This is a genomic window from Catenulispora sp. GAS73 (assembly GCF_041262085.1).
Classification (GTDB): domain Bacteria; phylum Actinomycetota; class Actinomycetes; order Streptomycetales; family Catenulisporaceae; genus Catenulispora.
Window position 1 is genome coordinate 1 of sequence record NZ_JBGCCM010000016.1, and the last position, 115,343, is coordinate 115,343.

The 115,343-nt window shown below is 70.1% G+C and carries 90 protein-coding genes, 1 tRNA gene and 2 pseudogenes (1 of these 93 running past the window's edge); 55 read left to right on the forward strand and 38 right to left on the reverse strand.

Going from position 1 to position 115,343, the window contains the following annotated elements; genetic code table 11:
* Positions 1-302: 302 nt before the first annotated feature.
* On the reverse strand, positions 303-1,265 hold the full coding sequence (locus tag ABH935_RS23800; RefSeq protein ID WP_370380136.1) for a helix-turn-helix transcriptional regulator: 963 nt from the start codon (positions 1,263-1,265) through the stop codon (positions 303-305).
* 210 nt (positions 1,266-1,475) lie between these two features.
* Between ABH935_RS23800 and ABH935_RS23805 the strand changes: the two genes are divergently transcribed.
* Complete coding sequence (locus ABH935_RS23805; protein ID WP_370380137.1) at positions 1,476-2,309, forward strand: NAD(P)H-binding protein; 834 nt, start codon at positions 1,476-1,478, stop codon at positions 2,307-2,309.
* An 89-nt stretch (positions 2,310-2,398) separates the two neighbouring features.
* Here ABH935_RS23805 and ABH935_RS23810 read toward each other — a convergent pair whose 3' ends face one another.
* The 6 genes from ABH935_RS23810 to ABH935_RS23835 all read right to left on the reverse strand — a co-directional run bounded on the left by ABH935_RS23810 (position 2,399) and on the right by ABH935_RS23835 (position 8,811).
* Complete coding sequence (locus tag ABH935_RS23810; protein WP_370380138.1) at positions 2,399-4,183, reverse strand: phospholipase D-like domain-containing protein; 1,785 nt, start codon at positions 4,181-4,183, stop codon at positions 2,399-2,401.
* Between the two features lie 540 nt (positions 4,184-4,723).
* Positions 4,724-5,899, reverse strand: coding sequence for a hypothetical protein (locus ABH935_RS23815; protein WP_370380139.1), 1,176 nt, complete (start codon positions 5,897-5,899; stop codon positions 4,724-4,726).
* A gap of 133 nt (positions 5,900-6,032) precedes the next feature.
* The gene (locus ABH935_RS23820) at positions 6,033-6,542 is read right to left on the reverse strand and encodes an SRPBCC domain-containing protein (RefSeq protein ID WP_370380140.1); all 510 of its coding nucleotides are present in this window, start codon (positions 6,540-6,542) and stop codon (positions 6,033-6,035) included.
* Positions 6,539-6,856, reverse strand: a complete 318-nt coding sequence (locus ABH935_RS23825) for an ArsR/SmtB family transcription factor (protein ID WP_370348190.1) — start codon at positions 6,854-6,856, stop codon at positions 6,539-6,541. Before ABH935_RS23825 ends, ABH935_RS23820 begins: the two co-directional genes overlap by 4 nt.
* Positions 6,857-7,408: 552 nt before the next feature.
* Entirely contained in the window at positions 7,409-8,581 is a 1,173-nt protein-coding gene (locus tag ABH935_RS23830) for a winged helix DNA-binding domain-containing protein (protein ID WP_370380141.1), read from the reverse strand.
* Positions 8,578-8,811, reverse strand: a complete 234-nt coding sequence (locus tag ABH935_RS23835) for an SCO4848 family membrane protein (RefSeq protein ID WP_370380142.1) — start codon at positions 8,809-8,811, stop codon at positions 8,578-8,580. The genes ABH935_RS23830 and ABH935_RS23835 overlap by 4 nt, the downstream gene beginning before the upstream one ends.
* Before the next feature lie 122 nt (positions 8,812-8,933).
* Between ABH935_RS23835 and dnaE the strand changes: the two genes are divergently transcribed.
* The 5 genes from dnaE (at position 8,934) to ABH935_RS23860 (ending at position 17,325) form a co-directional block, all read left to right on the forward strand.
* Complete coding sequence (gene dnaE / locus ABH935_RS23840) at positions 8,934-12,506, forward strand: DNA polymerase III subunit alpha (RefSeq protein WP_370380143.1); 3,573 nt, start codon at positions 8,934-8,936, stop codon at positions 12,504-12,506.
* Between the two features lie 2 nt (positions 12,507-12,508).
* Positions 12,509-13,165 carry a nitroreductase family protein gene (locus ABH935_RS23845; RefSeq protein WP_370380144.1) on the forward strand — a complete coding sequence of 219 codons (657 nt, stop codon included), beginning with the start codon at positions 12,509-12,511 and terminating at the stop codon, positions 13,163-13,165.
* Positions 13,166-13,229: 64 nt separating this feature from the next.
* Positions 13,230-14,063, forward strand: coding sequence for an inositol monophosphatase (locus ABH935_RS23850; protein WP_370380145.1), 834 nt, complete (start codon positions 13,230-13,232; stop codon positions 14,061-14,063).
* 269 nt (positions 14,064-14,332) lie between these two features.
* Complete coding sequence (locus ABH935_RS23855) at positions 14,333-16,744, forward strand: ricin-type beta-trefoil lectin domain protein (protein WP_370380146.1); 2,412 nt, start codon at positions 14,333-14,335, stop codon at positions 16,742-16,744.
* A gap of 8 nt (positions 16,745-16,752) precedes the next feature.
* Positions 16,753-17,325 carry a hypothetical protein gene (locus ABH935_RS23860; RefSeq protein ID WP_370380147.1) on the forward strand — a complete coding sequence of 191 codons (573 nt, stop codon included), beginning with the start codon at positions 16,753-16,755 and terminating at the stop codon, positions 17,323-17,325.
* A gap of 90 nt (positions 17,326-17,415) precedes the next feature.
* Here the strand turns inward: ABH935_RS23860 and ABH935_RS23865 are convergent, their stop codons facing one another.
* Both ABH935_RS23865 and ABH935_RS23870 read right to left on the reverse strand, forming a co-directional pair.
* On the reverse strand, positions 17,416-18,123 hold the full coding sequence (locus ABH935_RS23865) for a response regulator (RefSeq protein ID WP_370380317.1): 708 nt from the start codon (positions 18,121-18,123) through the stop codon (positions 17,416-17,418).
* Positions 18,124-18,149: 26 nt separating this feature from the next.
* On the reverse strand, positions 18,150-19,511 hold the full coding sequence (locus tag ABH935_RS23870; RefSeq protein ID WP_370380148.1) for a sensor histidine kinase: 1,362 nt from the start codon (positions 19,509-19,511) through the stop codon (positions 18,150-18,152).
* Positions 19,512-19,645: 134 nt separating this feature from the next.
* Here ABH935_RS23870 and ABH935_RS23875 point away from each other — a divergent pair, with 134 nt between their 5' ends.
* Together ABH935_RS23875 and ABH935_RS23880 are read left to right on the forward strand one after the other, a co-directional pair.
* Complete coding sequence (locus ABH935_RS23875) at positions 19,646-20,560, forward strand: ATP-binding cassette domain-containing protein (RefSeq protein WP_370380149.1); 915 nt, start codon at positions 19,646-19,648, stop codon at positions 20,558-20,560.
* Positions 20,557-21,447: a hypothetical protein gene (locus ABH935_RS23880; protein WP_370380150.1), complete on the forward strand. Its 891-nt coding sequence runs from the start codon at positions 20,557-20,559 to the stop codon at positions 21,445-21,447. The genes ABH935_RS23875 and ABH935_RS23880 overlap by 4 nt, the downstream gene beginning before the upstream one ends.
* A 7-nt stretch (positions 21,448-21,454) precedes the next feature.
* Here the strand turns inward: ABH935_RS23880 and ABH935_RS23885 are convergent, their stop codons facing one another.
* From ABH935_RS23885 to ABH935_RS23915, 7 genes and pseudogenes are all read right to left on the reverse strand, one after another.
* The gene (locus ABH935_RS23885) at positions 21,455-23,305 is read right to left on the reverse strand and encodes a beta-galactosidase family protein (RefSeq protein ID WP_370380151.1); all 1,851 of its coding nucleotides are present in this window, start codon (positions 23,303-23,305) and stop codon (positions 21,455-21,457) included.
* A gap of 196 nt (positions 23,306-23,501) precedes the next feature.
* Complete coding sequence (locus ABH935_RS23890) at positions 23,502-24,380, reverse strand: helix-turn-helix domain-containing protein (protein ID WP_370380152.1); 879 nt, start codon at positions 24,378-24,380, stop codon at positions 23,502-23,504.
* An 81-nt stretch (positions 24,381-24,461) separates the two neighbouring features.
* Positions 24,462-25,213: pseudogene (locus tag ABH935_RS23895) on the reverse strand (NAD-dependent deacetylase).
* Positions 25,214-25,226: 13 nt separating this feature from the next.
* Positions 25,227-25,724, reverse strand: a complete 498-nt coding sequence (locus ABH935_RS23900) for an NUDIX hydrolase (RefSeq protein ID WP_370380153.1) — start codon at positions 25,722-25,724, stop codon at positions 25,227-25,229.
* 22 nt (positions 25,725-25,746) lie between these two features.
* Positions 25,747-26,226, reverse strand: a complete 480-nt coding sequence (locus tag ABH935_RS23905; RefSeq protein ID WP_370380154.1) for a peroxiredoxin — start codon at positions 26,224-26,226, stop codon at positions 25,747-25,749.
* 67 nt (positions 26,227-26,293) lie between these two features.
* Positions 26,294-26,920: a class I SAM-dependent methyltransferase gene (locus tag ABH935_RS23910; protein ID WP_370380155.1), complete on the reverse strand. Its 627-nt coding sequence runs from the start codon at positions 26,918-26,920 to the stop codon at positions 26,294-26,296.
* The gene (locus tag ABH935_RS23915) at positions 26,917-28,566 is read right to left on the reverse strand and encodes a PucR family transcriptional regulator (RefSeq protein WP_370380318.1); all 1,650 of its coding nucleotides are present in this window, start codon (positions 28,564-28,566) and stop codon (positions 26,917-26,919) included. The genes ABH935_RS23910 and ABH935_RS23915 overlap by 4 nt, the downstream gene beginning before the upstream one ends.
* Positions 28,567-29,007: 441 nt before the next feature.
* On the opposite strand from ABH935_RS23915, the gene ABH935_RS23920 reads away from it, so the two are divergent.
* The 6 genes from ABH935_RS23920 (at position 29,008) to ABH935_RS23945 (ending at position 36,354) form a co-directional block, all read left to right on the forward strand.
* The gene (locus ABH935_RS23920; RefSeq protein WP_370380156.1) at positions 29,008-30,483 is read left to right on the forward strand and encodes a gamma-aminobutyraldehyde dehydrogenase; all 1,476 of its coding nucleotides are present in this window, start codon (positions 29,008-29,010) and stop codon (positions 30,481-30,483) included.
* A gap of 110 nt (positions 30,484-30,593) precedes the next feature.
* Entirely contained in the window at positions 30,594-31,892 is a 1,299-nt protein-coding gene (locus ABH935_RS23925) for a spermidine/putrescine ABC transporter substrate-binding protein (protein WP_370380157.1), read from the forward strand.
* 65 nt (positions 31,893-31,957) lie between these two features.
* Entirely contained in the window at positions 31,958-33,121 is a 1,164-nt protein-coding gene (locus tag ABH935_RS23930; protein WP_370380158.1) for an ABC transporter ATP-binding protein, read from the forward strand.
* The gene (locus tag ABH935_RS23935) at positions 33,118-34,077 is read left to right on the forward strand and encodes an ABC transporter permease (RefSeq protein ID WP_370380159.1); all 960 of its coding nucleotides are present in this window, start codon (positions 33,118-33,120) and stop codon (positions 34,075-34,077) included. The genes ABH935_RS23930 and ABH935_RS23935 overlap by 4 nt, the downstream gene beginning before the upstream one ends.
* The gene (locus ABH935_RS23940) at positions 34,077-34,883 is read left to right on the forward strand and encodes an ABC transporter permease (protein WP_370348166.1); all 807 of its coding nucleotides are present in this window, start codon (positions 34,077-34,079) and stop codon (positions 34,881-34,883) included. Before ABH935_RS23935 ends, ABH935_RS23940 begins: the two co-directional genes overlap by 1 nt.
* 91 nt (positions 34,884-34,974) lie before the next feature.
* Positions 34,975-36,354 (forward strand): NAD(P)/FAD-dependent oxidoreductase, encoded by a 1,380-nt coding sequence (locus tag ABH935_RS23945; protein ID WP_370380160.1) that lies wholly within the window; start codon positions 34,975-34,977, stop codon positions 36,352-36,354.
* A gap of 58 nt (positions 36,355-36,412) precedes the next feature.
* On the opposite strand, the gene ABH935_RS23950 is transcribed toward ABH935_RS23945, so the two are convergent.
* Positions 36,413-36,823, reverse strand: a complete 411-nt coding sequence (locus ABH935_RS23950; protein WP_370380161.1) for an SgcJ/EcaC family oxidoreductase — start codon at positions 36,821-36,823, stop codon at positions 36,413-36,415.
* A 208-nt stretch (positions 36,824-37,031) separates the two neighbouring features.
* Between ABH935_RS23950 and ABH935_RS23955 the strand changes: the two genes are divergently transcribed.
* From ABH935_RS23955 to holA, 14 genes and pseudogenes are all read left to right on the forward strand, one after another.
* Entirely contained in the window at positions 37,032-38,546 is a 1,515-nt protein-coding gene (locus ABH935_RS23955) for a CoA-acylating methylmalonate-semialdehyde dehydrogenase (protein ID WP_370380162.1), read from the forward strand.
* Positions 38,547-39,064: 518 nt separating this feature from the next.
* Positions 39,065-39,409 carry a hypothetical protein gene (locus ABH935_RS23960; RefSeq protein ID WP_370380163.1) on the forward strand — a complete coding sequence of 115 codons (345 nt, stop codon included), beginning with the start codon at positions 39,065-39,067 and terminating at the stop codon, positions 39,407-39,409.
* A gap of 227 nt (positions 39,410-39,636) precedes the next feature.
* Positions 39,637-42,888 (forward strand): PDZ domain-containing protein, encoded by a 3,252-nt coding sequence (locus ABH935_RS23965; protein ID WP_370380164.1) that lies wholly within the window; start codon positions 39,637-39,639, stop codon positions 42,886-42,888.
* A complete protein-coding gene (locus ABH935_RS23970) occupies positions 42,888-46,220 on the forward strand; it encodes a PDZ domain-containing protein (protein ID WP_370380165.1) in 3,333 nt (1,110 codons plus the stop codon). The genes ABH935_RS23965 and ABH935_RS23970 overlap by 1 nt, the downstream gene beginning before the upstream one ends.
* A gap of 206 nt (positions 46,221-46,426) precedes the next feature.
* Positions 46,427-49,417: a BTAD domain-containing putative transcriptional regulator gene (locus ABH935_RS23975; RefSeq protein WP_370380166.1), complete on the forward strand. Its 2,991-nt coding sequence runs from the start codon at positions 46,427-46,429 to the stop codon at positions 49,415-49,417.
* Between the two features lie 36 nt (positions 49,418-49,453).
* Positions 49,454-49,639 carry a hypothetical protein gene (locus tag ABH935_RS23980; RefSeq protein WP_370348156.1) on the forward strand — a complete coding sequence of 62 codons (186 nt, stop codon included), beginning with the start codon at positions 49,454-49,456 and terminating at the stop codon, positions 49,637-49,639.
* 709 nt (positions 49,640-50,348) lie between these two features.
* Positions 50,349-50,609, forward strand: a pseudogene (locus tag ABH935_RS23985) (helix-turn-helix domain-containing protein); the annotation flags it as partial.
* A 611-nt stretch (positions 50,610-51,220) separates the two neighbouring features.
* Positions 51,221-52,729: a GTPase HflX gene (hflX, locus tag ABH935_RS23990; RefSeq protein WP_370380167.1), complete on the forward strand. Its 1,509-nt coding sequence runs from the start codon at positions 51,221-51,223 to the stop codon at positions 52,727-52,729.
* A 959-nt stretch (positions 52,730-53,688) separates the two neighbouring features.
* Positions 53,689-55,188, forward strand: coding sequence for a helix-hairpin-helix domain-containing protein (locus ABH935_RS23995; RefSeq protein WP_370380168.1), 1,500 nt, complete (start codon positions 53,689-53,691; stop codon positions 55,186-55,188).
* A 4-nt stretch (positions 55,189-55,192) separates the two neighbouring features.
* Positions 55,193-56,734: a ComEC/Rec2 family competence protein gene (locus tag ABH935_RS24000; protein ID WP_370380169.1), complete on the forward strand. Its 1,542-nt coding sequence runs from the start codon at positions 55,193-55,195 to the stop codon at positions 56,732-56,734.
* Positions 56,735-56,880: 146 nt separating this feature from the next.
* Positions 56,881-57,825 (forward strand): ComEC/Rec2 family competence protein, encoded by a 945-nt coding sequence (locus tag ABH935_RS24005; protein ID WP_370380170.1) that lies wholly within the window; start codon positions 56,881-56,883, stop codon positions 57,823-57,825.
* A 132-nt stretch (positions 57,826-57,957) separates the two neighbouring features.
* Positions 57,958-59,790: a tetratricopeptide repeat protein gene (locus ABH935_RS24010; protein ID WP_370380171.1), complete on the forward strand. Its 1,833-nt coding sequence runs from the start codon at positions 57,958-57,960 to the stop codon at positions 59,788-59,790.
* 73 nt (positions 59,791-59,863) lie between these two features.
* Positions 59,864-60,454 carry an HhH-GPD-type base excision DNA repair protein gene (locus ABH935_RS24015; RefSeq protein WP_370380172.1) on the forward strand — a complete coding sequence of 197 codons (591 nt, stop codon included), beginning with the start codon at positions 59,864-59,866 and terminating at the stop codon, positions 60,452-60,454.
* 51 nt (positions 60,455-60,505) lie between these two features.
* Positions 60,506-61,501 carry a DNA polymerase III subunit delta gene (gene holA, locus ABH935_RS24020; protein ID WP_370380173.1) on the forward strand — a complete coding sequence of 332 codons (996 nt, stop codon included), beginning with the start codon at positions 60,506-60,508 and terminating at the stop codon, positions 61,499-61,501.
* A gap of 457 nt (positions 61,502-61,958) precedes the next feature.
* Here the strand turns inward: holA and ABH935_RS24025 are convergent, their stop codons facing one another.
* Entirely contained in the window at positions 61,959-63,986 is a 2,028-nt protein-coding gene (locus ABH935_RS24025; protein ID WP_370380174.1) for a serine/threonine protein kinase, read from the reverse strand.
* Between the two features lie 224 nt (positions 63,987-64,210).
* Positions 64,211-64,477: a 30S ribosomal protein S20 gene (rpsT, locus tag ABH935_RS24030; RefSeq protein WP_194921886.1), complete on the reverse strand. Its 267-nt coding sequence runs from the start codon at positions 64,475-64,477 to the stop codon at positions 64,211-64,213.
* A gap of 235 nt (positions 64,478-64,712) precedes the next feature.
* Between rpsT and lepA the strand changes: the two genes are divergently transcribed.
* Together lepA and ABH935_RS24040 are read left to right on the forward strand one after the other, a co-directional pair.
* Positions 64,713-66,566, forward strand: coding sequence for a translation elongation factor 4 (lepA, locus tag ABH935_RS24035; RefSeq protein ID WP_370380175.1), 1,854 nt, complete (start codon positions 64,713-64,715; stop codon positions 66,564-66,566).
* 37 nt (positions 66,567-66,603) lie between these two features.
* Positions 66,604-67,311 (forward strand): PhzF family phenazine biosynthesis protein, encoded by a 708-nt coding sequence (locus tag ABH935_RS24040; protein WP_370380176.1) that lies wholly within the window; start codon positions 66,604-66,606, stop codon positions 67,309-67,311.
* A gap of 148 nt (positions 67,312-67,459) precedes the next feature.
* On the opposite strand, the gene ABH935_RS24045 is transcribed toward ABH935_RS24040, so the two are convergent.
* Genes ABH935_RS24045 through ABH935_RS24060 form a run of 4 tightly spaced genes read right to left on the reverse strand, consistent with a single transcriptional unit; the run spans position 67,460 to position 72,609 of the window.
* Positions 67,460-70,330 (reverse strand): RNA repair domain-containing protein, encoded by a 2,871-nt coding sequence (locus ABH935_RS24045; protein ID WP_370380177.1) that lies wholly within the window; start codon positions 70,328-70,330, stop codon positions 67,460-67,462.
* Positions 70,331-70,336: 6 nt separating this feature from the next.
* A complete protein-coding gene (locus ABH935_RS24050; RefSeq protein ID WP_370380178.1) occupies positions 70,337-72,064 on the reverse strand; it encodes an RNA ligase family protein in 1,728 nt (575 codons plus the stop codon).
* A gap of 32 nt (positions 72,065-72,096) precedes the next feature.
* Positions 72,097-72,480, reverse strand: coding sequence for a GNAT family N-acetyltransferase (locus ABH935_RS24055; RefSeq protein WP_370380319.1), 384 nt, complete (start codon positions 72,478-72,480; stop codon positions 72,097-72,099).
* Positions 72,481-72,609, reverse strand: a complete 129-nt coding sequence (locus ABH935_RS24060; RefSeq protein WP_370380179.1) for a hypothetical protein — start codon at positions 72,607-72,609, stop codon at positions 72,481-72,483.
* 198 nt (positions 72,610-72,807) lie between these two features.
* On the opposite strand from ABH935_RS24060, the gene ABH935_RS24065 reads away from it, so the two are divergent.
* The 4 genes from ABH935_RS24065 to ABH935_RS24080 all read left to right on the forward strand — a co-directional run bounded on the left by ABH935_RS24065 (position 72,808) and on the right by ABH935_RS24080 (position 76,907).
* Entirely contained in the window at positions 72,808-74,037 is a 1,230-nt protein-coding gene (locus ABH935_RS24065) for an MFS transporter (RefSeq protein ID WP_370380180.1), read from the forward strand.
* A gap of 107 nt (positions 74,038-74,144) precedes the next feature.
* Positions 74,145-74,996: an SDR family NAD(P)-dependent oxidoreductase gene (locus tag ABH935_RS24070; RefSeq protein ID WP_370380181.1), complete on the forward strand. Its 852-nt coding sequence runs from the start codon at positions 74,145-74,147 to the stop codon at positions 74,994-74,996.
* Between the two features lie 21 nt (positions 74,997-75,017).
* Positions 75,018-76,244: a radical SAM family heme chaperone HemW gene (gene hemW / locus ABH935_RS24075; protein ID WP_370380182.1), complete on the forward strand. Its 1,227-nt coding sequence runs from the start codon at positions 75,018-75,020 to the stop codon at positions 76,242-76,244.
* A 12-nt stretch (positions 76,245-76,256) separates the two neighbouring features.
* Complete coding sequence (locus ABH935_RS24080) at positions 76,257-76,907, forward strand: MOSC domain-containing protein (RefSeq protein WP_370380183.1); 651 nt, start codon at positions 76,257-76,259, stop codon at positions 76,905-76,907.
* Between the two features lie 110 nt (positions 76,908-77,017).
* On the opposite strand, the gene ABH935_RS24085 is transcribed toward ABH935_RS24080, so the two are convergent.
* Together ABH935_RS24085 and ABH935_RS24090 are read right to left on the reverse strand one after the other, a co-directional pair.
* Positions 77,018-77,863 carry a DUF3097 domain-containing protein gene (locus ABH935_RS24085; protein ID WP_370380184.1) on the reverse strand — a complete coding sequence of 282 codons (846 nt, stop codon included), beginning with the start codon at positions 77,861-77,863 and terminating at the stop codon, positions 77,018-77,020.
* A gap of 10 nt (positions 77,864-77,873) precedes the next feature.
* Complete coding sequence (locus ABH935_RS24090) at positions 77,874-78,725, reverse strand: MBL fold metallo-hydrolase (RefSeq protein ID WP_370380185.1); 852 nt, start codon at positions 78,723-78,725, stop codon at positions 77,874-77,876.
* Between the two features lie 270 nt (positions 78,726-78,995).
* On the opposite strand from ABH935_RS24090, the gene hrcA reads away from it, so the two are divergent.
* From hrcA to ABH935_RS24110, 4 genes are all read left to right on the forward strand, one after another.
* On the forward strand, positions 78,996-80,027 hold the full coding sequence (gene hrcA, locus ABH935_RS24095) for a heat-inducible transcriptional repressor HrcA (protein WP_370380186.1): 1,032 nt from the start codon (positions 78,996-78,998) through the stop codon (positions 80,025-80,027).
* 68 nt (positions 80,028-80,095) lie between these two features.
* Positions 80,096-81,217, forward strand: a complete 1,122-nt coding sequence (gene dnaJ / locus ABH935_RS24100; protein ID WP_194915363.1) for a molecular chaperone DnaJ — start codon at positions 80,096-80,098, stop codon at positions 81,215-81,217.
* Between the two features lie 55 nt (positions 81,218-81,272).
* Positions 81,273-82,016: a 16S rRNA (uracil(1498)-N(3))-methyltransferase gene (locus tag ABH935_RS24105; RefSeq protein ID WP_370380187.1), complete on the forward strand. Its 744-nt coding sequence runs from the start codon at positions 81,273-81,275 to the stop codon at positions 82,014-82,016.
* A gap of 116 nt (positions 82,017-82,132) precedes the next feature.
* A complete protein-coding gene (locus tag ABH935_RS24110) occupies positions 82,133-82,456 on the forward strand; it encodes a hypothetical protein (RefSeq protein WP_370380188.1) in 324 nt (107 codons plus the stop codon).
* Here ABH935_RS24110 and ABH935_RS24115 read toward each other — a convergent pair whose 3' ends face one another.
* Together ABH935_RS24115 and ABH935_RS24120 are read right to left on the reverse strand one after the other, a co-directional pair.
* Complete coding sequence (locus ABH935_RS24115) at positions 82,457-82,948, reverse strand: GNAT family N-acetyltransferase (RefSeq protein ID WP_370380189.1); 492 nt, start codon at positions 82,946-82,948, stop codon at positions 82,457-82,459.
* A 49-nt stretch (positions 82,949-82,997) separates the two neighbouring features.
* On the reverse strand, positions 82,998-84,485 hold the full coding sequence (locus tag ABH935_RS24120) for a N,N-dimethylformamidase beta subunit family domain-containing protein (RefSeq protein WP_370380190.1): 1,488 nt from the start codon (positions 84,483-84,485) through the stop codon (positions 82,998-83,000).
* 57 nt (positions 84,486-84,542) lie between these two features.
* On the opposite strand from ABH935_RS24120, the gene ABH935_RS24125 reads away from it, so the two are divergent.
* Complete coding sequence (locus tag ABH935_RS24125) at positions 84,543-84,905, forward strand: HIT domain-containing protein (RefSeq protein ID WP_370380191.1); 363 nt, start codon at positions 84,543-84,545, stop codon at positions 84,903-84,905.
* A gap of 81 nt (positions 84,906-84,986) precedes the next feature.
* Positions 84,987-85,376 carry a hypothetical protein gene (locus tag ABH935_RS24130; protein ID WP_370380192.1) on the forward strand — a complete coding sequence of 130 codons (390 nt, stop codon included), beginning with the start codon at positions 84,987-84,989 and terminating at the stop codon, positions 85,374-85,376.
* 550 nt (positions 85,377-85,926) lie between these two features.
* Here the strand turns inward: ABH935_RS24130 and ABH935_RS24135 are convergent.
* Positions 85,927-87,351, reverse strand: coding sequence for an adenylosuccinate synthetase (locus tag ABH935_RS24135; protein WP_370380193.1), 1,425 nt, complete (start codon positions 87,349-87,351; stop codon positions 85,927-85,929).
* A gap of 44 nt (positions 87,352-87,395) precedes the next feature.
* Positions 87,396-88,496, reverse strand: coding sequence for a hypothetical protein (locus ABH935_RS24140; protein WP_370380194.1), 1,101 nt, complete (start codon positions 88,494-88,496; stop codon positions 87,396-87,398).
* A 187-nt stretch (positions 88,497-88,683) separates the two neighbouring features.
* On the opposite strand from ABH935_RS24140, the gene ABH935_RS24145 reads away from it, so the two are divergent.
* From ABH935_RS24145 to era, 6 genes are all read left to right on the forward strand, one after another.
* The gene (locus ABH935_RS24145; RefSeq protein ID WP_370380195.1) at positions 88,684-90,954 is read left to right on the forward strand and encodes a PhoH family protein; all 2,271 of its coding nucleotides are present in this window, start codon (positions 88,684-88,686) and stop codon (positions 90,952-90,954) included.
* A gap of 4 nt (positions 90,955-90,958) precedes the next feature.
* The gene (gene ybeY / locus ABH935_RS24150; RefSeq protein WP_194915372.1) at positions 90,959-91,438 is read left to right on the forward strand and encodes an rRNA maturation RNase YbeY; all 480 of its coding nucleotides are present in this window, start codon (positions 90,959-90,961) and stop codon (positions 91,436-91,438) included.
* A gap of 49 nt (positions 91,439-91,487) precedes the next feature.
* Positions 91,488-92,765: a hemolysin family protein gene (locus tag ABH935_RS24155; RefSeq protein WP_194915373.1), complete on the forward strand. Its 1,278-nt coding sequence runs from the start codon at positions 91,488-91,490 to the stop codon at positions 92,763-92,765.
* Positions 92,766-92,848: 83 nt separating this feature from the next.
* Positions 92,849-92,921 (forward strand) — tRNA-Gly (locus tag ABH935_RS24160).
* 91 nt (positions 92,922-93,012) lie between these two features.
* Positions 93,013-93,342: a cytidine deaminase gene (locus ABH935_RS24165; RefSeq protein WP_370380196.1), complete on the forward strand. Its 330-nt coding sequence runs from the start codon at positions 93,013-93,015 to the stop codon at positions 93,340-93,342.
* Positions 93,343-93,382: 40 nt separating this feature from the next.
* Entirely contained in the window at positions 93,383-94,510 is a 1,128-nt protein-coding gene (era, locus tag ABH935_RS24170) for a GTPase Era (RefSeq protein ID WP_370380197.1), read from the forward strand.
* Between the two features lie 119 nt (positions 94,511-94,629).
* On the opposite strand, the gene ABH935_RS24175 is transcribed toward era, so the two are convergent.
* Together ABH935_RS24175 and ABH935_RS24180 are read right to left on the reverse strand one after the other, a co-directional pair.
* Positions 94,630-95,619 (reverse strand): GNAT family N-acetyltransferase, encoded by a 990-nt coding sequence (locus ABH935_RS24175; RefSeq protein WP_370380198.1) that lies wholly within the window; start codon positions 95,617-95,619, stop codon positions 94,630-94,632.
* 53 nt (positions 95,620-95,672) lie between these two features.
* Positions 95,673-96,740 carry a M4 family metallopeptidase gene (locus ABH935_RS24180; protein WP_370380199.1) on the reverse strand — a complete coding sequence of 356 codons (1,068 nt, stop codon included), beginning with the start codon at positions 96,738-96,740 and terminating at the stop codon, positions 95,673-95,675.
* Positions 96,741-97,070: 330 nt separating this feature from the next.
* Here ABH935_RS24180 and leuA point away from each other — a divergent pair, with 330 nt between their 5' ends.
* The 4 genes from leuA (at position 97,071) to ABH935_RS24200 (ending at position 102,188) form a co-directional block, all read left to right on the forward strand.
* Positions 97,071-98,804, forward strand: coding sequence for a 2-isopropylmalate synthase (gene leuA / locus ABH935_RS24185; protein WP_370380200.1), 1,734 nt, complete (start codon positions 97,071-97,073; stop codon positions 98,802-98,804).
* A gap of 93 nt (positions 98,805-98,897) precedes the next feature.
* Positions 98,898-100,391 (forward strand): zinc-ribbon domain-containing protein, encoded by a 1,494-nt coding sequence (locus ABH935_RS24190; RefSeq protein WP_370380201.1) that lies wholly within the window; start codon positions 98,898-98,900, stop codon positions 100,389-100,391.
* 121 nt (positions 100,392-100,512) lie between these two features.
* Positions 100,513-101,244, forward strand: coding sequence for a DNA repair protein RecO (recO, locus tag ABH935_RS24195; protein WP_370380202.1), 732 nt, complete (start codon positions 100,513-100,515; stop codon positions 101,242-101,244).
* A 50-nt stretch (positions 101,245-101,294) separates the two neighbouring features.
* A complete protein-coding gene (locus ABH935_RS24200; RefSeq protein WP_370380320.1) occupies positions 101,295-102,188 on the forward strand; it encodes an isoprenyl transferase in 894 nt (297 codons plus the stop codon).
* 114 nt (positions 102,189-102,302) lie between these two features.
* On the opposite strand, the gene ABH935_RS24205 is transcribed toward ABH935_RS24200, so the two are convergent.
* The 4 genes from ABH935_RS24205 to ABH935_RS24220 all read right to left on the reverse strand — a co-directional run bounded on the left by ABH935_RS24205 (position 102,303) and on the right by ABH935_RS24220 (position 106,071).
* A complete protein-coding gene (locus ABH935_RS24205) occupies positions 102,303-102,743 on the reverse strand; it encodes a Fur family transcriptional regulator (protein WP_323748192.1) in 441 nt (146 codons plus the stop codon).
* Between the two features lie 112 nt (positions 102,744-102,855).
* The gene (locus ABH935_RS24210) at positions 102,856-103,761 is read right to left on the reverse strand and encodes a metal ABC transporter permease (protein ID WP_370380321.1); all 906 of its coding nucleotides are present in this window, start codon (positions 103,759-103,761) and stop codon (positions 102,856-102,858) included.
* Positions 103,762-104,227: 466 nt separating this feature from the next.
* Positions 104,228-105,124, reverse strand: coding sequence for a metal ABC transporter ATP-binding protein (locus ABH935_RS24215; RefSeq protein WP_370380203.1), 897 nt, complete (start codon positions 105,122-105,124; stop codon positions 104,228-104,230).
* Positions 105,124-106,071, reverse strand: coding sequence for a metal ABC transporter substrate-binding protein (locus tag ABH935_RS24220; RefSeq protein ID WP_370380204.1), 948 nt, complete (start codon positions 106,069-106,071; stop codon positions 105,124-105,126). The genes ABH935_RS24215 and ABH935_RS24220 overlap by 1 nt, the downstream gene beginning before the upstream one ends.
* A 279-nt stretch (positions 106,072-106,350) precedes the next feature.
* Between ABH935_RS24220 and ABH935_RS24225 the strand changes: the two genes are divergently transcribed.
* Positions 106,351-107,733 (forward strand): glycine--tRNA ligase, encoded by a 1,383-nt coding sequence (locus ABH935_RS24225; RefSeq protein ID WP_370380205.1) that lies wholly within the window; start codon positions 106,351-106,353, stop codon positions 107,731-107,733.
* Between the two features lie 78 nt (positions 107,734-107,811).
* On the opposite strand, the gene ABH935_RS24230 is transcribed toward ABH935_RS24225, so the two are convergent.
* Entirely contained in the window at positions 107,812-108,582 is a 771-nt protein-coding gene (locus ABH935_RS24230; protein ID WP_370380206.1) for a hypothetical protein, read from the reverse strand.
* 162 nt (positions 108,583-108,744) lie between these two features.
* Between ABH935_RS24230 and dusB the strand changes: the two genes are divergently transcribed.
* Positions 108,745-109,902, forward strand: coding sequence for a tRNA dihydrouridine synthase DusB (gene dusB / locus ABH935_RS24235; RefSeq protein ID WP_370380207.1), 1,158 nt, complete (start codon positions 108,745-108,747; stop codon positions 109,900-109,902).
* 110 nt (positions 109,903-110,012) lie between these two features.
* On the opposite strand, the gene ABH935_RS24240 is transcribed toward dusB, so the two are convergent.
* On the reverse strand, positions 110,013-110,564 hold the full coding sequence (locus ABH935_RS24240) for a YceI family protein (RefSeq protein ID WP_370380208.1): 552 nt from the start codon (positions 110,562-110,564) through the stop codon (positions 110,013-110,015).
* A 320-nt stretch (positions 110,565-110,884) separates the two neighbouring features.
* Here ABH935_RS24240 and ppdK point away from each other — a divergent pair, with 320 nt between their 5' ends.
* Entirely contained in the window at positions 110,885-113,605 is a 2,721-nt protein-coding gene (ppdK, locus tag ABH935_RS24245; RefSeq protein ID WP_370380209.1) for a pyruvate, phosphate dikinase, read from the forward strand.
* An 88-nt stretch (positions 113,606-113,693) separates the two neighbouring features.
* Here ppdK and ABH935_RS24250 read toward each other — a convergent pair whose 3' ends face one another.
* Positions 113,694-114,215, reverse strand: coding sequence for an SET domain-containing protein (locus tag ABH935_RS24250; protein WP_370380210.1), 522 nt, complete (start codon positions 114,213-114,215; stop codon positions 113,694-113,696).
* Positions 114,216-114,257: 42 nt separating this feature from the next.
* Between ABH935_RS24250 and ABH935_RS24255 the strand changes: the two genes are divergently transcribed.
* Both ABH935_RS24255 and ABH935_RS24260 read left to right on the forward strand, forming a co-directional pair.
* Complete coding sequence (locus ABH935_RS24255; protein WP_370380211.1) at positions 114,258-115,175, forward strand: sigma-70 family RNA polymerase sigma factor; 918 nt, start codon at positions 114,258-114,260, stop codon at positions 115,173-115,175.
* Between the two features lie 55 nt (positions 115,176-115,230).
* Positions 115,231-115,343, forward strand: the 5' portion of a protein-coding gene (locus ABH935_RS24260; protein WP_370380212.1) for an EthD family reductase. Its footprint extends 211 nt past the window's final position; 113 of the gene's 324 nt are visible here — the first part of the coding sequence; its start codon is at positions 115,231-115,233; the stop codon falls past the right edge of the window.

The following is a 115,343-nucleotide window of genomic DNA, read 5'->3' on the forward strand; positions in this document are numbered from 1 at the left end:
GCCCACGAAAACCGCCAGCCGCCGAGATGCTGTGTCCAGATTTGGACCGGTGCGCGGTCTTGCCCACGAAAACCGCCAGCCGCCGAGATGCTGTGCCCACATTTGGACCAACGCGTGGTCGTGTCCACGAAAACCGCCAGCCGCCAACGCAACATGCGGGGCACAACCGAACTGCGTCCCCCTGCGAGGTCATCAACCCCTGCGCGAAGCCGTAAAAATCGCCTGTAACCCCACAGATCGACCGCAACTCGGGCACCATTGCTAGACCACGACGCGCCTCACTCACCCACCCACTCACCCACTCACCCACCCACCCACTCACCCACCCCACCAACAGCCCGACTCAACCGCGCCCCCAAATCCCCCACAAACTCCCGAAGCTCCGGCGGCTCCAGCACCTCGAACTCAACCCCCTTAAGCGCGATGTAAACAGCGATCGTGTCCAGCGCCTCAGCCCCCGTGTAGTACAAACACGAATCCTCGTCGCGCGCCTCAAGCCGCCCCGCCGTCGGCGTCGTGGTCTGCGCCACCTTCTCCAGCGGTGCGTGAAACAAAATCGTGGCCTGATACCGATACGGCGCACGTGTCAGCGAGTCCGACACATAAGTCTCCGTCCCACCCGCCGGCTCCGCCCGCGGCGTGAAGCGCGCCCCCGGCTGGATCGGGCCGGCGACGCGGTCCACGCGGAATGTGCGCCAGTCGTCCCGGTCGAGGTCGTAGGCGAGCAGATACCAGTTCCGTCCGGCCCTGACCACGCGGTAGGGCTCGACGCGCCGCGTCACCTCCCGATACCCGAAGCGCACGCCCTCGTGCGCGCGGCACGCCGCCGCCAATGCCGTGAGCAGCGCGGCGTCCACGACCGGGCAGTCGCCGGGCAACAGCATGATGGCCGACTGCAGGCTGCTGACGCGGTGCCGCAGCCGCGAGGGCAGGATCATCTCGATCTTGCTCAGCGCGCGCAGCGAACTCTCCTCGATCCCGCTCACCCACCCCGCCGCCGACCCGCGCAGCCCGACCACCACGGCGACCGCCTCGTCGTCGTCCAACAGCAGCGGCGGCAGAGCCGCGCCGACGCCGAGACGGTAGCCCCCGGCTATACCCGGCGTGGATTCCACCGGATAACCCAGATCCCGCAGCCGGTCCACGTCGCGGCGCACCGTCCGCGTGGTGACCTCCATGCGCTCGGCGAGTTCGGATCCGGGCCAGTCCGGGCGGGACTGGAGCAGCGAGAGTAGACGAAGCAGCCGCGCCGAGGTCTGAAGCATGCTCTCCCAACTCTCTGAAGTGCGCCGGAACCTACCCGGAGCCTGCCCGGAACTTTGCCCGGAGCCTGCCCGGAACTTTGCCCGAAGCCTGCCCCGAACTCGCCCGGAATCCGCCCCGAAACGAGGACAGAACCTGTCCGCAAGTCCTCCTAGTGTTCCTCATGCGGGTCCGAGAAGGACACCGTTCACGCAGCTAGGGCTGGAGACCTCATGATCCTGATTACGGGTGCGACCGGGAACGTCGGGCAGATCGTCGTGGAGCGGCTGGCCGCCGAGGGCCACGACGTGCGGGCGCTGAGCCGCCGGCCCTCGCAGACCGAGTGGCCGTTCGGAGTGCGGGCCGTCGAGGGCGACCTGGCCGACGCGGCGTCCCTCGGCCCGGCGCTGGAAGGCGTCGAGTCGGTGTACCTGTTCCCGGCGCCGGGACTCGGCGCGGACTTCGTCGCCGCGGCCGAGGCCGCCGGGGTGCGGCACGTGGTCCTGCTGTCGTCCGGAGCCGTGGACGACGACCTGGACGTCCAGGACGGTCCGATCGCTGCCAGCCACTTCGAGATCGAGCAGTTGCTGCGCGCCTCCGGCATGCGCTGGACCTTCCTGCGCGCGAACACCTTCGCGGCCAACAGCCTGCCGTGGGGCTACCAGACCAAGAACGGCGACGAGATCCGCGGCGCCTACGCCGAGGCCGCCGCTCCCGTGGTCCACGAGGCCGACCTCGCCGACGCCGCCGTGGCCGCCCTGACCACCGAGGGCCACGACGGCAAGACCTACCAGATCACCGGCCCGGAGCTCCTGACGCACGCCGACCAGGCACGCATCCTCGGCGAGGTGCTGGGCCGGCCGATCCGCTACGTCGAGATCGACGTCGAGCAGGTGCGCCAGCAGATGGGAGCCTTCGTTCCGGCCCCGATCCTGGCCGACATCCTGAAGTTCTGGGAGCGGTCGCTGGAGCACCCGCACGCGGTGAGCCCGGACGTCGAGACCCTCACCGGACACAAGCCGCGCGACTTCCGCAGCTGGGTCGAGGAGCACGCCGACGCCTTCTGAACCCCGGTAGCAGGGCACTGAGAAGGCCGCTCCCAACCGCCGCGAACGGCGACCGGGAGCGGCCTCTAAGCAATGTCCAGCTTCCAACGTCAACTAACAGTGAGCGCGGTGTCGTCGATCATCCACGAGGTCGGGTCCTCGTAGTCGTTGGTCCCGGTGAACTCCAGCGTCACGGTCTTCCCGGCATACTGCGCCAGCGAAATGCTCTGCTGCGTGTAACCGCTGCTGGCGTTCAGGTTCGTGAACGTCTTCAACGTCCCCAGCGCGTTGCCCGAGCCGTCCAGCACCTGCACGGTCAGCTTGTCGTAAGCCTTGGTCTTGCTGGTCTCCGTAGTGTCGGTGTGCAGCCAGAAGCTGAACGTGTACGTCGAGCAGCCGCTCGGAATCGCAACAGACTGCGACAGCGTGTCAGTCGTACTGACATTGCCACCCAGCCACGCGTCCCACGAACCGGAATGCGCCGGCTCGTCGGCGGTGTCGTCGTTGATGATGCCGCTGGATGAAGCGGTCCACGCGCTGTCGCCGCTCCCGTCCTCGAACCCGGGGTCGCCCAACAGCTGGCCGGCGCCGGCACAGCCGCCGGTCCCGCCGGTCCCGCCAGCCGAGCTGATGCTCCAGCTGAACGCGGTACTGCCGGAAGCGCCGGTGCCGTCGGTGGCGGTGACCGTCACCGAGCTGGTGCCCGCAGTGGTCGGGGTCCCCGAGATGGCCCCGGTCGCGCTGTTGATCGCCAGGCCGGCCGGCAGGCCGGTGGCCGCGTAGGTCAGGGTCTGGCCGGCAGCCGAGTCGGCAGCCGAGACCTGCACGGAGGCCGCGGTCCCGACGGTCCCGGTCTGGTTGCCCGGGTTGCTGACCGCCACGGTCGAGGTGCTGCCGCCGCCACCGTTGCTCGGCGTCTGGTTGAAGTCGGCGGTGAAGGTGTTCTCGATACCGGTCAACACACCGGAGTCGGAGATGATCAGGCCGAGCTCGCGGTTGTGGTTCAGCGAGTTGTCCGAGAAGTTCTCAGAGCCCTGGAACACCTTCGCGTTCGACGTGCCGTAGTCGGCGACGATCGCCTTGGCGTGTATGTAGAAACCGGTCTGCGAGGTGTACTGCGTGACCTTGACGCCGGCCGCCTCGACCTGGCTGATCTGGCTGTTGTACTTGCCGCCGGTGTTCTCCAGCACGCAGCGCACCGTCACGCCGCGCTGCGCCGCCGCCACGATCGCGCTGACCAGCGCCGGGTCGCCGAACTCCTCCTCCTGCACGTCCAGCGTCTTGGTGGCGCCGTTGATCAGCGCGAGCAGGTGGGTCTGCGAGTCGGTCGGCGACCAGACCAGGTTGTCGCCGTCGCCGGGGGTTATCGAGGTGTCGGTGAAGTCGGCGCCGAAGACCTGCTCGACGGCCGCCACGTCGTTCTGGTCGGTGTCGAAGACCGAGTAGTCGCGCGAGGTCGCGTAGTACGTGCTGTCCAGGTTGCCGGTGCTGATCCAGGACGTCGCGCCGTCGACGGTGATCGTCTTCTGGTGCGTGTAGGTGAACGCCGAGGAGCTGTAGACGACAGGCACGCCGCCGGCCTGCAGGGCGCTGTAGGCCGCGCTGTTCACCGAGGTCTGCTTGCCGTCCAGGATCACCCGGACCTGGACGCCCGCCTTCTGCTTGTTCACCAGCGCCGTGGTGATGGTGGTGTCGCGAAGCTCGTACATCGTGACGTCGACGGTCTTGGTGGCGCTGTTGATGAAGCTGTAGATCGCGTTCTCGCCCTGGTCGGGCAGGATCAGCAGGCTGTAGGTGCCGGCGGCGTGGGCGGCCGGCGCCAGCATCGCGCCGGACGCGGCGGTCGCGGTGGCGACCACGCCGAGCCCGAAACGGCGGATGGCAGATCTGAGCATTCCGGTTCTCCTGAAGAGAGGTGGCGGACGGGTTTGTGGGTGAGGGCGATGAGGCTCTGAGGGCCGGGCAGGGCCCGTGACAGGGCTGAACCCACAAGGGAAAGTACAGATCAGCACTTAAGGCGCATAGGGTACTTGACAGAACTTTTAGATGAACAAGGCTTGTCGCGGAAGTGCGCGGTTCAAATCCGCGCACGGCGAAATAGGCGCCGGTCTGTCTCGGCGCCTGGCAAGCCTTCCAGGATGCCCGACCATCGATGATCGACTCAAGAGTCTGCTGCGCCGAGCTGGAGTCGGTGCGATCCGGTCGCAGACGGCGAATGCACGGAGGTGCCGACAATGATGGACATAGTCGTGTTCGCGCAGCGATTCGAGGTCCGATTGCCGCGTGAGGTCAGGTGAATACCTGGAGTGGCAAAGGTCCGGCGGCGGCTACGATCGGCATCGCCGTCGTGACCGCCGCCGTGCGAGGATGGGCTCTGGGTACTGCTTTGCTGTCAGGCTACTGCTTTGCTGTCAGGCGCGGTGGATTGGCGTCGGTCAGGGTGCGGACAGGCGGTTCAGCGTGTTCGAGGAGTCGTCGACGAAGTACAGCGAGCGCCGGTCGGGGGCGACCGCCAGGCCGAACAGGTTCCCGGCGCCGGACGGCGATCCGTTGGTGTCCAGCGTCCGTTCGGCCACCTGGACGCCACCGCGGGTGGTCTCCACGAGGTTGCCGTCGCCGGCGTTGACGGTCAGCACGTCGCCGTTCGGTGCGACGGCCAGGCCCAGCGGGGTGTTGAGCGCGTCGCCGGCGGTGACGGTGCGGCCCGCTCCGGCGTCCGTCCCGCGCCAGGTCGCGTTCGGGATCGCCGCGACGCGGTTGCCGACGGAGTCGGCGACGAACAGCGTGCCCTGCTGGTCCAGCCCGACGCCGGTCGGCCCGACCACCAGGGCGGCGGGGTCCGTGCGCTCGCCGAAGCCGGAGGCGATGACGCGCGAGTCCAGGACCGTCGGCGGGTACTCGGGGCCCGAGCTGATCAGGAGCCTGACGACGGAGCCGTGGTGGACCGTCGCGCCGTTCGCGGCCACGGTGCCGTTCAGGACGTTGGTGACGAACAGCTCGGTGACGTCGCCGAGGTCCAGGGCGGTCATGTCCCAGGGGCCGTTGAGTCCGTGGCCGGTGATCGTCTCCTGGACCCGGCCGCGGCTGTCGAGGACGAGCAGGCATCCGGACTGCGCGGTCGCGGAGGTGCCGTCCGCCGTCGGCAGGCTGCCGACGATCACCCAGCCGTTGCGCAGGACCGACAGGGCCGTGGTCAGGCCGACGCCGCCGGGGCACCTGCCGGGCAGGTGCGCCGGGTCGATCGCGGCGAACTGCGACACCGTGCCGTCCGGGGCCACCTGGACGATCGTGGTGCCCGTGCCCTGCAGGTTGGAGGCCGCGTTGAAGTTGCTGACCAGGACGTCCCCGCCGTGCAGGCGTCCGACGCTGCGGGGGACGACGGCGACGCCGTAGGGGTTGACGTCGCCGTTCGCCGGGACCGTGGAGGCGATGGTGGAGACGGTGTGCAGCGGGCCGACGAAGGGCGAGCGGGCCGCCGCGGTGGCGGTGGCGCCGGACTGCGCGGCGGCGAGGGTGAGGCACGTCGCGGCCACGGCCGCGGTGGCCAGCCGCCGGGCCCACGGGGAGCGTAGGAGGGGCCGCGCGGGGGTGGGGGTGCGGGTATCAGACATGGATGTTCCTCCTGGGCAGGTTCGAGTGGTACTGCTTCCAGCAGGAAACGGATCCGGTAGGCGGTGGGTTCGGTGCCTTGATCCGAAGAGGTGACGTCTCTGTGGCGACGTCTGTGGCGACGTCCGTGTCGGCTCACGCCATGCCGGCCGGCGGGCCCTCCTGCTCGCCGAGGGTCGGCGAGAACACGGCGGTGTAGTGCTCGAACATGGGCTGCCACGCGTCCTTGTCGCGGGTGCCGGTGGCCAGCAGGTCCAGGCACGATTCCCAGCCCGCGGCGTTGCGTGCGGCGAACGCCGGGCGCAGCTCGTCGACCAGGACGAGCAGGGTGCCGGTGCCCTGCGGGGTGAGGGTGAAGCGCAGCGTCTCCTCGCCCCAGGTGAAGGACAGGGACTCGGGCTCGCGGACGTCCAGGACCTCGCCCTTGATGGTGAACGCGTCCGGCTCGGGCCCGAACGGGAAGGTGATCCCGGCCCCGGGCACCCAGCGTTCGCCGTCGACGATCACGTCGCACGGGAACCACTTCTTGAGCTGGTCGCGCTCGGTCAGGGCCTGCCACACGACCTGCGGGGGATCGGGCAGCACGCGCTCCAGGCGGATCGCGGCCCCCTGAGTACCCCCGGTCGTCAACGATGCCTCGCTCATGTCTTCCTCCGGTCTTCCAGATGTGCTTCCAGGCGGTCCAGGCTGCGGGTCCACAGCCAGCGGTACTGCGCCAGCCAGTCGTCGACCTCGGCGAGCGGCTCGGGCCGTATGCGGTAGAAGCGGTGCTGCGCATCCGGCCGCACCTCGACCAACCCGGCCTCCCGCAGCGCCCGCAGGTGCTTGGACACCGCCGGCTGACTCGCGCCCAGGCGCTCGGACAACTCGCCGACCGACTTCTCGCCCTCGCGGAGCAGCTCCACGATGGCCAGCCGGCGTGGCTCGCCGAGAGCTTGGAACGCTGCGGCGACTGTCATGAGGCGAGTGTGCCTCGGTGGTTATATGCCTGTCAAGGAATATGCGGCGAACCGAGGGGGATGGTCGCGCGGGGAGAGCAGCCGCGGAAGGTGGTCGGCGGCGCGCCGACCGGAGCGAAAACCAGCAGGTCAGCTGGCAGCAGAGGGGGACGAGCGGCCAAGCGAGTGACGGCCGGCAGCTGCGCGAGGTGGATCAGTCCGGCTCGCCAACAATCGCGGCGAGCTGGCCGGAACCATGAGCCAGCGACTGGCGCGCGGTCTGTGACGCATGGCACGGAAGCGCCAGCAGGCGAGCGGTCTAGCAGCCGGCGGCCAGCAGGCAATCGCAAGCGGCGAGCGGCGAGCGGTCGGTAACCATCGAGTCGGCGGCTCACACGCACCAGCGTGTGTTCAGCGGGGCGGTCAAGCAGCCGGCGGCCGACAGGCAATCGCAAGCAGTGAGCGGCGAGCGGTGAGCGGTCGGTAACCATCGAGTCGGCGGCTCACACGCACCAGCGTGTGTTCAGCGGGGCGGCCAAGCAGTCGGCGGGAAGGTGGCCGTGCGAGCGAAGCTCAGGCCCCACCAAGCTCTCGTTCCAACGGTGTCCGAACCCGAGGCGTCACCCGCATCTCGCCCAAAAGCCCCTGCCACCGCTCGACCTCTGCCGCGATCGTCTTCTGGCCCTCGCGGTCGACGTCGCGGAGCAGCTTGGTGGCGATCGTGCCGTCGGTGCGTTGTGTCCAGCCGCCGACGACCTCGCCGTTCCACCAGACCGTCGGGCCGACGTTGCCCGCGCGGTCGAAGAGGTGCGGCTTGATCTCCTCGGCGAGGTACCAGTCGCGGCCTTGCCAGCCCATCGTCGTCGGGTCCAGGGCCGGGAGGAGGGCGGCCCAGGGCTGCGGCGTCGGGAGCGGGTCGAGGTCGTCCGGGAGGAGCCAGCCGGTGCCGTCGGCCAGTGCCACTTCCGTCGCTTCGATCGCCTTCAGTGCTCTGCGGGCGTCGGTGACCTTCCAGCCGGTCCACCACTTCAGGTCCGCTTCCGTCGCGGGCCCGAAGGCGTGCAGCCAGTGGCGGGCCAGCTCCGCCTGCGCCTCCGGGACGGGGATGTCCGCGTGGCCGGTGCCCGGTTCCCAACGGTGCTGGCTCGACAGCCAGGTGCCGACCGGTCGGCCGCGGACCACCGCGCCGTCGAAGCCGAGGACACGTAGGACGCGGCCGGAGGCCGGTTGCCAGGCCTCCCACTTCGTGCCCTTGCCGTACAGCACCTGGTCCCGCAGGCCCGGTACGGCTTTGCCGAGTTCCGCGCCGGTCGCCGAGCCGCGGCGGCGGACTTCGGCGATCGTCGCCGCCTCGACCTTCTCCAGCCACGCCTCGTCGAGGCCCGCGGCCACCGCGTTCTTCAGCAGCAGGCCGCGTTCCTTGAGCCACAGCTCGCGGGTCGTCGAGGCCTGAACCACCGATGCCAGGTCGGCCGGGAACACGAACAGCGTCTGGCGCATGCCGTGCATCCGGACCAGCGTCCGGTCGTCGTAGAGTGCGCGCTCGACCTCGGCCGTCGACGGCGTCTGGAGGCGCGCCATCGCCGACAGGTACACCGAGGCGGCGTCCGTCGAGTGCAGCGCGACGAGGGCGTCGGTCACGGCTTCCGGGGTCTTCGCCGCCGAGCCGGGGGCCAACAGATGCCGCGTCGCCAGGCGGGCGCGGCGTTGGTCGTCGGTTACCGCGGGCACCCCGTGTGAAGTCACGCGTTCATCTTGCGCAGCCCGCGCACCGAGCGCCACCCGATCACGCCGATCGACACGCCCGCGACGATCGACACCGTCACCAGAACCGCGTGCACCAGGAAGAACGAAGTGGGTCCGTTGTTCCAGGACCTCTTGTCGTCCCAGATGGCCTCCATGAAGCGCGGCCAGATGATCACCGACCACACTCCGAAGGCGACCAAGAACCACGACGCGACACGCCCGAGTTTCACTCGCACACTCCTACCTACCAGCAGATCCGTACGCAGCTTATCGGCACCCGGCGCCCGGCCCCGCGAACCGGATTAGACTCTCGGTGCCCCACCGAAGCCGCGCCACCGCAGGAGGATCCTCCGTGTCCGATTCCTTCGTCCACCTGCACGTTCACACCGAGTATTCGATGCTCGACGGTGCGGCGCGATTGAAGGACATGTTCAAACACGCCACCGAGTTGGGCATGCCCGCGGTGGCGATGACGGACCACGGCAACATGCACGGCGCGGCCGACTTCACCAAGCAGGCGATGGGCGCCGGCATCAAGCCGATCCTCGGCATCGAGGCGTACGTGGCGCCCGAGTCGCGCTACAACCAGAAGCCGATCCGCTGGGGCCAGCCGCACCAGAAATCGGACGACGTCTCCGGCGGTGGCCTCTACGGCCACGCCACGATCTGGGCGCGGGACGTCACCGGTCTGCAGAACCTCACCAAGCTCTCCTCGCGGGCGTTCACCGAGGGCTTCGCCCGCAAGTACCCGCGCATGGACGCCGAGCTCATGGCGGAGCACTCCGCCGGTCTGATGGCCACCACCGGCTGCCCCTCGGGCTTCGTCCAGACCCGGCTGCGGCTGGAGCAGTTCGACGAGGCCTACGCGGCGGCGGCCCAGTACCAGGAGATTTTCGGCAAGGACAACTTCTACCTGGAGCTGATGGACCACGGCCTCGACATCGAGACCCGGGTCCGCGAGGGCCTGCTGGAGATCGGCCGCAAGCTCAACATCCCGCCGGTGGTCACCAACGACTCGCACTACACCTACCAGCACGAGTCCACCGCGCACGACGCGCTGCTGTGCATCCAGACCGCCTCGAACATCGCAGACCCGGACCGCTTCCGGTTCGGCGGCGACGGCTACTACCTGAAGTCCGCCGACGAGATGCGGGCGATCTCGCCCAACGACGAGATCTGGCTGGAGGGCTGCCGGAACACGCTGGCGATCGCGGAGAAGGTGAACCCGGAGGGCATGTTCGCCTACCGGAACCTGATGCCGCGGCTGGACCCGCCGGACGGGCTGACCGAGGACCAGTGGTTCCGCAAGCTCGCCTACGACGGCCTGAACAAGCGCTTCCCGGCCGGGGTCCCGGACCAGAAGACCTACCACGACCGGCTGGAATTCGAGCTCGACGTCATCCTGTCGATGGGCTTCCCGTCCTACTTCATCGTGGTCGCGGACTTCATCAACTGGGCCAAGGACAACGGCATCGCCGTCGGCCCGGGCCGCGGCTCGGCCGCAGGCTCGCTGGTCGCGTGGTCGCTGGGCATCACCGACGTCGACCCGATCCCGTTCGACCTGCTGTTCGAGCGGTTCCTGAACCCGGACCGCGTCACCCCGCCCGACATCGACATCGACTTCGACGACCGCCGCCGCTCGGACGTGATCCGCTACGTCACCGAGAAGTACGGCGAGGACAAGGTCGCGATGATCGCCACCTTCGGCCGGATCAAGGCCAAGGCGGCGATCAAGGACTCCAGCCGGATCCTGGGCTACCCGTTCGCGATGGGCGACCGCATCACCAAGGCGATGCCGCCGGACGTGATGGGCAAGTCGATGCCGCTGACCGGCGTGTTCGACAGCAACCACCCGCGCTACGGCGAGGCCGGCGAGATCCGCGGGATGTACGAGCAGGACGCGGACGTCAAGAAGGTCATCGACACCGGCCGCGGCGTCGAGGGCCTGATCCGACAGCCCGGCGTGCACGCCGCCGGCGTCATCATCTCCCCGGAGAGCATCACCGACCACGTGCCGGTCATGATGCGCCCCGCCGACGGCGTCATCATCACGCAGTTCGACTACCCGACCTGCGAGGAAATCGGCCTGATCAAGATGGACTTCCTGGGTCTCAGGAACCTGACGATCATCACCGACGCCCTGAACAATGTCGAGACCACCACCGGCAAGCGGCTCAACACGCTGGAGTTCCCGCTCGACGACCCGCTCACCTACGAGCTGCTGTGCAAGGGCGACACGCTGGGCGTGTTCCAGCTCGACGGCGGCCCGCTGCGCTCGCTGCTGCGCCAGATGCGCCCGGACAACTTCGAAGACGTCTCCGCCATCATCGCCCTGTACCGGCCCGGGCCCATGGGTGCGAACTCGCACATCAACTACGCCGAGCGCAAGAACAACCGGCAGCCGATCACCCCGATCCACCCGGAGCTGGAAGAACCGCTCAAGGAGGTCCTCGGCGTCAGCTACGGCCTGATCATCTATCAGGAGCAGGTGATGGCCGCCGCGCGGGTGCTCGCCGGCTACTCGCTGGCCCAAGCGGACCTGCTCCGCCGGGCCATGGGCAAGAAGAAGAAGGAAGTCCTCGACAAGGAGTATGTGGGCTTCGAGAAGGGCATGGCCGACAACGGCTATTCGGCCCAGGCCACCAAGGCGGTGTGGGACGTCCTGGTCCCGTTCGCCGACTACGCGTTCAACAAGTCGCACTCCGTCGCCTACGGTTTCATCGCGTATCAGACCGCGTATCTGAAGGCCCACTACCCGGCCGAGTACATGGCCGCGCTGCTCACCTCGACGGCCACCGACAAGGACCGCTCGGCGATCTACCTGGCCGAGTGCCGCCGGATGGGCATCAAGGTGCTGCCCCCGGACGTCAACGACTCGCTGCACCAGTTCACCCCGGTCGGCACCGACATCCGCTTCGGGCTCGGCGCGATCCGCAACGTCGGCGAGAACGTGGTCTCCTCGATCATCGCCACCCGCAAGGCCAAGGGCCGCTTCACCTCGTTCAACGACTTCCTGGCCAAGGTGGACCTCCCGGTCTGCAACAAGAGGACCATCGAATCGCTGATCAAGGCCGGCGCCTTCGACTCCCTGGGACACTCCCGCCGCGGGCTGATCGAGCAGCACGAGCGCGCGATCGACTCGGTGGTGGACGTCAAGAAGCAGGAGGCGCTGGGCCAGGACTCGCTGTTCGGCTCGCTGCTGGACGGCGGCCAGGACGCCATCACCGGCGGCGTCGAGATGACCTTCTCCGACATCGAGTGGGACAAGAAGGTGCTGCTCGGCTTCGAGCGGGAGATGCTGGGCCTGTACGTCTCGGACCACCCGCTGTCCGGCGTGGAGAACCTGCTGGCGTCCAAAGCGGACTGCTCGATCGCCTCGCTCACCGGGGAGAACGACCGCGGCGACGGCTCGATCGTCACCATCGCCGGCCTGATCACCGGTCTGGCCCGCAAGGTCACCAAGCAGGGCAACACCTGGGCCGCGGCCTCCGTGGAGGACCTTGAAGGCGGGATCGAGACCATGTTCTTCCCGCAGACCTACCAGCTGTACTCCACGCAGCTGGCCGAGGACGCGGTGGTCGTGGTGAAGGGCCGGCTGGACAAGCGCGACGAGGTGCCGAAGCTGATCGCGATGGAGGTCGCCATACTGGACATCTCCGGGGCCGGCAGCAGCGCGCCGGTGGTCCTGCACGTCTCGGAGTCCCGGGTGATCCCGGCGACCGTGGAGCGCCTCAAGCGGATCCTCACCCGGCACCCGGGCACCACCCCGGTGCGCATGCACCTGAAGAGCCACGACGAGAAGGTCATCCGCTACCAGCTCGGCGACAACCTGCGGGTCGCGAACTCGCCGGCGCTGAGCTCCGATCTCAAGGTTCTGCTGGGCGCCGGGTGCTTCGGCGCCGACCCCTCGCAAGCGGCGGAGTGAGCATGGAGTTCCAGGACGTGATCCGGAAACGGAAGATGGTCCGGGCGTTCACGACCGAGCCGATCGCCCCGGAGGTGGGCGAGCGCTTGCTGCTCGCGGCGAACCGGGCTCCATCCGCCGGGTTCTCGCAGGGCTATGCGATGCTCGTGCTGGAGTCCGCCGAGGACCGCGCCGCGTTCTGGAAGGCGATGGATCCGGAGGACGAGTACGCCGGCACCCCGTTGCGCAACGCGCAGATGATCGTGATCCCCTGCTCCAACAAGGAGATCTACATCGATCGGTACGCGCGTCCCGACAAGGGCTGGACCGACCGGGACGAGGCCCGCTGGCCGGTTCCGTTCTGGCACATCGACACCGGCATGCTGACGATGCTGCTCCTGCTCGCGGTGGTCGAGGAGGGGCTCGGGGCGCTGTACTTCGGGATCCCGCCGGGCTCGAACGACAACGTGCGTGCCGAGTTCGGGATCCCGGCGGACTTCACGCCGATCGGGGCGGTCGCGATCGGGCATCCGGACGAGGACCGGGACGCGCGGCAGAAGACGTCGCGCAAGACCATCAAGCGGCGCACCGTCGACGACATCGCGCATCGCGGACGCTGGCGCGCGGAGGCCGACGCTGCCACGGACGCCGACGCTGCCACCGAGAACGCCACCGTTTGACGACGCCGCTGTTTGACAACGCCGCCACTGACGCGGCCGGCACAGTCTCTGCGAGAGTGGATCTGTGATTTCCTTCGCGGAACTGGCAGTAGTGGAAGACATCATCCGTTCCGTCAATGAGAAAGCGGTCCTGCCGCGCTTCCGGAGCCTGAAGGACTCCGACGTCGCCATGAAGGGCCCGATGGACCCGGTCACCGTCGCCGACCGGGAGGCCGAGGACCTGCTGCGGGAGCGCCTGACTGCGTTCCTGCCCGGGTCGGTGGTGGTCGGGGAGGAGGCGGTCTCCGAGGACGCCTCGGTGCTGGACGCCCTGACCGGCAGCGCGCCGGTGTGGATCGTCGACCCGATCGACGGCACGCGCAACTTCGTCGCCGGCTCCGCGCGGTTCTCCACGTTGGTGGCGCTGGCCGCGGGCGGCGAGTTGCTGGCTTCGTGGTCCTACGCGCCGGTTCTGGGCCGGATCGGTACGGCGCTGGCCGGCCACGGCGCGTGGGTGGACGGCCGGCCGGCTCACGTCGCGCAGATCGCTGATCCCTCAGCTCCGACCCTGCCGATCACCACCAGCCACCCGGTCTGGTGGCCGCACGGCTACGGCCGCGGCGTGGACGCGATGCGCGACGGGGGCTTGGACGTCCGGTACTTCGACGCGTGCGGGATCGAGTACCTCGACCTGGCCGCCGGCTCGCGCTCGGGGATGGTGCTGACCTGGGAGTACTGCTGGGACCACGCCGCCGGGATGCTGCTGGTCGCCGAGGCCGGCGGGCACGTCGCGGCGCTGGACGGGGCGCCGGTGCGGTTGGAGGGCGGGAACGCGCTGCCGTTCGTCGCGTCCGCCGATCCCGGGACGACCGAGCGGATCCGGCACCTCGTCGCGGCGTCGGGGCCGGCGGCTGAGTGATTCGAGCCCTGAGTGATTCGAGCGCTGAGTGATTCGAGCGCCGGGGCAGGCGGACCAGTTCCCCGCCCCGACGCTCAGCTTTCTCCAGGCGTGGATCGCCGGGCAACCCTCACGGACAGTAAGTACATGTAAGAGTTCTGTCAATGCCGCCTCAAGCCGGGCTCTCGACGGATTGTGTCGGCGATGTTGACGATGGGTGACGTTGCGCCTAGCCTGTGCGACTGCGATCGATGGCGTTTATTCGTAGTCGAATTTGTTGGAGCGTGCTCATGTCCCCCGCTGCAAGACAACGCACCGCGCTCGCCGCCGTCCTCATCCTCCTCCTCAGCGTCCTGACCGCCTGGGCCGTCGCCTCCCCGGCGGCGCACGCGGCCACCTCCACCACCGTCACCGTCGACGGCGGCTCCTCGGGCCGCACCTTCGACGGCGTCGGGGCGATCAGCGGCGGCGGGGGCAACTCCCGCCTGCTGGTCGACTACCCCGAGCCCCAGCGCAGCCAGATCCTGGACTACCTGTTCAAGCCCGGATACGGGGCCTCGCTGCAGATCCTCAAGATCGAGATCGGCGGTGACACCAACTCCACCGACGGGGCCGAGGCCTCGCACGAGCACAGCCGTGGCGTCGTGGACTGCAACCAGGGCTACGAGTGGTGGCTCGCCGAACAGGCCAAGGCCCGGAACCCGAACATCAAGATCTACGGTCTGGCCTGGGGTGCCCCGGGCTGGATCAACGGCGGCTTCTGGTCCACCGACACCATCAACTATCTGATGGACTGGTTCGGCTGCGCGGCCCAGCACAACCTGACCGTCGACTACCTCGGCGGCTGGAACGAGAAGGGCTACAACACCACCTGGTACGAGAACCTGAAGAGCGCGCTGGCCTCGCACGGACACGGGTCCACCAAGGTGGTCGCGGCCGACGACCAGTGGAACGTCGCCGACAGCATGACGTCGGATTCGAGCTTCAACAACGCCGTGGACATCGTCGGCGTCCACTACCCCTGCGGTTACGGCAGTGCGTTCCTGTCGTGCAACAGCACGCAGAACGCGCTGAGCCTCAACAAGCCTTTGTGGGCCAGTGAGAACGGCTCGGAGTCGACGGACGGCAGTTCCACGTTCGGTGCCCCGAGCGTCGCGCGCGCCCTCAACCGGGACTACATCGACGGGAAGATGACCGCGTACATCAACTGGCCGCTGGTGTCCGCGATCTACCCGAACCTGCACTACGCCGACCAGGGCCTGGGGATCGCGAACCAGCCCTGGTCCGGGAACTACTACATCGGCAAGACCACCTGGGTCATGGCGCAGACCTCGCAGTTCACCGCGCCGGGTTGGAAGTACCTGGACTCCGGCAGCGGGTTCCTCGGCGGGAACCGGGCCAACGGCAGCTATGTGTCGCTGAAGTCGTCGAACGGCAGCGACTACAGCACTGTGGTGGAGACCATGGACGCCACGGCCGCGCAGACGATGACGGTGAACGTGGCCGGCGGTCTGTCGAACGGGACTGTGCATGTGTGGCAGACCAACGTGAACTCCGGCAACTCCTCCGACTGGCTCGTGCACAGCGGTGACGTGACGCCGTCCGGCGGGTCCTACACGGTGACCCTGCAGCCCGGCTACGTCTACACCTTCACGACGACGACCGGTCAGGGCAAGGGCGTCACCTCGTCGCCGGCCGCCTCGACGATGCCGCTGCCGTACACGAACAACTTCAACACCCCGGCCACGACTACCTCGCCGCTCTACTTCTCGGACATGAACGGCGCTTTCGCGACCACGTCCTGCGGCGGCGGACGCTCGGGGTCGTGTCTGCGGCAGATGGCGGCGTACCAGCCGATCCGCTGGACCGGTGAGTCGTATGACGCGCCGTACACGCTGATCGGCGACCAGACGTGGTCGAACTACACGGTCAAGACCGATGCGTTGTTCGAGCAGTCCAGCAGCGTGGAGCTGATCGGGCGCGCGAACCTGCAGGGTACGAACAACAACGGCCTGAACGCCTACCATCTGCGGGTCAGCGACTCCGGCGCGTGGTCGATCGTGAAGAGCGACACCGCGTGGAACTTCACGACGCTGGCGAGCGGGACGACCTCCTCGCTCGGTCTGAACAAGTGGCACACGGTCGCCTTCCAGCTGAACGGCTCGACGCTGACGGCGTCGGTGGACGGCACCGCCGTGGGCAGCGTCAACGACGGGACCTGGACCAACGGCCAGGCCGGGCTCGGGGTGACCGGATACCAGACGGATGAGTTCTCGAACTTCTCCATCACGCCGGTCTCCTCGCAGGTCGTGCACCTCGGCCCGGTTCCGTCGGCGGAGGCCGGCAAGTGCCTGGACGACAACGCCGGCTCGCTGGCCAACGGGACGCACGTCCAGATGTACGACTGCAACAACAGCGCGGCGCAGAACTGGTTCTGGGCCAACGGTTACCTGCAGCTCAACGGTGCCAGCGGCAAGTGCCTGGACGTGACGGGCAACAGCTCCACCAACGGCACGCTCGTGGAGCTGTGGGACTGCAACGGCGGCGCGAACCAGAAGTGGGTCCCGCAGTCGAACGGCGAGCTGGTGGGCGTGGGATCCGGCAAGTGCCTGGACGACCCGGCGTTCAACACGGCGAACTACACGCAACTGGAGATCTGGGACTGCAACGACGGCACCAACCAGCAGTGGACGCTGCCATAATCCGATGAGTGAGCGCTAAGACATGGGGGATCGTCGGCGCTGTCGTCGTCCTGGCCGCCGCCGGGACGACGACAGCGCTGCTCCTACGCGGTGGCGGCACGAGTGATTACACCTCCCTGCCGACGTGCGACAAGCTCGCGGCCGCGGTGCAGGGCAAGCCGGCGTTCCACGTCGGGCAGAACGTGACGCACGCCGAGCCCTTCCACGGGCTGGACCCGGCGTACTCGAACATCCGCTGCGAGACGGCGGACGGCGCGACGTTCGTCGAAGTGGACCTTTACCAGAAGAGCAACATGGACCCCCTGACCACGAATCAGTACCCGGACAAGCAGGTCCACGACGGCGAGTGGCGCGCGCGGGACATCTTCGGGCACAGCCAGCTCACGACGCTGACGCCCGACATCGCCTACGGATCGCTGGATTTCGCCGCGAGCACGTGCACGGTCGAGCAGGTGAAGCACAACGCCGAGGTGATGCTCACGGTGCCGATGGCGAAGGGGACCGCGCCGGGGGCGTCGGCGGCGGTGTGCAAGCAGATCGCGGAGCAGCAGATGCCGAAGGTGATGGGCGCGGCGCTTTGAGCGGGTGATCGGTGGGGGCTGGCGCACGCCGCCTGTCAGCACGCGATCAGCAGCCGCCAGCCGCACGCGACCACCCACCGCCACACCGCATCAGCGCGAAGGCGCCACCAGGCCCGCCTCGTAAGCCGTGATCACCAGCTGCACCCGGTCCCGTGCCGCCAGCTTCGTGAACAGGCGCGCCACGTGGGCTTTGGCGGTGGCGGCGCTGATGAAGAGTTCCTCGGCGATCTCGCTGTTGGACAGGCCGCGGCCGACCAGGGTCAGGACTTCGCGTTCGCGTTCGGTGACGCCGTCCAGCAGGTTCTTGTTGCCGCGGTTCGGTGTGGTGCCGTGGGGTTCGGGGCGGACGGCGAACTCGGCGATCAGTTTGCGGGTGACGCTCGGGGCTATGAGGGCGTCGCCGGAGGCCACGACGCGGACCGCGTCCAGGATGGAGTCCAGGGCCATGTCTTTGACCAGGAAGCCGCTCGCGCCGGCGCGGAGTGCGGGGTAGACGTATTCGTCGTCGTCGAAGGTGGTGAGCATCAGGACGCGGGTGGGGCCGGTGGACTCGGTGATGCGGCGGGTGGCCTCGATGCCGTCCATCTCGGGCATGCGGATGTCCATCACGGCGACGTCCGGGGTGTGTGCCGCGGCCAGGCGGACCGCCTCGGCGCCGGTGCCGGCCTCGCCGACGACCTCGATGTCCGGGGCGTCGTTGATCAGGACCCGCAGGCCCGTGCGGATCAGCGGCTGGTCGTCGGCCAGGATCACCCGGATCGGGGCGCGCTCGGCGGTGGGGTCGGCGCTCTGGTCGATGCTCTGGTCGCCGGGCTGGTCGAGGGTCACGGGGTCACCGCCGGGTTCGGGTCGGGTGCGGGTCGGGCGCCGGGGAGGGGGCGATCGTGGTCGCGGGGGCGATCGGTGTCAGTGTCAGTGTCAGGGTCAGGGTCGTGCGCGATGGTGCTGGACGTGTACGTCGTCTCGAAGCCTCCCGGCACCGGCAGTGTGGCACTCACCAGGAACCCGCCGCCGACCCGGGGTTCGGCGCTGAACGTCCCGTGCACCAGGCTCACCCGCTCGCGCATCCCGACCAGGCCGAAGCCGGTGCCGCCGGAGCCCAGCACGCCGTGCCCGTCGTCCGCGACCGTGATCGACACCGCGCTCTCCTGGAACTCCACCCGGACCCGGCACGTCCGGGCGCCGGAGTGCCGCACCACGTTCGTCACCGACTCCTGGATGATCCGGTACGCCGCCAGGTCGATCTCGCCGGGCAGCGGCCGCGGCATCCCGATCTGCTCGACGATCGCCAGCACGCCCGCGTGCTTCGTCGACGCGACCAGCTTGTCCAGGTCGGCCAGGCCCGGCGCCGGATCGGTCGGAGTGTCGGAGTTCTCGTCCTGCCGCAGCGCGGTGAGCGTCCGCCGCAGCTGCGACAGCGTGTCCCGGCTGGTCTCCTCGATCGCGCGCAGCGCCTTCTGCGCCTCGGCCGGCTGCGTGCCGATGACCCGGTTCCCCATGCCGGCCTGGATGGCGATGATGCCGATGCTGTGCGCGATCATGTCGTGCAGCTCGCGGGCGATCCGCAGCCGCTCGTTGGCCACGGCCTGCGTCGCGGCGTCGGCGCGCTGCCGGACGACGCCGGCCCGGCGCTCCCGCGTCGAGCTGCCGAGCAGCCAGGCCACCATGGTCAGCAGGGTGATGACGACCACGTGAGTCGGCATCAGATCCGAGGCGCCTGGCGGGAAAGCCGCGAAGGCGGTGATGCCGCCGGTCAGGATGAGGAGCGCGGCCTTGACCGACGTACGGCGCCGCCAGGCCAGCGCGATGGGGACCAGGCAGATGTCGATCGCGATGAGCATCGTGTAGCGGGCGTCGCCGGGGGAGTGCACGGTCGCGACCAACACCTGGGCGACGCTCGTGACGGCGGCGAACACCAGCGGTCGGCGGCGGAGCATCGGCAGCAGGATGACCGTGCACAGCGCCGGAAGCGAGCGTTGCCAACCGTTGGCGCGGTAGATGGTATCGACCAGCACCCCGCCCCGCGGCACTATCCACACATTCAGCTGGTAGTTGTACAAGCCGTCCGGAAGGGGCGTCGCCGTGTGGTACTCCCGCAGATACGGCGCGGTCAACGCGATCAGCCCCAGGTAGACGGCCACCAACAGGCTGTCCGTCAGCCACTGGCCGCGTCGCGTCGTCTCCATGCCCAAGATCGTAGACAGCCGCCGGGGTGGCCGCATCGGCTCAGGGGCTTACATCCCCGGGCCACAGTCCGCCCTCGTCATTGCCGCTCCCCGGCCGATGTCCGACTACGTGCCGCCCCGCCAGGCTGATTCCCGTGATCGAGCTGACTGACCTCACCAAGCGCTACGGCGACAAGACCGCCGTGGACCACCTGACCGTGACCGTCCGATCCGGGACGGTGACCGGCTTCCTGGGCCCCAACGGCTCCGGCAAGTCGACGACCCTGCGCATGATCCTCGGGCTGAACGCGCCGACCTCCGGCACCGTCACCATCGACGGCCGCCGCTTCGCCGACCGGCCACGCGGCCTGCGCCACGTCGGCGCGCTGCTGGACGCGCAGGACATCCACGGCGGGCGCTCCGCCGTGGCCCATCTGAAATCGCTGGCCGTCAGCAACCGGATCCCGCTGCGCCGGGTCGGGGAGGTGCTGGAGGAGGTCGGGCTGGCCGAGGCCGGCCGCAAGCGGATCGGCGGCTACTCGCTGGGCATGAAGCAGCGCCTGGGCATCGCCGGCGCGCTGCTCGGCGACCCGCCGGTGCTGCTGTTCGACGAGCCGCTGAACGGCCTGGACCCCGAGGGCGTGCGCTGGGTGCGCGAGATGTTCCAGCGACTGGCCAAAGAGGGTCGGACGGTGTTCGTCTCCAGCCACCTCATGTCCGAGATGGAGCACACCGCCCAACGCCTCGTGGTCATCGGCCGCGGCGCGCTGATCGCGGACGAGACGCTGACCGACTTCTCCCGCCGCGGCTCGCAGGCCACTGTCCTGGTGCAGGCGCCCGAGGCCGCCGCGCTGGCCGCGATCCTCACCGCCGAGGGTGCCGACGTCCAGGCCGCCGCCGGGGCCGACGGCCTGACCGTCTCGGGCCTGACCTCGGCCCGGATCGGCGAGCTGGCCTGGCGGAACAACATCATGCTGGCCGAGCTGGCCACCCAGAACGCCTCTCTGGAGAAGGCGTTCATGGAACTGACCGCCGATTCCGTCGAATACGCCGCAGGAGAAGCCCGATGAGCACCCTGACCGCCGCATCGCAGACCCCTGTCTCCGCGCGGCTCCCGAGCGAACCCAAGCCGCGCTTCCGCGACCTGTGCCGGATGGAGTGGATCAAGGTCGCCTCGCTGCGCTCCACCTGGCTGGTGTTGCTGCTGGCGGCCGCCGCGACCATCTTCATCAACCTGAACGGGGTCCGCTCCGATCTGCAGTACCTGGACCAGAACCTTGCCCATCCCGAAGGGGTGGCGCCGAACGGCAATCACTGGCACTTCTACTACGACCCGCTCTTCCGCTCCCTGTCGCGCCTCGCGGTGCAGCTGATGATGCTCGGCGGTGCGGCGATCGGCGCGCTGACGATGTTCGGCGAGTTCTCGACCGGCCAGGTCCGTACCACCTTCGCCGCGGTTCCGAAGCGCGGGGGCGTGGTCGCGGCGAAGATCACGGTGCTGTGCACGATCACCACGGTCCTGGCCTTCATCGTCGCGATGGTCTCGTTCCTCGGCGGCCAGGCGATGGTCGCCAGCCGGCACGTCGGTGCGTCGATCACCGACCACAACGCTCAGATCGCCATCGCGGCCTACACCCTGGTGGTCCCGGTCTGCGCGCTGATCGGCATGCTGTTCGGCGCCCTGATCCGCAACGCGACGGCCTCGATCGTGGCCGTGGTCGCCTTCCTGTTCCTGCTGCCCGCCTTCTTCGGCGGCGACAAGTACCGCTGGGTCAAGGAGGTCGGCCACCTGTTCCCCGGCAACGCCGAGGAGACGCTGACGTTCTGGCACAAGGACCCGAACCAGACGCTGGGCAAGTGGCCGGCCAGCGATATGCACGCGTGGCTGGTGTACGGGGGGTGGGTCGTGATCTCGGTGGTGGTGTCGCTGGTGGTGGTGAAGAAGCGGGACGCCTGAGGGAACCTCAGTAGTCCGCGTGGGTGTAGGGCGGCGCGAGCGGGCCGAGGTCGGGCTCGTCGCGCAGCTCTATGTCCAGGCTCTGCGAACCGCTCTTGGGCTCCAATACCAGCACCACGAGCTCGTTCTCGCCGGAGCGCCACAGCGGTGCCGGGGCGTAGAGCGTGACCTGAGGGCCCCGGTCCCACAGCCGGCCGAGCAGGAACCCGTTGAGCCAGAGCAGGCTCCGCGCCGTGGAGGGGACCGCGAGGAAGCCGTCGGCCGGCTCGGTGACGGCGACCGTGGCGCGGTGGAATGCCGGGCCTGCGGTCGGCGTCGCTGCGATTGCAGAATCCTGATTATCGGCGGCTGTCAGCCCCGACAGATCGTCCAGCGGCAGCACCCGGTGCTCCCAGCCGAACTGGAACTGGTGGTCCAGCCGTACGCCGCCTATCAGGCCCTTGCGATCGGCCAGGTGCGGGCCGTAGTTGACCCGCCCGAAGGGCTCGACGAGGATCTCCAGATCCAGGCCCCCGCCCGGGATCTGGAGATCCAGCGTCTGCTCGGGCTTGTCACGCTCCACCATCCCGAGCAGCTTTCCGTCCGCGAAGACCTGCGCGAGGTCGCGGACGCCCTCGATCCGCAGCGTGTGGGTGCGCGCGGGGCCTTCGACGCGGCGGCGGTAGTGGACCAGGCCGAAGCTGTGGCCCAGCTTTTCGATCGGTTCCGGCGTCGGGCGGCGCACTGGGTCTGTCGCCAGCACGTCCAGTCGGTCCCGTAGGGCCGCGATCCGGGGCGCGGTAACGGTTTGCGGTTTCAGGCGGGGCGCGGGGGCGGGCAGACCAACCTCCGACGAAGCGGCCTCCGGCAGCCCGACGTGCCGTGCGATCACCTCGCGGAACAGGTGGAACTTCGGCGTCAGCTGGCCGGCCTCGCCGATCGGCGCGTCGTAGTCGTAGCTGGTGATCGTGGGCTGATATCCCGGATCCCCGGCGAGCACGCCGGAGTGGTTGGCGCCGGCCCAGAACCCGAAGTTGGTGCCGCCGTGGCCCATGTAGAAATTGACCGAGGCGCCCGCAGCGAGGATCTCGTCCAGCGTGCGCGCGGCGTCCTCCGGGGTGCGGGTGTGGTGCGGCTCGCCGAAGTGGTCGAACCAGCCGTTCCAGAACTCCATGCACACCGGCGGGTCGTCGGGCCGGAGGCGGCGCAGGCTCGCGAAGCCGTCGATGGCCTGCGACCCGAAGTTCACGGTGGCCAGCACGTCCGGCACCGTGCCGCCGGAGAGCATCAGCTCCTGCGGGCCGTCGGAGGTGAACAGCAGGGTGTCCACGCCGCGCTGGATCAGGCCTTTGCGAAGGTGGCCGAGGTAGTCCGGGTCGTCGCCGAAGCTGCCGTACTCGTTCTCGATCTGCACCGCCACGACCGGTCCGCCGCGGGTCGCCTGCAGTTCGGCCAGAACCGGTATCAGCTGGTCGAACCACTGGTCCACGGCCGCCAGATAGGCCGGATCGGCGGTGCGCAGCCGCAGGTTCTCGTCGGCCAGCAGCCAGGCCGGCAGCCCGCCGAAGTCCCACTCGGCGCAGATGTAAGGACCCGGACGTGCGATCACATCCAGCCCGAGCTCACCGGCCAGCCGGATGAACCCCGCGACGTCCCGCCAGCCGTCGAAGCGCGCCGCCCCGGGCGCCGGCTGGTGGAAGTTCCACGCGACGTAGCACTCGACGGTGTTGCATCCCATGGCGCGCAACCGCTCCAGCCGATCCCGCCACAGCTCCGGGTGTACCCGGAAGTAGTGGATCGCCGCCGAGACGATCCGGTGCTCCCGGCCGCCTCGCAGGAACCTGCCGCCCTCGACGGTCAGTACGCGCTCGTGTGCCACTCAGCGATGATCGGGGCCGCCGGGCGCGTGCGGCCATGGATCTTGCTGAGTCGTCCTTGGATATTTGTTGGATATTCGTCGGGGCCGGGACCGGCACGAACAACAGCGGGAGCGTCGCGGTGAAGGTGCGGTCGTCGAAGAGCTTGGCGTACCGGTCCACAAGCTCGCGAACCGCAGAACGGTCGGCCAGGGATTGCTACGCCGACAGGGAACCGCGTCGGAACATCGTCGGCGACAGTCCGACGCGCTGCGTGAACAGCCGGGTGAAGTACGCCGGATCGTCGTAGCCGACGGCCCGCGCCACCTGGACGACACTCTGGTCCGTCGCGGCCAGCAGGTCCTTCGCCTTGGACAGCCGGACCCGCAGGATGTACTCCTTCGGTGTCGAGCCGGTCGCCAGCCGGACCTCTTCGCGCAGCTGGGTCACGGTCAGTCCGAGGCGCGTGGCGTGGTCCTGGAGCGCCACGGGGTCGGTGGCGTGCTCGGTGAGGGCGCGGACGGCACGGGACTCGCGCAGGCCCGGGCCGTTGTCGCGGACCGCGGTGATCAGGCGGTGGACCAGGATTCCGGCCGACACCTCGTAGTGCGGGCCGGTGGTGCGGACCACGGTGAGCAGTTCGCGGAACAGCTCGCGGACCGGGCGCGCGTCGCCGAGGGGGACCACGGGTGAGGTGCGGGAGAGGAAGTCCAGGCTCTCGTAGCCGGCCGCCGCCGGGCCGTCGAACAGGGCCCAGGTGATGGTCCAGCCGCCGACGTCCGGCTGGTAGGAGTGCACCAGGCCGGGGAACAGCCAGAACGCCGCCGGGGCCTTGATCGGCAGCCGGGTGCGCGGCCGGTCGCCCCATTCGATCCAGCCCGAGCCGCGGGTCACCAGGTGCAGTGCGTAGCAGTTCAGGACCCGGGCGTCCCAGCGGATGCCGTGTTCGGCGATGGTGTGCCAGCCGGCGCCGTACAGCGCCAGGCCGAGGCGGCGGTGCTCCTCGGCCGGCGTCATGTAGACCGCGTACTCCGACACCGGCGGCTGCCAGGGTTCCTCCCCGGCCGCCGCCGGCTCGTCGTCCCGGGGCACGTTCACGCGTCATATGCTCCGGGGTGCGCAACCTCGCGTCAATCCACGGTTAACCCAGCTCCCGGTTGGCTCCCGGCAGGTTCCCGCCTAGCTCCCGGCCGCGATCAGCTCGGCGACGATCCGCGGCACCGCCTCGCCGATCGGGTCCCGGATCACCTCGGTGCCAGGTGGTCGTACGGAGTCTGCTCGTTGTTGACGATCACCAGGTCGGCGCCGTGCGCCACGGCCACCTCGCACATCGACGCGGCCGGCTCGACGCGCAGCGAGGTGCCGACGGCCAGGAAGATCTCCGAGGCCTCGGCCACCTGCTCGGCCTGCCACAGCGTCGCCGGGTCCAGGTTCTGGCCGAACATGATGGTCGCGGCCTTCAGGATGCCGCCGCAGACCGGGCACGGCGGATCCGCCTCGCCGGCCGCGACGCGCTCCAGCGTCGCGTCCATCGTGGTGTGGTACGTGCACGCGATGCAGACCACGTCGGCCATGTTCCCGTGGATCTCGATCACCTTGCGCGGCGACGACCCGCCCTTCTGGTGCAGCCGGTCGATGTTCTGGGTGATGATCCGCACGGACCGCCCGGAGTGCTCCAGCTCCGCGAGCGCCTTGTGCGCCGCGTTCGGCTCGGCGTGCCGCGCCGGGTTGTCCCGCCGCGCCAGCCACGAGCGCTCGCGCAGCTTGGGGTCGGCGACGTAGTTCTGGTACGTCGACAGCAACTCGGCGATCGGGTCCTTGGTCCACACCCCGGTGGGGCCCCGGAAGTCCGGGATACCAGAGTCGGTGCTGATGCCCGCGCCGGTGAGCATCCCGATCGGGCCTTTGCGGCTGCGCCAGTCGGTGGTCATGGAAAAAGCGTAGTCAGTGATGCCACGGCAGCTCGACGAGGTTTTCCGGCGGGCCGTCGCGCAGGATCGAGGTCAGCAACGGCGCCAAGCCCCAGGGGACGACTCTCTCGTCGGTGGCCTCCAAGTCCGCGATCGACCACCAGCGGTACTCGGAGATGGTTTTGCGCTCGTAGGCGGTGAAGCCGCTCATGTCGATGTCGCGTGTGTCCACGCGGTGGAAGAAGTAGTCCTCGCGGAAGGTGCCCTTCTTCCACCCGAAGTCGGCGTAACCGCCGGTGGCTGCGACCAGGCCGCCGAGCTCTTCAGGCGCGACGACCAGGCGCGTCTCCTCCCACAGTTCGCGGGCCGCGGCGGCGTCCACTGTCTCGCCGTCGTCGATGCCGCCGCCCGGGGTCAACCAGGTGTGGGACCGCCTGCCGTCCTGGTACTTGAACAGCAGCAGGCGGTCCTCCTTGTTCATCAGCAGGATGCGGGCGGTGTGGCGGGCGTACGGCCCTTCGGGCAGCGGCATGCCCCTCAGATTAGTTGCCGTCTCAGGCGAGTGCGGCGATCTGTTCGGTCAGCGTCGCGACCGGCTGGAACGTCAGGCCGAAGGTCGCGACGTGCTTCCAGCGCAGCACGCCCTCCGCGTCGACGAGGAACACGGATCGCTTCAGGCCCAAGCCCTTCAGCGCGACACCGTACTGCCGGATCACGGTCTTCTCGGGGTCCGCGAGCAGGGGCTGGTGGAGCCCGTGCCGCTGCGCGAACTTCTCATGGCTCGCCAGATCCTGCGGGCTGATGCCCCAGATCTCGGCGCCGATGCCGGTGAACTTCTCCAGCTCGTTGTTGTACGCGCACATCTGCTTGGTGCACACCGGAGTGTCGTCGCCGGGGTAGAAGGCGAGCACGATCGGCTTGCCGCGGTGCTCGGACAACGTGAAGTCGCGCTGCTCGACCTCGGTGCCGGACAGGACGATGCCCGGCAGGGTGAAGTCGGGGGCGGGAGCGCCGAGCTCGGGGGTGGAGGCCATGGACGTGTCCTTCGTGGGTGGGCCGAAGTTACCTGTCGGTATCCAGCATGGCCCATCGCCCCCGGTTTCAGGCCTCCCGGCGGGCGACCAAGTTGACCATCGGGAAGGGTCGCGGTGTGTCCGGCGCCGCGCGCTCGATCAACCGGCCCACCTCCTCCAGGCCCGCGGCGTGCAGCAGGGCACTGAAATGGTCGGGCCACCAGCGGTAAGCGGTGTGGACCGTGTGGTCGTACGGGACTGTCAGCGGCGAGGCGTCGTCGGTGCCCGGGAAGCTGATGAGCGCGTGGCCGCCGGGAGCCAGGACCCTGCGGAACTCGGCGAGGATCGCGGGGACGTCCTCGGGCACCGTGTGGACGATCGAGTAGCGGGACACCAGGCCGCTCAGCGATCCGTCGGCGATGTCCACGGCGGCCATCGACCCGATCTCGAATCGCAGCTCCGGATGCCGGGCCTTGGCCTGCTCGATCATCCCGGAGGAGACATCGACGCCGAACGCGTCCAGCCCCAGCGAGCTCAGGTGCGCGGTGACGTACCCGGGCCCGCAGCCCAGGTCCGCGACCGGACCGCCGACCGCCTTCGCCAGCTCGGCGAACGAGGCGAGCAGGCCGCGCTCCAGCGGGTAGCTCGACAAACTGTCGCTGAACTTGTCGGCGTAGAGTTCGGCGACTTCGTCATAGGGCTGTTGGGCGCTCATGGCCTTATAGCCTCCAACGCCAGCAACGCCACATGCAACGCCAGACATGACTCCACCGAATCCAGATCGACCGACAGGATCCGCTCGATCCGGTGCAGCCGCTCGTAGAACGACGGCCGCGACAGGTGCGCCGCGTCGGCCGCCGCCGACTTGTTGCGGCCGGACTCCACGTACACGGACAGCATCTTGACCAGGTCCGTGCCGCGCTCGGCGTCGTAGGCCAGCAGCGGGCCGAGTTCGCGCTCCACGAAGGTCTGCAGGCGCGCGTCGTCGCGCAGCAGATGCAGCAGGCCGCGCAGTCGGACGTCGACCAGCCGGTGGTACGGCGCCTGGCCGGCCGGCTGCCGGACGGCCGCGTCCGCGACCTGTACCGCCTCCAGCAGCGAGCGCCGCGCGTCGCGCACCGCGCCGACCGAGGTGCCGACCGCGATGACGTAGCCGTCGGCGGAAGACGGTGACGTCGGGCGCTCGACCAGGCGCCGGACGCGCTCGGCGAAGCCGTCCAGGGCGGCGTCCTCGCGGTCCTGCGGACCCAGGGCCAGCAGCAGACCGACGCTGTGCTCGTCCAGCGTGCCGATCAGCGCCGACAGCCGGCGGTCCCGGATCGCGGCCGCGGCCTGGTCGGTCAGCTCGCGCAGCCGGGCCTGGGTCTCCAGCGCCGTGGGATGCGCGGCGGTGCGCAGCCGCAGCACCACGCCGACCAGCCGCCGGCCGTCGAGGGTCACGCCGAGCGCCCGGGCCCGGAGCGCCACCTCGGAGGCCGGCTGGCCGTGGGACAGGATCGCGGTCAGCAGCGTCCGGTGCGTCTGCCGCTCCAGCGAGTCGCGGTCCCGCTCGACCAGCCGGTTCAGGGCCAGGGTCGCGGCGGCGCGCTCCAGGAGCATGGACAGGCGCGGCACCGGGGCCGGGTCGTTGCAGATCAGGACCAGGCGGCCCCAGTCGTGGCCGCGCGCACCGACCACCGTGGTCAGCCAGCCGGAGCGCTCGTCGTAGATGGTGCGGCCGGTGGCGGTGCGCACCGAGCGGGAGCGGCCCTCCCAGCCGTCGAGCAGGACCGAGGGGTCGGCGCCGGCCTGGGAGTAGGTGAGGACCTGGTGCGCCAGGTTCTCCAGCACGACCGGGCAGCCGGACATCCGGCCGATCTGCTGGACCACCTCGTCCGGCGAGGCGCCCTCGACGGCGAGCTCGGTGAAGGTCTGGTGCACCTCGTCCGAGGCGCGCAGCTCGGCCAGCTGCGCGTCGATGATCAGGCCGTGCACGGCTTCGGTAATGGTGACGAAACGTGTGTCCAGCGCCAGCGTGATCACCGGCAGGTTGTGCTTCTCGGCGGCGGCCAGCAGCGCTTTGGGCAGGCTGCTGTCGGTGTAGCGGCGCCCCAGCTCCAGCACCAGGCCGGCGGCGCCGAGCTTGGCCAGGTCGGCGACGAAGTCGGCGAGCCGGTCGCGGTCCTCGGGCCAGGCGATGCCGGTGGACAGCACCAGCTCGCCGCCGCGCAGGATGGTGCCGACGTCCACCAGCTCGGTGACGTGCACCCAGCGCACCACGCGGTCCAGCCCGCCGGCGCCGGCCACCACCCGGGGCCCGCCCTGTTTGACCGGGCCGAGCTGCAGGACGTCGCCGACGGTCGGGTACTGGGTGGCGTACATCGAGGGGGTCGGCACGGTCCCGCCGTCGGCCAGGATCGGTGTGTCGGCGGTCGGCTCGGGGCGGTCTGCGCTGCTCACGGTGGCTCCTGGGGACGTGCGGGGCTCATGGCGCGGGTGGTGTCTTCGGGACGCCCGGGGTGCCGCGACGGTGCGCGGTGCTTAACCCATTGTTCTTTGCACTGTGTTCAGAACGATCGCACTGCCGAGGCACCCTGCCAGGTGCGTCCCGGGCCGCGCAAGGGATCGCGTCGAATCGGTCCCGTCCTGATGCGGCGCGGGATCGGTTTCTGCAGGCCAAGGGCAGGTCGCGATTTCGTTGCGAGAATCATTTTCTTCGACGGAATCCCTTGTTTCTCTGCCGGATGTCTGTAACGATCCTCACTCAAACGTGGGTGACCGCCTTGCCCACGGGAGGTTTGCAAGCCGTCAAGGGAGAACGTGGTGCACCAGTACATCGGCGGGGGACTGAGGACCGGATCGTCAGGAGTCGTGCATCAGGTCACGAATCCGGCGGACGGCTCCACCGTCGCCGAGGTCGTACTCGGTGACGAGCACGACGCCGGTCTGGCCGTGGAAGCGGCCGAACGGGCGTACCCCGAATGGAGCAGGGCCACGCCGGCCGAGCGCTCGGCCGCCCTGCACCGGCTCGCGCGGCTGCTCGACGAACGCGCTCAGGAGTTCGCCGAGACCGAGTCGCGCCAGACCGGCAAGCCGATCCGGCTGTCCATCGGCTTCGACGTCCCCGGCACCGTGGACAACACCGCGTTCTTCGCCGGCGCCGCGCGCCACCTGGAGGGCAAGGCCTCGGCCGAGTACTCCGCCGACCACACCAGCGCGATCCGGCGCGAGCCGATCGGCGTGGTGGCCTCGATCGCGCCGTGGAACTACCCGCTGCAGATGGCGGCCTGGAAGATCCTGCCGGCGATCGCCGCGGGCAACACCATCGTGCTCAAGCCGGCCGAGCTCACGCCGCTGACCGCGCTGCTGTTCGCGCAGGCCTGCACCGACGCCGGGATCCCGGACGGCGTGGTCAACGTGGTCGTCGGCAGCGGTCCGGTGGCCGGCGAGGCGCTGATGGCGCACCCCGGGGTGCGGATGGTGTCGTTCACCGGCTCCACCCCGGTCGGCAAGCGGGTCATGGAGATCGCCTCCCGCACGGTCAAGCGCGTGCACCTGGAGCTCGGCGGCAAGGCGCCGTTCGTCGTGTTCGATGACGCGGACCTGGAGGCCGCGATCCATGGCGCGGTCGCCGGCTCGTTGATCAACACCGGCCAGGACTGCACCGCGGCGACCCGCGCGTACGTGCACCGCAGCCGGTTCGACGAGTTCGTGGCCGGCGTCGCGGACCTGTACGCCAAGGTCAAGCTCGGCGACCCGTTCGACCCCGCGACCGACCTCGGCCCGCTCGTGTCCTACCGGCAGCGCGACAGCGTGGCCGGCTTCGTGGACCGCGCCCGCGGCTACGGCGCGAAGATCGTGGTCGGCGGCCAGGCCCCCGGCGGGCCCCTGGCGGCCGGCGCGTACTACCGGCCCACGCTGGTCACCGGGGTCGCGCAGGACTCGGAGATCGTGCGCGACGAGGTCTTCGGGCCGGTGCTCACGGCGCTGCCGTTCGACACCGACGACGAGGCCTTCGCGCTGGCCAACGACACCCCCTACGGCCTGGCCGCCTCGGCCTGGACCCGCGACCACCACCGTGCGCTGCGGGCCGTGCGCGAGCTCGCCGCGGGCTGCGTCTGGGTCAACGACCACATCCCGATCATCAGCGAGATGCCGCACGGGGGCTACAAGTCCTCCGGGTTCGGCAAGGACATGTCGTCCTACTCCTTCGAGGAGTACACGCAGGTCAAGCACACCATGCACGACCTCACCGGAGTGGCCCGCAAGCCCTGGCACCGGACCATCTTCGAGCTCTGACACCGCCGGTGCCGGCGCATCGCCACCACGCCGCCACCGCACTGCCACCACACTGCCACCGCACCAACCGCCCGCTGTTCAGCCCCACAGGTGATAGGACGGACCATCGCATGAACGACATATCCCGGTCCCGCGAGGAGTTCCTCGACTCCGCCGACCGTTTCCCTGAAGCCTTCAAGCGCCAGCTCGGCGGGGGCGCCTCGCGCCGGGGCTTCCTGGCCGCCGGCGTCGGCCTCGGCGCGGCCGGCCTGCTCGGCGCGTGCGCGACGAAGACGAAGAACAGCTCGGCCGGGTCCTCCGGTTCCGGCGCGGGTTCGAGCTCGTCGTCCTCGGCCGCCCCGTTGGAGGGCAAGGCGGGCACCGACAAGTCGGACACCGAGAAGATCGTCAACTTCTCCAACTGGGTGTCCTACATCGACGTCGACCCGAACGACAAGAACAAGCGGCCGACGCTGGACAACTTCAAGACCGAGACCGGGATCACGGTCAACTACACCGAGGACGTCAACTCCAACGACGACTTCTTCGCCAAGATCCACCAGCAGCTGGCCGCCGGCCAGGACACCGGCCGGGACCTGATGGTGCTCTCGGACTGGATGATCGGCAAGCTCCGGCAGATGGGCTACCTGGAGCCGCTGAACCTGGCGAACATCCCGAACTTCAAGGACCTGCTGCCCGAGGCCGCCAGCCCGGCCTACGACCCGAACCGCAAGCACACCGTGCCGTGGGCGCTGGGCTTCACCCTGATGGGCGTCAACCTCAAGTCCGCCGGCCTGACCGCGGCCCAGGCGCAGCAGCTGTCCATCAAGGACATGTTGACCGACCCCAAGTACAAGGGGAAGGTCGGCTACTTCTCCGAGATGGAGGACGGCGTCGGCTTCGGCCTGCTGGCCACCGGCGCCGACCCGTCGAAGTTCACCGACGACCAGTTCAGCGCCGCCGTCGCCTACGTCCAGAAGGCCCGGGACAATAACCAGATCCGGCAGTTCACCGGCAACGACTACATCAACGACCTGACTAACGGGAACTACGCCATGTGTATGGCGTACTCGGGCGACATCGCGCAGATCGGCGACCCGAACATCGTCTGGGTGGTGCCCCAGGAGGGCATGCTCTGGTTCGCCGACAACATGTGCGTCCCGGCCATGGCCTCCCACAAGACCAACGCCGAGAAGTTCATGAACTACATGCTGGAGCCGAAGGTCGGCGCCGCGCTGGACGACTTCATCAGCTACATCCCCTCGATGCAGGGCGCGGACACCGCGATGCAGGCGATCGACAAGAACGCGCTGCAGAACCAGCTGATCTTCCCGGACGCGGCCACCAAGGCCAAGGCGCACGAGTTCCAGAACCTGGACCTGAAGACCCTCGACAAGTACGTCTCGCAGTTCAAGGACGTCACCGGCTGATGCCGATCCCCTCCCTTCCCCTTTCCGATCCCCTCCCCGAAGGCAAGACAGGCAGGCAGCGGTAGATGAGTAAGAACACTGAGACCTCGGCCGGAGGCGGCGTGGCCGGTGACCTGAGGCTGGTGAACGTCACCAAGCGCTTCGGCGACTTCGCCGCCGTGAAGGATCTGACGCTGACGATTCCGCAGGGCTCGTTCTTCGCGCTGCTCGGCGCGTCCGGCTGCGGCAAGACCACGACGCTGCGCATGGTGTCCGGCCTGGAGGAGCCGACGAACGGCCGGGTCCTGATCGGGGACCGCGACATCACCCGGCTGCGCCCCTACAAGCGCCCGGTGAACACCGTCTTCCAGAACTACGCGCTGTTCCCGCACCTGACCATCCAGGACAACATCGCCTTCGGCCTCAAGCGGCGCGGCGTCAAGGACGTCAAGAAGCCCGTCCAGGACATGCTCGACCTGATCGAGCTCTCGCACATCGGCGCGCGCAAGCCCAACCAGCTCTCCGGCGGCCAGCAGCAGCGCGTCGCGCTCGGCCGGGCGCTGATCAACCGGCCGCAGGTGCTGCTGCTGGACGAGCCGCTGGGCGCGCTGGACCTGAAGCTGCGCCGGCAGATGCAGATCGAGCTCAAGCGGATCCAGACCGAGGTGGGCCTGACGTTCGTGCACGTCACGCACGACCAGGAGGAGGCCATGACCATGGCCGACACCATCGCGGTCATGAACCTGGGCCGGATCGAGCAGCTCGGGTCGCCGACCGACCTGTATGAGAACCCGAAGACGACGTTCGTCGCCAACTTCCTGGGGCAGTCGAACCTGTTGCCCGGCAAGGCATCGGGAACCGTCGGTGAGCACCTGCAGGTGACGCTGGAGGACGGCACCCGCGTGCTGATCCCCACCGCGCGCAACAACGCCTCCGGTGACGAGGTCATCGTCGGCGTCCGTCCGGAGAAGATGTCGATCCACGCCTCCGCCGACGAGGTGCCGGACGGCCGCAACGTGCTCACCGGCGGCGTGGTCACCGACACCAGCTTCGTCGGGGTGTCCACGCAGTACATCGTCAAGGCCTCCGGCTGCGACGAGCTCGGCGTGTTCGTGCAGAACGACGGCGCGCAGATCTTCCGCCCGGGTTCGGACGTCGTCGTGTCGTGGGACCCGTCGCAGGGCTTCGGCCTGGACGGCAAGCAGGACATCGACGCCGGCGCGGAGGCGGACCTGGAGGCCGCCTCGTGAGCGCGCCGCCCGCGGCCGCCGAGGTCGTCGACGAACTGGTCCCCGGGCCCACCGCGGCCGAGCAGCGCGCGGACAAGCGGGTGCTGCGACGGCGGGCGACTCTGCCCTACCTGCTGCTGGCCCCGGGCATCGCCTGGCTGGTGGTGTTCTTCATCGTGCCGATGTGGTCGATCGTCTCGACCTCGGTCGAGACCGGCGACATGGACACCGGGTTCGTGCTCAGCTGGCGCTGGGCCAACTTCGGCGACGTCTGGAGCCAGTGGCACCAGCAGGTCATCCGGTCGCTGGAGTACTCGGTGATGTGCACCGTGTTCTGCCTGATCCTGGCGCTGCCGCTGGCGTACTTCATCGCCTTCAAGGCCGGGCGCTGGAAGAACCTGCTGATGGCGCTGGTCGTGGCGCCGTTCTTCACCAGCTACCTGATCCGCACGCTGGCGTGGAAGACGATCCTGGCCGACGACGGCTGGGTCGTGCACACCATGAACACGCTGCACATCACGCCGCTGCTGAGCGGGATGGGCTGGACGTACTCGGACAACAGCGTGCTGCAGACGCCGTTCTCGGTGGTCTGCGGCATGGTCTACAACTTCCTGCCGTTCACGGTGCTGCCGATCTACACCGCGATGGAGAAGATCGACCCGCGGCTGCACGAGGCAGGCCAGGACCTGTACGCCTCGGCCTGGGCCACCTTCCGCAAGGTCACGTTCCCGCTGGCGCTGCCCGGCATCGTCGGCGGCACGCTGCTGACCTTCATCCCGGCCGTCGGCGACTACACCAACGCGGTGATGCTGGGCGGGCCGAAGACGAAGGTCATCGGCACGGTGATCGAGCAGCAGATGATCGGCACCGGCGGCAACATCCCGTACGGCGCGGCGCTGTCGGTGCTGCTGATGGTCGGCACGCTGGTCATCACCCTCGCCTACATCAAGCGAGCCGGGACGGAGGAGATCGTCTGATGGCTGTCATCAACTGGTTCCGCAAGCATGTGATCGCCATCGTCGCGTTCCTGATCTTCTTCTTCCTGCTGGTGCCGAACTTCGTCGTCGTGTGGATGTCGTTCAACAAGCCCTCGGGCAAGTACAACGTGAAGTGGGAGAAGTTCTCGCTCGACGCGTGGAAGAACCCGCTCGACGACGGGATCCTGCACGACCCGCTGATGCTCTCGCTGGAGATCGCGCTGCTGGCGACGCTGGTCGCCACGATCCTGGGCACGATGATCGCGTTCGCGATCGTGCGGCACAGCTTCAAGGGCCGCGGGTTCGTCAACAGCGTGCTGTTCCTGCCGATGGCGGCCCCCGAGATCGTCATGGGCACCACGCTGCTGGCCTTGTTCCTGAACACGTTCGGCGTGGACTTCCTCGGCTTCAAGTCGATCCTCATCGCGCACATCATGTTCTGCGTCAGCTACGTGGTGATCACGGTGAAGTCCCGGCTCAACGGCATGGACCCGATGCTGGAGAAGGCGGCGCAGGACCTGTACGCGACGCCCTGGCAGACCTTCTGGCGGGTGACCTTCCCGCTGGTGGCGCCCGGGATCGGGGCGGCGGCGCTGCTGTCGTTCGCGCTGAGCTTCGATGACTTCATCATCACGGAGATGACCGCGGGCAACTCGGTGACGTTCCCGTACTGGATCTGGAACGCCGTGCAGAAGGGCATCCCGCCGCAGGTCAACGTGATCGGTTCGCTGATGCTGATCGTCACGCTGGCGGGCATCGCGGTCGCCGAGGTGCCGAAGTGGCTGAAGACGTCGAAGGCTCGTTAAGGGTCGTTCGACCGCTCAAATCAGTACAATCCAACCTTAGGGGGCGTCGTACCGGCGCCCCCTTCGCTTTCTGAGAGGGTGCCGCTGCACCATGAAGTACGACCATCTGCTGGCCGACGCGTCCCCCACTCCCTACTGGCTCGACACGCACGACCGCCCCGGAGCCCTGGAGGCGTTGGCCGGACGGACGGTCGCCGATCTGGTCGTCGTCGGTGGCGGCTACTCGGGGCTGTGGACGGCGTTGCGCGCGAAAGAACGCGACCCCGACCGGGACGTGGTGCTGCTGGAGGCGAACCGGATCGGCTGGGCCGCCTCCGGGCGCAACGGTGGGTTCTGCTCCTCGTCGCTGACCCACGGCTATGACAACGGCGAGTCCCGCTGGCCCGACGAGATGGACACCTTGGAGCGGCTCGGGCACGAGAACCTCGACGCGATCGAGGCGACGCTGGAGCGGTACGGGATCGAGTGCGATTTCCGGCGCTCCGGGGAGCTGGCCGTCGCTACCGCTGAGTGGCAGGCGGAGGAGCTGGCTTCCGCGGAGACGTCGGAGGACGTCGTGTTCCTCGATCGCGCGGCGGTGCAGGCGCAGGTGGCTTCGCCGACGTACCACGCCGGGCTGTGGGACAAGACCGGCTGCGCGATGGTCGATCCGGCGCGGCTGGCGTTTGGACTGCGGGACGCGTGCCTGCGGCTCGGGGTGCGGATCCATGAGAAGTCGCCGGTTTCCGTGCTGGAGCGCGACGACTTGCTGATGCGGGTCGCGACCGACCGCGGCGAGGTGCGGGCGCCGAAGGTGGCGCTGGCGACGAACGCTTTCCCGAGTCTTTTGAGGCGGGTGCGGTCTTTCATCGTTCCTGTCTACGACTACGCGCTGATGACCGAACCGCTGTCCGAGGCGCAGATGGCGGCGATCGGCTGGGAGAACCGGCAGGGCATCGGCGACTCGGCGAACCACTTTCATTACTACCGGCTGTCCGCGGACAACCGGATCCTGTGGGGCGGCTACGACGCGGTCTACCACTTCGGATCGAAGATCTCTTCGCGGCTGGATCAGCGGCCGGAGACGTTCGACAAGCTTGCCGGGCACTTCTTCGAGACGTTCCCGCAGCTGGAGGGGCTGAAGTTCACGCACAAGTGGGGCGGCGTCATCGACACCTGCTCACGGTTCTGTGCGTTCTTCGGCATGGCACATGGCGGCGCGGTCGCGTACGCGGTCGGGTACACCGGGCTCGGGGTCGGGGCGACGCGGTTCGGGGCGGACGTGATGCTCGATCTGCTGTCGGGTGCGGAGACTGAGCGGACGTCGTTGAAGATGGTGCGGAGCAAGCCGGTGCCGTTCCCGCCGGAGCCGTTGAAGTGGTTCGGGATCACGGTGACCAGCAATGCTCTGGGGCGCGCCGACCAGAACGGCGGCCGGCGGAACCTGTGGCTGCGGACGCTGGACCGGTTCGGGATGGGGTTCGACTCCTGAGAGCGTGGCGCCCCGGCTGCCCAGGGAAGCCGGGGCGGCCGGGGCGCCACGCGGCGGTTCACTGCGCGGGCGCCAGCACCGGGCTGTTGTGGTAAGCGGCGATCAGCCACCGGCCGTCGCGCTTCTCGAAGACCCAGGTCGTGTTCACCTTGCCGGCGTCCGGGGCCTCGGTCTGGCCGCCGAACAGGATGGCGGACTCGCTGACCGCGATGGCCGCGTCCCGGCCGACGAAGCGGAGGCTCAGCTGCTTGTTGTAGGTGGAGGTGTCCTTGAGCGGGCCCTGGAAGGCCAGGGCCATGCCCTCGCGGATCTCCTCGCGGCTGCCGCGGAGCGAGCCGGTCATGATGGCGGTCGCGTCGGGCGTGTAGTCGGCGACCATGGCGGCGGCGTCGCCGGCGTCCCAGGCCTTGTATGAGGCGGTCAGGACCGCCTGGATCGCCGCCGTGTCCGCTTCACGATTGTCTGACATCGGGTTCTCCCTCGTGGTGAGTCGGTCGCAGGTACATACCGGCGGCGTCGCCCGAACTCATCGCGCGGGTTCGGACGGATTCGGATCAGTCAGGCTGTCAGCCTTTTCGCCGGATCCCCTGACAGCCTGAGCGTTGTCGGACCCGGCCGCCGGTCGCAGACTCATCAGCAGCGTCGGAATTCATCCCAAGCACCCCTTAAGGAACGCCATGACCAAGCACGTCACCCACTGGATCGACGGCCGCGCGTGGGACGGCGTCGCCGCGCGCCACGGCGACCTGCACGACCCGGCGACCGGGGCCGTCACCGGATCGGTGGACTTCGCCTCGGTGAAGGAGGTCGACGACGCGGTGTCCGCGGCCGCGGCGGCGTTCCCGGGGTGGCGGGCGGCGTCGGTGGCCAAGCGCACGACGGTGCTGTTCGCGTTCCGGGAGCTGCTGAACCAGCACCAGGACGAGCTCGCCGCGCTCATCGTCGCCGAGCACGGCAAGGTGCACTCCGACGCGCTCGGCGAGGTGGCGCGCGGGCTGGAGGTCGTGGAGTTCGCCTGCGGCATCGGGAACATCCTCAAGGGTGCGTTCACCGACTCCGCCTCGACCGGCGTCGAGGTGTACTCGCTGCACCAGCCGCTGGGGCCGGTGGCGATCATCTCGCCGTTCAACTTCCCGGCGATGGTGCCGATGTGGTTCTTCCCGATCGCGATCGCGGCCGGGAACACCGTGGTGCTCAAGCCGTCGGAGAAGGACCCGTCGGCGTCGGTGTTCCTGGCGGAGCTGTGGAAGCGCGCGGGGCTGCCGGACGGCGTGTTCAACGTGGCGCACGGCGACAAGGTGGCCGTGGACCGGCTGCTGGAGCACCCCGACATCCACGCGGTGTCCTTCGTCGGCTCCACGCCGATCGCCCGCTACGTCTACGAGAACGGCACCCGCTACGGCAAGCGCGTGCAGGCCCTCGGCGGCGCCAAGAACCACATGGTGGTGCTCCCGGACGCGGACCTGGACCTGGCCGCCGACGCCGCGGTGTCGGCCGGCTTCGGCGCCGCCGGCGAGCGCTGCATGGCGGTGTCGGTCCTGGTCGCGGTGGACCCGATCGGCGACGAGCTGGTCGCCAAGATCACCGAGCGCATGGCGAAGCTGAAGGTCGGCCCCGGCTGCCTCCCGGACAGCGAGATGGGCCCCCTGGTCACCGGCGCGCACCGCGACAAGGTCACCTCCTACCTCGACGCGGGCGTCAACGCCGGCGCCGACCTGGTCGTGGACGGCCGCGAGCACACCATCGGCGGCGCCGAGGCCGGCATCGACACCGGCAACGGCTTCTGGCTCGGCCCCACCCTGTTCGACAAGGTCACCTCGTCGATGAGCATCTACACCGACGAGATCTTCGGCCCGGTCCTGTCCGTGGTCCGAGCCCCGTCCTACGACGAGGCCCTGGCCCTCGTGAACAGCAACCCCTACGGCAACGGCGTGGCGGTCTTCACCAACGACGGCGGCGCCGCGGCCCGCTTCCGCGACCAGGTCGAGGTCGGCATGGTCGGCGTGAACGTCCCGATCCCGGTCCCGGTGGCCTACCACTCCTTCGGCGGCTGGAAGGCCTCCCTGTTCGGCGACACCCACGCCTACGGCCCGCACGGCGTGCACTTCTTCACGCGCACGAAGGCCGTCACCCAGCGCTGGCTGGACCCGAGCCACGGCGGCGTGAACCTCGGGTTCCCGACGAACGCGTGAGGTGGCGGCGTCGGCCTTCGCGCGGGTGGTGTGCGCGGGGGCCGACGCTTTGTGGGGTGGTTCAGCCGGTCGCTGCCTCGGGGCCCATGCCAGCGCGTTGCGCGAGGCGCGTCTGACTCCGGTCGAATGCTTCGCGGCGTGCCAAGACTGCTTCTCCGAGATCGAAGCGAAGCCGGGCCTCGGCATCGGCGGCTTGGAACTCCGGGTCCGTGGCGTTCTCTTGGTGAAGATCGGAGAGCGTTCTACGACTCGTCACGCGATTCCTCCTCGTCGGCCGTGCCTTCGCCGGGATCTCGAACTCCAATTCCCGGCGTACATCTGAACCCGCGGGAAAGTATCAGCTTCCAGACAATCCGTGTGCCGAAACCCGGGACAATCCAGCCCCCGCACGTCCTTCGTGTCGGAGAGCGACCGGTTTCGGTGGTTTCAGTGTGATGATCCGCATATAGCGGCCTCTGCGGTGTGAGACTCACAGTGCGGGCCCTGATGGGGGGCTTCACAACAACACGGAGGACTGCATGTCTTTTGTGACCAAGACCCTGGCGACGACCGCGACGGTCGCCGCCCTCATCCTCGCCGGCGCCTCGGCCGCCAGCGCCGACGTCAACTCCAGCGGTACCAACATCGGCACCACCTCGGGCTCCACTTCCGGCAACAGCGGGGTGGGGACCGGGAACGTCGTGCAGGGCACCGGTGGCAACGTGACGCAGGGCGCTGGGAACGTCGTGGGCAACCACGACGTGGTCGGGAACGGCGACGGTGTGGTGGTCAGCGTCGTCGGCTGGCAGGGGGGCTGGGACGGCGGCTGGAACGACGGCTGGCACGGCTTCTGGCACCACAACTGCCACTACGGCCTGGACTAGTGGCTGCCTCGCCTGAAGAATTCTGAGCGAGGACTCTGCTGACAGCAGCGGCTCCGGCGACCCGCCGGGGCCGCTGTTGTCATGTTCGAAGCGCAAAGCGCACTGGCGGCGGGCGTCGGGACTGTTGTGCGCCCGGCCGTCAAGGTGCGTGAACTCAAAACTCCCCCCGCCGGTACATCGTCCCTTATCAGTGGCAGAGTCGGAACTCTTTGCCCTACGTTCGACAGGTGACGCAGACGACGACGTACCTCCGTTACCCGCATCTGTCCGGATCGACTCTGACCTTCGTCGCCGATGACGACGTGTGGGTCACCGACTTGCCAGGCTTCGCCGCTTCGGCCCGCGCTTCGCGGGTCACCTCAGACCGCGTCCCGGTCAAAAGGCCGTTGCTGTCGCCGGACGGTTCGCGCCTGGCGTGGACGTCCGCGCGGGAGGGCGTCGTCGAGGTGTTCGCCCAGCCGGTCGAGGGCCCGGCGGGTCATCGGCTGACGTACTGGGGCCATCCACGCACCGAGGCCATCGGCTGGGCGTCGCAGGACGAGGTGATCGTGCGCGGCTGGGGCGGCCACGGCCACCGCTTCTACAACTTCGCGCACACCGTGCCCTTCGAAGGCGGCCACCCGGCCCGGCTCCCCTTCGGCAACCTCAAGGCCCTGGCCTTCGCTGAGCCCGGCGCGGAAGGCAGCCCGGCGGTCCTGAGCCGCTTCTACGCCGGCAACTCCTACCTGTGGAAGGGCTACCGCGGCGGCGCCACCGGCCAGCTGTGGATCGACCGCGAGGGTACCGGCGAGTTCGAGCGGTTCCTGGCCGACGTCGAGGGGAACCTCGGCGACCCGATGTGGTTCGACGGCCGCGTGGTCTTCCACTCCGACCACGAGGACGACGTCGCAGAGCTCTACTCCGCCCTGCCCGACGGCACCGACCTGCGCCGCCACACCACCGGCGAGGGCGGCTACTACCTGCGCCACGCCGCCACCGACGGAGTCCGCATCGTCTTCCAGCGGGCCGGCCGGCTCTGGGTGATGGAAGACCTCGAAGACGACCCGCGCCCGCTGGACATCCGCCTCCCCGGCGCGCGCCGCGCCGGCACCCCGCGCCCGATCGACGCCGCGGAGCACCTCGGCGCCGTCAGCCCGGACCACACCGGCCGCGCCAGCGCCGTCGAGGTCCGCGGCACGGTGCACTGGCTGACCCACAAGGACGGCCCGGCGCGCGGCCTCAGCGTCGAGGAGGGCACGCGCAGCCGGCTGCCCGTCGTGCTCGGCCGGACCGGGCAGGCCGCGTGGGTCATCGACGCCGGCGGCGAGTACTCGATCGACATCGCGGCCGCTGACGGCTCGCAGCGCCGCCGGATCCTGACCGGCGAGTTCGGGTACGTCAACGAACTCGCCGCCTCCCCGGACGGCAAGTACCTGGCCGCCGCCACCCGCGACAACAAGCTGCTCCTCGTCGACGTCGAGGCCGGCACGCTGCGCGTGGTCGTCGAAGGCGAGGGCACCTTCCGGGCCATGCCGCGCTGGGGCATGAACTTCGTCTCCGAGCCGACGTTCTCGCCGGACTCGAAGTGGCTCGCGTGGAGTCAGCGCTCGAACGTGCCGGACGCCTGGCAGATCCGGGTCGCCGACGTCGCGAGCCTGGAGACGGTCGACGTCACCGAGCCGCGGTTCCGGGACTGGAACCCGGTGTTCACCGCGGACGGCAAGCACCTGGCATTCCTGTCGGCGCGCACGTTCGACTCCTACGAGGAGGACATGTACTTCGACTACTCGTTCCTCCCCTCGACGCGGCCCTACCTGGTCCCGCTGGCCGAGACCGAGCCCTCGCCGTTCGATCCGGAGCTCGGCGGGCGTCCGGTGGACGACGGCGACGACGGTGGCGAGAGCGCGGACGGGGCGAAGAAGGACTCTGAGATCCCAACCACGGTGATCGACGCCTTCGGCATCACCACCCGCGCCGTCCCGTTCCCGGTCGCCTCCGGCACCTACGCCGACCTCGCGGCGGTGAAGGGCGGCGTCGCCTGGCTGGCCAAGCCGGTCACCGGCGCCCTGGGCACCCAGCTGGCCGGCTCCGGCAAGGACGAGTCCCGGCCCGCGCTGATGCGCTTCGACTTCGGCAAGCGCGAGGAGCAGACGCTGGTCGAGGAGCTCGACGGCTACGCGGTCTCCGGCGACGGCGCGCGCCTGGTCGTCTCCGACCACGGCGCGTTTTCGGTGCGTCCGGCGGACAAGGCCGACGACGCGAAGCCGGAAACCGTGGACCTGGCTCGGATCCGGCTGCAGGTCGTCCCCGAGGCCGAGCGCGTCCAGGCCTTCACCGAGGCCTGGCGCCTGCAGGCCGAGAACTACATCAAGCCGGCCATGGACGGCATCGATTGGGAGGCGGCCCGCACCCGCTACCTGCCGCTGGTCCCGGCCGCCTCGACGGACGACGACTTCGTGGACCTGCTGTGGGAGCTGCAGGGCGAGCTGCGCACCTCGCACGCCTACGTCGACGCCCCGAAGACGTCCCGCGACGAGGCCCGGCAGCAGGGCCTGCTCGGTGCCGACCTCGCCCCGGACGAGGACGGCCGCTGGCGGATCGTCAGGGTCCTGCCGGGCGACAACTCGGTGCCGGCGGCCCGCTCGCCGCTGGCCGCGCCGGGGGTGGCGGCCCGGGTCGGTGACGCGATCACCGCCGTGGACGGCGTCGCGGTCCCGGAACGCTCCGGTCCGGCCGCGCTGCTGGCGGGCAAGGCCGGCCAGCCGACCGAGCTGACGCTGGAGAACGCGGCCGGAACCAAGCGCGCGGTGGTCGTGGTGCCGATCGCCGACGAGGTGGCGCTGCGTTACCGCGACTGGGTCGCCGACCGGCGCGCGTACGTGCTGGAGAAGTCCGGCGGCCGCCTGGGCTACGTGCACCTGCCCGACCAGGCCGAGCCGGGCTGGGCCGAGTTCCACCGCGACCTGCCGGCCCAGATCGTCAAGGACGGCCTGGTCGTCGACACCCGGGGCAACCGCGGCGGCATCACCTCCTCGCTGGTGGTGGAGCGGCTGCTGCGCAAGCCGCTCGCCTGGCAGTTCGCCCGCGGCGAGCTGCCCGACACCTATCCGCCGTACGCGCCGATCGGGCCGCTGGTCTCGGTCTGCGACGAGGAGGCCGGCAGCGACGGCGACATCATCAACCAGGCGCTCAAGGACAACGGCGTGACCGTGGTCGGGGCCCGCACCTGGGGCGGCGTCATCGGCATGGACGACTGCTACTACCTGGTGGACGGCACGTTCGTGACGCAGCCGCGCTACGCGCTGGTCTTCAACTCGGTCGGGCTCTACGGGCTGGAGAACCACGGCTGCGAGCCGACCGTCCCGGTCGCGTTCCGGCCGCAGGACTTCGTCGCCGGGGCCGACCCGCAGCTGGACAAGGCGATCGAGATCGCCCTGGACGCGCTGGCGAAGGAGCCGCCGGTGGCTGCGCCGTCGGTGCCGGGAGTGTACGAGCACTGATGTCGCAGACCTCGTATCTGCGGTTCCCGCACCTTTCGGGGGACCTGCTGACGTTCGTCGCGGAGGACGACGTCTGGCTCGCCGAGCTGCCCGCCGGTGCGGGCGGCTCGGTGCGGGCCGCGCGGTTCACGTCGGACTGGCAGCCGGCGCGCAGCCCCCGGCTGTCCCCGGACGGCGCGCGGGTGGCGTGGACGCGGCAGCGCGACGGGGCGCCGGAGGCGTACGTGGCCTCGGTCGACGGCGGCGCGGCGACGCGGCTGACGTACTGGGCCGACGACCGGACCGACGTGCTCGGCTGGTCGTCGGCCGACGAGGTGGTGGTGGCCGGGGGCCGGCTGCCGCTGCGCGGGGACGTGCGGGCGCACGCCGTCCCCTTCGGCGGCGGCGTCCCAACGCCGCTGCCCTACGGGACGTTGCAGGGGCTCGCGCTGCACGGTCCCGGCGGTGCGGTCATGACGCGGCGCGGGATCGCGCACGACGCGTCGTGGTGGAAGCGCTATCGGGGCGGTCGCGCGGGCAAGCTGTGGGTCGACGCGGACGGCTCCGGCGACTTCCGACGGATCCTGCGCGAGCACGAGGGCAACATCGACGCGCCGATGTGGGTGGGGGATCGGGCCGCGTTCCTGTCGGACGCCGGGGGAGTCTCAGAGCTCTACTCGTGCCGGCCGGACGGGTCCGACCTCCGTCAGCACACCGACGAGCCGTCCGGGTTCTTCGCGCGGCACGCCGGAACCGACGGCGTGCGCGTGGTGTTCATGCGCGGCGGGCGGTTGTGGCTGCTGGAGGAGTTGGAGGGCGAGGCCCGGCCGTTGGAGGTGCGGCTGGCCGGAACTCGAATAGGCCGCACGGAGTACCCGGTCGCGGCGTCGAAGAACCTCGGCGGGTTCGCGGCGGACCGGACCGGACGCGCGGTAGCGGTCACGGTGCGCGGCACCATTCACTGGCTCGCGGCCAAGGACGGCCCCGCGCGGGCGCTCGCGGTGACGCCGGGGGTTCGGGCGCGGCTGCCGGTGGTGCTCGGGGAGACCGGGTTCGCCGCGTGGGTGACCGACTCCGGCGGGGAGTGGTCGATCGAGATCGGGCCGGTCGATGCCGACAACGAGGCCGTGGACCGCGAGGCGGTGGTCCGCAGGATCCTGACCGGAGAGGTGACGCGGGTCGCGGGCTTGTCGGCTTCGCCGGACGGCGCGCATCTCGCCGTCTCGACCGAGGACAACCGGCTGTTGGTGGTCGAGGTCGGGAGTGGCACGGCGCGCGTCGCGGCCGGCGGGCCGCACAACGCCTGGGGCACGCTCGCCGAGGATCCGGCGTTCTCGCCGGACTCGCGCTGGCTGGCCTGGGCCGAGGGCACGCAGGCCGACGGCCCGCGCAAGATCCGGCTCGCGGACGTGGCCACGCTGACCCCGGTCGACGTCACCGACGGCCGGTTCCTCGACTGGAGTCCGGCGTTCACGCTGGACGGCAAGCATCTGGCCTTCCTGTCCAACCGCACCTACGACCCCTACTACGCGGACGAGGTGTTCGACCTCTTCTTCGTGCCCGGGGCCCGGCCGTACCTGGTGCCGCTGGCCGCCGACGAGCCTTCGCCCTTCGCGCCTACGCTTCAGGGGCGGCCGATCGGGGAGGACGCGAAGTCGGGTGCTGGTGACGACGATGGCGACAGCTCCGACAGCTCCGACAGCTCCGACAGCTCCGACAGCTCTGGTAGTTCAGACAGCTCGGGTAGCTCGCACAGCTCCGGTAGCTCCGGCAGGACGCGCAGCCGGGTGGACGTCGAGGGCATCGCGGGCCGGGTCGTGCCCTTCCCGGTCCCGACCGGCGACTACTCGCGGCTGCGTGCGGCCAAGGGCGGCGTGCTGTGGCTGGAGAGCTTCAAGCACGGCGCGCTCGGCGACAGCATGTCGGATCCGTCTAACGAGGCGGACAAGCCCCGGCTGCGGCGCTACGACTTCGGCAAGCGGGACGTGCTGACGCTCACCGACGAGGCGCACTCGTTCGAGGTCAGCGGCGACGGCTGCCGGGTGCTCGTGCGCGACGGCGGGGTGCTGCGGTCGCAGCCCTCCGACGCGCGTCCGGACAACGGCGACCGGGAGCCGCTGGACCTGGAGCGGATCCGGGTGACCGTGGATCCGGTGGCCGAGCGGCGGCAGAGCCTGCGGGAGGCGTGGCTGTTGCAGCGCGACTTCTTCTGGCGGGACGACCTCGGCGGCGTGGACTGGCCGGGGGTGTGGGAGCGGTACGCGCCGCTGGCCGAGGCTCTGGGTTCGCACGACGACATGGTGGACCTGCTCTGGGAGGTCCAGGGGGAGCTCGGGACGTCCCACGCCTATGTCCGCGAGACCGGTTACGCCGCCGATCCCGCGCGCTGCCAGGGACGGCTCGGCGCGGATCTGGAGCGCGATTCGGAGGGACGCTGGCGGATCACACGGATCCTGCCCGGCGATGCCTCGGTGCCGCAGGCGCGGTCGCCGTTCGAGGCTCCGGGGATCGGTGCGCGGGTCGGCGATGTGGTGGCCGCGGTCGATAGCCGGCCGGTGGATTCCGGCGTCGGGCCGGGGCCGCTGCTGGCGGGGAAGGCCGGGAAGCCGACCGAGGTGCTGTTGGTGCGGGATGCGGGTGCTGAGGGGGGCGCCGCTCCGCGCGGGCGTCGCGTCGTCATCGTGCCGCTCGACGATGAACGTCTCCTGCGTTATCAGGCGTGGGTCGCCGAGCGGCGGGCCTATGTGCGGGAGCGCTCCGGCGGGCGCCTGGGCTACGTCCACCTCCCCGACCAGGGGTCGCGTGGTTGGGCGGAGTTCCACCGCGACCTGGCCACGCAGACCGCGTGTGAGGGCCTGATCGTCGACACCCGCGACAACCGCGGCGGCAACACCTCGCCGTTGGTGGCCGAACAGCTGTTGCGGCGGGTCACCGGATGGAAGCTGGTGCGCGGGAAGGTGCCCCGCACGTATCCGCCGGCGGCGGTGCGCGGGCCGCTGGTGTCGGTGTGCGACGAGTACTCCGCTTCCGACGGAGACATCATCAATCAGTACCTGAAGGACCGGGGCGTCCCCATTGTGGGGATGCGGACGTGGGGCGGCGTGGTCGGCATCGACGCGCGTTTCCGGTTGTTGGACGGCACCGCGGTGATGCAGCCCAAGTACATGAACTGGTTCGAGTCCGTCGGGTACGGCCTGGAGAACCACGGCTGCGACCCGACTGTCGAGGTCGAATTCACCCCGGCCGACGCCAACGCCGGCCGGGATCCGCAGCTCGACGCGGCCGTCGACCTGGCGTTGGACGAACTCGCGGAGCATCCGGCGGCCCGGCCACCGGAGCGTCCCTGGATGTGATCGGCGCAGTGGCGGCCGCCTGGCGGCCGCCACTGTGTTCGTGACAACGTTCGTGACAACCATGACTATCCCGTCCCGTATGTCGGATGCCCGCGCTATGGTGGGCCGGTGGTTCCGAGCGGTCTAGTCCACCGGAGGACCTCACTTCGCCCGCGGCACGACACTGCCGCGGGACTCGGCAAGACACGGCCACGGGGGCCACGTTCATGAGGTGGGATTGGTCAGTGGTGGTGCAGTTCGGGCTGCTCGGACCGGTCCGCGCGCTGCGAGTGGGCGTCGCGGGACAACCAGCCGAAGAGCTCAAAGTAGGGTCCCCGCAGCAGCAGGCGGTGCTTGCGCTGCTCGCGTCACGGGCCGGTCGGGTGGCGACAGCCGACGAACTCATCGAGGGACTGTGGGGTGACGAGCCTCCGGAGGGTGCCCTGGGGACGGTGCGCACTTATGCGTTCCGACTCCGTAAGGTCTTCGGCGCGGAGGCCATTGCGTCTATAGCCGGCGGATATGCGTTGCGCGCAGAGCGTTCGGACGTGGACTTGTTCACGTTCGAAGATCACGTCGCCACCGCGGAGCAGCGCCAGATGTCCGGCGACGTGGCCGGTGCGCGGGGAGAACTCGCCAGCGCGTTGGCGCTGTGGCGCGGTACTCCGTTGGCCGGGATTCCCGGACCCCATGCGGAGTCCCTGCGCGCGACGCTTCTGGAGCGGCGTACGGCCGCTCAGGAGAGCCGCATCGCCTTGGACTTGGCGCTGGGTCGGGTCGGGGACGCTGTCTCGGAACTGACTGTTCTCACCGCTGAGCACCCTCTGCGCGAGGGACTGCGCGCGCAGCTCATGCTGGCGCTCTACCAGACCGGTAGGCAGGCCGAGGCGCTGGGCGTCTACGCGGACACCCGACGGCTCCTGCGCAAGGAGCTGGGAGTCGACCCGGGCGCCGAACTCGGCGAGCTGCACCAGCGGATCCTGCGCGCCGACCCCTCTCTGGTGCGCCACACAGCGGACAGTGCCGAAATAGCTCTGAGACCGACAGAAGCGCCTTCTGGCGCCGCTCTGGAGAAGCCGCCGACGATCCCCGCGCAGCTTCCCGCCGACACGGCTGACTTCACCGGACGCGAGAACCTGACCCGCGTCCTCGCCGCGCGTATCTCCACCACGGTCGGGCAGTCGGTCGCGGTCTGTGCGCTGTCGGGGTTGGGAGGCGTCGGCAAGACGGCGCTCGCCATCCATCTGGCGCACTTGGTGCGGGAGGACTTCCCCGACGGACAGCTCTATGTGGACTTGCGCGGAGGGGATCCGGTACCTGCCGACCCCGCGCCGGTGCTTGCTGCGTTCCTGCGCGGTCTGGGGATCTCAGAGGGGGAGACGGCTCAGGGGCTGGAGGAGCGCGCTGCCGCGTACCGCTCGGCGCTGGCCGGGCGGCGGGTTCTGATCGTGCTGGACAACGCTCGGGACGCCGCACAGGTGCGTCCTCTGCTCCCCGGGGCTCCGGGGTGCGCGGTGGTCGTGACGAGCCGTCCGAAGCTGACCGGGCTGGCCGGGGCCACGTTCGCGGACCTCGACGTGCTGGACCCCGGCGAGGCGATGAACATGTTCACGCGGATCGTCGGCGAGGAACGCCTCGGGGTGGAGCATGAAGCGGCCATAGACGTGGTGTCGCTGTGCGGGTATCTGCCTCTGGCGGTGCGGATAGCGGCCGCTCGGCTCGCTTCGCGTCCTCGGTGGCGTATCGGGTCGTTGGCGGCCCGGCTGTCCGACGAGCGGCGCCGGCTCGCCGAGTTGTCCGTGGGCGACCTCGCGGTGCGCGCTGCGTTCGAACTGGGCTATCACCAGTTGTCCCCGGCGCAGGCGGACGTCTTCCGGCGGCTGTCGTCACTGGACAGTGCCGATGTCTCGGCGGCCGCAGCCGCCGCGCTGCTCGGGCAGGACGAGGCTGACACCGAAGAAGTGCTGGAGTCTCTGGTGGACGCCGCGATGCTGGAGTCCTCCTCGCCAGGGCGCTACCGGTATCACGACCTGTTGCGCCTCTATGCGCGCGAGCAGTACGAGGCCGAGGGCGGCGAGCCCGATGCCGGCTTCGTGAGCCTGCTCGACTTCTACCTCGCCTCGATGCGGCGGCTGCGTCGTATACCGGTGGAAGAACTCGGCCTTTCCCCTACGCGGTCCTCCGGTAGAGAGTTCGACTCTGTAGAGGCCGGGGTGCGCTGGATCGCGGACGAGGGCAGCTCGGTGGATGCGGTGTTCAATCGGCGGGTCCTGACCCGAGGGGCGTGCGAAGCCGGGGTGGCGCCGCTGGCGCTGGCGGTGGAGCTGCTCGACCACCTTGTCTCGCTGCCTGGCATCGAACGCTATGCGGATGAGCTCTCTGCGGCGGCGCGTAATGCTGCTGCGGCTGCTGTGGAGAGCGGGGACGTGCGCAGTGAGGCGCGTGTGCGGCACTCTCTGGCGCGGGTCCTCTATGCGACATACCAGATAGAGGCCGCTGCGGAGGAGGCGGAGCTGTCGCACCGTGCCGCCGAGGCTGTGGGTGGCGACGAGACTCAGGCCGATGCGGTCAACCTGCTCGCCATGACCTATGCGGACCTCGGGCGGGACGCGGAGGCGATCGAGCTGTACGAGCGCGCGGTGAGCGTCAGCCGGGAGTTCGGGGATGTGGCGTCGGAGGCTGCCGCACGACAGAACATGGCGCGTTCTCTGCTTGTTCTGGGTCGTACAGAGAAGGCTCTGGAGAGCACTATGGCGGGGCTTGCTCTGTGCCGCGCTCTGGGGGACGACGTGTCGACCGGATACGCGCTCTTCCAGACCGGCTCCATCTACCTGCAGACGCTGGCCTATAGGGAGTCGCTGACGTACTTCGCAGAGGCGGCCCAGTACTTCTCGGACGTCCATCCCTCGATGGAGGGTGCCGCGCATGCTTCCAGCGCGCGGGCGCTGTTGGGGCTCGGCGAGCCCAGCGGGGCTCTGGAGCATGCGGAGCGTGCGGTGAGCGTGCTGCGCGGGACGGCCGACACCTGGCAGCACGCGACGGCCCTGGCGGTGCTGGCGGACGTGCTGGACGTGGCCGGCCAGCCGGAGCGGGCCCGGGGCTGCCGGGAGGAGGCGCTGGCCATGTTCGTCGTCATCGGCGCCCCGGAGGCGGGACGTATCAGGGGCATGCTCGCCGACCCCGAGGCAACCTCGGCACCCGGTCGAACGTCGCGCTAAGGAAACGGTTGGAGCGCACGGGAGGATGACAAGGTGATGAGGGATACGGTGTCGCGTGCGCAGGAGGCTTCGGCTTCGGGTTCGCATCGGTCGCACGGCGGTCCCGCGGGGCCTTCCGCTGTGGCCGCGCCGCACGAGGACGGCCGGGACGCGGACGTGTTCCGCGCGACGGTCCAGCCCGCGCACCGGGTGCGCGGGTGGCTCGCGGCGGCGCCCCGCTAGGTTCGGGAATTCTCCGATCTTCGCGGGAATGCGCAATCCACGGCTGATCCGGCAGTGAGCAGGTGCCCCACCGCTGCGGCGCCCGGCTTTCGTCCGAGGCTCGGTCTGAGGTTTGTGAGATCAGTGAGACTCAAGGCGAGGGCTGCCCGAAGGGCTCCGCAGCGTGCAACTGCCCGGTCGAGTGTGAACCGGGACTGCTGGATCAGCCGCGCCGCACCGTCTTCCGCTGTGCGGTCGGGTCACGTCGTGCCGCCGTTAGGGGCACCTTGGCTCAAGGGCCGTTGCGGTGCGTTCCGGCGTGTTCTGGTGCCGTCGACCTGGAATAGCGATGCGCGTGAGGCTGTTGTGACGGGTGATGCGCCGTGATTACCGTCGCACCCCCGGCCGCTCACGCCCGGTACTCTGAACGGGTGTTCGATTTTGTCCGATGGGCGGCCATCACCCGACGCTTGTCGGCGGCTCGGGATACGGTGGCAGTCAGGTGGTTGCCCTCCTCGTGGCGGCCGGTTCACGGCGAGTTCACAACGGGTCTGCAACTTCTTGGAATGGAAACCCCGTCGTAGCCGTTGAGAACCATTGAACGGGGAATAACAACAAGCAAAGCAGAAGAGTAATCCGGCAACAGCCGGGGTACGGTGGCTCCACAGGCTCATGATTCTCACAGATAAACCAGCAGGCCAGCGGAAACGATGAGGGAGGGGAAGCCGAGATGATCTTGGTTCGCCGCCTACTCGGCGACGTGCTACGCGGCCGACGGCAGCGCAGCGGACGGACGCTCCGTCAGCTCGCCGCGACGGCGCGGGTGTCCCCCGGCTACCTCTCCGAGGTGGAGCGGGGCCAGAAAGAGCCGTCGAGCGAATTGTTGTCCGCAATCTGCGACGCGTTGGAGGTCAAGCTCTCCGACGTGCTGCTCGAACTGTCCACCGAACTCGCCGCGGCCGAGCTGGCCGCCGAGATCGAGGCCGCGGAGCTGGGCCGCCTGGTCCCGGCCGACGGCCGCGCCCCGCAACGGGTGGCGATGCCGCCGGCCCGCAGCGGCCAGGCCGACACCGCCGGTCAGAGCACGTCCGGCAACGGCCAGCGCCCCGGCGTGATGGTCGGCGTGGGTGCCGGCGCCCCGCGTGGCGCCCGTACGCTGCCGACCGCGAAGATCCCGACCGCGGTGATCAACTCCCGGACCGCCGCCAACCGGCCCGGCAACACCCGACCGGCCTCCGGGTCGCCCCGGGTGGCGCCGAAGTCCGGCGCGGTACCCCAGGCGGCGCTCGGGACCACGACCGGCATGGCCGCCGGCCTCGGCCCGGCCCTGGGACCGCAGCCCCCGATGGGTGCGCTGCCCTACGTCCCCGGCTCGCCGCTGCCCGGCCCGGAGAACCCCTACACGTTCGGCACGCCTCGTTTGCCCTCACCGACCGGCCGGTGATGCTGTGCCGAAAGAAAATCTGGTGTCGGTGATCGGCGAGCACGTGTCACCATCGAGGCGGGGAGAGCGATTCTCCCCGCCTCGCGGCGTTCCGGCGCCGCGCCTGTCAGCACTCATGAACCACAGATACTCATGAACCACAGATGAAGAGGAATCACATGACGGAATCCCACAAGGACGCTGCCCGCGACGAGGTCTACGCACTGAACGACCACGACACGCCGGAAGCCGAGTGGGACACCGAGGACGCCTTCGACGCGCCGGCCCCGCTCTACCGCAGCCGGTGGGCCGAATCCCGGCACGACGGGGAGCAGTTCGACCTGGAGGAGCGCGCTTCACTGCGCCGCGTGGCCGGACTGTCCACCGAGCTTGAGGACGTCACCGAAGTCGAGTACCGGCAGCTGCGCCTGGAGCGCGTGGTGCTGGTGGGCGTGTGGACCGACGGCACCGCCGCGGACGCCGACATGTCGCTGCGCGAACTGGCCGCGCTGGCCGAGACGGCCGGCTCGGAGGTGCTTGAGGGCGTCGTCCAGCGCCGCGACAAGCCGGACCCGGCGACCTACATCGGCAGCGGCAAGGCCGCCGAACTGCGCGACATCGTGGTCGCCACCGGCGCCGACACCGTGATCTGCGACGGAGAGCTGAGCCCCGGCCAGCTGATCCACCTGGAAGACGTGGTCAAGGTCAAGGTCATCGACCGCACGGCCCTGATCCTGGACATCTTCGCCCAGCACGCCAAGTCCCGCGAGGGCAAGGCGCAGGTCGCGCTGGCGCAGATGCAGTACATGCTCCCCAGGCTCCGAGGCTGGGGCCAGTCCCTGTCCCGCCAGATGGGTGGTGGCCGCGGCGGCCTGGCCACCCGCGGACCCGGTGAGACGAAGATCGAGACCGACCGCCGCCGCATCCGCGAGCGCATGGCCAAGCTCCGCCGCGAAATCGGCGACATGAGCAAGGGACGCCAGACCAAGCGCGCCGAAAGGCGCCGAGGCTCCGTCCCCTCGGTGGTCCTCGCCGGCTACACCAACGCCGGCAAGTCCTCCATCCTCAACCGCCTCACCGGAGCCGGCGTCCTGGTGGAGAACGCCCTGTTCGCCACCCTGGACCCGACCGTCCGCCGCACGGAGACCGCCACCGGCCGCACCTACACGCTGTCGGACACAGTGGGCTTCGTCAGGCACCTGCCGCACCAGCTGGTGGAAGCGTTCCGCTCGACGCTGGAGGAGGTCGGCGAAAGCGACCTGGTCCTGCACGTGGTGGACGCTAGCGACGAGGACCCCGAAGGCCAGATCTCCGCGGTCCGCGCCGTCTTCGCCGACATGGGCGCCGGCGACGTCAAGGAACTGCTGGTCTTCAACAAGGCCGACCTCGCCGACCCCGAAGTCCTCTCCCGCCTCCTACGCCGCGAACCGCACAGCATCGTGGTCTCCGCCCGCACGGGCGAGGGCATCGACGACCTGCTGTCGGCCATCGAGCGCGACCTCCCGCGCCCCGGCGTGGAACTGGAGGCGCTGGTGCCGTACGACCGCGGCGACCTGGTCGCCCGGATCCACGCGGAGGGCGAGATGCTGAAGGAGGAGCACACGGACCACGGGACGCTGGTGCGGGCGCTTATTCATCAGGATCTGGCCGCTCAGCTGGAGCCTTTCCGGACGGTGGGGGCGGTTTAGCCCACGTTCGTAGTCGTTCGTAGTCTCAGCCTGCTCGGGCGGCCGTCTCTCTCCACGAGAGACGGCCGCCTCTTGCTTGTCCCTCTCCTTCGGCCTTTCTCCGCCTGAACCTGTCTCTCCCTGAATCTGTGCTGTGATCCCGCGTACGGCTAGCCCGAAAGAGTGACCAGCCCCCACCCGCACACCGAGTTATCCACAGCCCCCAACCCGCGACTGGTATGCGCACTTTGCGAAGATCTACCGTCGCAGACATGGAACGAACCACACCGGGAACCGCACCGAACGGCAGCGCCCAACCCCGCAGCCCGCAGCCATCGGCGCGCGACCGACTGGCGTCGCTCCAGGGGGACCCACCGCGGCACTGGTCGCCTGCCGCACAGGGCCCCATGCCTCTCTCCGAGGCGCTGGCCGCCCGGCACCACGCAAACCGCCCCTGGTGGCGCCGGGCGGCCCAGTCCATCGAACACCGCATCCCGCCAACCCTCCACGGCCGCTGGGCCCTCAGCCTCCCAGCAGCTACAGCAGTGGCCCTGGTAGCCATCGCCGGAGCAGCCGCCGGCGGCTGGTACCTGACGCGCTCGCAGGGGACGGTCGTCGATGTCGCGGGGGCAGCAGCAGCACCGGGTGGGGGAGGGGGCGGGGGGAACGGGGGAGAAGCGGCATCGACCACCCAGCCACCCGACGACGACCACGCCACCCCCACCTCCGACACCGGCGCACCACCGGGCGACCCCCACGCCAAACCGGGAAGCACCGCGACGGGACGCGACGGCACGTGCCGCGGGCATGCGTGGAATTCGGGGCCCCCGCGTACGGTCCCGGACGCGCCGACGGGGTGGAGCGCGCGGGTCTTGAGGGTCGTGCCGGCGGCTGCCGGTGCCGAGTTTGATGGCAGCACGCCGGAGAGCTGGCTGCCGGCTGAGCGGGGGAGTGGGCACGTCGCGCGCGATGGTGCACGTATGGCGCCCGCCGAAGCCGCGAGCGCGGTAGCTGGCTGGTATTCCGCCAAGCAAGCCGGCGATGGTGCACTCGCGCTGCCTGCCGAAGCCGCGAGCGTGGCGTTTGCCGGTCCTGCGGGCGCGCTGGCTGGCTGGTCCTCCGCCTTTGGAGCCCGCGATGGTGCACTCGCTTCACGCGTCGAGGCTGCGAGCGCGGTAGCCGGCTGGCGCGCTGCCGAGCAAGCGGGTGCGGGCATGGCGTTTGCCGGGCCTGTGGGCGCGGTAGCTGGCTGGTCCTCCGCCGTGGCAGCCCGCGATGGTGCATTCGCTTCGCGTGTCGAGGCTGCGAGCGCAGTGGCCGGGTGGCGCGTTGCCGAGCAGTCGGGCGCGAGCATGGCGCTTGCCGGGCCTGGGGGCGCGCTGTCCGGTTGGTCCTCCGCCGAGCGAGTGCGCGATGGCGCCAACCCGCCGGCTGGGTGGTTCTTCGCCAAGCAGGCCAGTGTTCTGGTCGCGCGCGGTGGCGCACAGATGTCGTCTGCCCAAGCTGCGAACGCATGGTCCGGCTGGACCTCCGCCGAGCATGGGAGTGTCCTGATCGCGCGTGACGGTGCGCGCAATGTGCCTGCCCAAGCGGCGAGCGCGTCGGCTGGCTGGTACTTGGCCGAGCAGGCGCATGTCTCACAGCCGGCCGCTGCCGCGCTGTTGGAGCGGAGCCTTGCCAACCAAGTGCGTGTCCTGGTCGCGCGAGATGGCGTACTCATGATGGCGAGTGAGCCGGCCGAGGGGTCTTTGCCCGGGTCGGCGACTTTTCTTTGGTCGGCCGGAGTGGCTGGTTGGCTGACGGCCGAGCGAGCCACGGACTTTGCTGTGCCCCCCGCCGTGCCGCATGCTCGCGGCAGCGGCGAGCGTGCGCATCTCCTCGGCGGCAGTGCCATGGGCCGCTGGTATTCGGCGCCGATTGTGCGTCGCTATGTCGTGGCGATGGCGGCGAGTGCTGCGAAGGGGCAGACGTGCTCGCCGCATGCGGCGATGGCTACTAGTCCTGCGTTGGCTGGGGTGGCGTCGGCCGGTGGGGTGGTCGTGGATGTCGAGGGCAAGGTTGTGCATCCCGGCGTCCAGGTGCTGGCGGCTGGGGCGCGGGTCTATGAGGCGTTGGCTGCGGCCGGGGGTGCGCTGCCGGGGGTGGATGTCACGGCTCTGGATTTGGCGCGGCCGGTTGCTGATGGGGAGCAGTTGCGGGTGGGGATCGCGGGGGCGCCGAGTCCGGTGGTGGGGGTGCCGCAGGCTTCGGTGGGTGGGGGTTCGCGGGGGAAGCGGGGCAGGCCTGCGCAGCCGGTGAATCTTAATACTGCGACGTTGGAGCAGTTGGAGTCCGTGCCGGACATTGGGCCTTCGCTGGCCCAGCGGATTCTGGACTGGCGGGCGGAGCATGGGCGTTTCGCTTCGGTGTCGCAGTTGCGGCAGGTGCGGGGGATCGGTGAGCGGAAGTTCGCGGACATGTGCGATTCGGTGACGGTGTGACGCGATGAGCCTGACCGTCACCTTCCGCTCCGTCGAGCACGACCAGCGCCCGCGTCGTGACCTGCGGCTTGTGCCGATCCTGGGGGCCGCGTACGGGGCGGCCTTCGTCGGCGACGGATTCGCCTCACGGGCCGCTCTCCTGCTCTGGGCGGCATGTGCAATGGCCGGCGCTGGACTGCTGCTTCGCAGCGGCAACAACACAACCACCCGAACCCGTACCCGCACCCGTACCCGCACCCGCCGCCGAACCCTCGCCGCAGCCTGCTTCGTCGCGGCCGGCGCCGGGACCGCCGCGACCACCCGCGCCATCGCCACCCACAGCGGGCCGCTCCCGCGCCTCGCGGCGACGCGCGCCCACGTCACCGTCGAGGCCGTCGTCACCGACGACCCCCACATCGCGACCTCCGCGCGCGGGCCGTTCGCCGTCGTCCCGCTCCGCATCGAGCGCGTCAACGAGTTCGGCACGCGGCTGCCCGCGACCGCGCTCGCGTCCGACCCCGGCGCGTGGCAGTTCCTGCCCTCCACCCGCGTGCGCGTCACCGGGCGCCTCCGCCCCGCGCGCGACGACACCCCCGACGCCGCCACCCTCTCCGTGCACGGCCCGCCCGACGTCCTGGCCGGGCCCGACCGGCTCCAGCGGCTCGCCGGACGGCTCCGCCAAGCCCTCCGCGACGCCTGCGCACGCCTGCCCGCCGACCCGCGCGGGTTGGTGCCGGGGCTGGTGATCGGTGACGTGTCGCAGGAGCCGGAGAGCCTGGCCGCCGCGTTCCGCGACACCGGGCTGACGCACCTCACTGCGGTGAGTGGCGAGAACCTCGTCTTCGTGCTGACGGCGGCGATGCCGGTCGCCCGGCTCGCCGGCGTCCGAGGCAGGTTCCTGACCCTCACCGGCCTGGCCGTCGTCATCGGCTTCACCGTCCTGGCCCGCCCCGAACCCTCGATGGTCCGCGCCAGCGTGATGGCCGTCCTCGGCCTGCTCCTGGCCGCCGTCGGCCGCCGTGCGCGGGGACTGCCGCTGCTCTGCGCGGGCGGGACGCTGCTGCTCCTGTTCGACCCCTGGCTCGCACGCTCCTACGGCTTCGCGCTCTCGCTGTCCGCGACCGCTGGCCTCTTCGTCCTGGCTCCGGGCTGGCAGCAGGCGCTCACCGACCGGCGCGTGCCGCACCGCATCGCCGAGTCGCTGGCCTGCACCGCGGCGGCCGAGACCTTCTGCCTGCCGATTCTTGTCACCTTCACCGCCGCGATCACGCCGCTCTCGCTGCCCGCGAACCTCCTCGCGGAGTTCTGCGTCGGGCCGGCGACCGTCCTCGGGGCCGTGGCCCTGCTCGCCGCGTCCGTCTGGCTCCCGCTGGGGCGGGCGGTGGCGTGGCTGGCGCAGTGGCCGACCGACGGGATCGTGGCGGTCGCGCGCTACGGATCCCGGCTGCCCGGCGCGACCGTCGCCTGGCCCGACGGGCTGGCCGGGGCTCTGGCGCTGCTGGCGGTCTACGCGCTCGTCTTCCTGATCACGGCTGCGGTGACCCACCACAAGGAGGAGACGTCATGAACGAGCAAGGACCCTGGATATCGCCCGGCTCATGGCCTGACGGAGGGCGCCGGCGCGGGTACGACCCCGGCTGGCGCGGCCTGCAAAGCTCCGAAAGCCGCGGAGGGGACGGCTTTCGGGGCGGCCCGACTCGCTCCGGCGCCCGGATGATCGCAGCGGCCGCGGTCCTCCTGCTGGTGCTGATATCCATCGGCGTCGCGGTGTTCGTCATCCGCAGCCGCACCCCCGCCTGGCCGCCGCCCAACTGGATCTTCGCGGCCTGTGACGTCGGCCAGGGCGACGCCTTGGCGCTCGCCGTGGGCCCGGCGGAGGCCGTCGTCGTCGACACCGGCCCCGATCCCGCCAAGGCCGACCACTGTCTGACGCTGCTCGGGATCCGCAAAGTCCCGCTGGTGGTCCTGACCCACTTCCACGCCGACCACATCGACGGCGTCCCAGGCGTGCTGAAGGGGCGCAAGGTCACCGAGATCGAGACCACGAACGACCCCGACCCGCCCAAGGGCGCCGCCGAAGTCGCGTCCTGGGCCACTTCGGCAGGTGTCAGCACGTCGGTGGCGGCGGCCGGCGAGCACCGGCGGTTCGGCCCGGTGTCCTGGGACGTCCTGTGGCCGGACCCGAACGCGAGTCCGCCGACGCCGCCGCCCGAAGCCAGCCACAAGAGCCGCCGGAAAGGCCGTCGCCAGGCTCGCGCCTCGCCACGCGGCGGCGAGGAAGGCTCCGGCCCGAACAACTCCAGCGTCGTGCTCCAGGTGACGGTGGCGACGAGGGACGGCCCGCTCCGGCTGCTGCTCACCGGGGACGTCGAGCCGCCGTCGCAGGCCACGATCCTCGCCGCGCATCCGGACCTCGCCGCCGACGTCCTGAAGGTGCCGCATCACGGCTCGGCACATCAGGACCCGGACCTGTTCGCCGCGGTGCATCCACGGGTCGCCGTCATCTCGGTCGGCAAAGGCAACACCTACGGCCATCCGTCGCCGCGCACCATCGCGCTGGCCTCGGGGGCCGGGGCGCGCGTCTTCCGCACCGACGAGGACGGACAGGTCGTGCTCTTCGGCACCGCCGGTCGGCTGCGGGTGGCGATACGCCACTAGCCGCCACCCTCAGTCCGTTGTCACGGATAGCCATAAAAGGGAAAGGGGAAGCAAAGCGCTGTCGCCGCGCGTCGCAGCTTGTGGATAGTCTCGTGCCCCTATCCGACGCCGAGTCTGGAGGGGAGCCGGCTCATGGACGCGCACGGCACTCAGAACGAACACGCCGACCAGCACACTCACACCAACGCCTGCGACACCGGGTGCTGCGAGCGCCTGGAGGCCGAGGGAGAGGTCGCGGTGGCGCGGCTGATCCTCGACGGCGGCGACCCCGAGCACGCCGCCAACCACGTCTCCGGCGCGATCGGCACCGACCCCTCGCTGCCCGAGGCGCACGAGGTGCTGGCCGAGCTGGTGGCGCGGGTCGGCGGTCCGGTGGCGGCGCTGGACCTGTTCCCCGCCGACTCGCGCTACACCGGCGAGCTCGCGTGCCGGGCCAGCCTGCTGGCCGGCCTCGGCCGCCTGGACGAGGCCGTCCTGCTGCTGGCCGGCGTCATGGGTGCGGCGCCGGCGCGGCCGTGGGCCGCGGTGGCGTGGATGGCGGACCCGGAGCTGCCGTCCCGGCTGAGCTCGGAGTCGCTGACGCAGGCCGTGCTGCGGCTGTGTCAGGGCTTGGGCGACCCGGTGTCGGAGGAGGAGCTGGCGGCGCTGGTCCACTTCTACGTGGTCGTTCAGGCGGTGGTGGCGCGCGGCGACGACGCGCAGCTCGCCGCCGTCGCCTCCGGCCTGGCCCGGCGGCTCGGCGACACCGAGCTGGCCGTGGAGTGGGGCGAGGCGGCGATCCGGGACGGCGCCGGGGCGATGGGGGCGATCATGCTCGGCAACGCTCTGCGCCGCGGCGGCCGGATCGACGAGACCGTCGCGCTGTGGACGCGGACGATCGAGCAGGATCCGTCGCAGACGTACCTTGTCGTCGACCTGGCCGAACTGCTGGCCTACGCGGGGCGGCGTCCGGAGGGCCTGGCGCTCCTGGAGAAGCTTGTCGCGGTCGAGCCGGAGCACGAGAAGGCCATGCCGGCCCTGCTCGGCATGCGGTTCGAGGCCGACGGCGACACCGCGCACCTGCTGGAGCTCACCGACTACCACCGTGCGCACCCCGAGCACGACTACGCCCGCTACCTGGTCGGCCACCACGTCCAGCGGCTGCCGTGGCTGGGCCGGGTTACCGGCGGCACCGAGGCCTGCATCAACGTGCTGCGGCAGCTGGTCGAGCAGGACAACCTCGGCATGTCCGGGGAGATGTCGCTGTCGATCATCGAGCCGCCGAGCGCGATCGGCACCCTGCGGCTGGTGATCCCGGAGCTGAAGGTCGGGTTCCTGGAGACCGGCGACCCCGATCCGCGCCTGCCCGCCGCCGACGTCGCGATATCCGTGTGGCGGTACGAGGGCTGCGACGCGGTGCCGGCCGTCGGGCCGCCGTCCGCGCAGGCCGTCGCGCTGGTGCGGGACCTGGCCACGCCGAACTGGCCGGGGCCGACGTCGCTGTACGACCACGCGGTCGCGCTGGCCGGCGTGCCGGTCGCGGACCTGCTCGGCGTGCTGGTGTACCCGCCGGCGCCGCAGAACGCGCCGTGGCCGGACGGGTTCGCGATGGAGGTGCCGGACTACTGGGTGCGTTCGGTGCAGACGATCGCGTGCGTCGGGATCGCGCATCACGGCGCCGACCAGGAGTGGGTGGGTTCGGAGCGGCGGCGGATCCTGGTGGAGCTGCTGAACGGTCCGGAGGACTGGGTTTGTGAGGCGGCCGGGATGGCGCTGGTGGCGGTGGCGTGGGCGTTCCCGGAGACGCGCGAGGATGTTCTGGAATGGCTGCTGAACCGGCTGAGCCTGTTCATGCAGGTGGCTGAGAAGCGTGCGGTGACGGTGCTGGGGTCGATGTGCCACCTGGTCCTGGCCTGTCCGTGGCTGGAGCCGAAGGGGCGGGCGTTCATCGCCGACGTTCTGGCACGGATGGAGTCCGAGGACTGAGGTTGTGTGATTCAGTGCCTCGAACGGACCAGAACCGTCAGTGGCGCGGCGGCGGTTCTGTCAGGCTGGGGGCATGGTGACGTTGCATCTGGCCCAGGATCCCGACGCCGACGCTTTCCTCGCGTCGGATCCGTTGGGGGTACTCACTGCGATGCTTCTGGATCAGCAGATTCCGATGGAGAAGGCGTTCTCGGGGCCTTATGCGCTGGCCACGCGCCTCGGGGTGGAGCGGCTGGACGCGGAGCTGATCGCGGGCTACGACCCGGAGAAGTTCGTCGCTGTGTTCTCCGAGGTGCCGGCGATCCACCGGTTCCCGAAGGCGATGGCTGAGCGGACGCAGAAGCTGGCGCGGGCCGTGGCTGAGGAGTACGGCGGCGACGCCTCGGCGGTGTGGACCGGCGCGAAGGACGGTGCTGACCTGCTGAAGCGGGTCGCGGCGCTGCCCGGGTACGGGAAGCAGAAGGCGCAGATCCTGGTGGCGCTGCTGGGGAAGCAGTTCGAGGTGACGCCGAAGGGCTGGCGGGAGGCTGCCGGGGACTACGGCGTGAAGGGTTCGACGCGGTCGGTGGCGGATGTCGTGGATGCGGCGAGCTTGGTGAAGGTGCGGGCTTTCAAGAAGGAGATGAAGGCCGCGGCCAAGGCCAACCAGGCCGAGCAAGGGTGAGATAGACCGGGCAATAGGGACTTGTCACCGGGCCGTGCCATGCTTGACCCGATGCCAGCCCAAGTCGCCGCCCCACCCCAGCTCGTCCTCGTCGTGGGGGCCGAGGAACTGCTCGTCGACCGTGCCGTGGCGCGGATCGCCGCCGCGAAGCGTGCCGTCGACCCGGACACCGAGACGCGGGACCTGACGCCGGGGAACTTCAGCCCGGGGACGTTCGCCGAGCTGGTGAGCCCGTCGTTGTTCGGCGAGAGCCGGGTCGTGGTGGTGCAGTCGGCACAGGACCTGGCCGCCGACGACGCGGCGATGCTGACCAGCGTGCTGGACGGGCTCGCCGAGGAGATCACGCTGGTGGTCGTGCACAACGGCGGCGTGAAGGGCAAAGCGCTGCTGACCGCGGTCGAGAAGGCCGGGGCGGCGCGGGTGGACGTCGCGAAGGTGACCAAGCCGGCCGAGCGGATCGGCTTCCTGCGGGACGAGTTCAAGGCGGCCCGGCGGCAGATCACCGAGGAGGCGGCGCGGGCGCTGCTGGACGCGGTCGGCAACGACCTGCGGGAGCTGGCGGCCGCCGCGTCGCAGCTGATCTCCGACACCACCGAGGACGGCAAGGGGCCGATCGACGAGACGGTGGTCGCCAGGTACTACAGCGGCCGCGCGGAGGTCTCCGGCTTCACCGTGGCCGACCTGGCGGTCGACGGCCGGACCGCGCAGGCCCTGGAGCAGCTGCGCTGGGCGCTGGCGACCGGGACCGCGCCGGTGCTGATCACCAGCGCGCTGGCGGCCGGCGTGCGCTCGGTGGCGCGCGTGGCCTCGGCCCCGCGCGGGGCGCGCCCGGCGGACCTGGCGCGGGACCTGGGGATGCCGCCCTGGAAGATCGACAAGGTGCGGCAGCAGGTGCGCGGCTGGACGCCGGACGGGATCGCGACCGCGCTGCTGGCCGTGGCGGCCGCGGACGCCGCGGTGAAGGGCGGCGGGGACGATCCGGCCTATGCGCTGGAGCGGTGTGTGGTGACGGTGTGTCAGGCGCGGGGGCAGGGCGTTCGGGGCTGAGCGGGCCCCGGCGGGCTGCGGAGCGTCGGAGGGGCGGAGGATCGGGCGCGGCTTAGCGAGGCGAGCTGGCTGATTGCGGCGTGCGCTCGGGTGCGGCTTAGCGAGGCGAGCTGGCTGATTGCGGCGTGCGCTCGGGTGCGGCTTAGCGAGGCGAGCTGGCTGATTGCGGCGCGCGCTCGGGTGCGGCTTAGCGAGGCGAGCTGGCCGATTGCGGCGCGCGCTCGGGTCCGGCTTAGCGAGGCGAGCTGGCCGATCGTGGCGTGCGCTCGGGTGCGGCTTAGCGAGGCGAGCTGGCCGATCGCGGCACGCGCTCGGGCGAGAGCTGCGTGAGGCGGCTGCTGGGCTAGAGCGGGGCGGGGCCGACTGGGCAGGATCGCGCGGGCTGAGCTGGGCTGAACCGGTCGCAGCCGCGCGTCAGGAGTCTTCGGCGCGACCGCGAGTGCGGTGTCGCTGCGTTCTACTTCGCGGGCAGTCGGCCGGTGATCAGCTTGGCGAGGTTCAGCACGTCGGTTTGGGCGTTGGCCGCCGAACCGGACTCCACGAAGGTCACCGTCACGTCCAGTCCGCCGCGCAGGACTTCGATCTTGCAGTGCTGCAGGCCGCTGCTCTGGTCGGTGGAGACTTGGATCTCGGTCTTGTCCGAGTTGCCGAGTGCGCCCTCGTCCTGGAACTGCGCGTCGGTCGCCAGGGTCGAGATGTGGTTGGCGAAGTCGGTCTCGGCCTGCTGGCTGTTGCTCTTGTAGTTCGAAGCCTGGACGCGCAGCTCCGAGCTCGCGGTGTCGACCAGCCAGTCCTTGTCGAAGGTGGTGGGGTCGTCCGTCGAGTCGTCGGTGGGGGCCGAGGCGGTGGGCGTCGCGTGCAGGTACTGCGCGGCGTCCGCGTCGGTGACCAGGCTGGACAGCGGGAAGGTGGCGGAGATCGGGGTCAGGGCGCCGATGCCGCCGGTGCCGCCGAGCGTGCCTCCGGTGGTGCCGCCGCCGGTGCCGCCCGACGAGCCGCCTGAGTTGCCGCCGGAGGTGGCGATCGCGATGCCGCCGCCGACAACGACCACCGCCGCGATGCTCACCGCCGCTATCAGGCCATTGCGGTTCTTCTTGGGCGGCGCGGGCGGGGGCATCGGCACGCCGTAGGGCTGCGCGGGATGCGGCTGGATCCAGGGGCTCGCGGCTTGCGCGGCCTGGGTTTGCGGGGCGGCCTGGTATGGCTGCTGCGGCCAGGGGTTGGTGGGCATCGACGGCACGGGCTGCGGCGGGGTGGAGGGCCCGGACATCGGACCGGGCGCGTTCCAGGCAGGTGTGGGCGCGGTGGCAGCGGCGCCGGAGCCCCAGGCCGGGGCGGATGACTGCGGTGGCGCGGCAGGCGTGCCCCACGTCGGTGCCGGTGACTGGGGTGGGGTGGCGGGCGCCGGACTGGTGTTCTGGCCGGAGCCCCAAGCAGGCGCAGACGGGTTCGGACCCGATGTCGGGCCGGAGACAGGTCCCGAGCCCCACGCCGGGGTGGACGGCTGTGACGGCGTCGCCGGAACCGGGCTGGTGTTCTGGCCGGAGCCCCAGGCAGGTGCCGCAGGATTCGAAGCCGAACCCGAACCCGAACCGGCCTGGCCGGCCTGCGCGGGCTTGTCAGGGACCGACCCCTCACCCACACCCGGCACCTGCACATCCATCGCCATCGTCGCCTGCACCCCGGCGCCCTCCGACAGCACCTGCAGGATCCGCGCCGGCGTCGGCCGCGCGTTCGGGTCCTTCGTCATGCACGCCGTGACCAGCTGCGCCAGCGTGCCGGTCAGGCCGGACAGGTCCGGCTCGCCGTTCATCACCCGCAGCATGGTCTCCATGGTGGTGCCGTCGCCGAAGGGGGAGGCCGCGGTGGCGGCGTAGGCCAGGACCGCGCCCAGCGACCAGACGTCGGAGGCGGGGCCCACGTTCTTTCCGGAGACCTGCTCCGGCGACATGAAGGCGGGGGTGCCGACCACGGTGCCGGCCTGCGTCAGGTTGGTGGACCCGGTGGCGACGGCCAGGCCGAAGTCGATGACGCGCGGCCCGTCGTCGGCCATCAGGACGTTGCCCGGCTTCAGGTCGCGGTGCGTCAGGCCCTCGCGGTGGATCGCGTTCAGCGCCTCGGCCAGTCCGGCGGCCAGCAGGAGCACGTCCTGGTGCGGCATCGCGCCGCCGTCGGCGATCGCGCTCTCCAGCGACGGCCCGGGCACGAACGCCGTGGCCAGCCACGCCGGGTCGCCGTCGGGGTCGGCGTCGACCACCGGGGCCGTGAAGAAGCCGGACACCTGCCGCATCGCCGTGACCTCGCGGCGGAAGCGCTGGCGGAAGGTGGGGTCGTTGGTGAGTTCGGGGCGGATCACCTTCACCGCCACGCGGCGCCCGGACGGCGAGCGCCCCAGGTACACCTGCCCCATGCCCCCGGCGCCGAGCCGGTCCAGGATCTCGTAGCTGCTGATCCGTCTCGGATCGCCCGATCGCAGCGGCTCCATGAAGTCGTCCCCACCCCCAGTGATTCTCTTGTGCGTGCTGCCCCGCGCTCAGCGTAGCGCTATGGCTCCGGTCGCCACGTCGCGGTATGCCGGCACGCAACACACAAAGCAACACACAGACCGACGCACGAAAACGATCGGCGCGACCCCTGGGGAAGGGGTCGCGCCGATCGGGAGTTCGGTTTTCTCTACCGCGGCGAGAGGGACCGCATGGCAGGGAAGGGTCAGCCCTGCAGGGCGTTCACGCTCTTGGCCAGCGCCGACTTCTTGTTCGCGGCCTGGTTGGCGTGGATGACGCCCTTCGAGGCGGCCTTGTCCAGCTCGCGGGAGGCGGCCTGGGCCAGCTCCTGCGCCTTCGCGGCGTCGCCGGACTCGACGGCCTCGCGGGTCTTGCGGATCGCGGTCTTCAGCGAGGACTTGACGGCCTTGTTGCGCTGGCGCGCCTTCTCGTTGGTCTTGATCCGCTTGATCTGGGACTTGATGTTCGCCACTGAAAGATGCCTCTGCTTTGGTGAGATAGAAGGTGGTGGGCGCGAGGCAACGCACGCGCCACGCAAGGGACCAGACTAACAGGCGGGCGTGCGCGGGCCCAAACCGGGCGTGTGGCTCATGACGTCGCCATATAGCGTTCCCGGTAACCCCGTGGGTCATGGGACGATAGGGGCAGTGTAATAAACCACTACCTCGTTCCTCACCACGTCGTACCCAGACAGACTGGACCGCCGAGTGCCCGCCCTGCCGCCGAACATCCCGCAGCCGTCGACCACCGACCAGGCGCTGATCCGCAACTTCTGCATCATCGCCCACATCGACCACGGCAAGTCGACCCTGGCCGACCGGATGCTCCAGCTCACCGGTGTGGTCGACGAGCGCGCCATGCGCGCGCAGTACCTGGACCGGATGGACATCGAGCGCGAGCGCGGGATCACCATCAAGTCGCAGGCGGTCCGGCTGCCCTGGCAGGCCGACGACGGCAAGACCTACATCCTGAACATGATCGACACCCCCGGGCACGTGGACTTCACCTACGAGGTCTCGCGCTCGCTGGCGGCGTGTGAGGGCACCCTCCTGCTGGTCGACGCGGCTCAGGGCATCGAGGCGCAGACCCTGGCCAACCTGTACCTGGCCATGGAGAACGACCTGCAGATCATCCCGGTCCTGAACAAGATCGACCTGCCGGCCGCGCAGCCGGAGAAGTACGCCGAGGAGATGGCGCGGCTGATCGGCTGCGAGCCCGACGAGGTGCTGCGGGTCAGTGCCAAGTCCGGCGTCGGCGTCCCGGACGTGCTCAACGAGGTGGTCCGCCGGATCCCGGCCCCGGCCGGCGACCCGGACGGCCCGGCGCGCGCGATGATCTTCGACTCGGTCTACGACTCCTACCGCGGCGTGGTGACCTACGTCCGGGTGGTCGACGGCCACCTGAGCAAGCGCGAGCGCATCCAGATGATGTCCACCGGCGCCACCCACGAGCTGCTGGAGATCGGCGTCATCTCCCCGGAGCCGAAGTCCTCGCAGGGCCTGGCCGCCGGCGAGGTGGGCTACCTGATCACCGGTGTGAAGGACGTGCGCCAGTCCAAGGTCGGTGACACCGTCACCACCCTGAACCGGGGCGCCACGGACTCCCTCGGCGGGTACAAGGAACCCAAGCCGATGGTGTTCTCCGGCATCTACCCGATCGACGGCTCGGACTACCCGGAGCTGCGCGAGGCCCTGGACAAGCTCCAGCTCAACGACGCGGCCCTGGTCTACGAGCCGGAGACGTCGGCGGCCCTGGGCTTCGGCTTCCGCGTCGGTTTCCTGGGCCTGCTGCACCTGGAGATCATCCGCGAGCGCCTGGACCGCGAGTTCAACCTGGACCTGATCGCCACCGCGCCGTCGGTGGTCTACCGGGTCGACATGGAGGACGGCACCGAGCACATCGTCACCAACCCCTCGGAGATGCCCGGGGGCAAGGTGATGGCGATCCACGAGCCGGTGGTGCGCGCGACCATCCTGACCCCGAACGACTTCGTGGGCGCCGTGATGGAGCTGTGCCAGAGCCGGCGCGGGGCGCTGCTGGGCATGGACTACCTGTCCGAGGACCGTGTCGAGATCCGCTACACGCTGCCGCTGGCCGAGATCGTCTTCGACTTCTTCGACTCGCTGAAGTCCAAGACCCGCGGCTACGCGTCCCTGGACTACGAGACCACCGGCGAGCAGCAGGCGGACCTGGTGAAGGTCGACATCCTGCTGCACGGCGAGACGGTCGACGCGTTCTCCGCGATCGTGCACAAGGACAAGGCGTACGCGTACGGCGTGCGCATGACCGAGCGGCTGCGCGAGCTGATCCCGCGCCAGCAGTTCGAGGTGCCGATCCAGGCCGCGATCGGCTCCCGGGTGATCGCCCGCGAGTCCGTTCGGGCGATGCGCAAGGACGTCCTCGCGAAGTGCTACGGCGGTGACATCAGCCGGAAGCGCAAGCTGTTGGAGAAGCAGAAGGAAGGCAAGAAGCGGATGAAGATGGTCGGGCGGGTCGAGGTGCCGCAGGACGCCTTCATCGCCGCGCTGACCAACGAGACGGGTGACAAGGCGAAGAAGTAGTGGTCACGCAGCCGGGCGCGGGCAGTAGCCTGTGCCCATGAGCGTGATGGCCGAGGTCCATATAGTCCGGGTTTTCACCGATGCGCACGGGTTGTTCGGCAACAACCTGGGCGTGGTGCTCGACGCTGCCCACCTCGACGCGGCCGCGGGCCAGAAGCTGGCCTCCGACCTGCGGTTCAGCGAGGTGGTGTTCGTCGACGACGTCGAGCAGGCCCGGTTGCGCATCTTCACCCCGGCGGAGGAACTGCCGCTGGCGGGGCACCCGCTGGTCGGGACCGCCTGGCTGCTGTCGCGGCTGAGCGGCCGCGACGTGCCGACGCTGCGGCCGCAGAAGGCCGCCGAGGTCCCGACCTGGGCCGAGGACGGCCGGACGTGGATCCGCGGACGGATCGACGACGCGCCGGACTGGGGCCTGGTCGAGGTCAGGGACGAGGCCGCGGTGGAGACGCTGGCCGTGCCCCCGGGGCCGGAGTACCGGCGGCACCAGTTCTGGGCGTGGGTCGACGAGCCGCAGGGCGTGATGCGGGCGCGGGTGTTCGCGGCCGACAGCGGGGTCGACGAGGACGAGGCGACCGGCTCGGCGGCGATGCGGCAGGTGGGGGCTTTGCGGCGGCCTTTGGTGATTCGGCAGGGGTGGGGATCGGAGATCTTGGCCCGGCCGGCTCAGACTGCGGGGTGGGCTGAGATCGGTGGGCGGGTCGCGGGGGATGGGATGCGGACGGTGACGGTCGGGGGGACGGCTTAGGGCCGGGCGGGCTTCCCGGCTGGCTGCGCAGGGCCGGGCCGGGTTGCGCAGGGTCCGGCGGGCTGCGCTGGGGCTGGCGGGGCTGATCTGGAGCGGCCGCGGCGATGCCGTGTCGATGGCTGTCGTGACCGTGACCGCGTGCTCGGATCTAGCTAAGGGTCGGCACGTCGCCGTTCGCCGCGAGTTCCAGCGTGACCCCGGTCAGCCCCCGCAGCCAGGGCTTCGCGATCTCCGCCAGCTCGTCGCGGGTCGGCGGGGTGCGACCGAGGCCGATGGCGGAGCGGAGTTCGGTGTCGGTGGCGTGGAAGGGGCGCGGCCAGGCGTGGGCGTCGGGGACGCCGGCTTCGTCGAGGGCTGACAGGAGGCTGCGGGCGCGGCCTCGGACGCGTCCTTCGAGGACGTCACGCTGCTCGATGCCGTCTGTCGTGAGAGTGAGCACGGCCCAGCGGCGGTGACGTCGGTGCATCGGCGGCGGCGCGAGGAGCGCCGGCAGCGGGTCGCGGGTGGACGTCACGGTCTCCCACGCGTTGTAGAGCTCTTCGGTGATCAGGTCGCGCATCGCCGGGGTGAGGTGCAGCGTGAGGTCGCGGATCGGCGCGGTGGGGGTGGGGATCGGCTCGCGCCAGTCGTGGGCGGCCCACGTCTCGAAGAACTCGGTGAGGTCGCGGCAGCGTGCGGCCATCAGCGCCCACGCGAGGCCCGGCAGCCCGCCGAGCGGCGCGGCGTCGAGGCCGCGCGCACGGGCCCAGTCCTTGGCGACGCGCACGTGCGGCCCCGGGCGCAGCGCGAGGATCGCCTCGGCATCGGACACGGCGGACAGCGAGCTCGCGATGGTCTCGCCGAGCTCGGAGCGGCGCGCGACGGCCTCGGCGGGCGGGATGTCGCCGGTGGGGGCGAGCACGAGGTCGGCGCTGAGCCGGGGCGTGACGATGCGCAGGCCGGGAACGCGGGCGGCGACGAGCTGGCGCACGCGGTGGCCCTCGCCGAGTGCGCGGGTGACGCGGCGTTCGAGCGCATCGATGTCGGGAGTGCCGGGGACGGCCGCGACGAGGTCGAGGTCGGCGCCGGGGAGGTGGGTGCCGGTGCGGCGGGAGCCGACGAGGTGGATGACGGCTTCGGGGAGGGTTTCGGTGATGCGGGCGGTGAGGGTGGCGGCGGGGCCGAGCGCGGGCGGAGGTGTGGCGGCCGGAGCGGTGCTGGTGCTGGGAGTGGCAGCGGAGCGGCCGGCAGCGAGGCTGGCGGTGGCGGATGGGGGAGACACGGTGGTCGGAAGCAGGCAGGCGCCGGGGCCGAACGGGTGCTGGGGTGTGGCGCTCGTGGGGATGTCGGCGCCGGCCTCGTCGTTCGCGTAGCGGATCGCGCCGGTGCCGAGCTCGATGATTGCGCGCACTTCCATCGGGCCGTCGGCGCGGCGGGAGAGGAGCGCCAGCTCGGTGACGGTGGTGATGATGGGGGCGATCTTTACTGGCGTGCGCGTTGGGTCCGTGACTTTGCCGATGGTCAGGTGCGGTGTGTACGCCTCGCGCGTCCGGCAGGTGGGGAAGGTTTCGGCCAGCGCCGTGTACAGCTTCTGCCAGGCGGCGCCGGTGGGGTGGAGCCACAGGGTGCTGTCGGTGCGGTGGGTGAAGTGGCGGACTTCGGTTAGCTGCGTCTCGAAGGCGCCGGTGGCGGCTGCGGCTTTGCTGAGCAGGGGGAGTGCGGCGTCGAACTCTGACTCGGGGATGAAGCCGAACAGCAGGTTGACGTGCGGGGGCCAGCGCAGCACCTGCGGGTCCAGGCGCCGCCGGACCTCCTGCACCGCGTCCCACGTCGAGGTCGGCGGGATCCAGGCGATGGCGGTTCGGGCGGTTGGCGTCGCGTCGATCGGCACCACAGCGAGGGGGAGTGCGGCGGCAGGAGCAGGGTCAGCGGTGGCTTGAGGCGTCACTACGGCACTGATTCCGAAGTGATCGGACACGAACAAGCCACCCGCGTCCGGCGCATCCCCGACCAGCCGCGCCGCCGAAGCCTCGGCGCCGAGCAGCAGCACCCGGTCCAAGCGCTTGGCCTGCCCGGTCAGCGACGACACCGCGGCCAGCGGATTCACCGTCGGATCGAACGTTGCCGTGTCATCAGCCACGCCATGAACCTGCGTCCACGCGTCCGTCATCCCGAGCCGCGCGGCCGGCGCCTCGGTATCGTCGTTGAAGTCGCCGACAAGCACCACCGGCACCGACGCGACGTCCGCCGAACCGTCGGCCAGCTGCCCGAGTTGTTCCCGCCGCAGCCCCGCGCCGTCCTTCGAATGGTCGCTGCTCAAGTGCGTGGTCGCGACGACGACCGGCCCGGCCCCGCCCTCCACCACCAGCGCCGTGACCGCCTTGTATCGCCCCAGCGCATGCCACCCGGCCTCGACCACCGGCAGCCGGCTCAGCAGGAAAAGCCCGCTGTCCGCGACGTCCGACGACCGAGGATCGCCGCCGAGCGTCCACCCGGCACGCACCCACTCCTCAGCCAGCAGCATCTTCACCAACGCGGGCTCGGCCTCCTGCAACGCGATCACGTCCACATCCGCGTCACGCAACGCGGCGAGCAGCATCGGCCGACGCTCGGCAGTCCGAACGAGCTCCTTGTCGTACCGGTCCCACAGCGTGTTCCACGTAAGAACCCGCAGATCGGGGCCGGCTGCCGGGGCGGAGGAGGCAGAGGAAGAACTAGCGCAAGGCTGCCAGCGGCCGTCCATAAAAGCATGCGGAGTGCGCGGCTCGAAGAACGGAGCGGCCAGCAACCGCGTCCGCTGCGCGAGCCCCGCCCCGGACGCATCCAAAGCGTCCACGCCCGAAGCCCGGTCCCACACCAACTGCCCGTCGGCCTCGAAGAACAACACCCGGTGCCACGGAATATCGCCCTGCGGATCGAACGAAGGCAGCGGCACCCGCTTCGGCTCCCGCCCCCGGTTCTCCACCCCCACCACGAACCGCGACGCGTCGAACCGAGCGTCCCACCGCACCCGGTGATAGATCTCCTGACTGGTCCGCATCCCCGCTCACCCCTCCCACACTGAGGAGGCGAGGACGTCGAACGCACTGTCCTCTCCCACCGTGTCGACGTAGACCGCGCGATGCGCCTCGCCCGGATACGGCGGGTCGAAGCGCCGGACCTGAGCGGCCAGCACCTTCGCCGGCACAGGATGCGCACGCCCCGCGTTCCGCTCCTCCAGCACCGAGCCCGGCGCCAGATGCACCACGTACTCCGTCAGAGCATTGCGGCGGCGCGCGACGCCGCCCACCAAACCCCGCTGCTGCCGAGTCAGGGAAGTCGCGTCCCAGACCACATCCGTCCCCTGGGACAACGCCTCGTCGAGCAACCGCAGCCCTTCCGTCAGCACCTCTTGGTTCGCCGACTGGTCCGACCGCGACCCACGCTCCGTGCGCAGCTCGTCAAGGCTGACAAGCACCGTGTTCTCGCGGCCGGCGAGCGCCGTTGCCGTAGAACTCTTGCCGCTACCCGATACCCCGACCATATGGAGCACCTTGGGGAACTCGCCGTCCCGCCATCGCCATGTCGCCGCCACAGCTTCCTCAGCCGAAGCGAGACGCCCCTCGGCGAAGAGTTGACGCGCTTCGCCCCAGCAGCGATCAGCGGCGCGCGCAGAGAGCTCGGCGAAAGCTTCGCGGCACGCTATACGTAGCCCCTCTATAGGGGACTCCGGCAAGAGCCCTGAATCCTCGGCGAACAAGACGGACCAAGCCACGTTCTCTGAAGCAGACTTGTCCGGAGCCGTAGCGGCAGCAACAGCGTGAAGCACTGCCAAGTCAGTACCGAATGACATCCGCGCGAGCCCTGCCCGGCGGTGCTCATCGTCGATAGACATCTGCAGACGAGGAGCGAGCCCGACGACATCAGCGATCCGTCGCACCGTCGGCATCTCCAGAGACGCTGCGAGGCTCGCCATAAGCATTGAGCGCGGTTCGCGATGCGTCAGTGCGGCGACGGCACCGACCAGGCGCGCGTTCCCATGACAGCCTGCGGAGTCGAGACGTACATAGGCATCGGCCAGCACGTCGTCCTTCTTAGGAGTCCCTATAGAGAGCCCCGCAGAAAGTTCCCCAGCGCCGACATCCACGCCACTCCGCACAGCCCAGAACGGAGCCTGAGCCCCGAGCCCGTTCGGCACCACCTCAGCGTGCATCCAGTGCGTATCCGTCTGCACATGCGACGGCCGAACCCACTTAGCGACCCGCTCCGCGAACTCCGTATAGGAGAACCCCTCCGCAGCCCGTACTACGTACCCCTCCTGCCGGCTCAGATCCAACTTCAGCTGCTTCTGGATCGCCTTCTCATCGAAGGTGCCGGCCCACAGGACGCGCGGCGTCGGAATCCCCAGCCCTTGAAGGAAACTCACCGTGGACGGCCAGTCAAGACACCGCTCGCCGTCCCATACAGAGAACCCGTAGAAGTACCCGTCCAGCTCGCTATAAGAGATCGAATGCTCGGCAAACAGGTTCTCCCCGCAGATCCGCCACCCCTCGGGAATCCGCGCCGCGACCCGACTATGCAACGCCTTCACCCAAGCACGCGACGGATGGTGCGCCGAGTCCAAAGACCGCGCATGCAGCCCGTCCCGATACAGCGTCGTGTTCTCCCCGTCCATCTTCTCGGTGACCACGACGCGGCGCCCTACTAGCCCTGCCAGATCCCGCGCACGCACATCATCCGCGGTGGTGCCAGGCGACCACGGCAGATGAGGCGTACGGGGATAGTGGACTCGCATGGCGCCACTGTAGGCACCGATCCCGCGCGCCTCTACGGAATAACGACCCACACGTTCGGCACCGTCCCGCCGGTCAACGGTGGCCGCACCTCCTCGTGCCACGCGTCCCCGGCCACCTCGGCGGCCACCCGTCGCCAGAACTTCGCGCCCTGGACGTTCCGCTCCTGAAACGCGATCTCCCACGGCCCCGGATGTGCGGCCAGCACCTGCTTGACGAACTGCAACCCGTACCCGCCCCGTCGCGCGCCCCGCACGATGAAGAAGCTGTTCAGCACCCGAGTCGGCTGCTCCAGAGCCCGCACGAACGCGAACCCCGCAGGCCGGTCGCCCACGAGCGCCAAGTACGCAGCCCAGTTCTCGTCTTCCAAAGCCGACTGCAACCACTCGCTCTGGAACGACCCGTCCGGATTCGGCAGCTACCCGGCGAACTCCGACATGTCGTGCCGGAACATCAGCCACATGCGCTCCAGCGCCGCGCGATCGGTCGGATCGGCGGGGTCGGCCCGCCGCACGAGGAGATCGCCCAGATTGCCCAGATCAGCCATAAGAAGCTCCCGGAAGACGCCCAGAAAACGAAAAAGCCTCCCGGAACGCCGGGAGGCTTGAAGAGGGACAACAGTCTACCGCCCGGTTCCTGTAATGGTCTTTCCGGGCTGTGGGGTATGACGGTAGGGTCGGGGCGTCAAGGCGTTGGGGAGATCGCCGCTGGGGAGGGTGTTTTGCGTTTGCTGCCACAGGATCGCGTGCAGAGAACCATGGCCGTGGCCACGTTCGTCAACACGATCGGCAACGGCATGTACATGACCGTCATGGTCATGTACTTCACGCGCTCGGTCGGCCTGCCGGCCTCGCAGGTCGGCCTCGGCCTGACCGTCGCGGGCCTGTTCGGACTTGTCGCCGGCGTCCCGGTCGGGCACCTCGCCGACCGTCGCGGGCCGCGCGAGGTGAGTGTCGTGCTCGGGGTGCTGTCCGGACTGGTGATGGTGGCGTTCACCATGGTCCACGGCTTCTGGCAGTTTCTCGGGGTGGCCATCGTCGAGAACCTGGTCGCCTCCAGCAACCGGGCCGCGCGCGGGGCGATGATCGCGCGGTTCGGGGGCGAGGAGAAGGCGGTGTTCCGGGCGTATCTGCGCTCGGTCACCAACGTCGGGATCGCGTTGGGCGGTGTGGCCGGCGGCCTCGGCCTGGTCTTCGACACGCGCGCCTGGTACGTCGGGCTGATCGGCTTCAACGCCCTGACCTTCCTGGTGTCCTCGGCGATCGCGTTGCGGGTGCCGCGCATGGACGCGCTGCCGGTGCCGCCGGGGGCCAACCGGTGGATCGCGTTGGGGGACCGGCGGTTCCTGGCCTGCGCGGCGCTGATCGGCGTGATGAGCATGCAGTTCGAGGTGCTGCTGTTCGCGGCGCCGCTGTGGATCGCCAAGCTGGGGCACGCGCCGCGCTGGACCGTCGGCGCGGTCCTGGTGATCAACACGGTGCTGGTCGCGGGGTTGCAGGTGCGGATGAGCCGGGGCGTGGACACGGTCGCCAAGGGGGTGCGGGCGACGGTGCGGTCCGGTTGGATCTTCGCCGGGGCCGCGGTGCTGTTCGGATCGATCGGGTGGGTGCCGGCGTGGGCGGCGGTGGTGCTGCTGTTGGTGGCCGCCGCGGTGCACTCGATCGGGGAGATCGTGCAGCAGGCCGGGGTGTTCGAGCTCGGGTACGAGTTGGCCGCCGAACACGCGCAGGGCCAGTACCAGGGCCTGCTCGGGATGATCACGGGGGCCGCGATGTCGCTGGCGCCCGGGATCTACTCGCTGGCCTGCGTGGACTGGGCGCCGGCCGGGTGGTTCGCGGTCGGGGCGGTGTTCGCGGTCGCCGGGTGTGCGATGCCGCTGGCGGTGCGGATCCGGCCGCCGGCGCTGCTGGCCGCTGCGGAGGCCGGAGCGGAGGCTGTAGCGGCGCAGGCGGTGGCCGTGGCGCCGGCGGTCTGAGGCCTGGCATTTGCATCACGCCAGTCGAGCGGGCGGCCCCGTCTGCTTGCGGACGGCCCGGCGGTCCGGTGCGATGATGCCCAGAACGCCTCAGATGTGGAGTCTGCATGACTGCGTCGAAGACCGTCCTGATCACGGGTACCTCCTCCGGCATCGGCCTGGCCGCGGCGGTCGGCGCCGCGCGTGCCGGCTGGGACGTCGTGGCCACGATGCGCGATCCCGGCAAGGCCGGCCATTTGCTGGCCGAGGCTGGCGCGGTGGGCGTCGGGGGCCGCATCCACGTCGAGTACCTGGACGTCACCGACGCGGACGGCATCCAGTCGACGGTGGCCCGCGCCGCCGCCGCGCACGGCGGGCTGGACGCCGTGGTGAACAACGCCGGAGCCGGCGTGGTCGGCACCGTCGAGGTCGCGGGCATGGATCCGGTGCGGGCGGCCATGGAGGTCAACTACTTCGGCGTCGTGGAGGTCACCCGCGCGACGATGCCGCACCTGCGCGAGTCCAAGGGCCGGCTGGTCACGGTCACCAGCGTCGGCGGCGTGGTCGGGCAGCCGTTCAACGAGGCGTACTGCGCGGCGAAGTTCGCCGTCGAGGGCTTCATGGAGGCGCTGACGTCGGTCGCGGCGACGGTCGGGGTGCGGGTGAGCGTGGTCGAGCCCGGCGCGGTGGCCAGCGAGTTCGTCGCCAGCCAGCGGCTGGACGTGCCCGCGCTGGTGGCCGCGGCCGGTCCGTACGGCCCCGCGCTCCAGGCCTACATCGACCGTGCACGGCAGTCGTTCGGCAACGCGCAGAGCGCCGAGGAGGCCGCCGCGACGATCGTCGACGTGCTCCAGGCCGAGAACCCGCCGTTCCGCGTCCAGACCTCGGAATGGGCCCGCGGGTTCGTCGGGGGCAAGCTCGCCGACGTCGACGGCTCGGCCGTGCAGGCCGTGATGGCGCAGTGGGTCGGGCAGGCCTGATAGGTAAGGGACAATAAAGGCATGCCAGGTGTCCCCCTCGACGGTGAACCCGTCCCCACCGACGGATCGTTGCCGCCGCAGGCCCTCGCCGAGCCAGACCTGTCCCGCACACCCCTCGCGTTCTACATCCACGTCCCGTACTGCGCGACCCGCTGCGGCTACTGCGACTTCAACACCTACACCGCCTCCGAACTCGGCGGCGGCGCCTCCCAGGCCACCTACGGCGCCACCGCGATCGAGGAGATCCGCCTGGCGCGCAAGGTGCTCGGCGGGGCGGACCTGCCGGTGCAGACGGTGTTCTTCGGGGGCGGCACGCCGACGATGCTCCCGGCCGCCGACCTGGTCGCGCTGCTCGGCGCGGTCCGTGACGAGTTCGGGCTGGCCCCGGACGCCGAGGTCACCACCGAGGCCAACCCCGAGTCCGTGAACCCGGCGTATCTCGCTGAGCTGCGCGCCGGCGGGTTCAACCGGATCTCGTTCGGGATGCAGAGCGCCCGCGAGCACGTGTTGCGGATCCTGGACCGCCGGCACACCCCCGGACGCCCCGAGGCGTGCGTCCGCGAGGCGCGCGCCGCCGGGTTCGAGCACGTCAACCTCGACCTGATCTACGGCACGCCCGGCGAGAGCGACGACGACTGGCGCGCGTCCCTGGACGCCGCGATCGGCGCCGCCCCCGACCACGTCTCGGCGTACTCGCTGATCGTCGAGGACGGCACCCGCCTGGCGGCCCGCGTGAAGCGCGGCGAGCTGCCGATGATCGACGACGACGTCCACGCCGACCGCTACCTGATCGCCGACCGGACTCTGGCCGCCGCCGGATACGGCTGGTACGAGGTCTCCAACTGGGCCGCCACGCCGCAGGGCCGCTCGCGCCACAACCTGCTCTACTGGACCGGCGCCAACTGGTGGGGCGTCGGCCCCGGCGCGCACAGCCACGTCGGCGGCACGCGCTGGTGGAACGTCAAGCACCCGAGCGCCTATTCGCAGCGGATCGCGGCCGGCCACTCCCCGGCCCACGCCCGCGAGGTGCTGGACGCCGAGGACCGCCGAGTCGAGCGGATCCTGTTGGAACTGCGGCTGGACTCCGGCTGCGATATCAGCATCCTCAATCCCGCCGGGCGCAAGGCCGCCATCGGCGCCGCGGCCGAGGGACTGCTCGATCCGCGGTCACTGGCCGAGGGGTTCGCAGTCCTTACCCTCCAGGGAAGACTGCTGGCAGACGCGGTTGTCCGAGATCTCGTCGACTGAGAGGATGGCGCCATGACCGCTGCGCGCCTGATTTCCGTCAACGTCGGGCAGCCCCGCGATGTGGAGCTGAACGGCGAGATCAAGCAGACCGCCATCTTCAAGGACCCGGTGCCGGGCCGGGTGAAGGTCGTCGACCACCACGTCGACGGCGACCGGCAGGCCGACCAGGTGAACCACGCGGGCGTGCACAAGGCGGTCTACGCCTACGCCCGCGAGGACCTCGACTTCTGGGCCGCCGAACTCGGCCGCGAGATCGAGGACGGATTCGTCGGCGAGAACCTCACGATCACCGGCTACGACGTCAGCCACGCCGTCGTCGGCGAGCGCTGGCGGGTGGGCGGCGTCGAGTTCGAGGTCGCTCAGCCGCGGATCCCGTGCTGGAAGCTCGGGGTCCGGGCCGGCGACAAGAGCATGACCCGGCGGTTCGAGCTGGCCCTGCGGCCCGGCGCGTACCTGCGGGTGGTCGCCGAGGGCGACGTCGGGGCCGGCGACACCGTCGAGGTGCTGTCCCGGCCCGAGCACGGCTTCACGGTCGCCGACGCCTCCCGGATCTTCCACCGCGACCGGGCCGAGGCGGCGCGGCTGCTGGAGGTCGCCGAACTCGCGCCGCCGCTGAAGCACTGGGCCCGCAAGCGGCTCGGGCTCGAAGAGGAAGGCGACTGAGAAGGCCGAAAGGCGCGCGGTGCAAGGGGGATCTCTGTCAGGAGGAACCATGCATCGGGTTTCTGTGGCCGCCGGAGCGCTGAAACAGAGCGTGATGTGCGTTCCGTGCGCTACACCCCGGTCACGAAATCGATCAGCTCCTCGACCCGCCCCAGCAGCTCCGGCTCCAGGTCCCGGAAATCGCGCACCGAGCGCAGGATCCGCTTCCAGGCCGCCGGGGTGTCCACCGGCCACCCCAGGGCTTCGCAGACCCCTTCCTTCCACGGCCGGCCGTGCGGGACCCGGGGCCAGGCCGCGATGCCCAGCGCGGACGGCTTGACCGCCTCCCAGACGTCGATGTACGGGTGACCGACCACCAGCAGGTGCTCGGCGTGCGGGGAACGCATCGCCGCCTCGACGATGCGCGCCTCCTTCGTTCCGGGCACCAGGTGGTCGACCAGCACGCCCAGGCGCGCGTCCGGGCCCGGCCGGAAGCCGTCCACGATCGCCGCCAGGTCGTCCACGCCCTCCAGGTACTCCACCACGACGCCCTCGACCCGTAGGTCGTCGCCCCAGACCTTCTCGACCAACTCGGCGTCGTGCCGGCCCTCGACGTAGATCCGGCCGGCGCGCGCCACCCGCGCCCGCGCACCGGGGACCGCGACGGAGCCCGAGGCCGTCCGCTGCGGCGTGACAGGCCCCTGGGACGCCCGTGGGGCCACCAGGGTGACCGGACGGCCGTCGATCCAGAATCCGGGCCCCAGCGGGAACACACGGTGCTTGCCGAGGCGGTCCTCCAGCGTGACCGTCGGGCCGCCGGGGGTCTTCTCGATGCGGATCACCGCGCCGCAGAATCCGGTCTCGACGTCCTCGACCACCAGATCGCGGACGGCCTCCACCTCCGTGGAGACCGGACGGCGCCGGGCGTGGGTCAGGTCGCCGGAATACTGCTTGCTGCGGAAGTCGGGCTCTGGCACGCCAGCCAGACTACAAAAGCTCGCCGGCGAGCTGGGCGTAGCCGCGCTTCACGGCGTTGTCGAACCACGACGCGTCCTCGGACGGCCACGAGCCGACCTCCACCGCGCGCTCGACCGGGACGCCGTCCGCGTGCAGGGTCCTGATCTGTTGAGCTACTGACGTGACGAATTCCTGTTGTCCCTTAAGGAATTCGGCGCCGGAAGGATCGCCGTGGCCGGGGATGTAGGTGGTCTGCCCCGACGTGAGCTCGGCGAGCACGGTCAGCGTCTCCGGCCAGTCGAGCGGGAAGGAGTCCTTGCCGAAGGCCACCGGACCGGACTGCTCGACCAGGTCGCCGCTGATCGCGACCGCGGCGTCCGGCAGCCAGACCACGAGATCGTTGTCGGTGTGCCCGCGGCCGACGTGGCGCAGCTCGGCGACCCGGCCGCCGAGGTCGAGGACGTGCTCGCGCGCGACGAGGTGGTCGGGCTTGCGCACCACCAGCTCGTCCAGCTTCGGCTGCCACTCCGGGCCGCCCTCGCGCAGGATGTAGTCGCGCAGTTCCAGGAACTCCGGGCTCTCCGGGTCGAAGTCCGGCATGTTCTCGTGGCCCCAGAAGTCCGCCGGCGGGATCTGGTGCGGCGCGTCGAAGGCCGCGTTGCCCCACATGTGGTCGAAATGCGTGTGCGTGTTGACCACCCAGCGCACCGGCAGCGGTGTGAGCTTCGTCAACTCCGCGCGCAGTTCCCGGCCCTCCTGAACGCTGCACCGGGTGTCGGCGACCAGGACGCCGTCGCCGCCGAGCACGGCGGTCACGGTGATGTTCACGGGCTCGAAGCGGCGGGTGAAGACGCCCTCGGCGGTCTCGGTCCAGGCACTCATGTCCCGATCCTGTCAGCTCCATTCAGCCCGCGGCGCGTCTGCGCGGCGGCGGAGCGGGTACAGATCAACCGGCGCCTCGGCCCCGGCCGTCCGGCGCCCGGCCGCGTCCCGCGTCCTGACCGGCACCTTCGACCTGGGCCGCAGCCGTTAGCGCACAGGGGGAAGGACCATTCCCGGCTACACGCCGTTACACTGAAAGGAATGCCTTGGCACTCCACCTCGGTGAGTGCCAGGGACGGGAGAGCCGGGCCGGGAGATGCGGAGGCGGGTGTGACGACCGAGAGCAGGCTCGACGAGCGCAAGCTCGACGTGCTCCGCGCCATCGTGCAGGACTACGTCGCCACCAGGGAGCCGGTCGGCTCCAAGGCCCTGGTCGAGCGGCACAACATCGGCGTGTCGCCGGCCACGATACGCAACGAGATGGCCGCCCTGGAGGACGAGGGCTACATCCACCAGCCGCACACCAGCGCCGGCCGGGTGCCCACCGACAAGGGCTACCGGCTGTTCGTGGACCGGCTCTCGCAGGTCAAGCCGCTGTCCGGGGCCGAGAAGCGAGCCATCCACTCCTTCCTGGACGGCGCGGTCGACCTCGACGACGTGGTGGCCCGCACCGTGCGGCTGCTGGCCCAGATAACGCAGCAGGTCGCGGTGGTCCAGTACCCCTCGCTGAGCCGCTCGGCGGTCCGGCACGTGGAGCTGGTCCCGCTGACCCCGTCCCGGATCATGCTGGTGCTGATCACCGACACCGGCCGGGTCGAGCAGCGGATCGTGGACTGCGGCGGCCCGGTGCCCGAGGCCACCCTGGCCGACGTGCGGGCCCGGCTGAACGCCGAGGTCGGCGCGCGCCGCCTGAACGACGTCCCGACGCTGCTGGAGGGGTTCGCCGAGCGTTTCGCCGCCGAGGACCGCACCTGGATCGGGGTGCTGGTCGCGACGCTGCTGGACGCCGTGGTCGAGCAGCGCGAGGAGCGGCTTGTCATGGCCGGTACGGCCAACCTGGCGCGCTTCCGCCATGATTTCCCTGACACGGTCTACCCGGTTCTGGAGGCGCTGGAGGAACAAGTGGTGCTGCTGCGCTTGTTCGGAGAGGCACAGTCCGGACTCACGGTGCGGATCGGGCACGAGAACGCACACGAAGGTCTGGTCGGCACGTCCGTCGTGGCCACCGGGTACGGTCGGGGGGAGAAGGACGTGGTCGCCCACCTCGGCGTACTCGGGCCCACCCGGATGGATTACCCCGGCATGATGGGCGCGGTCACCGCCGTAGCCGCTTATGTGGGGCGCATACTGGCTGAGACCTAACCTCTTGGTTGCACGTAGCGTGTAATAGATGCAAGTTTTTCTGGGCGGAGTCTAGCGAGGGCATGTCGGTGTCGACTGATTACTACGGCGTCTTGGGTGTGCGGCGAGACGCCACGCAGGACGAGATCAAGAAGGCGTACCGGCGCCTGGCCCGTGAACTGCATCCGGACGTCAACCCGGATCCGGGCACGCAGGAGCGGTTCAAAGAGATAGGCATGGCGTACGAGGTCCTGTCGGACCCGCAGAAGCGCCAGATGTACGACCTCGGCGGGGACCCCCGGGGCGCCGGCGGTGCCGCGGGCGGCTTCGCAGGCTTCGGGTTCACCGACATCATGGACGCCTTCTTCGGCGGCCAGACCTCGCGCGGCCCGCGCTCGCGGGTCCGCAAGGGCAACGACGCGCTGATCCGGATCGAGATCGAGCTCGCCGACGCCGCCTTCGGCTCGGCGCGCGAGATCAGCGTGGACACCGCGGTGATCTGCGTGGCCTGCTCCGGCGAGGGCTCGGCCCCCGGGACCCACCCGGTCACCTGCGACATGTGCAACGGCCGCGGCGAGGTCTCGCAGGTCACGCGCTCGTTCCTGGGTCAGGTCATGACCTCCCGGCCGTGCCCGCAGTGCCAGGGCTTCGGCACGGTGGTCCCCTCGCCGTGCCCCGAGTGCAGTGGCGAGGGCCGGGTCCGCACCCGGCGCAAGCTCACCGTGAAGATCCCCCCGGGCGTGGACAACGGCACCCGGATCCAGCTGGCCGGCGAGGGCGAGGTCGGCCCCGGCGGCGGTCCGGCCGGCGACCTGTTCATCGAGATCGTCGAGCTGCCGCACCCGATATTCCAGCGCCGCGGCGACGACCTGCACTGCACCGTGACGCTGCCGATGACGGCCGCCTCGCTGGGTACCAAACTGCCGCTGGAGACCCTGGACGGCCCGGCCGAGATCGACGTCCGCCCGGGTACCCAGTCCGGGCACGCGATCACCCTGCGCGGCCGCGGCATCCAGCACCTGCGCGGCACCGGCCGCGGCGACCTCATCGTGCACGTCGAGGTGAAGACGCCGTCGAAGCTGGACGCCGAGCAGGAGGAACTGCTGCGCCGGCTGGCCAAGCTGCGCGGCGAGGAGCGCCCCTCCGGGGAGTTCGCGCCGGGCCAGCAGAAGCTGTTCTCGCGGCTGCGGGACGCCTTCAACGCCCGTTGACTGCCGCACGCGGGACGGTACGCAGCGAGCACGACAAAGGACACAAGGGAACCACGTGAGCACCGCACCGGTCTTCTTCTGGCAGGACACTGAGACGACCGGCCGCGGTGCCCGCGTGCGTCTGGACGGCCCCGAGGGGCGCCACGCGGCCCTCGTCCGCCGGCTGACGCCCGGGGAGCGCGTGGACCTCGCCGGCGGCGAGGGCGTGGTCGCCGAGTGCGTGGTGGCGGTGGCGCACAAGGACTGGCTGGAGCTGGACGTCCGGGAACTGGTGCGCACACCGGCCCCGACGCCGCGGATCACCGTGGTGCAGGCGCTGCCCAAGGGCGACCGCGGCGAGACCGCGGTGGAGACGATGACGGAGATCGGCGTCGACGCGGTGGTGCCGTGGGCGGCGAGCCGTTCGATCGTGCAGTGGAAGGGCGAGCGCGGCGAGAAGGCGCTCAACAAGTGGCGCGCGACGGCGCGCGAGGCGGCGAAGCAGTCGCGGCGCGCGTGGTGGCCGACGGTGTCGGCGCTGCACTCGACCGCCGAGGTGGCCGAGTTGCTGGCGGACGCCGATCAGGCGCTGGTGCTGCATGAGGATGCTGAGACACCGCTGGCCGGTCTGGACGTGGTCGGCGAGGGGTCGGTGGTGCTGGTGATCGGACCCGAGGGGTCGATCTCGCGGCAGGAGCTGGCGGCCTTCGAAGCGGCCGGCGCGCGGGCGTACAAGATGGGTCCCACGGTGTTGCGCACGTCTACCGCCGGGACTGCTGCGGCGACAGTGGTGCTGGCGAAGTCGGGGCGCTGGGGGTAGGTCGCGGACCGTCCTCCGGATGGCGCATTGAGCAGCCCCGCGGGGTCGGCTAGGGGATCGACTGGAATGGCTCGAACATTCTGGCGCACCACGAGCGCGCCGTGAGAGGAGCAGCCATGTCCGTGTTCTTGACGCTGAGGATCCCCGGGAACGCACAGGCGATGGAGGAGTACGCGAAGGACAACCACGAGAGGCTCACCGGCGTCGTCGAGGCGGCCAAGCGCCACGGCCTCATCGCGCACCGTTTCTACGGCTCCGAGGACGGATCCAGCATGATGGTGCTCGACGAGTGGCCCGACCGGCAGAGCTTCGAGGCCTTCTTCGCCGAGCAGGAGGCTGAGATCCGGCCGATGATGGAGGCCGTCCACGCGACCGGGCAGCCCGAACCCGCGTTCTGGGCGGAGCTCAAGACCGACGACGCCTACGGATGGGGCGCCTGATCACAACCCCAAGCGCATGTGCAGGTTGGTGACTCCGTATCCGAGGCTCTTGTAGAGCTGGAAGGCGCGTTCGTTGTTCCCGTGCACGTTCAGCGCGACGGTCGCCGCGCCGAGCGCTCGGGACGCGGCGGCTGCGGCCACCATGATCGCCCGGCCGTAGCCTCCGCCTTGGAGCTCGTCTTCGACATAGATGTCGTAGATGAAGGCCTCTATGCCGATTCCGGCCGTCCGCATCGCGATCCAGAGCGCACCGACCCGCTGCTCCGTGTCGGGGTCGCGGGCGATCCACAGATGCTGGCCGGGCGTTTCGGGGCCTAAGGGCAGCAGGCCCTCCGTGACGTGCCAGGCTTGCTGCTGTGCGGTCTCGACGGCCCAGTGGCCCTCGTTGACCTGGGCCGTCGCGTAGAGGGAGTTGACCTTCGCACGCCACGGCCGGTATTCGTCCGGTGTCATCGGGTCCAGGCGTACGGTCCTGGTGGGCTTCGTCGTCATGACGCAGAAGATATAACCCGCCATCCCGGCTGCTGCGCGGCCGATGGCCCTATGAGCGCTTCAGCGTGTGTTTCACCTTGCGTCCCACACGCTTCACCACCGGCTTCGCCTTCGCGGACACCGCCGACGGGCTGGCCTCACGCTTCACGACCGCGGCCAGGGCGGCGCGGCGGCGCGACGACCGGGAGGCCAGGCCGTCGCCGGCCGCGATGCGCGCCAGCAGCGCGGCGGTCGCGGCCTCGATCCGCGCGTCGGCGAAGCCCTCGCGGCCCAGCGCCATCGGCCAGAAGAACGTCCCGGCGTCGAAGACCCAGGCGCCGCTGGCCTTGCGGTGCAACACCGTCTGCTGCTCGCGGGTGCCGTCGGCGCCGTCGGTGTAGGGGGAGCGGGCCAGGACGGTGAACTCCGTGGAGTCAGCCTCCTGATACTTCTCGTGGACCGCGTCCGCCTCGCCGCCGACCAGTCCCGGGAAGGAGTCGCCGTCGCTCACGCCGGCCGCCTGCCAGAACCAGTGGTCGGCGTTGGTGACCACGAGCGGGGCGTCGCCCTTGACGAGGCTGACGTATTGCGCCCCCAGCAGTTCCTGCTCGGGCAGCTTCAGGTCGCGCCACATGACGGTCTGGCCGGGGCGCTTGGTCTTGATCGGATCCTGGCGCGACTTGAAGCAGGTGATCGTCGAGCCCTCGTAGCGGATGTGCCAGTAGACGTTGTTCGCCTGCAGGAAAACCGCCGAGACGCCCGAATCCAGCGCCTTCACCAGCGACTTGCGCATCCCGGCCGACCAGTACTCGTCGTGTCCGGGGAAGATCAGGCCCTTGTAGTTCAACGGATCGACGCGGCCCTCGTTGAGGTCGGCGCTCGATGCGTACTCCATGTCATAGCTCTGACGCTCAGCCCACACGATGAAGTCGTGGACCCGCTCGGCCTCGCGCGGCATGCCGGTCAGCTCGTAGGGCCGCTGGAAGGAGACCGAGGAGGCGCGCAGCTTGCTGCTCTGCTCGCCGTTCTCGTCGAACCCGTAGTAGAGGTTCTTCCCGCGGGCGTTGTCGAAGGGGTACATGTTGTACGCCTGGTAGCAGGCGAAGGGGACGACCACCAGCCAGCTCGCGCGGCGCCGCAGATCGCGGACGACGAAGGGCACGTAGTTGGCGCCCTCTCCGGCGCGCAGCACCGCGAGGTACGCCCCCGACTTCCAGTCCGCCGGCACGGTCAGCCGCCACGCCGCCTCCCACAGGCAGGTGACCGTCCCGGTGTCCGGGTCCGTCACCGGCTCGGGCTGCGGCACCACGGCGACCGGCTCGCTGCTGCCGAGCAGGGCCGAGCGGTGGTCCTCGTACGCGCCGACGCGGTAGATCTCGACGGTGACGTCCCGGGGCTCGGCCACATCGAGGTGGAAGTCGATGGACTCTCCCGGAGCCACGGCGGTGGCCGAGGCGAAGCCCTTGACGGCGGCCTGAGCGTCGTCGCTCAGCTCCGGGACGTCGGGGGAGGTACCGATCGCGGCCGCGGTCGGGGCGAAACCGTCGAGGAGGCGCATGGTGCCGTAGCCTATCGCCGGAAAAGCCCCGACCGACGGGCGCCCGAGGAGGACACGATGGCCGACGGCCGACCGCAATCCGACTGTCTCTTCTGCAAGATCGTGGCCGGCGAGATCCCGGCGACGGTGGTCCGCGAGACGGAGACCACGTTCGCGTTCAAGGACATCAACCCGCAGGCCCCGGTTCACGACCTGGTCGTGCCGCGTGCGCACTACCGGAACGCGGTCGAGCTCGCGGCGAACGCCCCGGAGTTGGCGGCCGCGCTGTTGGTAGAGGCCGCCGAGGTGGCCAAGGCCGAGGGGATCGCCGACGGCGGATACCGGGTGGTGTTCAACACCGACGCGCACGCGGGGCAGACCGTGTTCCACGTTCACGCGCATGTGCTCGGCGGTGAGTTCCTGAGCACGTTCGGGAGCTGAGACGCGCCGGTGTCGTGATCATGGAAATCGCTTCCATGGAGTAAGATCACGAACACCAACGGTGACGAGGAAGGGCTCGAAGTGAACCGGATCAGTCGAAAGTCGGTGGCCTGCTTCGCCGCCGCCGCGGCCATCGCTCTGATCGGCCCCGCGGCGCCCGCGGTCGCCAGCGACGGCAACTGCAACGGGGTGAACTGCCTCTGGCTCGACGGCTCGGGCCTGCACATCGACCAGATGAGCGGCTCCTCGCTGCTGCCGAACGGTTTCTACGGGCACTTCCACTTCTGGGTGAAGGACTGGAGCTACAACACCTCCGACCAGCCGTGGCCGCAGGAGGCGGTCGCCAAGGTCACGCCGCCGGACCAGCAATGGCCGGACCAGACCTTGGCCTGCTCGCAGGGGTGGCAGAAGATGAACGACGGCAGCTACCAGGCCATCGGCGACCCCGCCTGCGTGACGCTGCACACCTGAGGCGCCTGGCGACTTCGGCGTAGGTGGCTGCGGGCGCGGGCTGGCTGCACACTCGGGCTCGCGCTGCCAGTGCATCCGGCGACAGGCTGTTAGGGAATCCCGGCCCGGCCCGCGCTGTCAGCGCACGCAGCCATGCGCCTTCAGCGCACCCTCGCGTTGGTGGGGCAGCCGGGCCTGCACGATCGGCACGCCCCGGCCCGCGCTGTCAGCGCACGCAGCCATACGCCTTCAGCGCACTCGGGCTCGCGTTGCCAGTGCATCCGGCGACGGGCTGTTAGCGCAGCCCGGCTCGCGCTGTCAGCGCGCGCAACCATGCGCCTCCAGCGCACCCTCGCGTTGGCGGGGCAGCCGGACCCCCACGATCGGCGCGCCCCGGCCCGCGTTGCCAGCGCACGCAGCCATACGCCTCGCCCTGGCGTTGGCGGGGCAGCCGGGCCCGCACAATCGGCGCGCGCCGGCCCGCGTTGCCAGCGCATCCGGCCGCGCGCTGTCGGCGCACGTGCGCACACGCTGTCGGCGCACCCAGCCGCGCGGCCGCCCTGCACGCGCACTACTTCGCGCAGGGCAGCCGCGCGGCCTTGTCCTGCCACGTCGGCCCCGAGGACACCAGGCCGACGGGCGTCCCCAGCGCCTCGCCGATCACGTCCGGCCAGTCCCGCTGGTCCCGGGGGCCGTCCTCGTACACCGGCGTGCACGACGTCACCGTCTTCGTGAGCAGCCGCTGATAGTCCAGGTCCGGCATCAGGCTGCGCGGCAGCCTCTCCATCGCGGGCACGTCCGCGGAGGCCTGGTAGGCCCGGCACAGGCGCCGGCCGTCCGCCCGGACGTCCGCGTGCGTGACCACCAACGCGTCGGCGCCGCCGCACACGTCGAGCGCGTAGCGATGCGCCACCGCGTCGAAGTGCCCGATCCGGAACGCCCCCTGCCACGTTCCGGCCTCGTTGTGCGGCTCCGGCAGCATCGGGGCCAGGGACGCGTCCTCGGAGACGAACGGTCCGGCGCCGTGCCGGGTGCTGTAGGTGCGGACCACGCCGAGGCGCACGGCGCTGTCGGGGCCCTGGCCGGACTCCGTCAGCAGCTCCTCGGCGTTGGCGAACGTGGTCGTCGACCACGTGGTGTGCGGGTGGAAGCCGTACCACTCGTCGAGCAGCACGCCCTGCGCGCCCTCGAAGACGCAGGGTCCGGATTCCAGGAGCGCGGCGAGATACCCGCTGCACTCCTCGTCCACGATCCGCACTCGCTGCGCGAACGCCTGGTACACGTCCGCGCAGAACTCCGGGCCCGGCAGGTCCGCGGGCAGGTGCAGCCCGGACAGCTCCAAGTCGGCCGCTATCCGGTCGCGCAGCGCTGTCAGCTTCCTGACCAGCGTGGCGCGGTCTCGGCAGTCCCCCACGCGCAGTGGCTTATCTGGCGAGACGGCCAGGGAGAAGGAGACCGTCTCGCCGATCCCCATGCCGCAGGTCCCGTGGCGGGTCGATCCGGGGGTGCGGTCCCGGGCAGACTCGCGCACGCGGTTCGCGGCACGGTGGTAGGGGGTGGTGATGAGCGCGCGGGAGTCTGCCGAGAGCAGGGCGAACGGGTTGGGGATGCCGAGTTCGGCCAGGTGCGCGGCCTCGGCGGCCAGGGCGAAGGGTTCGACGAGCATGAAGCGGGACAGGTGGGTCGGCACGCCGTGGAACGTGCCGGCGCCGAACTGCGCGAAGGTGTGGTGCCGGCCGTCGGGGGTGACCACGTTGTGGGCGGCCTGCGCGCCGCCGTTGAAGCGGATGACGGCGCGAACTTGTGAGGCGGTGCGGCGGTCGGCGGTTCCGGCTGTTCCGGCGGTTCCGGCGGATTCTGCGGGTCTGGAGGGGTCGGCGTGCTCGGTGTGTTCGGCGTGTCCGGGGGAGCAGAGCCAGTCGACGGTCGAGCCCTTGCCGGCGTCGCCGTAGCCGAGGTCCACCACGATCGCGTGCTTCATACCGATCAAGTCCATTGCGGAGTGCTTTCTTGCTCGCGTCTACCGGCGCCTACCAGCAGCTACCAGCGGCTTTCGGGACGGTTGTCGTATCCGGAGTCGTAGGTGTAGTTGGCGCCCTGGGTCCGCAGGAACCTGACGGCCGGGTCCGCCGAGGCGCGGTGCCGGTCGCGGCGGTGGTTGCCGCGGTGCGCGTCCAGGTCTCCCAGCGCGCGCTCCACGGACTTGCCGGCGCGAGACCCCACGTTGCGCAGGTCGTTCAGGCCGGCGTCCAGGTCGATCCGGTCCTCGGCCAGGCCGATGGTCAGCGCGATGGTTTCGCAGACCGCGTCCAGGTCGTCGAGCTGGATGACGTTCTGGCCGAGCAGGGCTCGCCAGGCGCCGAGCACCTCGTCGTTGCCGACGTAGGAGGAGCCCTCCGGGAGGATGTAGTAGACGTCGAACTTGCGGGTCAGGTCGCGGACCACGTCCTCGATCGGGGTGGCCGGGAGGCCGCCGCGGCCGGGGCGCTCGCCGGGGCGGCCGCCGCCGGTGCTGTGGCCGTTGCCGATGCCGTGGCCGAGGATCCGCGAGACGTGCTGCGGGTTGACGTTCGGGTAGGGCATCTCGTCGCCGATGATGAACAGGTAGCCGCGCTTGCCGCGCTTCTCGTGGCAGTCGAGCGAGGTGTGGTGGGCCATGAAGTACATCGCGAGGTCGTAGGACTCCCGCATCTGGCCCCCGCCGCCGCCCTCCAGGACGATCTCGCCGAGCTGCTCGTCCATGCGGTTGTCGGACTCGAACTGCCCGACCTGCAGGGGCACCCGGTCGGAGTAGGCGTCGCCGATCGCGCCGAACATGATCTGCGGGTGGTCGACGTAGCGCTTGCGCAGCAGCAGCCCGTGCAGGTCGGCGAGCTTGGTCTGGAGCACCCGGGGGACCCCGCCCATGGAGCCGGTGACGTCGAACAGGACCGAGATCGCCAGGGAGGTCGGATGCTCGGCGCTGTCCCGGCTCTCGCGGACCGCCACGCCGTACGGCTCAAGGTCGGGGTGCGCGCGCCACTGGTTGCGCGGGGTGCTGCTGAGCACCCGGTCGTTGTAGTCGAAGGCGCTGCGGCCGTTCTCTCTGCGGTAGGCCTCCGCCGCCTCGTATGCGTTGTAGTCCCAGCGTCCGCTGCCCATCGCCATCGCCTTCTCAAAGTCGTCCGCCGTTATCGTCCATCTGACGATAACGATTCGAGAGTAGCATAGCGTCAAGATGACGAAAAGGGGCGGCGAGCAAAATCTCCCGCCCTGGTCGCGGGGGTGCGGGCTAGCATGGAGGCATCACGAAGACAGGAGAGTGATCAAAGGCCGTACGGCCGTTCCTATGGCAGACAACACCGCACCGCGTTCGGGCAAGGGCCGCCAGTCCTCCGCCGCGGACCGCAACGGGAGGGCGGCCGGGACCGGCCGCGCGGGGGCGAACGGGGCGAACGCGTCCTCGGGGCCTTCCAAGCCCGTCTCCGGGACCCGCGCCACCCGTGCCGAAGAGGTCGCCCCGGGCGTCGTCCAGGCCAAGATCGAGATACCGTCCGGGCACCCCCTGGTCTCCGTCTTCGGGGCCGGCGACGGCCTGCTGAGGGTGATCGAGAAGGCCTTCCCCGGCGTCGACATCCATGCCCGCGGCAACCAGGTGACCATCGCCGGCAGCCGCGGCGAGGTGGGGCTCGTGGAGCGCCTCTTCGAGGAGATGCTCCTGATGCTCCGCACTGGCGCCCCGCTCACCGAGGACGGCGTCGAGCGCTCGATCCAGATGCTCCGCAGCGGCGAGGCAGACGTCGACGGGCAGCGCCCCGCCGAGGTGCTGACGCAGAACATCCTGAGCAACCGCGGCCGCACCATCCGCCCCAAGACCCTCAACCAGAAGAACTACGTCGACGCCATCGACCGCAACACCATCGTGTTCGGCATCGGCCCGGCGGGTTCCGGCAAGACCTACCTGGCGATGGCCAAGGCCGTGCAGTCCCTGCAGAGCAAGCAGGTCAACCGCATCATCCTGACCCGCCCCGCGGTCGAGGCCGGCGAGAAGCTCGGCTTCCTGCCCGGAACGCTGTACGAGAAGATCGACCCGTATCTGCGGCCGTTGTACGACGCGCTGCACGACATGATCGATCCGGACAGTATTCCTCGGTTGATGGCGGCTGGGGTTATTGAGGTGGCTCCGCTGGCATATATGCGTGGTCGAGCCCATCCAACATTTGTTCGAGTTCTGACTCCCGATGGCTGGCGGCCGATCGGCGAGCTTCAGGTTGGTGACTTGGTCATCGGTTCCAACGGCGAGCCGACGCCGGTGCTCGGCGTGTATCCGCAGGGTGAGAAGGACGTCTATCGCGTCACCGCGCAGGACGGCGCATCGGTGCTGTGCTGCGGCGAGCACCTGTGGACTGTCCGCTCGCTGTACGACAAGCGTCACGACAAGCCCTGGCGGGTCCTGGAGACCCAGGAGATGATCGGCAAGCTCCGTCAGGCGCACGCCAGGAACTTCGAGCTTCCGCTGCTCACCGCGCCGGTTTGCTACCCGGAGCGTGAGGTCCCGATGGACGCTTACGCCTTGGGCCTGCTGCTCGGCGACGGTTGCGTGACCGGCTCGACCACTCCGTCGTACGCCACCGCCGACTCCGAACTCGCCATCGCTCTCGAAGCGGCGCTGCCGGGCGTCGTGGTCCGTCACAAGGGCGGCGTCGACTATGTCCTGAACCGGGTCAAGGCTCCGGGCGATGTCATGACCCTGGAGAACCCAGTCACCGCGGCGATGCGGGAGCTGGACATGCTCGGCAACACGTCGGTGTCGAAGTTCGTTCCGGACGTGTACCTGCGCAACACACCGGAGATCCGTCTCGCCGTGCTGCAAGGTCTGCTCGACTCGGACGGCGGCCCGGTGGTGCAGAAGGACCGCACCTGCCGGATCCAGTTCTCGACCACCTCGATCCTGCTCCGGGACGACGTGATCGAGCTGGTCCGCTCGCTCGGCGGTGTCGCGTACACCCGGCGGCGTCAGGCCGAGGACATGACCGGCGGCGTGGTGAACGGCCGTCCGGTCGAGCACCGCCGCGACTCGCACGTCGTCGACATCCGCCTCCCGGAGGGCGTCGAGCCCTTCCGTCTCACCCGAAAGCGTGACGCTTACCACGCCGCCGGGGGAGGCGGCCGCCCGATGCGCTTCATTGACAGCATCGAGCGCGAGGGGCGCGAGGAGACGGTCTGCATCCAGGTGGCGGCGGAGGACTCGCTGTACGTCACCGAGGACTACCTGCTCACCCACAACACCCTCAATGACGCATTCATCATCCTCGACGAGGCCCAGAACACCTCCCCCGAGCAGATGAAGATGTTCCTCACCCGCCTCGGCTTCGGCTCCAAGATCGTGGTCACCGGCGACATCACGCAGGTGGACCTCCCCGGGGGCACGCAGTCCGGGCTGCGGGTCGTGCGTAATATCCTCACCGGCGTGGAGGACATCCATTTCGCCGAGCTGACCAGTGCCGACGTCGTGCGGCACCGGCTGGTGGGGGACATCGTCGACGCGTACGAACACTATGACGCCGAGCAGGATGAGGCCCGCGACCGTGGTGGGGACGCCAACAGGAAGAGGCACTGACCCCATGTCGATCGACATCGCCAACGAGACCGACTACGGCACCGAGCAGGGTGTGGATGCCGAGGAACTGGTCGGGGTGGCCCGGTACGTGCTGGGTGAGATGGGCATCCATCCGATGGCCGAGCTGTCCATCCTGCTGGTCGACACCGCCGCGATGGAGCAGCTGCACATCCAGTGGATGGACGAGCCGGGCCCGACTGACGTGCTCTCCTTCCCGATGGACGAGCTGCGGCCGGCCCGGGCCGAGGACGACAACGAGCCGGTGCCCGGCCTGCTCGGGGACGTGGTGCTGTGTCCGGAGGTGGCTGAGAAGCAGGCCAAGGACGCCGGCCACTCCACCGCCGAGGAGCTGCGGCTGCTCACCACGCACGGGATCTTGCACCTGCTCGGCTACGACCATGCCGAGCCCGAGGAGGAGGCCGAGATGTTCGGCCTCCAAAAACAGCTGCTCCGAGGATGGAAGGCCAGGTCAGACGCTCGATGAGCGGTCATAGACATCGGCAGGGCACTCGTTCGGTCGCCGGGGGCGCCGCATGAGTGTCCTGCTCTTCTGGGAGATCGTCGCCGTCGTGGTGCTGGTCGCGGTGGCGGGGTTCTCCGCCTGCGCGGACGCCGCGCTGTCCCGCGTGTCGCGGGTGCGGGCCGCGGAACTGGTCGAGGAGGGCGTGCCGCGTGCGGCACGCCTCAAGCAACTGGTCGACGATCCGGCCCGGGTCCTGAACCTCGTCCTCTTACTGCGCGTGGCCTGCGAGATCGCGGCGACGGTGCTGGTCACCGTGCTGTTCATGCGCCGGATCGACGACGCCTGGGGTGCCGGGTTCGCCGCGATCGGCGTGATGATCGCGGTCTCCTACATCTTCATCGGCGTGATGCCGCGCACCATCGGCCGCCAGCACTCGGTGCGGGTGGCGCTGCGCTTCGCCGGCCCGCTGGCGCTGCTCACCTCGGTCCTGGGGCCGCTGGCGCAGCTGCTGATCGTCATCGGCAACGCCGTCACGCCGGGCCGCGGCTTCCGCGAGGGCCCGTTCGCCTCCGAGGCCGAACTGCGCGCGCTGGTCGACCTGGCCGAGGCGAACAGCGTCATCGAGGACCAGGAGCGCCGCATGGTGCACTCGGTCTTCGAGCTCGGCGACACGCTGGTGCGCGAGGTGATGGTGCCGCGCACCGACATGGTCTTCATCGAGCGCCACAAGACCCTGCGGCAGGCGCTGTCGCTGGCGCTGCGCAGCGGCTTCTCCCGCATCCCGGTGGTCGGCGAGAACGCCGACGACGTGGTCGGCATCGTGTATCTCAAGGACCTGGTGCGCCGGATCCACGAGCACCCGAGCGGGGAGACCACCGAGCTGGTGGAGTCCGCGATGCGGGTGCCGGTCTGCATCCCGGACAGCAAGCCCGCCGACGAGCTGCTGCGGGACATGCAGGCCGGGCACATCCACCTGGCCGTGGTGATCGACGAGTACGGCGGCACCGCCGGCCTGGTCACCATCGAGGACATCCTGGAGGAGATCGTCGGGGAGATCGCCGACGAGTACGACGTGGAGCGGCCCTCGGTGGAGCGCCTGTCCCCGGACGCGGCGCGGGTCACCGCGCGCCTGGGCGTGGACGAGCTCGGCGACCTGTTCGGCGTGGACCTGGAGGACGACGACGTGGAGACCGTCGGCGGCCTGATGGCCAAGCGCCTGGGCCGCGTCCCGATCCCCGGCGCGCAGATCGAGGTGGAGGGGCTGCGCTTGACCGCGGAGTCCCCGGAGGGTCGGCGGCGCCGCATCGGGACCGTGTTGGTGAAGCGGGTTCCGCAGGACGACGCCTGACACGTCCCGGTAACCGGGTGGCAAACCCACCCCGCACATGGGCTATAGTTTTCTTCGTCGCCGGGGAAACCCGGCAGGCGAATGCGGATGTGGCTCAGCTGGTAGAGCATCACCTTGCCAAGGTGAGGGTCGCGAGTTCGAATCTCGTCATCCGCTCAGCGAGAAGGCCCCGGAGGGTGTGTTCAATCACAAACTCCGGGGCCTTCTGCTTTTCTCGGCAATCACCCGGCTTCGATAGCGTTATCCCATGACCGACACTCAGCTGGATCCCGAGAACGCCAAGCTCCACATCCTCGCCAAGGCCCAGCGGGCCCGCAACGGCGCGGCCGAGGGTGCGGCGGTCCGTGACGAGACCGGCCGCACCTACGTGGCGACCACCGTCGAGCTGCCCGCGCTGAAGCTCTCCGCGCTGCAGGCCGCGGTCGCGATGGCGGTCGTCGGCGGGGCGACGGCGCTGGAGGCCGCGGTGCTGGTCAGCGAGGAGAAGAAGTTCCGGCAGGAGGACCTGGACGTGGTCGCCGACCTGAAGGGTTCCGGCACCCCGCCGCGGCTGTTCCTGGCTGATCCGAAGCTCTGATCCGAAGCTCTGAGCGGCGGACCCTCCCGAGTAAGGGAGAATGGTCTGCATGACGAGCAGCGCGAGTGGACGATCCCGGTCCCGCCAGGCGGCGAACGCCGAGGCGGCCAAGAAGAAGGCCGAGCGCGTCAAGCGCAGCCAGAAGCTCGCCGAGAAGCGCGTCACCACCGACCGGGTCCGGGATTCCGAGCCCGCGCCGACCGCCTACGGCCGCGGCGTCCGGGACGACTCCCCGCCGCGCCACGAGTTCCCCGACGACTTCCGCGCGGGCTTCGCCTGCTTCGTCGGCCGCCCCAACGCCGGCAAGTCCACGCTGACCAACGCGGTGGTCGGCGCGAAGGTGGCGATCACCTCCGGGCGTCCGCAGACCACCCGGCACACCGTGCGCGGCATCGTGCACCGCGAGGACGCGCAGCTGGTCCTGGTCGACACCCCCGGGCTGCACAAGCCGCGCACCCTGCTCGGCGCGCGCCTGAACGACGAGGTGCGCGCCACCTGGGCCGAGGTGGACGTCATCGGGTTCTGCGTCCCGGCCGACGAGAAGATCGGCCCCGGCGACCGGTTCATCGCCACCGAGCTGGCCGGCGTCCGCCGCACGCCGAAGATCGCCATCCTGACCAAGACCGACAAGGCCTCCAAGGAGCAGATCGCCGAGCAGCTGCTGGCCCTGGTCGAGCTGGGCCGCGAGGTCGGCGTGGAGTGGGCCGAGGTGATCCCGGTCTCCGCCGTCCGCGACGAGCAGATCCAGCTGCTGGAGGACCTGCTGGTGAAGCAGCTCCCGGAGTCCCCGCCGCTGTACCCGGGCGGCGAGCTGACCGACGAGCCGGAAGAGATCATGGTCGGCGAACTGGTCCGCGAGGCCGCGCTGGAGGGTGTGCGCGACGAGCTGCCGCACTCCCTGGCCGTGACGGTCGAGGAGATGAAGCTGCGCGAGGACCGCCCGGCCGACCGCCCGCTGCTGGACATCCACGCGACGCTCTACGTGGAGCGCCCCAGCCAGAAGGCGATCGTCATCGGCCACGGCGGCGAGCGGCTGCGCGAGGTCGGCTCGCAGGCGCGGCGCCAGATCGAGGCGCTGCTGGGGACGCCGGTGTACCTCGACCTCCACGTGAAGGTGGCCAAGGACTGGCAACGCGACCCGAAGCAGCTGGCCAAGCTCGGGTTCTGACTCCCCCCCGCACGGCGCGCGACCAGGAAGTCCGCGCGCCGTGTACAACCATGCCGCCCCCCGGCGAGTCTCACGAGGTGATTGAAGCCAGTAGTCCGGGCGCTTCGGTGTCCGGGCTGTCAGACCTCGAACTGCCAAGCCTGCCAGGCCTCAGCAGCCTGATACCCCATAGCGTCGTTCACCCGCACCATCGGCGCATTGTCCGCGTCGTTCGAGGTCGAGAGCACGTCCAGGTGCGGCTCACGCTCCAGCAGATGCAACGCCATCGCCGCCTTCAGGCGGAGCCCCAGACCGTGCCCACGGAACTTCGCCGGCACACCGGTGTTGCCGACCTCGGCCATCCGATAGTCCGGATAGACAAACACCTCGTGGAAGCCGGCGATCTCGCTCCCACTCCCGTCGCCCTTAGCGAACGCCGCAGCCACGTACATCTGCATCCCCGCCGCCGAGTTGTCAGCCTCAGTGCGCCGCCGCCGATCCACATCCGGCAGCGGCGTCTCCATCACGAGCTCCCCGGTCGGCGCATCGCGCATGACGTCCAACGCCTCCACGAGCGGCCCCAGCAGGTGCTCCGGTGTCGGTGTCCGCCAGATCTCGACCCGGTAGCGCGCGTTCTTCTCGGTCGGCGCGGCCCAGGCGGTGTACTGCTCGCGGTCGATCGCCGCCAGATCCAGCTCACGACGCCACTCGCCGGCCAGCGACCGGCCGCCGCCGGCACCGCAGACCGCGTCGTAGCCCGAGAATTCGCTGGTGTCGATCACGAGCCGGGCGGCACCCCGCCCCCGCGCGTAGTCCCGGCACGCCTCCAGCAGCGGCCCGGCCGACTCGGCGCGGTCCTCGGCCGGGATCCACAACTCGCCGTAGACCAGGTCCCGGTTCGCGATCTTGCTGTGATTCATCCGCGCGAACCCGGCCGGACGCTCGCCGTCGTAGACGACCAGGCACGAGACGTGCCGAGCCGCACGTCGCCCGATCTGCAGCCTGAGGTACGACTCGGAGGGCTCCGGCGCGCGCGGCGAGTCGACAGCCGACGCGGCTCGGAACAACGGAAGCAGCGTGGACATCGCGTCCGCGCCGTCGAGGTCGATTTCCCGGATCGTGATAGTCATCACGGCCGATGCTAGGCACGGCCCGCGTCGGCGGCGATCGAATTTCCGCCCCCTCAGCTGTGCACCGAAACCCCGACCTCCCGCCAAGCCGCCGCCACCGCATGCGCCTGCGCCGACCTGCGCCCGAACCGCGTTTCAGCAGCGTGCACAGTCGCAGTACCGAACGTGGCGAACGTCGCCGCAGCCGGCAACGTGGGCGACGTCAACACGTCGTACCAAACCGCCCCCGCACCCTCCCACGAGCTCCCGCCGATACCAGTAGCCGCCAGGTAAAAAGCGCGGTTGGGGATCCCGGAGTTGATATGCACGCCGCCGTCGTCGGCCGTGGTGTCGACGTACCCTGACATCGCGGCGGGCTGCGGGTCCCGCCCGAGATGCGGATCGTCGTAAGCCGTCCCCGGATCCTTCATCGACCGCAGCGCGACCCCCTGCACCGAGGTCAGGAACAACCCCGCCCCGATCAGCCAGTCCGCGTCCGCGGCGTCCTGACCGAGCTGATACTGCTTCACCATCGAACCGAAGCAGTCCGACACCGACTCGTTCAGCGCACCGGACTGCCCGCGGTAGACGAGATTCGCCGTGTACTGCGTCACGCCATGCGTGAGCTCATGCCCGATGACATCCACCGCTCCGGTGAACCGGCCGAACACCGCGCCGTCCCCGTCGCCGAACACCATCTGGGAGCCGTTCCAAAAAGCGTTGTCGTACTGCACGCCATAGTGGACGGTCCCCTTCAACGGCAGCCCCTGGCCGTCCACGGACCACCGGTTGTAGACCTTCAGATAGAAGTCGAACGTCGCGCCGAGCCCGTCGTAGGCCTCGTCGGCGCTCGGGTCCCCGGTCGCCGCTCCGCCCTCGGCGCGCACCTCCGAGCCGGGCAGGTTCTCGGTGTCGTGGTCGTCGAAGATCGAGCGGTCGTCGGTGCGCTCCACGGTCGTCGGCGCCGCCAGGTGCCGCTCGCCGACCCACGGGACGGCGCCGCGGGTGAGGCGGTGCCGGGCGTCGGCGGTCAGCGTGCGGCGCGCCGCGTCCGCCACGCGGAGGTCGGAGTCCGCCAGGCGGGACAGCAGGTGCGGCGGGACGATGCCGCAGAAGGGAGTCCTCGTCGTAGCCCTCGTCATAGCCGTAACTATGGCCGGATTCGTCACTCTGGTCACGATTGTGCGCGGACTGCGGGCGGCGATTACGCTGATCGAGTGAAGTGCTGTGGCCGCAGCGCTGCTGAGGGGCCCTTGTGTCTCGGATCACGGACGGGGAGTGCGACCGGTGAGACGGTCGGGATAACGTAGCGGTGCTATGTGCAACTCCTGCCAGTGCGGCCTGCTCCTTCTTAGCAGCCGCGACGGGGGCCTGTAAGCACCGACACAGGCCGGCTCCCTCGTCGCGGCAGTTTGTGTTTCCGCCGTCGGCCGTCCCCATCCGTTGGAGACCACCCAGGGAGTTTGAGCACGATGCGAGTACAGCCGCAACAGCCCTCCGGCATGCCGATCCACAAGTACGTCCCGTTCACCCCGGTCGAGCTGCCCGAGCGGGACTGGCCGACGAAGGTGATCGACAAGGCCCCGCGCTGGTGCGCCGTGGACCTGCGCGACGGCAACCAGGCGCTGATCGACCCGATGTCCCCGGCCCGCAAGCTGAAGATGTTCGAGCTGCTGGTCGCCATGGGCTACAAGGAGATCGAGGTCGGCTTCCCGGCCGCCTCGCAGACCGACTTCGACTTCGTCCGGCAGATCATCGAGGAGAACCGGATCCCCGACGACGTGGTGATCCAGGTCCTGACCCAGGCCCGCGAGGAGCTGATCGAGCGGACCTTCGAGTCCGTGCGCGGCGCCAAGCAGGCCATCGTGCACCTGTACAACTCCACCTCGACGCTCCAGCGCCGGGTGGTCTTCGGCCAGGACACCGCCGGCATCACGCAGATCGCGGTGAACGGCGCCAAGCTGTGCCAGAAGTTCTACGAGGAGATGCCCGCGCGCGCCGACGGCACCCGCACCGAGATCTACTTCGAGTACTCGCCGGAGTCCTACACCGGAACCGAGCTGGAGTACGCCGTCGAGGTGTGCGACGCGGTCACCGCGGTCTGGCAGCCCACCCCGGACCGGAAGGTGATCATCAACCTGCCGGCCACGGTCGAGATGGCCACGCCCAACGTCTACGCCGACTCCATCGAGTGGATGCACCGCAACCTGGAGCGCCGCGACTCCATCGTGCTGTCGCTGCACCCGCACAACGACCGCGGCACCGCGGTGGCCGCCGCCGAGCTGGGCTACCAGGCCGGCGCCGACCGCATCGAGGGCTGCCTGTTCGGCAACGGCGAGCGCACCGGCAACGTGTGCCTGGTGACGCTGGGCCTGAACCTGTTCTCCCAGGGCGTGGACCCGCAGATCGACTTCTCCGACATCGACGAGGTGCGCCGCACCGTCGAGTACTGCAACCAGCTGCCGGTGCACCCGCGCCACCCCTACGGCGGCGACCTGGTGTACACCGCCTTCTCCGGCTCGCACCAGGACGCGATCAAGAAGGGCTTCGAGCACCTGGAGCGGGACGCCGCGGCGGCCGGCAAGACCGTGGACGAGATCGTCTGGGCCGTGCCGTACCTGCCGATCGACCCCAAGGACGTGGGCCGCTCCTACGAGGCCGTGATCCGGGTCAACTCGCAGTCCGGCAAGGGCGGCGTGGCGTACATCCTGAAGACCGAGCACCAGCTGGACCTGCCGCGGCGCGCGCAGATCGAGTTCTCGCAGGTGATCCAGGCCAAGACGGACGCCGAGGGCGGCGAGGTCACGCCGGAGGAGATCTGGAACGTCTTCGTGGACGAGTACCTGCCGAACCCCGCCGCTCCGTGGGGCCGGATCCGGCTGCTGGGACACCACGCCTCCTCGGCGATCGAGGAGAAGGACCAGCTCACCGTGGACCTGGCGGTGGACGGGGACACCACGCAGCTGGAGGGCGTCGGCAACGGGCCGATCGACGCGTTCACGAACCTGCTGTCCGGCGTCGGGATCGACGTGCGGGTGCTGGACTACGTGGAGCACGCGCTGACCTCCGGCGAGGACGCGAAGGCGGCGTCGTACGTGGAGTGCGCGATCGGCAGCCGGGTGCTGTGGGGCGTGGGCATCGACGCCAACATCGTGACGGCGTCGCTGAAGGCGATCATCTCCGCGGTGAACCGCGCTTTCCGCTGACGTTTCCCCTGACCCGGCCTATCCAACGACCGGGGTGGTTGTGGAAGGATTCCCTCTGTTCCGTAACGCGCGGAACGGAGGGGACTAGTACCAATGATCATCTGGGGCTGGAAAACCGTCTTCCGGGTCATCGGCAGCGGAGTGTTCTCCTGCCCGACCTGTGGCGCGGACCGCAACTACGAACGTCGCAAAGCCCAGCGTTTCTTCACACTGTTCTTCATCCCCCTGATCCCGCTGAAGACCGTCGGCGAGTTCATCCGCTGCACGTACTGCAAGAACGACTTCCGCGACTCAGTGCTTTCCCGCCCCACCGCGGCGCAGTTCACGGACCTGCTGCAGAACACGGTCCGCGCGGTGATGGTCAACGTCCTACGCCGCGGCGGCTGGGACCACCCGGCGGCCCGCGCGACGGCGGTGCAGGAGATCTCCAACGCCGGCGCGATCGGCTACACCGAGGCGGTCCTGGCGCAGGACATGCAGGTGGTCCCCGCCGACCTGTCGCAGCTGCTCGCCGGCCTGGCCGGCCAACTCCCCGACGCGGGCCGCGAGGCCCTGGTCACCGGCGCCACCCGGGTGGCCGCCGCCGACGGCCCGGTGCAGCCCGCCGAGCGCGCGGTGATCGACACCGTCGGCGCCGGACTCGGGATGAGCCAGGCGCACGTGGCGGGGATCGTCGGCGCGGTGGCGCCGGCGGCGGTGACGGGTGCGACCGGCGCACAGATTGCTGGCGGCCAAGCGCAGGGTCAGGCTTGGGGCACGGGCGAGGCGGCGGCGCAGGCTCCGGCTTGGGGCGCTGGCGCTGGTACTGGTACTGGGGCGCAGGCTCCGGCTGCGGGTAGTGCGGGCATGGAGACGATGTTGATTCCGGCTCCGAAGCCGGCACCGGCGACTGGCGCGCAGGATGCGGTTCCGCCGCGGGTTCCGGCTGCCGGTTCGGGCATGGAGACCATGATGATTCAGGCTCCGCAGCCCGCTCCGGCCACCGGTGCTCAGCCCGCAGTGCCCCCGCAAGCTCCCGCTTGGGGTACCGGCGCGCAAGATGCTGTGCCTCCTCACGTTCCGGCTGCCGGTTCGGGCATGGAGACCATGTTGGTTCAGGCTCCGCAGCCTGCTCCGGCGACCGGCGCTCAGCCCGCAGTGCCTCCGCAGGCTCCCGCTTGGGGTACCGGCGCTCAGCCTGCCGTGCCTCCGCAGGCTCCGGCTGCTGGCTCGGGCATGGAAACCATGCTGATCCCAGCCCCCCAGCCCGCCGTCCCGCCGCAGGCCCCGGCCTGGGGCGCCGCCGCGCAGGGCGCCGCGCCTCCGCCGTCCGGCATCGAGACCGTGCTCATCCCGGTCCCGCCGCAGCAGCAGACCATTCCGGCGCCGCCGCCCACGCTGCTCGACCCCGGGTCCGCGCGCGAGACCATTCCGGCCCCGCCGGCCACGCTGGTCGACACCTCGTCCGGGATGGAGACCATGGCCATTCCGCTGTCGCAGGTCTCGCTGCCGCAGCCGGCTGAGGCCGCCGATCCGGCCGACGAGCCGACGCACGTCACCCGGGCCGATGAGGGTCCGGCCGGTTGGCAGTACCAGCCGCCGCGGTAGCGGTGGTGATCTCGCCACTTCGGTGGCCGGGGCGGGGTGTCCGTAGTGCCGGGGCCCGCGAGAGGTTGCAGTTCGCCTCACGCGGGCCCTTAGTGTGCTCGGCCGCGCCTACACTTGGACAATGCCCCTGCACCGTGATGAAGGCGTGGTCCTGCGCACCCGAAACCTCGGGGAGGCCGACCGCATCATCACCTTCCTCACCCGGGATCGCGGGCGGGTCCGTGCCGTGGCCAAAGGGGTGCGGCGGACCTCGTCGAAGTTCGGGTCGCGGTTGGAGCCCTTCACGTTCGTCGACGTCCAGATCTTCGAGAAGCAGGGCCGCGACCTGCACCTGGTCACGCAGGCCGAGACGTTGGCGGCGTACGGCGGCACGCTGGTCTCCGACTACCCCGCCTACACCGCGGGGCAGGCGATGCTGGAGGCCGCCGAGCGGTTGAGTGAAGATGATGTGCCCGCCGTGCAGCAGTACCTCCTGCTCCTCGGCGGGTTGCGTACGCTGGCCTCGGGCGAGCACGCCGCCGGGCTGGTCCTGGACGCGTTCCTGCTGCGCTCCCTGGCCGTCGCCGGCTACGCGCCGTCCTTCGAGGACTGCGCCCGCTGCGGCGACCCGGGGGGGCACCGGTTCTTCAACCTGCCGGCCGGCGGGGCGGTGTGCTCGGACTGCAAGCCGTCGGGGTCGGTGGCGCCGGCCCGTGAGACACTCGCCCTGCTGGGGGCGTTGCTCGCGGGGGACTGGGGAGCCGCCGACGCCAGTGCCGACAAGCACCGGCGGGAGGGCAGCGGCCTGGTCGCCGCCTACCTGCAGTGGCACCTGGAGCGCGGCCTGCGGTCCCTGCGGCTTGTCGAGCGGTGAGCATGAGCACGCGACGTAAGACGTAAGACGAGATAGGTGGAGCGGTGAGACTGACCCGACGGATCCTGGAAGAGCGCCTCGCCAAGCGGCAGCCGGGCGTCAACCGGGACCCCTTCCCGCACAAGGACGGCAAGCTGCCGCCGGACCTCCCGCTGGACCTGGTGCCCCGGCACGTGGCCCTGGTGATGGACGGCAACGGCCGCTGGGCCAAGGAGCGCGGCCTGTCGCGCATAGAGGGCCACAAGGTCGGCGAGGCGTCGCTGTTCGACGTGGTCGAGGGCGCGGTGCAGCTCGGCGGCATCACGCACATCTCCGCCTATGCGTTCTCTACAGAGAACTGGAAGCGCTCTCCAGAGGAAGTGCGCTTCCTCATGGGCTTCAACCGCGACACCATCCGCCGCCGCATCGGAGAGATGGACGAACTCGGCGTCCGCATCCGCTGGGCCGGCCGCCGCCCCCGGCTGTGGAAGTCCGTCATCGACGAGCTGGAGTGGGCTGAGGAGCGCACTAAGGACAACAAGCTCCTGACCCTCACCATGTGCGTCAACTACGGCGGCCGCTGGGAGATCGCCGACGCCATGGCCGCCATGGGCCGGGACATCAAGTCCGGCCGGCTCGACCCGGCGAAGATCAACGAGAAGACGGTCACGCGCTACCTCTACGAGCCGGACATGCCGGACGTGGACTTGTTCATCCGCTCCTCTGGAGAGCACCGCACTTCGAACTTCCTTATGTGGGAGTCGGCCTATGCGGAGTTCGTCTTCGACAACACCCTCTGGCCGGACTTCGACCGCACCAACCTGTGGCGCGCGTGTGAGTCCTTCGTCGGACGCGACCGGCGCTACGGCGGTGCGATCACCAACGAGGAGCAGTTCGCCGCAGAGTCGGAGCAGGAGTACGAGTACAACGAGGCCGAGTACGGGGACCCCGACGCGGTCGCGTAGCAGAACAGCCACGAGGACGCTCCGCGATCATGCGACGACCGCGGCGCGCCCTCGTGCGTTCTCAAAATACCGTGCGGTGCCCGCCCGAGGACGGGACGTGCTCCTGCGGCGTGCTCAGTGGTCTCCGCAGGTCCCGAAGATCTCCAGCGTGTGCGACACGTCGGAGTACCCGTGCTCGGCGGCCACCCGCGCGGCCCAGCTCTCCACCACGGCCGGGCCCTCGACCTCGACGGTCTTGCCGCACTCCCGGCACACCAGGTGGTGGTGGTGCCGCGGGGTCGAGCAGCGCCGGTAGATCACCTCGCGGTCGCCGGTGCGCAGCACGTCCACCTCGCCGGCGTCGGCCAGGGACTGCAGGGCGCGGTAGACCGTGGTCAGGCCGACCGACTCGCCGCGCTGCTTGAGCAGGTCGTGCAGGTCCTGCGCGCTGCGGAAGTCGTCGACCTCGTCCAGCAGCGCCGCGACCGCCGACCGCTGGCGCGTGGAGCGGCCCTGGGCGGGCAGGCCCCGGCCGCTGTCGCCGTGGTGGTCGCCGGAGGTGTCTGCGGTACTCACTGTCCTTCTCCTAGCGGTTGGCGTGCGGATCGACGCGGTCTCGGCGGTGGTGCGGCTGGCGCGGCTGGTGCGGCTGGTGCGGTTCGCGAGGCGCCGGATGTCCGGCCCGATGTCATTGTGGCAGGCTCGGGACCGTAGCGACCTCTTGTTCGGCCGCGGGGTCGGCGCCCGGCGCCCGCGGCCGGGCCCAGGACCCGCCGCGTCCACGCCCGCGCCGCACCAGGCCGGCGCACACGCTGGCGACCAGGAACACCACTATCGCGATGAGCACGATCGACGCGCCGGGCGGCGTGTCCGCGTAGTACGACATGGTGACGCCGGAGAACGCGGCCCCGACCCCGACCACCATGGCCGCCCCCATCGTGGCGGCGAAAGCCCGCGTCAGCTGCTGCGCGGCCGCCACCGGGACCACCATCAGCGCACTGACCATCAGCACCCCGACCACGCGCATGCCCACGGTCACCGTCACCGCGGTGGTCACGGCCAACAGCAGGTTCAGCGCCCGCACCGGCAAGCCCGCCACCCGCGCGAACTCCTCGTCCTGGCACACAGCGAACAACGCACGGCGCAGCCCGAGTGTTACCAGCAGCACCCCGACGGCCAGCGCCGCGATCGCCCACAGATCCCCGACCGACGTGGACAGGATCGACCCGAACAAGTACGAGTTCAGGTTCGCGTTCCCGCCGGACACCGAGATCAGCATCGACCCGCCGGCCAGCCCGCCGTAGAAGAGCATCGCCAGCGCCACATCCCCGCTGGCCTTGGCCCGCTCCCGGATGAGCTCCACGGCCGCCGCCCCGGCCACCGCCACCAGCACCGCACCCCACACCGGCGAGGTGTTGGTCACCAGGCCCAACCCGACACCGGTGAGCGCGACGTGCCCGAGCCCGTCCCCCATGAGTGCGAGGCGCCGCTGGACCAGGTAGGTGCCGATGGCCGGCGCGGCCAGGCCGATGGCGAAGGCGGCGAGGAAGGCGCGCTGCATGAAGGGCAGGCTGAAGATGGTGTCGCTCAGCATGCGGGGCCTGCCTTCGGGATGGAGGGGGCGGGGCGCGGTGCGATGATCGGCGCGGCTGGGGTCGGGGTCGGCGTGACGCCCGGCGTGCGTCGGCGTGGCCTCCTCGGCTCCGGCGACCGGCGCGGCGGAGTACTGGCGCATATCGCGGTGCTCGGCCTCGGGCAGATCGGCTGCGCGGACATTGAGGACATTGAGAACATTGAGGACATTGATACGGGGCAGTGGGCGATGGACGGCGTGGTCGGCGCTGCGATTCGCGGCGCGGTTGGCGGCGGCGCTGCGGGTGGGAACTGCGGGCCCGGCGTGAGTGTGGCGGCGGTTGCGGTGCGGCGCGTGGCGGCTTGCGGGAATCGTGGCGTGGTCGAGGTTGGGGCTGAGGCTGGCGTCGCAGGAGGCGTCAAGGTCCTGAGCTGCGGCGCTGGCGTGAGCGCGGCGGCAGCGGCATGCCCTACAACAGTGCGCGTACTCACCCGGCCCCCTCCCTCCGCGTCAGCGACTCCACCGGAGCGTGCCCCGGCGGGCACTCCGGCGTCCCCGGCACCTCGTCCGGTGCGGCGTGCGGGTGAACGTGCTCGTGGCCGGGCTCGCCGTGGGCCGGGTCGGGCTCGCCGTGCTCGATCGGCGCGCCGTCGTAGCGGACCGCGCCGGCGCGCAGGACCACCGTGCGGTCGATGAGGGGGGCGAGGGGTCCCAGCTCGTGCAGGACCAGGAGGATCGTGGTGCCGTGCGCCGACAGGTCGGCCAGGGTGTCGGCGAAGGCCTGCTGGCTCACCAGGTCCACGCCGGCCATCGGCTCGTCCATGATCAACAGGTCCGGGCGGCGCGCGAGGGCGCGGGCGATCAGCACCCGCTGCTGCTGGCCCCCCGACAGCGAGGCCACCGGGTCGCCGATCCGCTCCAGCATCCCGACCGTGGCCAGGGCCTCGCGGACGGCGGTGCGGTCGCCACGGGTGCGGCGGTTCACCCAGCCGCGCGGGCTGAGCAGGCCGGACGCCACCACCTCGCCGACCGTCGCCGGGACGCCGGCCGCGGCCGTGGTGCGCTGCGGCACGTAGCCGACCCGCTGCCACGCCTTGAACTCCGGCAGCGGCGTGCCGAACAGGTCGACGCGTCCGCCGTCCACCGGATACAGCCCGACGATGGTCTTGACCAGCGTGGACTTGCCCGAGCCGTTTGCTCCCAGCAGGGCGACCGTCTGGCCGCCGGGGACTTCCAGGTCCACGCCGTGCAGGATCCGGCGGCCGCCGAGGGAGACGGTCACGGTGAGCGCGGCCACCACCGGCGCCGGAGTCTCGTCCGGTGCGGTGACCGCGACCGTCGTCGCCACAGCCGCAGCGCCACTGCGGGCCCGCCGCCGCGCCATCACGAGCACCCCAGCGCCGTGCGCAGCGCCGCGAGGTTGTCGCGCATGATCGAGAAGTAGTCCTGCGTCGAGGGGTCCTTGACGCCCTCGATCGGGTCGAGCACCGCGGCCTTCGTCCCGGTGTCCGCCGCCAGCGTCCGCGCGGTCTTGGGGCTGGCCAGGGTCTCGAAGAAGACCGTGGTCACGCCCTCAGTCTTGATCAGGTGCTGGATCTTCGCGAGGTGGGCCGCGCTCGGCTCGTCGTCCGGCGACAGCCCCGCGATCGGCACCTGGACCAGGCCGTAGCGCTCGGCGAGGTAGCCGAAGGCGGCGTGGCTGGTGACGATGTCCTTGCGCACGCACCGCGCCAGCCCCGCGCGGTAGTCGGCGTCCAGGGTGGTCAGCCGACCGTCCAGCGCGGCCTGGTTCGCCTGGTAGTCGGCGGCGTGGGCCGCGTCGATCCGCTGGAGCTCCGCCGAGACCGCGTCGGCGATCTTCGCGAAGTCGACCGGGTCCAGCCAGACGTGCGGGTCGGCGCTGTGTGCGTCGCCCTCGCCGAGGTCGCCGTGGTTCTCCAGGTGAACCACGGTCGCGGTATCCAGGGCGGCCTTGGGCTTGTTCTGCGCGACCGCCGAGTCCACGGCCGGCTGCAGGCCCTTCTCGTAGATCGCCAGGTCCGCCTTGCTCACCGCGCCGACCTGCGACGGCGTCAGCTCCAGGTCGTGCGGCTCGGCCCCGGGCCTGGTGAGGTTGCGCACGCTCACGTGCTCGCCGCCGATCTGCTCGGCGAGGTAGGCGAAGGGGTAGAAGCCGGCCACGACGTCCAGCCGGCCGCTGCCGCCGGCGGACCGGTCTGCCTGCTTCACGCAGCCGCTGAGCACGACCGCCGTGACCAGCGCCGTCACGAGCGCCGCCGCGGCGACAGCCGGGCGCCGGAGGCGGCCGGGCTCGGTGTTGCGGAACGGCATGGGATCATGGTCGCTGAAAATGAAAATGATTGTCAATTCTCACGATCAGCACACGGGTCGAACCGCGGGCCGAACCACCGGCCGCGAACCGCGCGCCGAACCACCCGCCAAACCACCCGCCGACGCCCGCCGCACCCTCCGATACCACCGTCGCGACCTGCGCCGGAAACCATTCATAAACCCCGCCGCGGACCCGCTAAGCTGGGCCATCATCCGAAACCCGGCATCCGGCCGGGCTTCGCCACCGTGGATGCGGTGGCAACAAGAAAGAGAGCGACTGTGGCCGCCGACAAGATCGAGACCATCGTCCGGCTCGCGAAGAGCCGAGGCTTCGTCTTCCCCTCCAGCGAGATCTACGGCGGTACGCGTGCCGCCTACGACTACGGGCCGCTCGGCGTGGAGCTGAAGGAGAACATCAAGCGCCAGTGGTGGAAGGCCATGGTCACCGGCCGTGAGGACGTCGTCGGCCTGGACTCCTCGGTCATCCTGGCCCGCGAGGTGTGGGAGGCCTCCGGCCACGTCAAGGAGTTCACCGACCCGCTGACCGAGTGCCAGTCCTGTCACAAGCGCTTCCGCGAGGACCACCTCATCGAGGCCTACGAGGCCAAGCACAACCGGGCCCCCGAGCGCGGGCTGGCCGACATCAACTGCCCGAACTGCGGCAACAAGGGCACGTTCACCGAGCCCAAGGTGTTCAACCTGATGCTCCAGACCCACCTGGGCGTCACCATGGACGACGCGGGCCTGGCCTACCTGCGCCCGGAGACCGCGCAGGGCATCTTCGTGTCCTACAAGACGGTCCGCGACGCCTCCCGCAAGAAGCCGCCGTTCGGCATCGGCCAGATCGGCAAGTCGTTCCGCAACGAGATCACGCCGGGCAACTTCATCTTCCGGACCCGCGAGTTCGAGCAGATGGAGATGGAGTTCTTCGTCAAGCCCGGCGAGGACGAGCAGTGGTTCGAGTACTGGCTCAACGAGCGCTACAACTGGTGGACCGACCTGGGTCTGCGTCCTGAGAACCTGCGGTTCTTCGAGCACCCGGCCGAGAAGCTGTCGCACTACTCCAAGCGCACCGTCGACATCGAGTACCGCTTCAACTTCGGCGGCCAGGAGTTCTCCGAGCTCGAAGGCGTCGCCAACCGCACCGACTTCGACCTGTCCACGCACGCCAAGCACTCCGGCGAGGACTTCACCCAGCTGGAGCAGGAGACCGGCGAGCGCTGGACGCCGTTCGTGGTCGAGCCGGCGGCCGGTGTGAACCGCGGCATGCTCGCCTTCCTGCTCGACGCCTACGCCGAGGACGAGGCCCCGAACGCCAAGGGCCAGATGGAGGTCCGCAAGGTCCTGCGCCTGGACAAGCGCCTGTCCCCGGTCAAGGCCGCGGTCCTGCCGCTGTCCCGCAACGCGGACCTCTCGCCCAAGGCCCGCGACCTGGCGCAGCTGCTGCGGAAGAACTGGAACGTCGAGTTCGACGACGCCGGCGCCATCGGCCGCCGCTACCGCCGCCAGGACGAGATCGGCACCCCGTTCTGCATCACGGTGGACTTCGACACCCTCGAAGACCAGGCCGTGACCGTCCGCGAGCGGGACTCGATGGAGCAGCAGCGGGTCGCCCTGGACCAGGTCGAGGGCTACCTCGCGGCCCGGCTCATCGGGGCCTGAGGTTCGACTTCTGTTCGAACGCTGAAGGGGCGGGCCCGGCGGGGCCCGCCCCTTCAGCGCGTCCGGCGCCGGATGAGCTCAGTGGTGGTGCTTCTCCGAAGGCGCCGGGCACAGGTTCGAGGCGTGCGAGATCGACTCGCCGTTCACCTGCCACTGCCCCTTCACCCCGGTCGGCACCATGCTGTACTCCACGCGGTCGCCCAGCGAGTTCTTCGGCTGCAGTTCCTTGCCCGGGGTGTGGGTCAGCACGTTGCCGCGCACCACGCCGGACAGGTCCTGGCAGAAGCCGACGGTGGCCTGCTCGGGGGTGAGGTTCTCCACCACCACCTTCGACAGCACCGCGAAGCCCACCGGCTGCTGCTTGTGGTCGATCCAGTTCTGCGCCCAGGCGTGCGCCTGCTGGTAGCCGGTGCCGGCCCAGTAGCGCTTCAGGTCCGGGGTGCCGGCCTCGGCCGGCTGGTAGGCCGCCGCGTAGCTGGCCTTGTACGCCTGGGTCGCGTTCCACAGCACGATGTGGTGCGTCAGGTCCTGGAACGCCGGGGTGGTCGCGTAGAACACCTGGATCGTGTTGGGCAGCTGTATGCCCGGCTTGGGCGGCGCCTTGTGATGCGAACTCGACTCGGTGTTCGGCGTCTGGCCGTTGGCCGCCGGCTGGTTCTCGGTCGACGGCGGCGGCACGTCCGCGGCGTGCGGGTTCGTGTTGCACGCCGAGATCCCGACGGCCATGAAGACCCCCAGTGCGCCGGCCAGCAGCCCGGTCGCCAGTTTGTCGCGCCCGCGTTCCGGCCCCCGCCCCCGCGGGCCGATCGCGTCCGCACCGCTGCCGTCGGTGCGGTTCGCTCTCACCACTTCTCTACTCACTCTCGCCCACCCGCTGTTCTGCTGTTCCAGCGGTCCCCCCGCCGGTTTCTTAACTCTTTCCTTATGACGTTCAGACTAACGGGCCGGTTGTCCGAAGGCCGACTGGAATATCCGAACGGGTGCTCCGCCGTGCTATGCGATCCTGGAACGGTGACTTCCCCAGACAAACAGAACCTCACTCTGGGCTCCCTGACCCTTGGTTCTCTAGGCAGCATCGCGCCGCCCGTGGTCCTCGCGCCGATGGCCGGCATCACCAACGTGGCGTTCCGCCAGCTCTGCCGCGAGCACGGGGCCGGGATCTACGTCTGTGAGATGGTCATGACCCGCGCCCTGGTGGAGCGGAACGAGAAGACCCTGCGGATGGTGACCTTCGCCGGCGACGAGAAGCCGCGCAGCCTCCAGCTGTACGGAGTGGATCCGGTCACAGTCCGCAAGGCGGTGGAGATGATCGCCGCCGAGGACCTGGCCGACCACGTGGATATGAACTTCGGATGTCCGGTTCCGCGCGTCACCCGCAAGGGCGGCGGCGCGGCCCTGCCGTACAAGCGCCGGCTGTTCGGCCAGATCGTCGAGGCCGCGGTCCAGGCCGCCGCCCCGGCCGGCATCCCGGTCACGGTCAAGATGCGCATCGGCATCGACGACGAGCACCACACCTTCCTGGAGGCCGGCCGCATCGCCCAGGACGCCGGCGCGGCCTGGGTCGCACTGCACGGCCGCACCGCCGCCCAGCGCTACAGCGGCGAGGCCGACTGGACCGCGATCAAGGCGCTGAAGGACGAGCTGGAGGTCCCGGTCCTGGGCAACGGCGACATCTGGGAGGCCGACGACGCGCTGCGCATGATGAGCCAGACCGGTGCTGACGGCGTGGTGGTCGGGCGGGGGTGTTTGGGGCGGCCGTGGCTGTTCGCGGATCTCGCGGCGGCGTTCGAGGGGCACAGCGAGCGGAAGCTCTCCGACCTCGGCGAGGTCATGGCCACCATGCGCCGGCACGCCGAACTGCTCGCCTCCTGGCTGGGAAGCGAGCGCGAGGGTGTCGTGGACTTCCGCAAACACGTCGCCTGGTACCTCAAGGGCTTCCCGGTTGGAGGCGACGTGCGACGGGGGCTGGCGATGTCGTCCTCGCTGGCCGAGCTCGACGGCTTCTTCGCGCAGCTGGACCCGGCGACGCCGTTCCCGACGGACACGCTCGGCAAGCCGCGCGGGCGGACCAACTCTCCGGGCAAGGTCACGCTGCCGTACGGCTGGCTCGACGACCGGGACGACGACACGGTGCCGGCCGGCGCCGAGATGGAGGACTCGGGCGGCTGACACGGCCCGCCGGCCCGGCCCGTCGTCGAGAAGTCAGAAGAACGCAAAAGAACACAAAGAAGCGCCGGGACCCTCCAGGCGGTCCCGGCGCTCCTCGGCGATCGGGTGGTTCAGCTCTTCTTGATCGCCGAGATCTCCAGCTCCAGCTGGATCTTGTCGCTGACCAGGACACCGCCGGTCTCCAGGGCGGCGTTCCAGGTCATGCCGAAGTCCTTGCGGCTCACGGTGGTCTTGGCCTCGAAGCCGACGCGCGAGTTGCCGTAGGGGTCCACGGTGGTGCCGAGGAACTCCACGTCGAACTCGATCGGCTTGGTGACGTCCTTGACCGTCAGGTCGCCGTGCAGGACGAAGTTGTCCTCGCCCTTGACGGTGACGCCGGTGGACTTGAACGTCATCTCCGGGTACTTGTCCTGCTCGAAGAAGTCGCCGGACAGGAGGTGGCCGTTGCGCTGCTCGTTGCGGGTGTCGACGCTGGCGACCTTCACCGTGGCCTCGGCGCTGCTCTTCTCGGGGTTGGCGCCGTCGATGTGGATCTCGCCCTCGAACTCGTTGAAGCCTCCGCGCACCTTGGTGACCATCGCGTGCCGGGCGATGAAGCCGACCGTGCTGTGCGCGACGTCGAAGGTGTAATCGCCGGTCAGGGACGCGTAATCCGTGCTCATAACTCTTCCTCCTGGTGGGCTCGGGCGGGTCCGCGCCGAGCGATCATGGTTGAGGCTTCAACTAACCTACCGCCCCCCACAGCACACCCTGCGGCACTTTCATTCCCGGCGGTTCCCTGTGGCGTCCGCACGGGTGACGTGCGTGGTCCGGGTGAGGCGACTCACAGGAACGAAACGCTTGAATCCGGGTATAGCCCTGGCGAACACGCCCGGCCGACGCGCTACGCTCCGCAGCGTCAGGGCATGCGGCGGGACACCCCCTCAGTCCGTCCCGTCGTCGCCGCGGTGTGTGCCACACAGATCAGTCAGGGAGTATCTGCGTGCCGAAGTTCGTGTACGACTTCACCGAAGGCAACAAGGACCTCAAAGACCTCCTCGGCGGCAAGGGTGCGAACCTCGCCGAGATGACCAACCTCGGGCTGCCGGTCCCTCCCGGCTTCACGATCACCGCCGACGCCTGCCGCGTCTACCTGGAGCACGGCCAGGAGCCGCCGGAGCTGCGGGAGCAGGTGTCCCAGTACCTCGACGCCCTTGAGGCGAAGATGGACAAGAAGCTGGGGCAGGCTGACGGGCCGCTGCTGGTGTCGGTCCGCTCCGGTGCCAAGTTCTCCATGCCGGGGATGATGGACACGGTCCTGAACATCGGGCTGAACGACGAGTCGGTCCTCGGGCTCGCCGCCCAGGCCGACGGCGCCGATTCCGACGGCAAGGCGGACCGCTTCGCCTGGGACTCCTACCGGCGGCTCATCCAGATGTTCGGCAAGACTGTGCTGGGCGTCGACGGCGAGCACTTCGACGAGGCCCTGGAGGACGTCAAGAAGGCCAAGGGCACGCACAACGACCTCGACCTCACCGCCGAGGACCTGCGCGGCCTGGTCGAGTCCTTCAAGACGATCGTCGAGAAGGAGGCCGGCCGGACCTTCCCGCAGGATCCGCGCGAGCAGATGGACCTGGCGATCCGCGCCGTGTTCGAGTCCTGGAACGGCGAGCGCGCCAAGCTCTACCGCCGCCAGGAGCGCATCCCCAACGACCTGGGCACCGCGGTCAACATCTGCTCGATGGTCTTCGGCAACCTGGGCATGGACTCCGGGACCGGCGTCGCCTTCACCCGCGACCCCGCCTCCGGCCAGACCGGCGTCTACGGCGACTACCTGCAGAACGCGCAGGGCGAGGACGTCGTGGCCGGCATCCGCAACACGGTGCCGCTGCAGGACCTGGAGAACATCGACGCCGCCAGCTACGCCGAGCTCACCGACATCATGGCGAAGCTGGAGCACCACTACCGCGACCTGTGTGACATCGAGTTCACCATCGAGCGCGGCAAGCTGTGGATGCTCCAGACCCGGGTCGGCAAGCGCACCGCCGCCGCCGCGTTCCGGATCGCCGTGCAGCTCGTCGACGAGGGCCTGATCGGCCCGGACGAGGCCGTGGACCGGGTCACCGGCGCGCAGCTGGCGCAGCTGATGTTCCCGCGCTTCGACGAGAACGCCAAGGCCGAGATGATCGCCAAGGGCATGAACGCCTCGCCCGGCGCCGCCTCCGGCAAGGCCGTGTTCGACTCCTACACCGCGGTGAAGTGGTCGCGCTCGGGGGAGAAGGTCATCCTGATCCGCCGCGAGACCAACCCCGACGACCTGAACGGCATGATCGCAGCGCAGGGCATCCTCACCTCGCGCGGTGGCAAGACCTCGCACGCCGCCGTCGTCGCCCGCGGTATGGGCAAGACCTGCGTCTGCGGCGCGGAGTCGCTGGACGTGGACACCAAGCGCCGCCGGATGACCGCGCCGAACGGCGTGGTGGTCGAGGAGGGCGACGTCGTATCCGTGGACGGCACCTCCGGCGCGGTGTACCTCGGCGAGGTCCCGGTCGTCGCCTCTCCGGTGGTGGAGTACTTCGAGGGCCGGCTCGGCGCCGACTCCCCGAAGGCCGACGACCTGGTCAAGGCCGTGCACCGGATCATGACCTGGTCCGACGAGCGCCGCCGGCTGTACGTCCGGGCCAACGCCGACACCCCCGAGGACGCCGCCCGCGCCCGCCGCTTCGGCGCGCAGGGCATCGGCCTGTGCCGCACCGAGCACATGTTCCTCGGCGAGCGGCGCGCGCTGATCGAGCGCCTGATCCTGGCCGGGGACGACGACGACGAGCGTCAGGCAGCCCTGGGCGAGTTGCTGCCGATGCAGCGCGACGACTTCATCGCCATCTTCACCGCGATGGGCGGCCTGCCGGTGACGGTGCGCCTGCTGGACCCGCCGCTGCACGAGTTCCTGCCGGACATCACCGAGCTGTCGGTGCGGGTGGCGGTGGCCGAGGCCAAGGGCGAGCAGAACGAGGGAGACCTGCGCCTGCTCCAGGCCGTGCACAAGATGCACGAGGCCAACCCGATGCTGGGGTTGCGCGGTGTGCGCCTGGGCCTGGTCGTCGACGGCCTGTTCATGATGCAGGTCCGGGCCATCGCCGAGGCCGCCGCGCAGGTCGCCAAGGCCGGTGGCGTGGCGCGCGTGGAGATCATGGTCCCGCTGGTCGGCGCGGTCCAGGAGCTGGAGATCATCCGCGACGAGGCCCAGCAGGTCCTGGACGAGGTCAAGGAGCGCACCGGCGCCGACGTCCGCAGCCTGATCGGCACCATGATCGAGCTCCCGCGTGCGGCCCTGACCGCCGGCCAGATCGCCGAGGCCGCGCAGTTCTTCTCCTTCGGCACGAACGACCTGACGCAGACCACGTGGGGCTTCTCCCGCGACGACGTGGAGGGCGCGTTCTTCTCGGCGTACCTGGACCGCGGCATCTTCGGCGTGTCGCCGTTCGAGACCCTGGACCGCGAGGGCGTCGGCAGGCTGGTCCAGATCGCGACCGAGGAGGGCCGCAAGACCCGCCCGGAGCTGAAGCTCGGCGTGTGCGGCGAGCACGGCGGCGACCCGGACTCGGTGCACTTCTTCCACGAGGTCGGGCTGGACTACGTGTCCTGCTCGCCGTTCCGGGTGCCGGTGGCCCGGCTGGAGGCGGCTCGGGCGGCGATCGAGTCGGCGGCGAGCGATTCCCGGTGAGCGATTCCCGATGAGGCGAGTGCGCTGAGGCGCGCATGAACAGGCCGGGTGTCTGCGAGGGCATCCGGCCTGTTGTCAGTTCAACTACTCAGCGGTCGGACAGCGTCTCAGCGTCCGCGATCCGCGCAAGCAGCACCGGCACCCAGTGCTCGCCATACCGCTCCCGCAGATCGGGCCGGCGCCAGTCATCGCCGGTGATCACGCCGCGGCAGAGCTCTGCGCCGCACCGGCAGTCCATCCGGAAGTCCGGCATCCCCGACGACGTCCCGTAGTCGTTGGTCAGCTCCTCGTCGGCGGCGATGTCGCGGCGCGCGACGAGCGTGTACGCGTCGCGCCACCAGAGGTTCGGGTCGCAGCTGTGGTTCCCATAGCCGTTGGGCCGGCGGGGCGGGAGGACCAGGTGGCGGTCCTCGCTCACCGCGATCGTGTCGACGTACGCGTCCGCGGTCCGGAAGATCTCCCGCAGCTCCGCCTCGCTCACCAGGCGTCCGCCGAGCCGGGACACGACGGTCCCGCGCGCGATCGCCGAGCGCGCGAAGAGCCCGCGCCCCTCGATCGCCGACTCGCGCACTTCCGCTTCGGGGTGCAGCCAGCAGTCGGTGTCGGTCACGCCGACACGCTACCTGTCAGTCCCTCCGCGTAGCCTGACCTCGTGGACGACCGCGTCGATCTCGAAACGCACCGCGCCGAGCTGACGGCCTACTGCTACCGCATGCTCGGCTCCGTCCACGACGCCGAGGACCAGGTCCAGGAGACGCTCCTGCGCGCCTGGAAGGCCCGCGACCGCTACGACCCGGCCAAGGCCTCCGTCCGCACCTGGCTCTACCGCATCGCCACCAACGTCTGCCTCACCGCGCTCGAATCGCGCGGGCGCCGCCCCCTCCCGTCCGGCCTCGGCGCGCCGAGCCGGGACACTGAGGCACCGCTGCGGCCGGCGCTCGACGTCCCGTGGCTGGAGCCCTTCCCCGACGCGCGCTTCGACGCCGACCTGCGTGCCGACCTGCGGCTGGCCTGGGTCGCGGCAGTGCAGGAGCTGCCGGCGCGGCAGCGGGCTGTGCTGGTGTTACGCGACGTCCTGGACTTCTCCGCCGCCGAGGTCGCGCAGCAGCTCGGAACCACCGTCGCGGCCGTGAACAGCGCTCTGCAAAGGGCCCGCGCGACGGTCGACGGGCTCGGCGACGCCGCCGAAGTCCGCGCGGCGCCCGACCCGAGTCGGAACGCGACCATCGAGCGCTACATCCACGCCTTCGAGGCCGCCGACGTCCCGGCCCTGGTGAAGCTGCTCGCCGACGACGTCGTCATGGAGATGCCCCCGGTCCCGCTCTGGTACCGAGGCCGCGACGACTACGCCCGCTTCATGGAGCGCGTCTTCCGCATGCACGGCCCCGGCTGGCGCGCCGTCCCCACCTCGGCGAACGGCCAGCCGGCCCTGGCCGCGTACTCCCCGCTCCCCGGCGGCGGCCACAAGGCGCACACGCTGCAGGTCTTCACCGTCGTCGACGACCTGGTCACGGCCAACGTGGTGTTCGCCGACCCGTTCCTGTTCGAGATCTTCGGCCTCGGGCGATGAGTCCGGTCGGTGCCGCCGGTATGTAAAGGCGAGACACCGACCGAGAGGACCCGCCATGACCACCACCCCAGCCCGCTTCCTCGTCTTCTGGGAGCGGCCCTCCGACCCCGAGGCCTTCGAGCGCCACTACCGCGAGGTCCACATCCCGCTGGCCCGCAAGATCCCGGG

Excerpts from the sequence above, each read along its gene's own strand:
- ABH935_RS23915 (WP_370380318.1), bottom strand. The coding sequence starts at position 28,566 with ATGTACGCCACCCAGTACCCGACCGTCGGCGACGTCCTGCAGCTCGGC.
- ABH935_RS23975 (WP_370380166.1), top strand. The coding sequence starts at position 46,427 with ATGAGGTGGGATTGGTCAGTGGTGGTGCAGTTCGGGCTGCTCGGACCG.
- ABH935_RS24005 (WP_370380170.1), top strand. The coding sequence starts at position 56,881 with ATGATCGCAGCGGCCGCGGTCCTCCTGCTGGTGCTGATATCCATCGGC.
- ABH935_RS24135 (WP_370380193.1), bottom strand. The coding sequence starts at position 87,351 with ATGGACTTGATCGGTATGAAGCACGCGATCGTGGTGGACCTCGGCTAC.
- ABH935_RS23960 (WP_370380163.1), top strand. The coding sequence starts at position 39,065 with ATGTCTTTTGTGACCAAGACCCTGGCGACGACCGCGACGGTCGCCGCC.
- ABH935_RS24010 (WP_370380171.1), top strand. The coding sequence starts at position 57,958 with ATGGACGCGCACGGCACTCAGAACGAACACGCCGACCAGCACACTCAC.
- ABH935_RS23910 (WP_370380155.1), bottom strand. The coding sequence starts at position 26,920 with ATGAGCGCCCAACAGCCCTATGACGAAGTCGCCGAACTCTACGCCGAC.
- ABH935_RS24060 (WP_370380179.1), bottom strand. The coding sequence starts at position 72,609 with ATGGCTGATCTGGGCAATCTGGGCGATCTCCTCGTGCGGCGGGCCGAC.
- ABH935_RS23820 (WP_370380140.1), bottom strand. The coding sequence starts at position 6,542 with ATGAGCGAGGCATCGTTGACGACCGGGGGTACTCAGGGGGCCGCGATC.
- ABH935_RS24090 (WP_370380185.1), bottom strand. The coding sequence starts at position 78,725 with ATGAGTGCCTGGACCGAGACCGCCGAGGGCGTCTTCACCCGCCGCTTC.
- ABH935_RS24000 (WP_370380169.1), top strand. The coding sequence starts at position 55,193 with ATGAGCCTGACCGTCACCTTCCGCTCCGTCGAGCACGACCAGCGCCCG.
- ABH935_RS23970 (WP_370380165.1), top strand. The coding sequence starts at position 42,888 with ATGTCGCAGACCTCGTATCTGCGGTTCCCGCACCTTTCGGGGGACCTG.
- leuA (WP_370380200.1), top strand. The coding sequence starts at position 97,071 with ATGCGAGTACAGCCGCAACAGCCCTCCGGCATGCCGATCCACAAGTAC.
- ABH935_RS23980 (WP_370348156.1), top strand. The coding sequence starts at position 49,454 with ATGAGGGATACGGTGTCGCGTGCGCAGGAGGCTTCGGCTTCGGGTTCG.
- ybeY (WP_194915372.1), top strand. The coding sequence starts at position 90,959 with ATGTCGATCGACATCGCCAACGAGACCGACTACGGCACCGAGCAGGGT.
- ABH935_RS23905 (WP_370380154.1), bottom strand. The coding sequence starts at position 26,226 with ATGGCCTCCACCCCCGAGCTCGGCGCTCCCGCCCCCGACTTCACCCTG.
- ABH935_RS23880 (WP_370380150.1), top strand. The coding sequence starts at position 20,557 with ATGAGCACCCTGACCGCCGCATCGCAGACCCCTGTCTCCGCGCGGCTC.
- ABH935_RS24050 (WP_370380178.1), bottom strand. The coding sequence starts at position 72,064 with ATGCGAGTCCACTATCCCCGTACGCCTCATCTGCCGTGGTCGCCTGGC.
- ABH935_RS23925 (WP_370380157.1), top strand. The coding sequence starts at position 30,594 with ATGAACGACATATCCCGGTCCCGCGAGGAGTTCCTCGACTCCGCCGAC.
- ABH935_RS23995 (WP_370380168.1), top strand. The coding sequence starts at position 53,689 with ATGGCGCCCGCCGAAGCCGCGAGCGCGGTAGCTGGCTGGTATTCCGCC.
- ABH935_RS24140 (WP_370380194.1), bottom strand. The coding sequence starts at position 88,496 with ATGGGCAGCGGACGCTGGGACTACAACGCATACGAGGCGGCGGAGGCC.
- hemW (WP_370380182.1), top strand. The coding sequence starts at position 75,018 with ATGCCAGGTGTCCCCCTCGACGGTGAACCCGTCCCCACCGACGGATCG.
- ABH935_RS23930 (WP_370380158.1), top strand. The coding sequence starts at position 31,958 with ATGAGTAAGAACACTGAGACCTCGGCCGGAGGCGGCGTGGCCGGTGAC.
- ABH935_RS24220 (WP_370380204.1), bottom strand. The coding sequence starts at position 106,071 with ATGCCGTTCCGCAACACCGAGCCCGGCCGCCTCCGGCGCCCGGCTGTC.
- ABH935_RS24155 (WP_194915373.1), top strand. The coding sequence starts at position 91,488 with ATGAGTGTCCTGCTCTTCTGGGAGATCGTCGCCGTCGTGGTGCTGGTC.
- ABH935_RS23955 (WP_370380162.1), top strand. The coding sequence starts at position 37,032 with ATGACCAAGCACGTCACCCACTGGATCGACGGCCGCGCGTGGGACGGC.
- ABH935_RS24240 (WP_370380208.1), bottom strand. The coding sequence starts at position 110,564 with ATGAGCACGGATTACGCGTCCCTGACCGGCGATTACACCTTCGACGTC.
- ABH935_RS24180 (WP_370380199.1), bottom strand. The coding sequence starts at position 96,740 with ATGACGAGGGCTACGACGAGGACTCCCTTCTGCGGCATCGTCCCGCCG.
- ABH935_RS23900 (WP_370380153.1), bottom strand. The coding sequence starts at position 25,724 with ATGCCGCTGCCCGAAGGGCCGTACGCCCGCCACACCGCCCGCATCCTG.
- ABH935_RS23855 (WP_370380146.1), top strand. The coding sequence starts at position 14,333 with ATGTCCCCCGCTGCAAGACAACGCACCGCGCTCGCCGCCGTCCTCATC.
- ABH935_RS23805 (WP_370380137.1), top strand. The coding sequence starts at position 1,476 with ATGATCCTGATTACGGGTGCGACCGGGAACGTCGGGCAGATCGTCGTG.
- ABH935_RS24145 (WP_370380195.1), top strand. The coding sequence starts at position 88,684 with ATGGCAGACAACACCGCACCGCGTTCGGGCAAGGGCCGCCAGTCCTCC.
- ABH935_RS23800 (WP_370380136.1), bottom strand. The coding sequence starts at position 1,265 with ATGCTTCAGACCTCGGCGCGGCTGCTTCGTCTACTCTCGCTGCTCCAG.
- ABH935_RS24080 (WP_370380183.1), top strand. The coding sequence starts at position 76,257 with ATGACCGCTGCGCGCCTGATTTCCGTCAACGTCGGGCAGCCCCGCGAT.
- ABH935_RS23815 (WP_370380139.1), bottom strand. The coding sequence starts at position 5,899 with ATGTCTGATACCCGCACCCCCACCCCCGCGCGGCCCCTCCTACGCTCC.
- ABH935_RS24110 (WP_370380188.1), top strand. The coding sequence starts at position 82,133 with ATGTCCGTGTTCTTGACGCTGAGGATCCCCGGGAACGCACAGGCGATG.
- ABH935_RS23940 (WP_370348166.1), top strand. The coding sequence starts at position 34,077 with ATGGCTGTCATCAACTGGTTCCGCAAGCATGTGATCGCCATCGTCGCG.
- ABH935_RS24210 (WP_370380321.1), bottom strand. The coding sequence starts at position 103,761 with ATGCTGAGCGACACCATCTTCAGCCTGCCCTTCATGCAGCGCGCCTTC.
- recO (WP_370380202.1), top strand. The coding sequence starts at position 100,513 with ATGCCCCTGCACCGTGATGAAGGCGTGGTCCTGCGCACCCGAAACCTC.
- ABH935_RS24120 (WP_370380190.1), bottom strand. The coding sequence starts at position 84,485 with ATGCGCCTCCTCGACGGTTTCGCCCCGACCGCGGCCGCGATCGGTACC.
- ABH935_RS24215 (WP_370380203.1), bottom strand. The coding sequence starts at position 105,124 with ATGGCGCGGCGGCGGGCCCGCAGTGGCGCTGCGGCTGTGGCGACGACG.
- hflX (WP_370380167.1), top strand. The coding sequence starts at position 51,221 with ATGACGGAATCCCACAAGGACGCTGCCCGCGACGAGGTCTACGCACTG.
- ABH935_RS24025 (WP_370380174.1), bottom strand. The coding sequence starts at position 63,986 with ATGGAGCCGCTGCGATCGGGCGATCCGAGACGGATCAGCAGCTACGAG.
- ABH935_RS23870 (WP_370380148.1), bottom strand. The coding sequence starts at position 19,511 with ATGGAGACGACGCGACGCGGCCAGTGGCTGACGGACAGCCTGTTGGTG.
- ABH935_RS24045 (WP_370380177.1), bottom strand. The coding sequence starts at position 70,330 with ATGCGGACCAGTCAGGAGATCTATCACCGGGTGCGGTGGGACGCTCGG.
- ABH935_RS24115 (WP_370380189.1), bottom strand. The coding sequence starts at position 82,948 with ATGACGACGAAGCCCACCAGGACCGTACGCCTGGACCCGATGACACCG.
- ABH935_RS23810 (WP_370380138.1), bottom strand. The coding sequence starts at position 4,183 with ATGCTCAGATCTGCCATCCGCCGTTTCGGGCTCGGCGTGGTCGCCACC.
- ABH935_RS24070 (WP_370380181.1), top strand. The coding sequence starts at position 74,145 with ATGACTGCGTCGAAGACCGTCCTGATCACGGGTACCTCCTCCGGCATC.
- ABH935_RS23845 (WP_370380144.1), top strand. The coding sequence starts at position 12,509 with ATGGAGTTCCAGGACGTGATCCGGAAACGGAAGATGGTCCGGGCGTTC.
- ABH935_RS23945 (WP_370380160.1), top strand. The coding sequence starts at position 34,975 with ATGAAGTACGACCATCTGCTGGCCGACGCGTCCCCCACTCCCTACTGG.
- ABH935_RS23825 (WP_370348190.1), bottom strand. The coding sequence starts at position 6,856 with ATGACAGTCGCCGCAGCGTTCCAAGCTCTCGGCGAGCCACGCCGGCTG.
- era (WP_370380197.1), top strand. The coding sequence starts at position 93,383 with ATGGTCTGCATGACGAGCAGCGCGAGTGGACGATCCCGGTCCCGCCAG.
- holA (WP_370380173.1), top strand. The coding sequence starts at position 60,506 with ATGCCAGCCCAAGTCGCCGCCCCACCCCAGCTCGTCCTCGTCGTGGGG.
- ABH935_RS24015 (WP_370380172.1), top strand. The coding sequence starts at position 59,864 with ATGGTGACGTTGCATCTGGCCCAGGATCCCGACGCCGACGCTTTCCTC.
- ABH935_RS23950 (WP_370380161.1), bottom strand. The coding sequence starts at position 36,823 with ATGTCAGACAATCGTGAAGCGGACACGGCGGCGATCCAGGCGGTCCTG.
- ABH935_RS24190 (WP_370380201.1), top strand. The coding sequence starts at position 98,898 with ATGATCATCTGGGGCTGGAAAACCGTCTTCCGGGTCATCGGCAGCGGA.
- ABH935_RS24040 (WP_370380176.1), top strand. The coding sequence starts at position 66,604 with ATGAGCGTGATGGCCGAGGTCCATATAGTCCGGGTTTTCACCGATGCG.
- ABH935_RS24125 (WP_370380191.1), top strand. The coding sequence starts at position 84,543 with ATGGCCGACGGCCGACCGCAATCCGACTGTCTCTTCTGCAAGATCGTG.
- ABH935_RS24175 (WP_370380198.1), bottom strand. The coding sequence starts at position 95,619 with ATGACTATCACGATCCGGGAAATCGACCTCGACGGCGCGGACGCGATG.
- ABH935_RS24165 (WP_370380196.1), top strand. The coding sequence starts at position 93,013 with ATGACCGACACTCAGCTGGATCCCGAGAACGCCAAGCTCCACATCCTC.